115 protein-coding genes and 2 tRNA genes (2 of these 117 cut by a window edge) are annotated in these 110,663 nt (G+C 62.4%); 67 read left to right on the top strand and 50 right to left on the bottom strand.

Features of this window, described 5'->3' with window-relative positions:
* The 10 genes from FJ978_RS02590 to FJ978_RS02545 form a co-directional block, all read left to right on the top strand.
* Window positions 1-94: the 3' portion of a septum formation initiator family protein gene (locus FJ978_RS02590; protein ID WP_140569861.1), read on the top strand. 230 nt of this gene lie to the left of the window's left edge; only the last 94 of its 324 coding nucleotides appear in the window; the start codon falls outside the window, past its left edge; it ends in the stop codon at window positions 92-94.
* 193 nt (window positions 95-287) lie between these two features.
* Window positions 288-1,325, top strand: a complete 1,038-nt coding sequence (pdhA, locus tag FJ978_RS02585) for a pyruvate dehydrogenase (acetyl-transferring) E1 component subunit alpha (protein ID WP_140569860.1) — start codon at window positions 288-290, stop codon at window positions 1,323-1,325.
* A gap of 15 nt (window positions 1,326-1,340) precedes the next feature.
* Entirely contained in the window at window positions 1,341-2,738 is a 1,398-nt protein-coding gene (locus FJ978_RS02580) for a pyruvate dehydrogenase complex E1 component subunit beta (protein ID WP_140569857.1), read from the top strand.
* Window positions 2,739-2,756: 18 nt separating this feature from the next.
* Complete coding sequence (locus FJ978_RS02575) at window positions 2,757-4,163, top strand: pyruvate dehydrogenase complex dihydrolipoamide acetyltransferase (RefSeq protein ID WP_140569855.1); 1,407 nt, start codon at window positions 2,757-2,759, stop codon at window positions 4,161-4,163.
* Between the two features lie 14 nt (window positions 4,164-4,177).
* Window positions 4,178-4,591 carry a hypothetical protein gene (locus FJ978_RS02570; protein ID WP_013895640.1) on the top strand — a complete coding sequence of 138 codons (414 nt, stop codon included), beginning with the start codon at window positions 4,178-4,180 and terminating at the stop codon, window positions 4,589-4,591.
* A gap of 3 nt (window positions 4,592-4,594) precedes the next feature.
* The gene (locus FJ978_RS02565; RefSeq protein WP_140569854.1) at window positions 4,595-5,230 is read left to right on the top strand and encodes an SGNH/GDSL hydrolase family protein; all 636 of its coding nucleotides are present in this window, start codon (window positions 4,595-4,597) and stop codon (window positions 5,228-5,230) included.
* A 15-nt stretch (window positions 5,231-5,245) separates the two neighbouring features.
* The gene (lpdA, locus tag FJ978_RS02560) at window positions 5,246-6,691 is read left to right on the top strand and encodes a dihydrolipoyl dehydrogenase (protein WP_140569852.1); all 1,446 of its coding nucleotides are present in this window, start codon (window positions 5,246-5,248) and stop codon (window positions 6,689-6,691) included.
* Window positions 6,692-6,790: 99 nt separating this feature from the next.
* Window positions 6,791-7,048: a GlsB/YeaQ/YmgE family stress response membrane protein gene (locus tag FJ978_RS02555; protein WP_013895637.1), complete on the top strand. Its 258-nt coding sequence runs from the start codon at window positions 6,791-6,793 to the stop codon at window positions 7,046-7,048.
* A 136-nt stretch (window positions 7,049-7,184) separates the two neighbouring features.
* On the top strand, window positions 7,185-8,150 hold the full coding sequence (gene lipA / locus FJ978_RS02550) for a lipoyl synthase (RefSeq protein ID WP_140569850.1): 966 nt from the start codon (window positions 7,185-7,187) through the stop codon (window positions 8,148-8,150).
* 7 nt (window positions 8,151-8,157) lie between these two features.
* Window positions 8,158-8,616: a type II toxin-antitoxin system RatA family toxin gene (locus tag FJ978_RS02545; RefSeq protein ID WP_013895635.1), complete on the top strand. Its 459-nt coding sequence runs from the start codon at window positions 8,158-8,160 to the stop codon at window positions 8,614-8,616.
* Here FJ978_RS02545 and FJ978_RS02540 read toward each other — a convergent pair.
* Window positions 8,613-9,101 carry a CinA family protein gene (locus FJ978_RS02540; RefSeq protein ID WP_140569848.1) on the bottom strand — a complete coding sequence of 163 codons (489 nt, stop codon included), beginning with the start codon at window positions 9,099-9,101 and terminating at the stop codon, window positions 8,613-8,615. The genes FJ978_RS02545 and FJ978_RS02540 overlap by 4 nt on opposite strands.
* On the bottom strand, window positions 9,098-10,321 hold the full coding sequence (locus tag FJ978_RS02535; RefSeq protein ID WP_140569845.1) for a bifunctional 2-C-methyl-D-erythritol 4-phosphate cytidylyltransferase/2-C-methyl-D-erythritol 2,4-cyclodiphosphate synthase: 1,224 nt from the start codon (window positions 10,319-10,321) through the stop codon (window positions 9,098-9,100). Before FJ978_RS02535 ends, FJ978_RS02540 begins: the two co-directional genes overlap by 4 nt.
* 245 nt (window positions 10,322-10,566) lie before the next feature.
* On the opposite strand from FJ978_RS02535, the gene dusB reads away from it, so the two are divergent.
* The 8 genes from dusB to hflX all read left to right on the top strand — a co-directional run bounded on the left by dusB (window position 10,567) and on the right by hflX (window position 20,778).
* Window positions 10,567-11,589 (top strand): tRNA dihydrouridine synthase DusB, encoded by a 1,023-nt coding sequence (gene dusB / locus FJ978_RS02530; protein ID WP_140569843.1) that lies wholly within the window; start codon window positions 10,567-10,569, stop codon window positions 11,587-11,589.
* Window positions 11,586-12,728, top strand: a complete 1,143-nt coding sequence (locus FJ978_RS02525; RefSeq protein WP_140569842.1) for a nitrogen regulation protein NR(II) — start codon at window positions 11,586-11,588, stop codon at window positions 12,726-12,728. Before dusB ends, FJ978_RS02525 begins: the two co-directional genes overlap by 4 nt.
* A complete protein-coding gene (gene ntrC / locus FJ978_RS02520; RefSeq protein WP_013895630.1) occupies window positions 12,725-14,185 on the top strand; it encodes a nitrogen regulation protein NR(I) in 1,461 nt (486 codons plus the stop codon). Before FJ978_RS02525 ends, ntrC begins: the two co-directional genes overlap by 4 nt.
* Window positions 14,186-14,312: 127 nt before the next feature.
* Complete coding sequence (locus tag FJ978_RS02515) at window positions 14,313-16,598, top strand: PAS domain-containing sensor histidine kinase (RefSeq protein ID WP_181176666.1); 2,286 nt, start codon at window positions 14,313-14,315, stop codon at window positions 16,596-16,598.
* A complete protein-coding gene (locus tag FJ978_RS02510) occupies window positions 16,588-17,949 on the top strand; it encodes a sigma-54 dependent transcriptional regulator (RefSeq protein WP_013895628.1) in 1,362 nt (453 codons plus the stop codon). The genes FJ978_RS02515 and FJ978_RS02510 overlap by 11 nt, the downstream gene beginning before the upstream one ends.
* Before the next feature lie 168 nt (window positions 17,950-18,117).
* Window positions 18,118-18,981, top strand: a complete 864-nt coding sequence (locus FJ978_RS02505; protein WP_013895627.1) for a D-amino-acid transaminase — start codon at window positions 18,118-18,120, stop codon at window positions 18,979-18,981.
* Between the two features lie 144 nt (window positions 18,982-19,125).
* Window positions 19,126-19,371, top strand: a complete 246-nt coding sequence (gene hfq, locus FJ978_RS02500) for an RNA chaperone Hfq (protein WP_006202172.1) — start codon at window positions 19,126-19,128, stop codon at window positions 19,369-19,371.
* Window positions 19,372-20,778 (top strand): GTPase HflX, encoded by a 1,407-nt coding sequence (hflX, locus tag FJ978_RS02495; protein ID WP_140569838.1) that lies wholly within the window; start codon window positions 19,372-19,374, stop codon window positions 20,776-20,778.
* 60 nt (window positions 20,779-20,838) lie between these two features.
* Here hflX and mazG read toward each other — a convergent pair whose 3' ends face one another.
* On the bottom strand, window positions 20,839-21,663 hold the full coding sequence (mazG, locus tag FJ978_RS02490) for a nucleoside triphosphate pyrophosphohydrolase (protein WP_140569836.1): 825 nt from the start codon (window positions 21,661-21,663) through the stop codon (window positions 20,839-20,841).
* Window positions 21,664-21,845: 182 nt separating this feature from the next.
* A complete protein-coding gene (locus tag FJ978_RS02485; RefSeq protein WP_140569929.1) occupies window positions 21,846-23,030 on the bottom strand; it encodes an amino acid aminotransferase in 1,185 nt (394 codons plus the stop codon).
* A 237-nt stretch (window positions 23,031-23,267) separates the two neighbouring features.
* On the opposite strand from FJ978_RS02485, the gene FJ978_RS02480 reads away from it, so the two are divergent.
* From FJ978_RS02480 to FJ978_RS02450, 7 genes are all read left to right on the top strand, one after another.
* Window positions 23,268-23,819 carry a sigma-70 family RNA polymerase sigma factor gene (locus FJ978_RS02480; RefSeq protein WP_083833286.1) on the top strand — a complete coding sequence of 184 codons (552 nt, stop codon included), beginning with the start codon at window positions 23,268-23,270 and terminating at the stop codon, window positions 23,817-23,819.
* Window positions 23,816-24,592: an anti-sigma factor gene (locus FJ978_RS02475; protein WP_140569834.1), complete on the top strand. Its 777-nt coding sequence runs from the start codon at window positions 23,816-23,818 to the stop codon at window positions 24,590-24,592. The genes FJ978_RS02480 and FJ978_RS02475 overlap by 4 nt, the downstream gene beginning before the upstream one ends.
* A 23-nt stretch (window positions 24,593-24,615) precedes the next feature.
* Window positions 24,616-25,332, top strand: coding sequence for a Bax inhibitor-1/YccA family protein (locus FJ978_RS02470; protein ID WP_013895621.1), 717 nt, complete (start codon window positions 24,616-24,618; stop codon window positions 25,330-25,332).
* A 157-nt stretch (window positions 25,333-25,489) separates the two neighbouring features.
* Complete coding sequence (locus FJ978_RS02465; RefSeq protein WP_140569832.1) at window positions 25,490-26,371, top strand: aldose 1-epimerase family protein; 882 nt, start codon at window positions 25,490-25,492, stop codon at window positions 26,369-26,371.
* Window positions 26,372-26,414: 43 nt separating this feature from the next.
* Window positions 26,415-27,194 (top strand): pyrroline-5-carboxylate reductase, encoded by a 780-nt coding sequence (locus tag FJ978_RS02460; protein WP_140569831.1) that lies wholly within the window; start codon window positions 26,415-26,417, stop codon window positions 27,192-27,194.
* A 172-nt stretch (window positions 27,195-27,366) separates the two neighbouring features.
* Window positions 27,367-28,329 carry a cysteine synthase family protein gene (locus FJ978_RS02455; RefSeq protein WP_140569829.1) on the top strand — a complete coding sequence of 321 codons (963 nt, stop codon included), beginning with the start codon at window positions 27,367-27,369 and terminating at the stop codon, window positions 28,327-28,329.
* Between the two features lie 208 nt (window positions 28,330-28,537).
* Window positions 28,538-29,299, top strand: a complete 762-nt coding sequence (locus FJ978_RS02450) for a GNAT family N-acetyltransferase (protein ID WP_140569827.1) — start codon at window positions 28,538-28,540, stop codon at window positions 29,297-29,299.
* A gap of 13 nt (window positions 29,300-29,312) precedes the next feature.
* Here the strand turns inward: FJ978_RS02450 and FJ978_RS02445 are convergent, their stop codons facing one another.
* From FJ978_RS02445 to FJ978_RS02415, 7 genes are all read right to left on the bottom strand, one after another.
* Window positions 29,313-30,131, bottom strand: a complete 819-nt coding sequence (locus tag FJ978_RS02445; RefSeq protein ID WP_140569825.1) for an MBL fold metallo-hydrolase — start codon at window positions 30,129-30,131, stop codon at window positions 29,313-29,315.
* A 3-nt stretch (window positions 30,132-30,134) separates the two neighbouring features.
* The gene (locus FJ978_RS02440) at window positions 30,135-30,929 is read right to left on the bottom strand and encodes a TatD family hydrolase (protein WP_140569823.1); all 795 of its coding nucleotides are present in this window, start codon (window positions 30,927-30,929) and stop codon (window positions 30,135-30,137) included.
* Window positions 30,929-32,482, bottom strand: a complete 1,554-nt coding sequence (metG, locus tag FJ978_RS02435; protein WP_140569821.1) for a methionine--tRNA ligase — start codon at window positions 32,480-32,482, stop codon at window positions 30,929-30,931. The genes FJ978_RS02440 and metG overlap by 1 nt, the downstream gene beginning before the upstream one ends.
* An 83-nt stretch (window positions 32,483-32,565) precedes the next feature.
* A complete protein-coding gene (locus tag FJ978_RS02430; protein ID WP_013895613.1) occupies window positions 32,566-33,621 on the bottom strand; it encodes a DNA polymerase III subunit delta' in 1,056 nt (351 codons plus the stop codon).
* A complete protein-coding gene (tmk, locus tag FJ978_RS02425) occupies window positions 33,618-34,292 on the bottom strand; it encodes a dTMP kinase (protein WP_140569820.1) in 675 nt (224 codons plus the stop codon). Before tmk ends, FJ978_RS02430 begins: the two co-directional genes overlap by 4 nt.
* Before the next feature lie 82 nt (window positions 34,293-34,374).
* Window positions 34,375-35,538, bottom strand: a complete 1,164-nt coding sequence (locus FJ978_RS02420) for a D-alanyl-D-alanine carboxypeptidase family protein (RefSeq protein WP_140569818.1) — start codon at window positions 35,536-35,538, stop codon at window positions 34,375-34,377.
* Window positions 35,539-35,652: 114 nt separating this feature from the next.
* Complete coding sequence (locus tag FJ978_RS02415) at window positions 35,653-36,882, bottom strand: septal ring lytic transglycosylase RlpA family protein (protein ID WP_140569816.1); 1,230 nt, start codon at window positions 36,880-36,882, stop codon at window positions 35,653-35,655.
* Window positions 36,883-37,278: 396 nt separating this feature from the next.
* Between FJ978_RS02415 and FJ978_RS02410 the strand changes: the two genes are divergently transcribed.
* The gene (locus FJ978_RS02410; RefSeq protein ID WP_140569814.1) at window positions 37,279-37,779 is read left to right on the top strand and encodes a hypothetical protein; all 501 of its coding nucleotides are present in this window, start codon (window positions 37,279-37,281) and stop codon (window positions 37,777-37,779) included.
* Window positions 37,780-38,241: 462 nt separating this feature from the next.
* On the opposite strand, the gene FJ978_RS02405 is transcribed toward FJ978_RS02410, so the two are convergent.
* Together FJ978_RS02405 and FJ978_RS02400 are read right to left on the bottom strand one after the other, a co-directional pair.
* Entirely contained in the window at window positions 38,242-38,487 is a 246-nt protein-coding gene (locus FJ978_RS02405; RefSeq protein ID WP_140569812.1) for a hypothetical protein, read from the bottom strand.
* A gap of 84 nt (window positions 38,488-38,571) precedes the next feature.
* Window positions 38,572-38,832: a PilZ domain-containing protein gene (locus FJ978_RS02400; protein ID WP_140569810.1), complete on the bottom strand. Its 261-nt coding sequence runs from the start codon at window positions 38,830-38,832 to the stop codon at window positions 38,572-38,574.
* A gap of 362 nt (window positions 38,833-39,194) precedes the next feature.
* Between FJ978_RS02400 and FJ978_RS02395 the strand changes: the two genes are divergently transcribed.
* A tRNA-Ser gene (locus FJ978_RS02395) sits at window positions 39,195-39,284 on the top strand.
* A gap of 129 nt (window positions 39,285-39,413) precedes the next feature.
* Here FJ978_RS02395 and FJ978_RS02390 read toward each other — a convergent pair.
* Window positions 39,414-40,298, bottom strand: coding sequence for a hypothetical protein (locus FJ978_RS02390; protein ID WP_181180373.1), 885 nt, complete (start codon window positions 40,296-40,298; stop codon window positions 39,414-39,416).
* A gap of 124 nt (window positions 40,299-40,422) precedes the next feature.
* Here FJ978_RS02390 and FJ978_RS02385 point away from each other — a divergent pair, with 124 nt between their 5' ends.
* Entirely contained in the window at window positions 40,423-40,656 is a 234-nt protein-coding gene (locus tag FJ978_RS02385) for a helix-turn-helix transcriptional regulator (protein ID WP_140569923.1), read from the top strand.
* 148 nt (window positions 40,657-40,804) lie between these two features.
* Here the strand turns inward: FJ978_RS02385 and FJ978_RS02380 are convergent, their stop codons facing one another.
* Window positions 40,805-42,160, bottom strand: a complete 1,356-nt coding sequence (locus FJ978_RS02380) for a recombinase family protein (protein ID WP_140569808.1) — start codon at window positions 42,158-42,160, stop codon at window positions 40,805-40,807.
* 191 nt (window positions 42,161-42,351) lie between these two features.
* On the opposite strand from FJ978_RS02380, the gene FJ978_RS02375 reads away from it, so the two are divergent.
* Entirely contained in the window at window positions 42,352-42,606 is a 255-nt protein-coding gene (locus tag FJ978_RS02375) for a helix-turn-helix domain-containing protein (RefSeq protein WP_140569806.1), read from the top strand.
* Window positions 42,607-42,790: 184 nt separating this feature from the next.
* Here FJ978_RS02375 and FJ978_RS02370 read toward each other — a convergent pair whose 3' ends face one another.
* Both FJ978_RS02370 and FJ978_RS02365 read right to left on the bottom strand, forming a co-directional pair.
* Window positions 42,791-43,033 carry a hypothetical protein gene (locus FJ978_RS02370; protein WP_140569804.1) on the bottom strand — a complete coding sequence of 81 codons (243 nt, stop codon included), beginning with the start codon at window positions 43,031-43,033 and terminating at the stop codon, window positions 42,791-42,793.
* Between the two features lie 80 nt (window positions 43,034-43,113).
* Window positions 43,114-43,977: an ATP-dependent DNA ligase gene (locus FJ978_RS02365; protein WP_140569803.1), complete on the bottom strand. Its 864-nt coding sequence runs from the start codon at window positions 43,975-43,977 to the stop codon at window positions 43,114-43,116.
* A gap of 83 nt (window positions 43,978-44,060) precedes the next feature.
* On the opposite strand from FJ978_RS02365, the gene FJ978_RS02360 reads away from it, so the two are divergent.
* A complete protein-coding gene (locus FJ978_RS02360) occupies window positions 44,061-44,279 on the top strand; it encodes a hypothetical protein (protein ID WP_140569801.1) in 219 nt (72 codons plus the stop codon).
* Window positions 44,280-44,469: 190 nt separating this feature from the next.
* On the opposite strand, the gene FJ978_RS02355 is transcribed toward FJ978_RS02360, so the two are convergent.
* The 4 genes from FJ978_RS02355 to FJ978_RS02335 all read right to left on the bottom strand — a co-directional run bounded on the left by FJ978_RS02355 (window position 44,470) and on the right by FJ978_RS02335 (window position 50,543).
* Window positions 44,470-44,907: a hypothetical protein gene (locus FJ978_RS02355; protein ID WP_140569799.1), complete on the bottom strand. Its 438-nt coding sequence runs from the start codon at window positions 44,905-44,907 to the stop codon at window positions 44,470-44,472.
* A 420-nt stretch (window positions 44,908-45,327) separates the two neighbouring features.
* Window positions 45,328-47,442, bottom strand: a complete 2,115-nt coding sequence (locus FJ978_RS02345) for a hypothetical protein (RefSeq protein ID WP_140569796.1) — start codon at window positions 47,440-47,442, stop codon at window positions 45,328-45,330.
* Complete coding sequence (locus FJ978_RS02340) at window positions 47,442-48,764, bottom strand: hypothetical protein (RefSeq protein WP_181180372.1); 1,323 nt, start codon at window positions 48,762-48,764, stop codon at window positions 47,442-47,444. Before FJ978_RS02340 ends, FJ978_RS02345 begins: the two co-directional genes overlap by 1 nt.
* Window positions 48,765-49,310: 546 nt before the next feature.
* Entirely contained in the window at window positions 49,311-50,543 is a 1,233-nt protein-coding gene (locus FJ978_RS02335; RefSeq protein WP_140569795.1) for a site-specific integrase, read from the bottom strand.
* Window positions 50,544-50,873: 330 nt separating this feature from the next.
* On the opposite strand from FJ978_RS02335, the gene FJ978_RS02330 reads away from it, so the two are divergent.
* Window positions 50,874-51,413, top strand: coding sequence for a J domain-containing protein (locus tag FJ978_RS02330; RefSeq protein WP_140569793.1), 540 nt, complete (start codon window positions 50,874-50,876; stop codon window positions 51,411-51,413).
* 77 nt (window positions 51,414-51,490) lie between these two features.
* Here the strand turns inward: FJ978_RS02330 and FJ978_RS02325 are convergent, their stop codons facing one another.
* The gene (locus tag FJ978_RS02325; protein ID WP_140569792.1) at window positions 51,491-51,724 is read right to left on the bottom strand and encodes a hypothetical protein; all 234 of its coding nucleotides are present in this window, start codon (window positions 51,722-51,724) and stop codon (window positions 51,491-51,493) included.
* A 339-nt stretch (window positions 51,725-52,063) separates the two neighbouring features.
* Here FJ978_RS02325 and FJ978_RS02320 point away from each other — a divergent pair, with 339 nt between their 5' ends.
* The 5 genes from FJ978_RS02320 (at window position 52,064) to rimO (ending at window position 56,512) form a co-directional block, all read left to right on the top strand.
* Window positions 52,064-52,927, top strand: a complete 864-nt coding sequence (locus FJ978_RS02320) for a sterol desaturase family protein (protein WP_246678029.1) — start codon at window positions 52,064-52,066, stop codon at window positions 52,925-52,927.
* A gap of 67 nt (window positions 52,928-52,994) precedes the next feature.
* The gene (locus FJ978_RS02315) at window positions 52,995-53,693 is read left to right on the top strand and encodes a DUF2161 domain-containing phosphodiesterase (protein WP_140569788.1); all 699 of its coding nucleotides are present in this window, start codon (window positions 52,995-52,997) and stop codon (window positions 53,691-53,693) included.
* 56 nt (window positions 53,694-53,749) lie between these two features.
* Window positions 53,750-54,157, top strand: coding sequence for a DUF930 domain-containing protein (locus FJ978_RS02310; RefSeq protein WP_032927719.1), 408 nt, complete (start codon window positions 53,750-53,752; stop codon window positions 54,155-54,157).
* A 165-nt stretch (window positions 54,158-54,322) separates the two neighbouring features.
* Entirely contained in the window at window positions 54,323-55,012 is a 690-nt protein-coding gene (locus FJ978_RS02305) for a TerC family protein (RefSeq protein WP_013895598.1), read from the top strand.
* 186 nt (window positions 55,013-55,198) lie between these two features.
* The gene (gene rimO, locus FJ978_RS02300; protein ID WP_140569786.1) at window positions 55,199-56,512 is read left to right on the top strand and encodes a 30S ribosomal protein S12 methylthiotransferase RimO; all 1,314 of its coding nucleotides are present in this window, start codon (window positions 55,199-55,201) and stop codon (window positions 56,510-56,512) included.
* Window positions 56,513-56,570: 58 nt separating this feature from the next.
* Here rimO and FJ978_RS02295 read toward each other — a convergent pair whose 3' ends face one another.
* A complete protein-coding gene (locus tag FJ978_RS02295; RefSeq protein ID WP_140569785.1) occupies window positions 56,571-57,014 on the bottom strand; it encodes a hypothetical protein in 444 nt (147 codons plus the stop codon).
* Between the two features lie 238 nt (window positions 57,015-57,252).
* Here FJ978_RS02295 and FJ978_RS02290 point away from each other — a divergent pair, with 238 nt between their 5' ends.
* Window positions 57,253-58,359, top strand: coding sequence for an acyltransferase (locus tag FJ978_RS02290; RefSeq protein ID WP_140569783.1), 1,107 nt, complete (start codon window positions 57,253-57,255; stop codon window positions 58,357-58,359).
* A 46-nt stretch (window positions 58,360-58,405) separates the two neighbouring features.
* On the opposite strand, the gene FJ978_RS02285 is transcribed toward FJ978_RS02290, so the two are convergent.
* From FJ978_RS02285 to FJ978_RS02250, 8 genes are all read right to left on the bottom strand, one after another.
* Window positions 58,406-59,473 carry a BMP family ABC transporter substrate-binding protein gene (locus tag FJ978_RS02285; RefSeq protein ID WP_013895594.1) on the bottom strand — a complete coding sequence of 356 codons (1,068 nt, stop codon included), beginning with the start codon at window positions 59,471-59,473 and terminating at the stop codon, window positions 58,406-58,408.
* Window positions 59,474-59,521: 48 nt separating this feature from the next.
* On the bottom strand, window positions 59,522-60,442 hold the full coding sequence (locus FJ978_RS02280) for an ABC transporter permease (RefSeq protein ID WP_140569781.1): 921 nt from the start codon (window positions 60,440-60,442) through the stop codon (window positions 59,522-59,524).
* Window positions 60,442-61,572 carry an ABC transporter permease gene (locus tag FJ978_RS02275; protein WP_013895592.1) on the bottom strand — a complete coding sequence of 377 codons (1,131 nt, stop codon included), beginning with the start codon at window positions 61,570-61,572 and terminating at the stop codon, window positions 60,442-60,444. The genes FJ978_RS02280 and FJ978_RS02275 overlap by 1 nt, the downstream gene beginning before the upstream one ends.
* Window positions 61,569-63,146 carry an ABC transporter ATP-binding protein gene (locus FJ978_RS02270; protein ID WP_181176670.1) on the bottom strand — a complete coding sequence of 526 codons (1,578 nt, stop codon included), beginning with the start codon at window positions 63,144-63,146 and terminating at the stop codon, window positions 61,569-61,571. The genes FJ978_RS02275 and FJ978_RS02270 overlap by 4 nt, the downstream gene beginning before the upstream one ends.
* A 133-nt stretch (window positions 63,147-63,279) precedes the next feature.
* Window positions 63,280-64,257, bottom strand: coding sequence for a quinone oxidoreductase (locus tag FJ978_RS02265; RefSeq protein WP_140569777.1), 978 nt, complete (start codon window positions 64,255-64,257; stop codon window positions 63,280-63,282).
* Between the two features lie 28 nt (window positions 64,258-64,285).
* Window positions 64,286-65,065: a phosphatidylcholine synthase gene (gene pcsA / locus FJ978_RS02260; protein WP_281405984.1), complete on the bottom strand. Its 780-nt coding sequence runs from the start codon at window positions 65,063-65,065 to the stop codon at window positions 64,286-64,288.
* A gap of 95 nt (window positions 65,066-65,160) precedes the next feature.
* A complete protein-coding gene (locus FJ978_RS02255; protein WP_013895588.1) occupies window positions 65,161-65,775 on the bottom strand; it encodes a DUF1326 domain-containing protein in 615 nt (204 codons plus the stop codon).
* Window positions 65,776-65,789: 14 nt separating this feature from the next.
* Window positions 65,790-66,719, bottom strand: a complete 930-nt coding sequence (locus FJ978_RS02250) for a DUF2182 domain-containing protein (protein WP_140569776.1) — start codon at window positions 66,717-66,719, stop codon at window positions 65,790-65,792.
* 70 nt (window positions 66,720-66,789) lie between these two features.
* Here FJ978_RS02250 and FJ978_RS02245 point away from each other — a divergent pair, with 70 nt between their 5' ends.
* Both FJ978_RS02245 and hspQ read left to right on the top strand, forming a co-directional pair.
* Window positions 66,790-68,004, top strand: a complete 1,215-nt coding sequence (locus FJ978_RS02245; protein WP_140569774.1) for a UbiH/UbiF family hydroxylase — start codon at window positions 66,790-66,792, stop codon at window positions 68,002-68,004.
* Between the two features lie 149 nt (window positions 68,005-68,153).
* Complete coding sequence (gene hspQ, locus FJ978_RS02240) at window positions 68,154-68,477, top strand: heat shock protein HspQ (RefSeq protein ID WP_041164227.1); 324 nt, start codon at window positions 68,154-68,156, stop codon at window positions 68,475-68,477.
* A gap of 91 nt (window positions 68,478-68,568) precedes the next feature.
* Here hspQ and FJ978_RS02235 read toward each other — a convergent pair whose 3' ends face one another.
* Window positions 68,569-69,198 (bottom strand): invasion associated locus B family protein, encoded by a 630-nt coding sequence (locus FJ978_RS02235; protein ID WP_013895584.1) that lies wholly within the window; start codon window positions 69,196-69,198, stop codon window positions 68,569-68,571.
* A 233-nt stretch (window positions 69,199-69,431) separates the two neighbouring features.
* Here FJ978_RS02235 and FJ978_RS02230 point away from each other — a divergent pair, with 233 nt between their 5' ends.
* From FJ978_RS02230 to mgtE, 4 genes are all read left to right on the top strand, one after another.
* Entirely contained in the window at window positions 69,432-71,249 is a 1,818-nt protein-coding gene (locus FJ978_RS02230) for an extracellular solute-binding protein (RefSeq protein WP_140569772.1), read from the top strand.
* A 16-nt stretch (window positions 71,250-71,265) separates the two neighbouring features.
* Entirely contained in the window at window positions 71,266-71,946 is a 681-nt protein-coding gene (locus FJ978_RS02225) for a DsbA family protein (RefSeq protein WP_013895582.1), read from the top strand.
* A gap of 474 nt (window positions 71,947-72,420) precedes the next feature.
* The gene (locus FJ978_RS02220) at window positions 72,421-74,313 is read left to right on the top strand and encodes an ABC transporter ATP-binding protein/permease (RefSeq protein ID WP_013895581.1); all 1,893 of its coding nucleotides are present in this window, start codon (window positions 72,421-72,423) and stop codon (window positions 74,311-74,313) included.
* A gap of 272 nt (window positions 74,314-74,585) precedes the next feature.
* Window positions 74,586-75,950, top strand: a complete 1,365-nt coding sequence (gene mgtE / locus FJ978_RS02215; RefSeq protein ID WP_140569770.1) for a magnesium transporter — start codon at window positions 74,586-74,588, stop codon at window positions 75,948-75,950.
* 64 nt (window positions 75,951-76,014) lie between these two features.
* Here mgtE and FJ978_RS02210 read toward each other — a convergent pair whose 3' ends face one another.
* The 4 genes from FJ978_RS02210 to rpiA all read right to left on the bottom strand — a co-directional run bounded on the left by FJ978_RS02210 (window position 76,015) and on the right by rpiA (window position 80,072).
* The gene (locus tag FJ978_RS02210; RefSeq protein WP_140569768.1) at window positions 76,015-77,178 is read right to left on the bottom strand and encodes a serine hydrolase domain-containing protein; all 1,164 of its coding nucleotides are present in this window, start codon (window positions 77,176-77,178) and stop codon (window positions 76,015-76,017) included.
* A 44-nt stretch (window positions 77,179-77,222) separates the two neighbouring features.
* Window positions 77,223-78,611 carry a glutathione-disulfide reductase gene (gor, locus tag FJ978_RS02205; protein WP_140569767.1) on the bottom strand — a complete coding sequence of 463 codons (1,389 nt, stop codon included), beginning with the start codon at window positions 78,609-78,611 and terminating at the stop codon, window positions 77,223-77,225.
* A 128-nt stretch (window positions 78,612-78,739) separates the two neighbouring features.
* Window positions 78,740-79,354: a DUF2059 domain-containing protein gene (locus FJ978_RS02200; protein ID WP_013895577.1), complete on the bottom strand. Its 615-nt coding sequence runs from the start codon at window positions 79,352-79,354 to the stop codon at window positions 78,740-78,742.
* On the bottom strand, window positions 79,341-80,072 hold the full coding sequence (gene rpiA, locus FJ978_RS02195) for a ribose-5-phosphate isomerase RpiA (RefSeq protein ID WP_140569765.1): 732 nt from the start codon (window positions 80,070-80,072) through the stop codon (window positions 79,341-79,343). Before rpiA ends, FJ978_RS02200 begins: the two co-directional genes overlap by 14 nt.
* A gap of 171 nt (window positions 80,073-80,243) precedes the next feature.
* Between rpiA and FJ978_RS02190 the strand changes: the two genes are divergently transcribed.
* From FJ978_RS02190 to FJ978_RS02175, 4 genes are all read left to right on the top strand, one after another.
* Window positions 80,244-80,927 (top strand): phosphoglycolate phosphatase, encoded by a 684-nt coding sequence (locus FJ978_RS02190; protein ID WP_140569763.1) that lies wholly within the window; start codon window positions 80,244-80,246, stop codon window positions 80,925-80,927.
* A gap of 140 nt (window positions 80,928-81,067) precedes the next feature.
* Window positions 81,068-81,142: transfer RNA gene (locus FJ978_RS02185), tRNA-Val, on the top strand.
* Between the two features lie 153 nt (window positions 81,143-81,295).
* Entirely contained in the window at window positions 81,296-81,553 is a 258-nt protein-coding gene (locus tag FJ978_RS02180; protein ID WP_140569762.1) for a PepSY domain-containing protein, read from the top strand.
* Between the two features lie 186 nt (window positions 81,554-81,739).
* On the top strand, window positions 81,740-82,222 hold the full coding sequence (locus tag FJ978_RS02175) for a hypothetical protein (RefSeq protein ID WP_181176671.1): 483 nt from the start codon (window positions 81,740-81,742) through the stop codon (window positions 82,220-82,222).
* Between the two features lie 6 nt (window positions 82,223-82,228).
* Here FJ978_RS02175 and FJ978_RS02170 read toward each other — a convergent pair whose 3' ends face one another.
* Together FJ978_RS02170 and FJ978_RS02165 are read right to left on the bottom strand one after the other, a co-directional pair.
* The gene (locus FJ978_RS02170; RefSeq protein ID WP_140569759.1) at window positions 82,229-84,118 is read right to left on the bottom strand and encodes a murein L,D-transpeptidase; all 1,890 of its coding nucleotides are present in this window, start codon (window positions 84,116-84,118) and stop codon (window positions 82,229-82,231) included.
* 208 nt (window positions 84,119-84,326) lie between these two features.
* Window positions 84,327-85,103 (bottom strand): 3-oxoacyl-ACP reductase family protein, encoded by a 777-nt coding sequence (locus tag FJ978_RS02165; protein WP_210241430.1) that lies wholly within the window; start codon window positions 85,101-85,103, stop codon window positions 84,327-84,329.
* Window positions 85,104-85,202: 99 nt separating this feature from the next.
* On the opposite strand from FJ978_RS02165, the gene FJ978_RS02160 reads away from it, so the two are divergent.
* On the top strand, window positions 85,203-85,817 hold the full coding sequence (locus FJ978_RS02160; RefSeq protein ID WP_140569757.1) for a TetR/AcrR family transcriptional regulator: 615 nt from the start codon (window positions 85,203-85,205) through the stop codon (window positions 85,815-85,817).
* A 64-nt stretch (window positions 85,818-85,881) separates the two neighbouring features.
* Window positions 85,882-86,277, top strand: coding sequence for a rhodanese-like domain-containing protein (locus FJ978_RS02155; RefSeq protein WP_140569755.1), 396 nt, complete (start codon window positions 85,882-85,884; stop codon window positions 86,275-86,277).
* Between the two features lie 12 nt (window positions 86,278-86,289).
* Here FJ978_RS02155 and FJ978_RS02150 read toward each other — a convergent pair whose 3' ends face one another.
* Window positions 86,290-87,195, bottom strand: a complete 906-nt coding sequence (locus FJ978_RS02150) for an alpha/beta fold hydrolase (RefSeq protein ID WP_140569752.1) — start codon at window positions 87,193-87,195, stop codon at window positions 86,290-86,292.
* 47 nt (window positions 87,196-87,242) lie between these two features.
* Between FJ978_RS02150 and FJ978_RS02145 the strand changes: the two genes are divergently transcribed.
* A complete protein-coding gene (locus FJ978_RS02145; protein WP_023767685.1) occupies window positions 87,243-87,695 on the top strand; it encodes a MarR family transcriptional regulator in 453 nt (150 codons plus the stop codon).
* A 54-nt stretch (window positions 87,696-87,749) separates the two neighbouring features.
* On the opposite strand, the gene FJ978_RS02140 is transcribed toward FJ978_RS02145, so the two are convergent.
* Together FJ978_RS02140 and FJ978_RS02135 are read right to left on the bottom strand one after the other, a co-directional pair.
* A complete protein-coding gene (locus FJ978_RS02140) occupies window positions 87,750-88,361 on the bottom strand; it encodes a pyridoxamine 5'-phosphate oxidase family protein (RefSeq protein ID WP_140569750.1) in 612 nt (203 codons plus the stop codon).
* 74 nt (window positions 88,362-88,435) lie between these two features.
* Window positions 88,436-88,789, bottom strand: coding sequence for a DUF971 domain-containing protein (locus FJ978_RS02135; RefSeq protein ID WP_023777322.1), 354 nt, complete (start codon window positions 88,787-88,789; stop codon window positions 88,436-88,438).
* A gap of 199 nt (window positions 88,790-88,988) precedes the next feature.
* Between FJ978_RS02135 and moaA the strand changes: the two genes are divergently transcribed.
* The 13 genes from moaA (at window position 88,989) to FJ978_RS02070 (ending at window position 98,716) form a co-directional block, all read left to right on the top strand.
* Window positions 88,989-89,984 carry a GTP 3',8-cyclase MoaA gene (moaA, locus tag FJ978_RS02130; RefSeq protein WP_140569748.1) on the top strand — a complete coding sequence of 332 codons (996 nt, stop codon included), beginning with the start codon at window positions 88,989-88,991 and terminating at the stop codon, window positions 89,982-89,984.
* Window positions 89,985-90,040: 56 nt separating this feature from the next.
* Window positions 90,041-90,514, top strand: coding sequence for a hypothetical protein (locus FJ978_RS02125; RefSeq protein WP_140569747.1), 474 nt, complete (start codon window positions 90,041-90,043; stop codon window positions 90,512-90,514).
* Window positions 90,515-90,631: 117 nt separating this feature from the next.
* Complete coding sequence (locus FJ978_RS02120) at window positions 90,632-90,991, top strand: hypothetical protein (protein ID WP_013895561.1); 360 nt, start codon at window positions 90,632-90,634, stop codon at window positions 90,989-90,991.
* Window positions 90,992-91,171: 180 nt separating this feature from the next.
* Window positions 91,172-92,092: a DMT family transporter gene (locus FJ978_RS02115; RefSeq protein ID WP_140569745.1), complete on the top strand. Its 921-nt coding sequence runs from the start codon at window positions 91,172-91,174 to the stop codon at window positions 92,090-92,092.
* Between the two features lie 90 nt (window positions 92,093-92,182).
* On the top strand, window positions 92,183-92,809 hold the full coding sequence (gene mobA / locus FJ978_RS02110) for a molybdenum cofactor guanylyltransferase MobA (protein WP_140569744.1): 627 nt from the start codon (window positions 92,183-92,185) through the stop codon (window positions 92,807-92,809).
* Window positions 92,806-93,309: a molybdopterin-guanine dinucleotide biosynthesis protein B gene (gene mobB, locus FJ978_RS02105; RefSeq protein ID WP_140569742.1), complete on the top strand. Its 504-nt coding sequence runs from the start codon at window positions 92,806-92,808 to the stop codon at window positions 93,307-93,309. The genes mobA and mobB overlap by 4 nt, the downstream gene beginning before the upstream one ends.
* Window positions 93,310-93,468: 159 nt before the next feature.
* Entirely contained in the window at window positions 93,469-94,254 is a 786-nt protein-coding gene (locus FJ978_RS02100) for an ABC transporter substrate-binding protein (protein WP_023777327.1), read from the top strand.
* Between the two features lie 79 nt (window positions 94,255-94,333).
* Window positions 94,334-95,053 carry an ABC transporter permease gene (locus FJ978_RS02095; protein WP_140569740.1) on the top strand — a complete coding sequence of 240 codons (720 nt, stop codon included), beginning with the start codon at window positions 94,334-94,336 and terminating at the stop codon, window positions 95,051-95,053.
* Window positions 95,050-95,871: an ABC transporter permease gene (locus FJ978_RS02090; RefSeq protein WP_023777328.1), complete on the top strand. Its 822-nt coding sequence runs from the start codon at window positions 95,050-95,052 to the stop codon at window positions 95,869-95,871. Before FJ978_RS02095 ends, FJ978_RS02090 begins: the two co-directional genes overlap by 4 nt.
* 111 nt (window positions 95,872-95,982) lie before the next feature.
* A complete protein-coding gene (locus FJ978_RS02085) occupies window positions 95,983-96,852 on the top strand; it encodes an NAD(P)-dependent oxidoreductase (protein ID WP_140569739.1) in 870 nt (289 codons plus the stop codon).
* A gap of 5 nt (window positions 96,853-96,857) precedes the next feature.
* Complete coding sequence (locus FJ978_RS02080; RefSeq protein ID WP_140569737.1) at window positions 96,858-97,562, top strand: DNA alkylation repair protein; 705 nt, start codon at window positions 96,858-96,860, stop codon at window positions 97,560-97,562.
* Window positions 97,522-98,100 carry a GNAT family N-acetyltransferase gene (locus FJ978_RS02075; protein ID WP_140569735.1) on the top strand — a complete coding sequence of 193 codons (579 nt, stop codon included), beginning with the start codon at window positions 97,522-97,524 and terminating at the stop codon, window positions 98,098-98,100. Before FJ978_RS02080 ends, FJ978_RS02075 begins: the two co-directional genes overlap by 41 nt.
* A gap of 46 nt (window positions 98,101-98,146) precedes the next feature.
* Window positions 98,147-98,716 carry a DUF3299 domain-containing protein gene (locus FJ978_RS02070; RefSeq protein ID WP_140569734.1) on the top strand — a complete coding sequence of 190 codons (570 nt, stop codon included), beginning with the start codon at window positions 98,147-98,149 and terminating at the stop codon, window positions 98,714-98,716.
* A gap of 14 nt (window positions 98,717-98,730) precedes the next feature.
* Here FJ978_RS02070 and FJ978_RS02065 read toward each other — a convergent pair whose 3' ends face one another.
* The 4 genes from FJ978_RS02065 to FJ978_RS02050 form a co-directional block, all read right to left on the bottom strand.
* On the bottom strand, window positions 98,731-99,222 hold the full coding sequence (locus tag FJ978_RS02065; protein ID WP_006205209.1) for an Lrp/AsnC family transcriptional regulator: 492 nt from the start codon (window positions 99,220-99,222) through the stop codon (window positions 98,731-98,733).
* 108 nt (window positions 99,223-99,330) lie between these two features.
* Window positions 99,331-100,005 carry a uracil-DNA glycosylase family protein gene (locus tag FJ978_RS02060; protein ID WP_140569732.1) on the bottom strand — a complete coding sequence of 225 codons (675 nt, stop codon included), beginning with the start codon at window positions 100,003-100,005 and terminating at the stop codon, window positions 99,331-99,333.
* Window positions 99,945-100,556 (bottom strand): glutathione S-transferase, encoded by a 612-nt coding sequence (locus FJ978_RS02055; RefSeq protein WP_140569731.1) that lies wholly within the window; start codon window positions 100,554-100,556, stop codon window positions 99,945-99,947. Before FJ978_RS02055 ends, FJ978_RS02060 begins: the two co-directional genes overlap by 61 nt.
* A 32-nt stretch (window positions 100,557-100,588) precedes the next feature.
* The gene (locus FJ978_RS02050; RefSeq protein ID WP_013895548.1) at window positions 100,589-101,212 is read right to left on the bottom strand and encodes a thermonuclease family protein; all 624 of its coding nucleotides are present in this window, start codon (window positions 101,210-101,212) and stop codon (window positions 100,589-100,591) included.
* Window positions 101,213-101,287: 75 nt separating this feature from the next.
* Here FJ978_RS02050 and FJ978_RS02045 point away from each other — a divergent pair, with 75 nt between their 5' ends.
* Window positions 101,288-102,808, top strand: a complete 1,521-nt coding sequence (locus FJ978_RS02045) for a HAMP domain-containing sensor histidine kinase (RefSeq protein ID WP_140569729.1) — start codon at window positions 101,288-101,290, stop codon at window positions 102,806-102,808.
* Between the two features lie 25 nt (window positions 102,809-102,833).
* Here FJ978_RS02045 and FJ978_RS02040 read toward each other — a convergent pair whose 3' ends face one another.
* Window positions 102,834-103,832, bottom strand: a complete 999-nt coding sequence (locus tag FJ978_RS02040; RefSeq protein ID WP_140569727.1) for a nicotinate-nucleotide--dimethylbenzimidazole phosphoribosyltransferase — start codon at window positions 103,830-103,832, stop codon at window positions 102,834-102,836.
* A gap of 250 nt (window positions 103,833-104,082) precedes the next feature.
* Between FJ978_RS02040 and FJ978_RS02035 the strand changes: the two genes are divergently transcribed.
* Together FJ978_RS02035 and FJ978_RS02030 are read left to right on the top strand one after the other, a co-directional pair.
* Window positions 104,083-104,313, top strand: coding sequence for a DUF1289 domain-containing protein (locus FJ978_RS02035; protein ID WP_013895544.1), 231 nt, complete (start codon window positions 104,083-104,085; stop codon window positions 104,311-104,313).
* Window positions 104,314-104,374: 61 nt separating this feature from the next.
* Window positions 104,375-105,079 (top strand): TIGR02281 family clan AA aspartic protease, encoded by a 705-nt coding sequence (locus FJ978_RS02030; RefSeq protein ID WP_140569726.1) that lies wholly within the window; start codon window positions 104,375-104,377, stop codon window positions 105,077-105,079.
* 6 nt (window positions 105,080-105,085) lie between these two features.
* On the opposite strand, the gene dusA is transcribed toward FJ978_RS02030, so the two are convergent.
* On the bottom strand, window positions 105,086-106,084 hold the full coding sequence (dusA, locus tag FJ978_RS02025; RefSeq protein ID WP_140569724.1) for a tRNA dihydrouridine(20/20a) synthase DusA: 999 nt from the start codon (window positions 106,082-106,084) through the stop codon (window positions 105,086-105,088).
* Between the two features lie 115 nt (window positions 106,085-106,199).
* Between dusA and FJ978_RS02020 the strand changes: the two genes are divergently transcribed.
* Window positions 106,200-107,261, top strand: a complete 1,062-nt coding sequence (locus FJ978_RS02020; RefSeq protein WP_140569722.1) for a site-specific integrase — start codon at window positions 106,200-106,202, stop codon at window positions 107,259-107,261.
* Between the two features lie 553 nt (window positions 107,262-107,814).
* On the opposite strand, the gene FJ978_RS02015 is transcribed toward FJ978_RS02020, so the two are convergent.
* From FJ978_RS02015 to traA, 3 genes are all read right to left on the bottom strand, one after another.
* Window positions 107,815-108,420, bottom strand: coding sequence for a hypothetical protein (locus tag FJ978_RS02015; RefSeq protein ID WP_246678028.1), 606 nt, complete (start codon window positions 108,418-108,420; stop codon window positions 107,815-107,817).
* A 454-nt stretch (window positions 108,421-108,874) separates the two neighbouring features.
* Window positions 108,875-109,072, bottom strand: a complete 198-nt coding sequence (locus tag FJ978_RS02000) for an AlpA family transcriptional regulator (RefSeq protein WP_140569718.1) — start codon at window positions 109,070-109,072, stop codon at window positions 108,875-108,877.
* A 126-nt stretch (window positions 109,073-109,198) separates the two neighbouring features.
* Window positions 109,199-110,663, bottom strand: the final stretch of a protein-coding gene (gene traA, locus FJ978_RS01995; RefSeq protein ID WP_140569716.1) for a Ti-type conjugative transfer relaxase TraA. Its footprint extends 1,583 nt past the window's final position; only the last 1,465 of its 3,048 coding nucleotides appear in the window; its start codon lies beyond the right edge, outside the window; the stop codon is at window positions 109,199-109,201.

Below are 110,663 nucleotides of genomic sequence, written 5' to 3'. Positions count from 1 at the left end.
GGAGAAGGACATGCTCGACGAGCAGGCGCGCAAAGCGCTCAACCTGTCCCAGCCTAATGAAATCACCATCATGTTGCCGGCCTCGTCAAAGTAACCGAATTTCAGTTAATCACCAATATTTTCAATGATTTTAATCGCTTAGGCGCATGCCAGCTATGCAAATTCGTCATGGCGCAACGCTGTAACGCGTGTTAGCCTCCCATAAATCGGTGGGGAGGCTGATCTCCCCGGGAGCAGATTTCCTCTAGCTCCAATGTCCGCAAAGAGACGCCAACAGGGAGTGATGCATGGCCACCGCAGCCAGAAAAGCGCCTGCCAAATCGAAATCCGACGGCAAATCGGTGCTTTCAGCACCCAAGCCTGCTGAATTCACCAAGGACGAAGAGCTTGCCGCCTACCGGCACATGCTGCTCATCCGCCGCTTCGAGGAAAAGGCCGGCCAGCTCTATGGCATGGGCTTCATCGGCGGCTTCTGCCATCTCTACATCGGCCAGGAAGCCGTCGTCACCGGCATGAAGATGGCGCTGATCGACGGCGACCAGATGATCACCGCCTATCGCGATCACGGCCACATGCTGGCGATGGAGCTTTCGCCGCGTGGTGTCATGGCCGAACTGACCGGACGCCGCGGCGGCCTGTCCAGGGGCAAGGGTGGCTCCATGCACATGTTCTCCAAGGAGAAGCATTTTTACGGCGGCCACGGCATTGTCGGCGCGCAGGTGTCTCTGGGCACGGGCCTCGCCTTCGCCAACCGCTATCGCGAAAACAACAATGTCTCGCTGACTTATTTCGGTGATGGCGCCGCCAACCAGGGCCAGGTCTATGAAAGCTTCAACATGGCCTCGCTGTGGAAGTTGCCGGTGATCTACATCATCGAGAACAACCGTTACGCCATGGGCACCTCAGTCTCGCGCTCGTCGGCGGAAACCAATTTTTCGCATCGCGGCGCTTCGTTCAAGATTCCGGGCATCCAGGTCGACGGCATGGATGTGCGTGCGGTCAAATCCGCCGGCGATCAGGCAACCGAATGGTGCCGTGCCGGCAACGGGCCGATCATTCTCGAAATGCAGACCTATCGCTATCGCGGTCACTCGATGTCCGACCCGGCGAAATACCGCTCCAAGGAAGAGGTCCAGAAGATGCGTTCGGACCATGACCCGATCGAGCAGGTCAAGGCGCGGTTGACGCAGAAGAAGTGGGCAACCGAGGACGAGCTCAAGACCATCGACAAGGAGGTCCGCGACGTCGTCGCCGACGCCGCCGAATTTGCCCAGAACGATGCAGAGCCGGATCCGTCCGAGCTCTGGACCGATATCGTATTGTAAGGGAGGGCGAGGAACATGCCGATCGAAATTCTCATGCCCGCTCTCTCGCCGACCATGGAAGAGGGCAATCTTTCCAAATGGTTGAAGAACGAGGGTGACAAGGTCGTCGCCGGCGACGTCATCGCCGAGATCGAAACCGACAAGGCGACGATGGAAGTCGAAGCCGTCGATGAAGGCACGATTGGAAAGCTCCTGATCGCCGCGGGCACCGAAGGAGTCAAGGTCAACACACCGATCGCGGTTTTGCTGCAGGACGGCGAAAGCGCCGCCGATGTCGGCAAGTCCGCGGCTCCCACCAAGGGGGAAGCACCGGCGAAGCCGGAGGCTCCGGCCGAGGACAAGGCGGAGGCCGCAAAGCCGGCCGCGACACCAGTCGCAGCCGCACCGAAAGCGGAAATCGCCGCCGATCCCGACATTCCGGCCGGCACGGAGATGGTGTCGACCACGGTGCGCGAAGCCTTGCGCGACGCGATGGCCGAGGAAATGCGCCGCGACGGCGATGTCTTCGTCATGGGCGAGGAGGTCGCCGAATACCAGGGCGCCTACAAGATCACCCAAGGCCTGCTGCAGGAATTCGGGCCACGCCGCGTCGTCGACACGCCGATCACCGAGCATGGCTTTGCCGGCGTCGGCGTCGGTGCGGCGATGGCCGGGCTGAAGCCGATCGTCGAGTTCATGACCTTCAATTTCGCCATGCAGGCGATCGACCAGATCATCAACTCGGCCGCCAAGACGCTCTATATGTCCGGCGGCCAGATGGGAGCGCCGATCGTGTTCCGTGGTCCGAATGGTGCCGCGGCCCGCGTCGCCGCACAGCATTCGCAGTGCTACGCCGCCTGGTACAGCCACATTCCCGGCCTGAAAGTGGTGATGCCCTATACGGCCGCCGACGCCAAGGGCTTGCTGAAGGCCGCGATCCGCGACCCGAACCCGATCATCTTCCTCGAGAACGAAATCCTCTACGGCCAGTCCTTCGACGTGCCGAAGCTGGATGATTTCGTGCTGCCGATCGGCAAGGCGCGTATCCACAAGACGGGCAGGGACGTCACCATCGTCTCGTTCGGCATCGGCATGACCTACGCGGTTAAGGCGGAAGCGGAACTGCGCGGCATGGGCATCGACGCCGAGATCATCGACCTGCGCACGATCCGCCCGCTCGACCTCGACACGATCATCGCGTCGGTCAAGAAGACCAACCGGCTGGTGGTCGTGGAGGAAGGCTATCCGCAGAACTCGGTCGGCGACCATATCGCCAACCAGGTCTCGCAGCGCGCCTTCGATTTCCTCGACGCCCCAGTCATCACCATTGCCGGCAAGGATGTGCCGATGCCCTATGCGGCCAACCTCGAGAAACTGGCCTTGCCGAATGTCGGCGAGGTCATCGAGGCGGTCAAAGCCGTCGCGTATCGCTGAACCGGGCGGGAGGACAAAATGCCAATCAACATCACCATGCCGGCGCTCTCGCCCACGATGGAAGAGGGCAATCTGTCAAAGTGGCTCGTGAAGGAAGGCGACAAGGTTTCGCCCGGCGACGTCATCGCCGAGATCGAGACCGACAAGGCGACGATGGAAGTCGAAGCCGTCGATGAGGGTACGGTTGCAAAGCTCGTCGTTCCAGCCGGCACCGAAGGCGTCAAGGTCAACGCGCTGATCGCCGTGCTCGCAGCCGAGGGCGAGGATGCGGGGGCGGCGGCGAAAAGCGGTGGTGCTGCGGCGCCCAAGGCGGAAGCCAAGCAAGACGAGGCGCCAATCTCCCCACCCGTGGGGGAGATGTCTGCGAAGCCGACAGAGGGGGGCGCTGTCCCGCCGTCCTCTCAGCGCGAGGCGCCCCCCTCTGGCCTGCCGGCCATCTCCCCCACGGGGGGGGAGATCAGCCAGTCGCCGGAAGGCCGTACCTTCGCCTCGCCGCTCGCACGTCGCATTGCCAAGGAGGCCGGCGTCGATGTCTCGGCGGTGACCGGCACGGGCCCGCATGGCCGGGTGGTGAAAGCCGATGTCGATGCCGCGATTGCCGGCGGCGGTGCCAAGACGGCACCGGCGGCCAAGGCCCCGGCTGGCGCGCCGGCCGCTGCTCCGGCGGTGAAGGCGATGTCGGACGAACAGGTGCTAAAACTGTTCGAGGAAGGCTCCTACGAACTCGTCCCGCACGACAATATGCGCAAGACCATTGCGCGCCGCCTCGTCGAGGCCAAGACCACCATCCCGCATTTCTACCTGACGCTCGACTGCGAGCTCGATGCACTCTTGGCATTGCGTACGCAGATCAATGCCGCGGCTCCGGTGAAGAAGACCGAAAAAGGCGAGGCGCCGGCCTACAAGCTGTCGGTCAACGACATGGTCATCAAGGCGATGGCGCTGGCGCTGAAGGCGGTGCCGGATGCCAACGCCTCATGGACCGAAAGCGCCATGGTCAAGCACAAGCATGCCGATGTCGGCGTTGCCGTGTCGATCCCCGGTGGCCTGATCACGCCGATCATTCGGCATGCGGACGAAAAGACGCTGTCCGTGATCTCGAACGAGATGAAGGACCTGGCGAGCCGCGCCCGCAGCCGCAAGCTGAAGCCGGAAGAGTACCAGGGCGGCACGACCGCCGTCTCCAACCTCGGCATGTTCGGCATCAAGGACTTTGCCGCCGTCATCAACCCGCCGCATGCGACGATCCTGGCGGTCGGTGCCGGCGAGGAGCGGGCGGTGGTCAAGAACGGCGAGATCAAAATCGCCACCGTGATGTCGGTGACGCTGTCGACCGATCATCGCGCCGTTGACGGAGCGCTGGGCGCCGAACTGCTGGTCGCCTTCAAGCGGCTGATCGAAAATCCGATGGGCATGCTGGTCTAAGAAGGAAAAGGGCGGTGCGGAAATTCTTCACCAGCCTTTTCGCCTTCATTCTATCCGGCCTGGCTGGCGGCCTGGTCGCGCAGGAACTGGCCGTCGTCACCGACGCGCAGGAAGAATACATCCTCGTCTTCATGGCGTCGGTTCTGGTGACGATCATCGTAACCTTCGTCTTCTTCGTGGCGCAGTTGATGAGCGATCCGCCGGCAACCGTCGGCAAGACGGGAATGTGGTTGCTGATTGTCTTTGTGGCGCTGCTTGTCCTGCTGATTGCCGCGATCCTTTATACCGACGGCAGCATGACGGCAGTGAAGGGCGACATTCCCATCGTGCTCGGACTTGGCCTGCCGGGCCTTGTGATCATACTGGTGCAATGGCTGTTCGTGCGCTGGCGGTTGAAGCGTGGCATGGCCAACATGAAGGCGGGTTGATCGATGAAGACGGTGCTTTGCTACGGCGACTCGCTGACCTGGGGCTACAATGCCGAAGGCGGCCGCCACGCCTTTGAGGATCGCTGGCCCAGCGTGCTGCAGGCTGGGCTCGGCGGCGGCGTTCAGGTCATCGCCGATGGTCTCAATGGCCGCACCACCGCCTTCGACGATCATCTGGCCGGCGCCGATCGCAATGGCGCACGGCTGCTGCCGACGGTGCTGACGACGCATGCGCCGATCGACCTGATCGTCATCATGCTCGGCGCCAACGACATGAAGCCGTGGATCCACGGCAATCCGGTTGCCGCCAAGCAAGGCATCCAGCGGCTGATCGACATCGTACGCGGCCACGACTACCCATTCGACTGGCCGGTGCCGCAGATCCTGATTGTTTCGCCGCCTCTCGTCAGCCGCACCGAAAATGCCGACTTCAAGGAAATGTTTGCCGGCGGCGACGACGCCTCGAAGCTGTTGGCGCCGCAATATGCCGGGCTCGCCGACGAAGCCGGCTGCGGCTTCTTCGATGCCGGCACGGTCGCGCAAACCACCCCTCTCGACGGCGTCCACCTCGACGCCGAAAACACGCGGAACATCGGCAAGGCCCTGACGCCCGTCGTGCGCGTCATGCTGGAACTGTGAATAAGGAGAAAAATCGTGGCTGAGAACTACGACGTCATCATCATCGGCTCCGGCCCCGGCGGCTATGTCACGGCGGTGCGTTCCGCCCAGCTTGGCTTCAAGACGGCGATCGTCGAGCGCGAGCATCTCGGCGGCATTTGCCTCAACTGGGGCTGCATCCCGACCAAGGCGCTGCTGCGCTCGGCCGAGATCATGCACTATTCCGATCATCTGAAGGACTACGGGCTGAAGCTCGACGGCAAGGTCAGCGTCGACACATCGGCTGTCGTCGATCGCTCCCGCAAGGTTTCGCTGCGGCTCAATGGCGGCGTCGGCTTCCTGATGAAGAAGAACAAGGTCGACGTCATCTGGGGCGAGGCCAAGCTGTCGAAACCGGGCGAGATCGTCGTCTCCAAGACGGGCAAGAAGCCGATGGAACCGCAGCCGCCGGTGCCGAAAGGCATCAAGGGCGAGGGCACCTACGCCGCCAAGCACATCATCCTGGCGACCGGCGCCCGGCCGCGCGCGCTGCCCGGCATCGAGCCGGACGGCAAGCTGATCTGGACCTATTTCGAGGCCATGGTGCCGAAGGAGATGCCGAAGTCGCTGCTGGTGATGGGCTCGGGCGCCATCGGCATCGAATTCGCCTCCTTCTATCGCACCATGGGCGCCGAGGTGACCGTGGTCGAGCTTCTGCCCGCGGTGATGCCGGTCGAGGATGCTGAAGTCTCGAAATTCGCGCAGAAGCAGTTCGAGAAGCAAGGCATGAAGATCATTCTCGAAGCCAAGGTGACCAAGGTCGAGAAGGGTGCCAACTCGGTCACCGCGCATGTCGAGATGAAGGACGGCAAGGTCGAGAAGATCACCGCCGACCGCATGATCTCGGCCGTCGGCGTGCAAGGCAACATCGAGAACCTCGGCCTGGAGGCGCTTGGCGTAAAGACCGAACGCGGCTGCGTCGTCATCGATGGCTACGGCAAGACCAATGTGCCGGGCATCTATGCCATCGGCGATGTCGCCGGCCCGCCGATGCTTGCCCACAAGGCCGAGCATGAAGGCGTGGTTTGCATCGAGAAGATCGCCAATTTCCCTGGCGTGCATGCCACCGACAAGCTCAAGATTCCGGGCTGCACCTACTGCAATCCGCAGGTTGCCTCCGTCGGCCTGACGGAAGCGAAAGCCAAGGCCGAAGGCAAGGATATCCGCGTCGGCCGCTTCCAGTTCGCAGCCAACGGCAAGGCCATCGCGCTCGGCGAGGACCAGGGCTTCGTCAAGACCATCTTCGACAAGAAGACCGGCCAGTTGCTCGGCGCCCACATGGTCGGCGCCGAAGTGACCGAACTGATCCAGGGTTTCGTTGTGGCGATGAACCTCGAAACCACCGAGGAAGAGCTGATGCACACCATCTTCCCTCATCCGACCCTGTCGGAGATGATGAAGGAAAGCGTGCTCGACGCCTATGGCCGCGCGCTGAACGCATGATAGATTCGCCGCAAGAGACTCAGCCCCGAAGGCTGCGGGATCTCGGCGGCAAGTCAGTTCGTTTCCGGATGCATTTTTACGCACGCAAGGAGAAGGCATATGCACTTGAACGGCGTGGGCTGGATCGCAGCCATCATCATCGGCGGCCTGGCAGGCTGGTTGGCCGAAATGTTCATGAAGAGCAACACCGGCATTTTCATGAACATTATCATGGGCATCGTTGGCGCGGTGGTGCTGAACGCGATCTTGCAGGCGCTCAATTTCGGCCCATTCGGCGTCGGCTGGATCGCCTATCTGATCACCGGCTTCATCGGCGCCTGCCTGCTGATCTGGGTCGGTCGCCTGGTGCGCCGCTAGTCGATATGGTTCCGGCTATGCGAAAACGGTCGTAGCGGCATGCGCCGCTGCAGCCTTTTTCTTTGTGCCGAAAAGTCCTAGATGACGTAAAGGTGACGATCGCCGACTGGCGGTCGCAAGAAAAGCCAGGGTTCAGATGGTCACTGTCCTCGACACGATCGCCAACGCGCCGCGGCTGCGGCATCCCGAGAAGGCGCATAAGCCGGACCAGGAAGTGCTGCGCAAACCCGACTGGATCCGCGTCAAGGCGCCGGTCTCGAAGGGTTATGCCGAGACACGTGAGATCGTGAAATCGAACAAGTTGGTGACGGTCTGCGAAGAGGCCGGCTGCCCGAACATCGGCGAGTGCTGGGAAAAGAAGCACGCCACCTTCATGATCATGGGCGAGATCTGCACCCGCGCCTGCGCGTTCTGCAACGTCGCCACCGGCATTCCGACGGCGCTCGACCCCGACGAGCCGGCTCGCGTCGCCCACGCCGTCAAGCAGATGGGCCTCAGCCATGTCGTCATCACCTCGGTCGATCGCGATGATCTTGCCGATGGCGGCGCACAGCATTTCGCCGAAGTCATTCGCGCCATCCGCGCGGCAACGCCTTCGACAACGATCGAAATCCTGACGCCCGATTTCCTGCGCAAGGACGGCGCCCTGGAGGTCGTTGTGGCGGCCAAGCCCGACGTCTTCAACCACAATCTGGAAACCGTGCCGTCGAACTATCTGAAGGTTCGGCCGGGCGCCCGCTATTTCCATTCGATCAGGCTTCTGCAGCGGGTCAAGGAACTCGACCCGTCGATCTTCACCAAGTCAGGCATCATGGTGGGTCTGGGTGAGGAGCGGAATGAAATCCTGCAGCTGATGGACGATCTGCGTTCGGCCAATGTCGACTTCATGACCATCGGCCAGTACCTGCAGCCGTCGAAGAAGCACCACCCGGTAATCCGCTTCGTCACCCCGGAAGAGTTCAAGTCCTTCGAGACGATCGGCCGGACCAAGGGGTTCCTGCTGGTGGCATCGAGCCCGCTGACGCGCTCGTCGCACCATGCCGGCGACGATTTCGCCCGGCTGCGAGCAGCGCGGGAAGCGCAACTCCAGAAGTCACTCTAGCGATTTCATGCCGAAATTCGAAGCCACCCGCCGCGTCGCCCACACGCCGCAGCAGATGTTCGCGCTGGTCGCCGATGTCGAGGCCTATCCGCAGTTCCTGCCGCTATGCGAAGCGCTGACGGTGCGCTCGCGCAAGGAGCGTGACGGACGCACCGTTCTCCTTGCCGACATGAGCATCGGCTACAAGGCGATCCGCGAAACCTTCACGACGCAGGTGCTTTTGAAGCCCGACGAGAACGCCATCGACGTGAAATACATCGATGGCCCGTTCAAATATCTGAGCAATGTCTGGCGTTTCGAACCCGATGGCGCCGGCTGCGCCGTGCGCTTCTTCATCGACTATGAATTCAAGAGCCGCATCCTGGGCGCGCTGATGGGCACCATGTTCGACCGCGCCTTTCGCATGTTCGCCGAGGCTTTCGAAAAGCGCGCCGACGTCATCTACGGTGTCGCGCGGCAGGCCTAATTCTGACTAAGCGCTTGCAGGCCCAGCTTCAGGGCGTGTCTCACCGTCTCGTGGCGGATGAATTCGCGGCCCTTGTGGCCAAACAGCTGGCGCTCGGCGACAACCGGGTGGCCGGCCAGGGCTAGCCCGAACCAGACGAGACCGACCGGCTTGTCGGCCGAACCTCCGCCAGGACCGGCAATGCCGGTAACGGCAAGAGAAAGGCTTGCGCGTGAATGCGCCAGCGCGCCGGCCGCCATCTCCAGCACCGTTTCGCGCGACACAGCTCCATGCGCGTCGAGCGTTTCGGCGGAAACGCCGAGCATCTCCATCTTGGCTTCGTTGGAATAGGTGATGAAGCCGCGGTCGACCACAGCGGAGGAGCCGGCAATGTCGGTGAGCGCCGCGATGATCAGGCCGCCGGTGCAGCTTTCCGCCGTCGCCAGCATGATGCCACGTTGCTGGCAGGCCAGCAGCAGAGAATTTGCAAGCTCGGCGTTGCTCATTCCGGCACCTCGCCGGGAAACACCACGCTGGCGGTGGCGATCGCCGCAATGCCTTCCTCACGGCCGACGAAGCCGAGCTTCTCGTTGGTTGTCGCCTTGATCGAGATGCGGTCGGCGGAAATGCCCAGCATCAGCGAAAGGGCCGATGTCATCGCCTCGCGGTGCGGGCCGACGCGCGGCGCCTCGCAGATCAAAGTGATGTCGGCATTGGCGATGCGGCCGCCGCGCTCGCGCACCAGCCTTGCCGCATGTTCGATGAATATCCGGGATGCGGCACCCTTCCACTGCGGATCGGACGGTGGAAAATGCGTGCCGATGTCGCCGGCGCCGCAGGTCGCCAGCAGCGCGTCGGTCAGCGCGTGCAGGCCGACATCGGCGTCCGAATGGCCGGACAGTTTCTTCTCATGCGGAATGGCGACGCCGCACAGGGTGACATGGTCGCCCGGCTCGAAGGCGTGGACGTCGTAGCCGTTGCCGGTGCGGATGTCCGGAAAGTGTATCCGTTCGCTGGAAAGCCGCTGGTGCGCCATGGCGATGTCCCGTGCCCAGGTAAGTTTGACATTGTCCGGCGAGCCCGGAACGATCTTGACCGGAATATGCGCCCATTCGGCGATGGCCGCGTCGTCGGTGAAATCCAGCCTGCCCAGCTGATGGGCCCTGTCATGCGCGGCAAGGATCGGCCCATAGGGAAAACCTTGCGGCGTTTGCGCCGCGTGCAGCCCGCTGCGGGAAACCGTCTCTGCGACCACGCCGGAGGCCGACTCGCGCTTCAGCGTGTCGGCGACGGGCAGGGCGGGCAACGCCCCCTCATGTTCGCCGATGGCGGCGATTGTGCGGTCGATCAATTCCGCGTCGACGAATGGACGCACGGCGTCGTGAATCAGAACCTGGGCTGGTTCGTGGCCTTTCAACGCAAGCAAGCCGAGCCGGACGGACTCCTGCCTGGTCGCGCCGCCGATGACGGCGGTGACGCGCTGGACGTGGGTGCCCGCCGCTTGCCGGAACAGCTCATGATCGTCGGCATGGATGGCGACGACGATCTGGCCGGTTCGCGGATGGGCCAGGAACATCTCCAGCGTATGGGCAATGACGGCGCGGCCGCCGATGCACTGGTACTGCTTAGGCCCGTTGGCCTGCCCGGCACGAGCGCCGCGGCCGGCGGCGACGATCACCACGGCAACCCCGCCTTGCGCGCTCGAGTTTTCACTTCCCTCGGTCATGCCGATTGGCTTAGCGCACGATCCCGAAAAGTGTAATCGGTTTTCGGAAAAGATCGTGCGCCAAATATGTACATCCAAAGCGTCCTTTGCGGGTCCCGGTGGAATGCGCGGCGCTCTCGTCGCGGCAAAAATCCGGCGGCAGGCATTTTCCCAATTGCGCCTTAATGTGGCGTCATTCCGCGTTGCACATTGCGGCGGTTCTGGCTAGAGAATGTGCAACGAATGGACATGCTTGGTTTTTGTGCATGGTTAATGTGACCAAATTGGCCGCGCCGCTCGACGTCGGCGGTGTGAGTATCCGCAATCGCGTATTCCTCGCGCCGATGTCCGGCATTACGGACCAGCCGTTCCGGCAACGCGCCCATGCGCATGGCGCGGGCCTTGTCGTGTCCGAAATGGTGGCCAGCGGCGAACTCGCCAAGGGCCGGGCCGGCTTCGACCTGCGCATACGTCATTCCGGCCTGCCGGTCCATATGGTGCAGCTTGCCGGCCGCGAGGCGATCCATATGGCCGAAGGCGCGCGTATAGCCGCGGGCGAGGGCGCCGATATCATCGACATCAACATGGGCTGCCCGGCCAAGAAGGTCACCGGCGGTTATGCCGGCTCGGCATTGATGCTGGACCTCGACCATGCGCTCGCGCTGATCGAAGCCGTGGTCGGCGCGGTCAAGGTGCCGGTCACGGTCAAGATGCGGTTGGGCTGGGACGAGGGCGCGCTCAACGCGCCGACGCTCGCACGCCGTGCCGAGCAGGCCGGCGTCAGCATGGTCACCGTGCATGGCCGCACGCGCTGCCAGTTCTATCAGGGCAAGGCCGACTGGCGCGCGATCGCCCGCGTCAAGGAAGCCGTCTCAATCCCGGTGGTCGCCAATGGCGATGTCTGTTCCCCGGCCGAGGCCGCCGCGATCCTCGATCAGTCCGGCGCCGACGCGGTGATGGTCGGCCGCGCGCATTACGGCGCGCCCTGGATCGCCGGCGGCATCGCAGCCGCGGCCGCGGGCGAAATGGCGGTTGGCGTGCCGCAAGATCCCACGGCGCTGGCCGACTATGTCGTCGCCCACTATGAGGACATGCTGGCGCTTTACGGCGTGGAGAGCGGCTTGCGGCAGGCGCGCAAGCATCTGGGCTGGTATCTCGATCGCCATGCCGTCGCCGACGACAGCCGGAAGGCAATATTGACCGCGTTCGAACCGGTCCGCGTCATTGCCTTGCTGCGGGATGTGTTTTCGCGCGATCCGCAACCCTTGAACCTGCGGAGCGCCGCATGAACGCCACCGCTGGCCAGGGCACTGAAATGACCGATGCCGCCCAGATCGTGCTCAACACCATCCGCCGACCGGTGATCATGATCAGCGAGGAAGGGTTCATCACCTTCGCCAACGCCGATGCCGAGGACTTCTTCCGCTCCAGCGCCACCATGCTGGCGCGCAACACCCTGTCCAAGCTCATCCCGTTCGGCAGCCCGCTGCTGACACTGGTCGACCAGGTGCGCGAGCGCCGGGCTCCGGTCAACGAGTACCGGGTCGACGTTTCGTCGCCACGCCTCGGCATCGAGAAGGTCGTCGATCTCTATGTCGCGCCAGTGCCCGAGTTTCCTGGCTCGGTGGTGGTGATGTTCCAGGAACGGTCGATGGCCGACAAGATCGACCGGCAGATGACGCATCGCGGCGCCGCGCGCTCGGTGACCGGCCTGGCGGCGATGCTCGCCCATGAGATCAAGAACCCGCTCTCGGGCATAAGGGGCGCGGCCCAGCTGCTCGAACTGTCCGCGTCCGACGAGGATCGCGCGCTGACGCGGCTGATCACCGACGAGACGGACCGCATCGTCTCGCTGGTCGACCGCATGGAGGTGTTTTCCGACGAGCGGCCGATCGACCGCTATCCCGTCAACATCCATGTCGTGCTCGATCATGTGAAGGCTATCGCCAAGAACGGTTTTGCGAAAAGAATCAAGATATTGGAGGACTATGATCCATCATTGCCTCCGGTCTTCGCGAACCGCGACCAGCTGATCCAGGTGTTCCTCAACCTGGTCAAGAATGCCGCCGAGGCGATCGGCAGCGACCCGCAGGGCGAGATCGTGCTTTCGACGGCGTTCCGGCCCGGTATTCGCGTTTCGGTTCCGGGCACGCAGGACCGCGTGTCGCTGCCGCTGGAGTTTTGCGTGCGCGACAATGGCTCCGGCGTCTCGGAAGATATCCTGCCGATCCTGTTCGACCCCTTCATCACCACCAAGCCGAACGGCTCGGGGCTGGGGCTTGCACTGGTCGCCAAGATCGTCGGCGAGCATGGCGGCATCATCGAATGCGAATCGACGCCGCGTGCCACCACGTTTCGCATTTTGATGCCCGCCTGGAAGGAAACCCAGTTCGGTGCCGATGAAGACGGCGAAGGAGACCGCAAATGACCGTTCGCGGCAATATTCTCGTCGCCGACGACGATGCGGCGATCCGCACCGTGCTCAACCAGGCACTCTCCCGCGTCGGCCACGAGGTGCGCGTCACCTCCAACGCCTCGACTTTGTGGCGCTGGGTGGCGGCGGGCGAGGGCGATCTGGTGATCACCGACGTGGTCATGCCGGACGAGAACGCCTTCGACATGCTGCCGCGAATCAAGAAGGCGCGGCCGGAACTTCCCGTCATCGTCATGAGCGCCCAGAACACCTTCATGACGGCGATCCGCGCGTCCGAAACCGGCGCTTACGAATATCTGCCAAAACCCTTCGACCTGACCGAACTCCTCAACATCGTCAACCGCGCGCTGTCGGAGCCGCGGCGGCCGAAGATCGATGCGCGGCCCGAAGAACAGCCCGACGCGATGCCGCTGGTCGGCCGTTCGGCGGCCATGCAGGACATCTACCGCATGCTGGCGCGCATGATGCAGACAGACCTGACGGTAATGATCTCCGGCGAATCGGGCACCGGCAAGGAACTGGTGGCGCGCGCGCTGCATGAATATGGCCGTCGTCGCGGCGGCCCGTTCGTTGCCATCAACATGGCGGCGATCCCGCGCGACCTGATCGAATCGGAACTGTTCGGGCACGAGAAGGGTGCTTTCACCGGCGCCCAGAACCGCTCCACCGGCCGCTTCGAGCAGGCCGAGGGCGGCACGCTGTTCCTCGACGAGATCGGCGACATGCCGATGGAGGCGCAGACGCGCCTGCTGCGTGTCCTTCAGCAGGGCGAGTACACGACGGTTGGCGGCCGCACGCCGATCAAGACCGATGTGCGCATCGTCGCCGCCACCAACAAGGATCTGCGCACGCTGATCAACCAGGGACTGTTCCGCGAGGATCTGTTCTACCGCCTCAACGTCGTGCCGCTCAGGCTGCCGGCCTTGCGCGAGCGCTCGGAGGATGTGCCCGATCTCGTGCGCCATTTCTTCAAGCTCGGCGAGATGGAAGGGCTGCAGACCAAGCGAATCTCGTCCGGCGGCATCGAGCTGATGAAGCGCTACCCGTGGCCGGGCAATGTGCGCGAACTGGAGAACCTCGTTCGCAGGCTCGCCGCGCTCTATTCGCAGGACGAGATTTCGGCCGAGATCATCGAGGCGGAGCTCAAGACCGGTGAGCGTCCCGTGGTGCCTGATGGCGGTAACCTCATTCCCGACGACCTGTCGATCGGCCAGGCCGTGGAGCACTTCCTGCAGCGCTATTTCGCCTCGTTTGCCGGTGAATTGCCGCCCGCTGGCCTTTACCAGCGCATTCTGTCCGAAGTCGAATATCCGCTGGTCCTGGCCTCGATGACGGCAACGCGCGGCAACCAGATCAAGGCGGCGGAACTGCTGGGGCTCAACCGCAACACGCTGCGCAAGAAGATTCGCGAACTGGGCGTCAATGTCTACAAATCATCGCGGCCGGGCTGAGCGCTGATCTGACGCGGCCTTTTCAGGGGACGGAACGGCGAAAGATTCCCGTCGTTGTCACACTTGTTGCATAATCGCCACAATGCGTTGCATAGATCGGACGCAATCATTGGCTCCATACGGCGACATGACTCCGCAGGCACCGAACCTCAACAAGCCGCTTTTCAGCGAACGTGGCACGCGCGACGGACGTCGCTTGCTGGCGCTGCCCGGCGTGGTGGCGGTCATCGGCGCGCTGATCATGGCGGCCATCTCCTTCACCATCCTGGTCGGCGCGACGCCGATCGCGCCCGACGCCAGGACGACCTGGGCGCTGATCGCGCTCAACGCGGTCTTCGTGCTCTTCCTCATCACGTTGGTTGCGCGCGAGGTGCATCGCATCGTCATGGCGCGCCGGCATGGCAAGGCGGCCTCGCGGCTGCATGTGCGCATCGTCGCCATGTTCGCGCTTGTCGCCGCCATTCCGGCCATCATGGTGGCGATCATCGCCTCGATCACGCTCGATATCGGCCTTGATCGCTGGTTCGAGATCCGCACCAAGACGATCGTCAATTCCTCGTTGTCGATCGCCGATGCCTATGTTCAGGAGAATGCCCGTAATCTGCAGGGCACGACACTGTCGATGGCCTATGACCTCGATGCGTCGCGTACGCTCTACGGCCTTGATCGCACAGGCTTTCTCGACCTCATGAGCAAGGAGGCCGTGGGCCGCTCGCTGGCTCACGCGGCGCTGATCAGGTCCGACGGCTCGTTCGTCATGAGCGCCAAGACCGATGCCGATTTCGCCATGCCGGAACCGCCGGAAGGCTCCGTCAGCGGCGCCACCGACGGCAGGCCGGTGCTGATCGAGCCGCGCACCCGCAACATCATGGGCGCCATCGTCAAGCTGCGTGAGATCGAGGGCATGTACCTCTACACCATCCGATTGGTGGACCCCGAGGTGATCAAGGCGAGGCAGATCGTCAGGTCCAATACGGACGAGTATCGCAATCTCGAAGACAACAGGCGCACCTCGCAGGTGGCTTTCGCGCTGCCCTACCTGTCGCTGACGCTGATCATCATCCTGTCCGCGATCTGGACCGGTATTGCCGTCGCCGACCGTCTGGTGCGCCCCATCCGCCAGCTCATCGGCGCCGCCGACGAGGTGGCGACCGGCAATCTCGACGTCGCGGTTGCCGTCAGGCCTTCGGACGGCGATGTCGCCTCGCTTGGCGACACCTTCAACAAGATGCTGCTGGAATTGAAATCGCAGCGCAACGAGATCCTGTCGGCAAAGGATCTGATCGACGAGCGGCGGCGCTTTTCGGAAGCGGTGCTGGCCGGCGTCACCGCCGGGGTCATCGGCGTCGATCCCTTCGGCATCGTCACCATCGTCAACCGTTCGGCCGAATCGATGCTGGCGATCTCCGCCAGCGCCGCACTGGGACAAAACCTCTCCGCCATTCTGCCGCATGTCGGCCGCGTCTTCGAGATCGGCCGCCAGTCGGGCAAGCCGGTCTATCGCGAACAGGTGACATTCTTCCGCGCCGGCACCGAGCGCACCTTCAACGTGCAGATCACCGTCGAGGCTGGCGATGACGGCTCGGAGGAGAAGTCCTACGTCGTGACGGTCGACGACATCACCGACCTGGTGCAGGCGCAGCGTTCTTCCGCCTGGGCCGACGTGGCGCGGCGCATCGCCCACGAGATCAAGAACCCGCTGACACCCATCCAGCTTTCCGCCGAGCGCATCAAGCGCCGCTATGGCAAGGTCATCACCGAGGACCGCGAGGTTTTCGACCAGTGCACCGACACCATCATCCGGCAGGTCGAGGACATCGGCCGCATGGTCGACGAATTCTCGGCTTTCGCGCGCATGCCCAAACCCGAGATGAAGGCCATCGATTTGCGCGAATCACTGCGCGAGGCTTCGTTCCTGGTCGAAGTCAGCCGCGCCGACATCACCTTCGAGCGGATCTTCGGCAATGAGCCGCTCAAGGGCACTTTCGACAGCCGGCTGATGGCGCAGGCTTTCGGCAATGTGATCAAGAATGCCGCCGAGGCGATCGACGGATCGGAACAAACGGACGGTTCGCACGGCATAATCCGGATTCAAGCCGGGCGTCAGAATGGCGCGATCAGAATCGACGTCATCGACAATGGCAAAGGCCTGCCGCGCGAGAATCGCCAACGACTGCTCGAGCCCTATATGACCACACGCGAGAAGGGCACCGGGCTTGGTCTCGCTATCGTCAAGAAGATCGTGGAGGACCATGGCGGCAAGCTGGAACTCCATGATGCGCCTGCGGACTTCCATGGCGGGCGCGGCGCGATGATCAGCATCATCCTGCCGCCCGCCGCGGCCGCGCCATCGCGTGGTGAAGCCAGGACGGAACACGAAAGAGAAACTGAAAAGGTCGGTAATGGCGTCTGATATTCTCATCGTCGATGACGAGGAAGACATCCGCGAGCTCGTCGCAGGCATCCTGAGCGACGAAGGTCACGAAACCCGTACGGCATTCGATGCCGACAGTGCGCTGGCTGCCATAGCTGATCGCGCGCCGAGGCTGATTTTCCTCGACATCTGGCTGCAGGGCTCGCGTCTGGACGGGCTGGCGCTGCTCGACGAGATCAAGACCATGCATCCCACCCTGCCGGTGGTGATGATCTCCGGCCACGGCAACATCGAAACGGCGGTCTCCGCCATCCGCCGCGGCGCGTATGACTTCATCGAGAAGCCGTTCAAGGCCGACAGGCTGATCCTCATTGCCGAGCGTGCGCTCGAGACCTCGAAATTGCGGCGCGAGGTTTCGGACCTCAAGCTGCGCAGCGGCGAAACCTTCGACCTGATCGGCATGTCATCGGCGATGAGCCAGCTGCGCCAGACCATAGAGCGCGTCGCGCCGACCAACAGCCGCGTCATGATCATCGGCCCCTCGGGCTCGGGCAAGGAACTGGCCGCGCGCGCCATCCACACCCTGTCGGCGCGCAAGGGCGCACCGTTCGTGACGCTGAGCGCCGCCAACATCACGCCCGAACGCATGGAGATCGAGCTGTTCGGCACCGAATCGAACGGTGTCGAACGCAAGGTCGGCGCGCTCGAGGAGGCCCATCGCGGCATCCTCTACATCGACGAAGTGGCCGACATGCCGCGCGAGACGCAGAACAAGATCCTGCGCGTGCTGGTCGAGCAGCAGTTCGAGCGGGTAGGGGGCACCAAGCGGGTCAAGGTCGATGTGCGCATCATTTCCTCGACCTCGCAGAACCTCGAGGCGATGATCGCCGACGGCCGCTTCCGCGAGGATCTGTATCATCGCCTGGCGGTGGTTCCGGTCATGGTGCCGGGGCTCGCCGAGCGGCGCGAGGATATTCCCTATCTGGTCGACAATTTCATGAAGCAGATCGCGCGCCAGGCCGGCATCAAGCCGCGCCGCATCGGCGACGACGCGCTTGCCGTGCTGCAGGCGCACAACTGGCCGGGCAACGTCCGGCAGCTGCGCAACAATGTGGAGCGTTTGATGATCCTGGCGCGCGGCGACAATATCGATGCGCCGATCACCGCTGACCTTTTGCCCGCCGAGATTGGCGATGTCATGCCGCGCACGCCGAATCAGTCCGACCAGCACATCATGGCGCTGCCGCTGCGCGAGGCGCGCGAACAGTTCGAGAAGGACTATCTGATCGCGCAGATCAACCGCTTTGGCGGCAACATCTCGAAGACCGCAGAATTCATCGGCATGGAGCGCTCCGCCTTGCACCGCAAGCTGAAATCGCTGGGCGTCTGACGAACGACGTCCATTCAGCTGCGCCTGGGCCAAGCATTTGCCGGTTACGGCGACGCCGGAATCGCATAAGAAACCGTTTCGAAATTCGCTCTGGCGCCGTCAGATGGCCGCCGGAGTAGAATTTCCAAACGGTTTCGAGAAGCCCGAGAGTTATCCCAGGGGTCCCCAATGCCGCGCATTGCCTATGTCAACGGGCGCTACGTCGCCCACGCGGACGCTTCCGTGCATATCGAGGACCGTGGCTATCAATTCGCCGACGGTGTCTACGAGGTCTGCGAGGTGGCGCGCGGCTTCATCGTCGACATGCCGCGCCACCTTGCCCGGCTCAACCGCTCGCTGACCGAGCTGTCGATCGCCTGGCCGGTCACGCGCAACGTGCTGCCGCTGATCCTGCGCGAGGTGGTCAACCGCAATCATGTCGTCAACGGCTTGGTCTATGTCCAGGTGACGCGCGGCGTGGCCAGCCGCGATTTTGTCTTTCCTTCGGCGGACACCAAGCCGGCTTTGGTGGTGACCGCCAGGAAGGCGGACCCGGCCGCCGGCGCAAAACGGGCCGACAGCGGTATCGCCGTCATCACCGTGCCGGAGAATCGCTGGGACCGCGTCGACATCAAGAGCGTCGGGCTGTTGCCCAACGTGCTGGCCAAGCAGAAGGCCAAGGAGGCCGGTGCGCAGGAAGCCTGGTTCGTGGATGCCGACGGCAACGTCAAGGAAGGCGGCTCGTCGAACGCCTGGATCGTCACCAGGGACGGCGTCCTGGTCACCAGGCCGGCCGACCACGGCATCCTGCGCGGCATCACCCGCACCACCATGTTCGAAGTGGCGGCAAAGCTCGGTTTGAAGATTGAGGAGCGCGGCTTTTCCATCGCCGAGGCCAAGGCGGCACGCGAGGCGTTCATCAGCTCCGCGACGACGATTGCCATGCCTGTCGTGGCCATTGACGGCGATCCGATCGCCAACGGCCACCCCGGCTCAATAACACTTTCGTTGCGGCAGGCCTTTTTTGACGTTGCGGAAAAAAGTCCAGCCTGATAACCGCTCAGGTGGAATGAACATCAATATATCTCGTTCTGCTTGTCGTTACTGACGGCAAGACGGTGTTTGCGTGCTTGACATGTGCCGGCTAATTTGGCGCATTGGCTGCAAACCGAAGGGGATCGGCGAAAGACAAGAACAATGGCGGAACGATCGCAAAACCTTCAGGACCTGTTCCTGAATTCAGTTCGCAAGAGCAAGAACCCGCTCACCATCTTCCTCATCAACGGCGTGAAGCTGACCGGCGTGGTCACCTCGTTCGACAATTTTTGTGTGTTGCTGCGCCGTGACGGTCACTCCCAGCTCGTCTACAAACACGCCATTTCCACGATCATGCCGAGCCAGCCGGTTCAAATGTTCGATGGCGAGGAAAGCCAGGGCGCCTGATTGGCACGTGAGAAGGACGCGGACGCCACCGTTCGCGGAAAACCAACCCATCATCCCGGGACGGAAGCCGACGGTCCGACCCGGGCCGTCGTCATTGTGCCGGTGCTTGCCCGCCAGCCTCGCGGCGACGACGAAACCAATCGTCCGCGGCTGACGCGTTCGGCCGATGCGCGCCATGACGAGGCGGTCGGTCTCGCCCGCGCCATCAACCTCGATCCGGTCCATACGGCGGTCGTGACCGTCAACGACCCGCGGCCGGCGACCTTGCTCGGCAGCGGCAAGGTCGAGGAGTTCGCCGAAATCGTCAAGGAGCGCCACGCGGAGCTGGTCATCGTCGACCACCCGCTGACGCCGGTGCAGCAGCGCAACCTCGAGAAAGAGCTGAACGCCAAGGTGCTGGATCGCACCGGGCTGATCCTCGAAATCTTCGGCGAGCGTGCACGCACCAAGGAAGGCACGCTGCAGGTCGAACTTGCCCATCTGAACTACCAGAAGGGTCGCCTCGTTCGCAGCTGGACCCACCTTGAGCGCCAGCGCGGCGGCGCCGGCTTTCTCGGCGGTCCCGGCGAAACCCAGATCGAATCCGACCGGCGGCAGTTGCAGGAAAAGATCATCAAGCTCAAGCACGAGCTGGAGACCGTGCGCCGCACGCGCGACCTGCACCGCGCCAAGCGCAAGAAGGTGCCGTTCCCGGTGGTGGCGATCGTCGGCTACACCAATGCCGGCAAGTCGACGCTGTTCAACAGGCTGACCGGCGCGGACGTGCTGGCGCAGGACATGCTGTTCGCCACGCTCGACCCGACGCTTCGCCGCGTGCGCCTGCCGCATGGCACTCCGATCATCCTCTCGGACACGGTCGGCTTTATTTCGGACCTGCCGACGCATCTGATCGCGGCTTTCCGCGCCACGCTGGAAGAGGTGGTCGAGGCCGATCTCGTCATCCATCTGCGCGATATTTCGGACCCCGACACGGCGGCGCAGGCCGAGGACGTCGAGCGCATCCTGGCCGACCTCGGTGTCGATGCCGGTGACGCCAAGCGCGTCATCGAGGTCTGGAACAAGATCGACCAGCTCGACGAAGGCAACAGGAGCCGGCTGCTGGCCCCCGATATGGCAAAGGGCGCCGCCGCCGGCAGCAAGGGCCCGCCGATCGCCGTATCGGCGGTGACCGGCGAGGGTATCGATGCGCTGAAAGCGATCATCGAGACACGGATGGCAGGCGAGCTGGAGGACCTGACGGTGACGATCGAGCCGGCGCAGTTCGGTCTTGTCGACTGGCTCTACCGCAATGGCGATATCGTCTCGCGAACCGACAATGAAGACGGCAGCGCCACCATCTCGCTCAAGGCCACGCACAGCGCCCGCGAAGAGATCGAAAGCCGATTGCGCCGCAAAAACAACGGCTAGCCCCCAGTAATTCCAGGAAAAGTGTAGCACGGTTTTCCGTCTGGAATTACCGCTATAGGCTCATTTCACGCTTTTTGCTTCCTGCCAGAGCGCTTCCATCTCGGGCAGGGTCGCCTTCTCCAGCGTGCTGCCGGATTTCTCCAGGGCCTGCTCGACATAGTGGAAGCGCGACCGGAATTTTTCGTTGGTGCCGCTGAGCGCGGCTTCCGAATCCAGTTTGAGGTGGCGGCCGAGATTGACGACCGCGAACAGCATGTCGCCGAACTCGTCCTTGATCGAAGCCGTGTCGCCCTTGGCCAGCGCTTCGCGCAGCTCGCCGATCTCTTCCTCGATCTTGTCGAGGATGGGCGCCGCCTCGCTCCAGTCGAAGCCGACACGGGCCGCTTTTTCCTGAAGTTTCAGCGCCCGCGTCAGCGCGGGTAGGGCGACCGGAACGCTGTCCAGGAACCCCCTGCCATTGTCTTCCGGGTCGAGGCCGCGCGCCAGGCGGGCGTCTCGTTTCTTGGCCTTCTCCTGCGCCTTGATCTTCTCCCACATGCCCTTGGCCATGCCGGCGCTGCGGGCCTTCTCGTCGCCGAAGACATGCGGATGGCGGCGGATCATCTTGGTTGTGATCGCCTGGACCACATCCGGAAAGGCGAACGCGCCGGCCTCCTCGGCCATCTGTGCGTGGTAGACGACCTGCAGCAGGAGATCGCCGAGCTCGTCGCGCAAATCGTCGAGGTCGCCTCGCGCGATGGCATCCGCCACCTCATAGGCTTCCTCGATCGTATAGGGGGCGATGGTCGCGAAATCCTGCTCGATGTCCCACGGACAGCCGGTCTTCGGCGCGCGCAGCGCCGCCATGATCTCGATCAGGCGTGAAATGTCTTTCGATGGCGTCATCAAGAGCTATTCCAGGAAGAGTGTGAAACGGTTTTCCGTCCGGAATTGCGTCAAAACGGAGAGCTGGAACGGTTCTGTGTTTCCGTGAAACGCGGGACCATTCTATTGGATGCTAACCTGCCGCCGGTCGCCCGGCCAACGCTGTCAGCCGGCGAGGGCGCCTTGTCCACAGCTGAGCCGCATCAGTCGAGGACGGAGACGATCGCCTTGGCGAGGTCGTCCATGCCGTCCTCCGGAAGGCCGGCGACATTGATACGGCTGTCGCCGACCATGTAAATGCCATGCTCGGCACGCAGCCGCTCGACCTGCGCTTCCGTGAGGCCAAGCCGCGAGAACATGCCGCGATGGCTGGCGACGAAGTCGAAGCGGTCGGAGTTGGACTGCCGGCGCAGCGCCTCGGCGAACTGAACACGCAGCCTCAGCATGCGCAGGCGCATCTCTTCAAGCTCGGCTTCCCAGTCGGCGCGCAAATCGGCATCCTCCAGCACGATGCGCACCGCCGCGGCTCCGTGGTCCGGCGGCATCGAATACATGGCGCGCGCTGCCGACAGCATCTGGCTCATCGCCACATCGGCCTGGGCGCCATCCTTGGCCAGCACCATCGCCGCGCCGACGCGGTCGCGGTAAACGGCAAAGTTCTTCGAGCAACTCGACGCGACGACCATTTCCGGAACCTTCGCGGCCAGCAGCCGCAAGCCCAGCGCGTCGGCCTCGAGCCCATCGCCAAAGCCCTGATAGGCAATGTCGACGAACGGCAGCAGGCCGCGCTCGACGACTAGGCCGGTGACGACCTCCCATTGGGCCGCGTCCAGATTGGCGCCGGTCGGGTTGTGGCAGCAGCCATGCAGCAGCACCACGTCGCCGCCTTTGGCCGTCCGCAGCGCCGCCAGCATGTCGTCGAAGCGCACAGTGCCTGTCCCGGCATCGAAATAGGGGTATTCACGGATCTGCAGGCCGGCGGCGCGCATCACCGGCATATGGTTTGGCCAAGTCGGATCCGACAGCCAGACCGTTGCATCCGAACGCGTCCGCTTGAGCAATTCCGCCACCAGCCGCAGCGCACCTGAGCCGCCCGGCGCCTGCGCCGCGCGAATGCGCGTCATGTCCGCGCCGGGGCCGAAGGCGAGCTTGGCCATCACCGTGTTGAAGCCTGTATCGCCGGCAAGGCCGAGATAGGTCTTGGTGTCCTGGCTGTTCAGGAGGCGCTTTTCCGCCTCACGAACGGCGCGCATCACCGGCGTCTTGCCGTCGCGATCCTTGTAGACGCCAACGCCGAGGTCGACCTTGTTGGGGCGCGGATCGGCGCGATAGAGGCCGATCAGGGCAAGGATCTTGTCGGCGGGAGCGGGCTGCAGGTCTTCGAACATCATTATGGTTCCGTTGGCGCGGCGGAGTGATACTGAAATCGAGCCCGCTTCACCAGCGGTTTCGGTGAAAACAAAGGCAAAAGCGACATTTGGCGATGCCACTTGTTGCGCGGCGAGATCGGCATCGGACAAACAGGACGGTTGCCCGGTTTTGCCGGTGAGGCGAGTGCCGCCGAGAACGACACCCCCAGGCGGACCCAGCGAAAAAATTGGCAGGGACCGGATTAAAATCCCCACATGCTCCGTAAACAGGGCATGAAACGGTCGATGCCACGCTTTGACATCATAGGACAGCTCGGCTCGCTGCGGCGCTACGCCCGTTCGCTGACGCGCGACGGCGCGGACGCCGAGGATCTGGTGCATGACGCGCTGGTGCGCGCCTATGAGCGGCGCGGCACGTTCCGCTCCGGCGGCAATTTGCGCGCCTGGCTGCTGTCGATCGTCCACAACACGTTCATCGACCGCATGCGCTCGCGCCGCTCCGAAGCCGCGCGCATCGAACAGGCAGGATATCTGGCCGACGGCAGCACGCCGGCGCCGCAGGAGCATTCGGTGCGCCTGGCGCAAGTGCGCGACGCTTTTTTCAGTCTGCCGGAAGAGCAGCGTTCGGCGCTGCATCTGGTCGCCATCGAGGGCCTTTCCTACCAGCAGGCGGCCGATGCCATCGGCGTGCCGCTGGGAACGCTGATGTCACGTATTGGCAGGGCCCGGGCAGCACTTCGTCAGATGGAAGACGCAGCCCCGGCGCGCGGCAAAAATCATCTCAGGATCGTGGGAGGCGAGTCATGACGACCGCTGCAGTCGACCCCGTCACCGACATCGATCTCGACGCCTATGTCGACGACCAGATCGACGTCACCCGCCGGATCGAGGTCGAGGCTTTTCTGTCGGCCCGTCCGGAAGCGGCGGCGCGCGTGATGTCTGATCTGCGGACCCGCGACGAGCTGCGCGTGGCGCTTGCCGGCTCCAAAGGCATGGCGCGGCCGGCGACGGCCGACGCCGCGCGGCGGCTGGAGAGGGGGCTTGCCCGAGGGCGCATCTTCGGCGTGCTGCAGCGTGCGGCGGCGGTGGCTGCCTTCGTCGCCGCCGGCTGGCTGGCAAACGGCATTGTCGGCCCGATGTCGGTGACCAAGGTCGTCGCTTCGCCGCAGCCGCCGGCCTATGTCGAAGAGGCGGTGCGGGCGCACAGGACGACGCTGGTGCGCGAAACTATGCCCTCGCAGCCCGAGGCGCCCAATTACGACGCCGGCGAGATCCGCGCCGCGACCGCCATTGTCATGCCGTCGCTGCCCAAGGACTGGAAAGTGCGCGACGTGCAGATCTATCCGTCGCGCTTCGGCCCAAGTGTCGAGATGGCTGTCGATACCGGCGGTATGGGACTGGTGTCGCTGTTCGCCATCCGGCCGGGAACCTTCGATGTCGTCAAGCCGACCGTCGCGCCCGCGGGCGATATTGCCTCGGCCTATTTCCAGATCGGCGAGGTCGCCTACGCGGTGGTCGCGAAAAGCGACGTCCACGACCTCGACCGTGCCGCCGAGATGCTCGCCAGAACGCTTTACTGACCGATCCACAAAGGAGAACTCAAATGAATACGCCCAATCTGGGATATCGCGTCGGTACCGGCGCCCAAACCGGAGCCGCCTTCGACGAGGGCCTGCGCCAGCATATGCTGCGCGTCTACAACTATATGGGCCTTGGCCTCGTGGTCACTGGCCTCGTCGCCTTCATGGTGTCCTCGACGCCGGCGCTCTACGTGCCGATCTTCTCCAGCCCGCTGAAATGGGTGGTGATGCTGGCGCCGCTGGCCTTCGTGATGCTGTTTTCGTTCAAGATGCAGACCATGTCGGCGGCAAGCGCGCAGATGATGTTCTGGGCCTTCTGCGCGGTGATGGGCCTGTCGCTGGCCTCCGTGTTCCTGGTCTTCACCGGCACCAGCATCGCGCGCACCTTCTTCATCGCCGCCACCATGTTCGGCGCCACCAGCCTCTACGGCTACACGACCAGGCGTGACCTGACGCAGTTCTCGTCCTTCCTGATCATGGGCCTGATCGGCGTGGTGATCGCCAGCATCGTCAACATCTTCCTCGGCTCGACCGCGCTGCAGTTCGCCATCTCGGTCATCGGCATCGCCGTCTTCATCGGCCTGACCGCCTGGGACACGCAGACGATCAAGGAGCAGTATTCCGAGAATTTCGACGGAGAATCGCGCCAGAAGCTCGCCGTCTTCGGCGCCTTCTCGCTCTACCTGAACTTCATCAACATCTTCCAGCTGTTGCTGAATTTCACCGGCGAGCGCGAATAACCACCGTCCGCTAAGGGCAAGGGCGAGGATCATCGCCCTTAATGCAGGGTGGCCGGAGGGAAACCTCCGGCCACAATTCGTTTTGCGCCCCAGGAGCTTGAGTCCCCAGGAGCTTTTGCTAGTCTGGCTGACGGCCTTCAACACCGTGCGAGGACATGTGGCAGACAGCCAAACGCTTCATGGCGACGGCATCTCGGCTGTTATAGTCGGGCAGGGCGCCGAACTGGTTTCACTGCGGGACGAGCGGGGATTTGAGTTCCTGTGGCAGGCCGGACCGGAGTGGCGGCGCCATTCACCGGTGCTGTTTCCGATCGTCGGCCGGCTGAAGGGCGACCAATTGCGTCATCGTGGCCGGACGTATCCGATGACCCAGCATGGCTTCGCGCGCGACAAGCCGTTCGCATGGGCGCAGCGGAGCTCCCGGTCCTGCACGCTGGTGCTCACCGACGATGCCGACACCCGTGCCCGCTATCCCTTCGCCTTTCGCCTTGATGTGGCCTACACGCTGGATAGCCGCCAGCTTGGCGTGACCTTCGAGATCAGCAACACCGGTGACGAGCCGTTGCCGGCATCGATCGGGGCGCATCCGGCCTTCAATTGGCCGCTGCTGCCGGACCTGGCCAAGACGGACTACCGGCTGACCTTTGCCGAAGACGAGCCGGCGCCGGTACGCCGCCTGAAGGATGGCCTTCTGATCGCAGCGCCGCAGCCGACGCCCATCGAGGGCAGGACGCTTGCACTGTCCGAACGGCTGTTCGATGACGACGCCGTCATCCTGGATCGGCCCGCGAGCGCCAGCGTACGCTACGCTGCCGACCACGGTCCGGCGATCGAAATGTCATGGCAAGGAATGGAAGAGCTCGGCATCTGGTCCAAGCCAGGCGGCGCGCCGTTCCTGTGCATCGAACCCTGGCACGGTATGGCAAGCCCGGCCGATTTCGACGGCGAATTCGCAGACAAGCCCGGCCTGATGCTGATCGAACCGGGCGCGAAGCGTGCGCTGGGCTACCGGATCAGACTGGAGCAGGGGCGGCCGTGACCAGCGGACGGCCAGCTGGAGAACCAACGCCGTGGGGCATCAAATGAAACTTGGCTTCCTTGGCACAGGTGCGCTCACGGCAGCTATTGTCACCGGGCTCAAATCCGGCGCCGACAATCCGGTTTCGGTCGTGTTGTCGCCGCGCAACGAAGAGATTGCCGCGAACCTCGCTTCCCGCTTTCCGAATGTCCGTGTCGCGGCCGACAATCAGGCGGTCCTCGATGCGTGCGACACCGTAATGCTGGCGGTCCGCCCGCAGACTGCCCATCAACTGTTGCCCGAATTGCGGTTTCGGCGCGACCATCATCTCATCAGCCTGATAGCCACGCTGTCGCGTGAGGAAATAATCGGCCTGACTGCACCCGTGAGCCGCGTGACGAAAGCGTTGCCCATGCCGATGATCGCTCATCGGTTGGGGGCGACGATCATTTACCCGCCTGATCCGGGCGTGAGGGCATTGCTGGGCGGACTGGGGAATGTGATCGAGGTCGACAGCTCGAGCGAGTTCGACGCGTTGAGCGTGGTCACCGCGACCTATGTCACATACTTTAAATACCTCGACACGATCCATCGTTGGCTGGAGGTGCATGGTGTTCCAGACACAAAGGGCCGCGACTATATCGCGGCGCTCTTCAAGGCGCTGGGACACGCTCCGGAGACGGCGCCCGACGCCGACTTCACGCATCTGGCGCAGGACTATGCGACCCGTGGCGGCATCAATGAGCAGGTTCTGGGCGACCTCACGGCCCGCAATGTCTTCGACGCGCTCACGGAAAGCCTGGATAGTGTGCATCGGCGCATTTCGGCGGCTGGGGCCACCTGACGGGACCGGACGAGAAGCGTCTTGTTGAAGTGCCGGCCCAGGCTGGAGCAGGGGCCTCGGGCGGGGTTTCTCCGGAGCCAAAGACCATGTCCGGCGCGAAGCCCGGGCGCTGTCAAAAAACAATCCACCTATTGGCGACGTATTGGATGCGTCGAGCAGGAGAGAGATGGGTATGGCCGAGACTCTGAATTCTGTCGTTGACGCGATCGGAGGAACCCCGTTGGTTCGACTTGACAGGTTGACAGAACAGGCAGGCGTAAAGGGCACAATCCTTGCCAAGCTGGAGTACCTGAATCCAGGCTTCTCAAAAAAGGATCGTGCGGCACTGGGAGTAATCGAGGAGGCCGAAGCCTCAGGCGTTCTCAAGCCAGGACAAACAGTCGTCGAGCTCACATCCGGAAACATGGGCACGGGCCTTGCCATCGTCTGCGCGATCAAGGGCTACCCATTCGTCGCGGTGATGTCGAAAGGCAACTCGCCAGAGCGTGCCCGAATGATGCGCGCGCTCGGTGCGGACGTGATCCTGGTCGATCAGTTGCCGGGGTCAGTGCCGGGGCAGGTCTCGGGCGGCGACCTGGCACTCGTTGAACAGACAGCCAAGAATGTGTCGGCAGAGCGTGGCGCGTTCCGTGCGGACCAATTCAATCGAGACGGAAACTGGCTCGCGCATTACCACAAGACCGGCCCGGAAATTTGGGATGCCAGCCACGGAGTTGTCGATGCGTTCGTGGACTTCATCGGCTCGGGCGGAACTTATGTGGGAGTGACGAAAGCGCTTAAAGAGCGCAACCCTTCGATCAAGTGCTTTGTCGTGGAGCCCGAAGGTGCCGCCGCCGCCGCGGGTGAGAAGATCACACAGGCCGAGCATCCGATCCAGGGCGGTGGCTATTCAATGCCTGACCTGGCTTTCCTGAAGAACGCACCGGTCGATGGCTACATTCAAATATCCGGTGGCGAGGCGCGCCAGACCGCTCGTTTGCTGGCGCGCAGCGAGGGCATTTTCGGCGGGTTCTCATCCGGTGCCAATGTTGCCGCTGCACTTCGCCTCCTTTCCGGGAAAGAATCAGGGAAGCACATAGCCGTCGTGATTTGTGATTCAGGGCTGAAATATCTGTCGACCGATCTCTGGGGTTGAAAAGCGCTGGTTGGGTTGGCGCTGCAGAGGCGAGGACTGTCCACATCTCCAATTGCTCAAGCGCCGCGTCGCTACGGATAAAAGTCGCATAAGATAGATTATGGAACTAGCGCATTGGCGAGCAGCTGGAAATTGCTGCTGATTTTCATGGGCTTGAGACCATCGATGCGTGTTGCCTCGCGTGAATGGTCAACGCTACGCTGTGCGTATGACGACAGCAAAGCGTGAGATGGATTCGGCGATCGAGGTGTTCGTACACGGGTTCAGCACCGACAAAAGCCGCACCTTTCCTTATGAGGCCAGCCGTGTCGGGCCATTGTGGCTGATGCGCGATGCCGAGCGCAAGAATCCTCGCGAGTACCGCAGCGAGGAATGGGTCGTCCATGACGTTGCCGCCCAGCAGGCCGATACGATCGTGCGGCAGCATGCGCGGCCGGGTTTCACCATGTCCGTCGTGATCGCGAACGACGAAGCGGACGGGCCGACGCGAACCGCTTACAAGGCTCTCGGCTACCGGCTGCTACGGACGGAAGGCTTCTTCGTCCAGCCATTGCGCCAGATTCCAAGCCCGCCGGCAGTCGTCTCGATCGAACGCGTGCGGACAGCCGAACGGGCAGCGCAGTTGGCAAAGATCGTGCGCAGGCGGCCGATCCCGGACGAATTGCTCGGCGACGGCGCGCCGTTCCGCCAATATGTGGCGGTCGATGGCGACGACATCGTTGGACGCGTGCGCAGCATAGACGCCGTGGGCGCCACGTGGTGCGCGGCCATGTATGTCGAGCCTTCGCACCGGCGTCGCGGCATTGGCCAGGCGCTGTTGTCGAAAATGCTGTTCGACGACCGGGCCCATGGGTCGACATGCTCGGTGCTGGCTGCGACCCACGCCGGAGCGCTGCTATACAATCGCATGGGCTTTGAGCGGATCGGCACGCTGCTGATATTCCAACCGAAGAAGCAAGTGGCCAAATGAGAAAGCGTACTTATCACGCTGTTTCATAAGGGATTTCGATCACCATGCCGTCATAGGCGGGCTCGATGCCCTCGGGTGTTTCAGCCATCACCGTGGCGTAGTCGAGCGGCACATGCATATGCGTCAAGACAGAGTGTCTGGGCGCCAGCCGTTCGATCCACTCCAGCGCCTGGCCAAGCGACAGGTGGCTCGGGTGTGTCCTGTACTGCAGCGCGTCGATGATCAGCACGTCGAGGTCGCGCAGCCGCTCGACGGTGGCGTCCGGAAAATCGCTGATATCAGGGCAATAGGCGAGCGCGCCGATGCGGAAGCCGAGCGAGATGATGTCGCCATGGATCTGTGGCAATGGCTCGAGGGTGAGGGTGCCCCCCTCGCCTTCGATCACGACAGGCTTTGCGTGATCGATGATATGGGCGTTGACGATCGGCGGATAGGAACTGCCTGGCGGCGTCTCGAAGCAATAGCCGAACGCCTGGCGCAGCCGCAGCATTGTCGGCTGGTCGGCATGGACATCGATCCGGTGACGCTGGTCGAGGACGAAGCCGCGCAGATCGTCGATGCCGTGGATATGGTCGGCATGCGGGTGCGTGTAGACGGCGGCATCGATGCGCTTGACCGACGCCAGCAGCATCTGCTGGCGGAAATCCGGTCCGGTGTCGATGACGACGGTGGTGCGGTTGCCATTGGCCTTGATCCGTTCGACCAGGACAGCGGTGCGCATGCGCCGGTTTCTCGGATTGTCCGGGTCGCAATTGCCCCAGTCGCCGGTGATGCGCGGTGTACCCGGCGACGAGCCGCAGCCGAGAATGGTGAGGCGCAGCAGGTCAGTCATCGTTCAGGCGCTTTGCTCGACAGGTCGCGGCATCTTGCCGAACAGACGGAAGAAATTGTTGGTCGTCGACGTGGCGATTTCAGCCTCGCTGACGCCGATCGTTTCAGCCAGCACCTTGGCGGTCTGCGCGACATAGGCCGGCTCGTTGCGTTTGCCGCGAAACGGCACCGGCGCCAGGTATGGCGCGTCGGTTTCGACGAGCAGGCGGTCATGCGGGACATTGGCGGCGATGGCGCGCAATTCGACCGAATTCTTGAAGGTCAGGATGCCCGAGAACGACACATAGCCGCCGAGCGCGACGCCGACCTCCGCCAGCCGGCGCCCCGAGGAAAAGCAATGCAAGATGAAGGGGAAGGCGCCCTTCCCTGTTTCGTCTTCGAGTATGGCCGCCATGTCGTCGTCCGCATCACGCGAATGGATGACCAGGGGCAGCCCGGTCTCGCGCGCGGCTGCGATGTGAGCACGAAATCCCAGCACCTGCGCATCGCGTGGCGCCTTGTCGTAAAAGTAATCGAGCCCGGCCTCGCCGATCGCCACCACCTTGGGATGAGCCGACAGGCGGACAAGATCGGCGGTGGTGACGTCGAGTTCTTCGGCGGCGTTGTGCGGATGGGTGCCGACCGAACAGTAGACCTCGTCGAAAGATTCCGCGATTTCAAGGATTTGCTGAAACCGTTTCACGCGAGTCGAGATTGTCACCATGCGGCCGATTCCGGCCGCTTTGGCGCGGGCGACAATGGCCGCCCGCTCCTCGGCGAAATCTGGAAAATCCAGATGGCAGTGGCTGTCGACGAGCATCAGGCGTTCACGCCCGGCTGTTCGACATAGCGTGGAAAGACGCCCTCCGGCATGGGCAATGCCGTGCCGGGCACAAGCGCATGGTCGGCATGGACATGCTCGAAATCACGCTTGTCCGCCGGCACCGCCAGCAGATCGAGCAGCTTCGCGGCCGATCCCGGGACAAAGGGCTGGCACAGCACCGTCACGCGCCGGACCACCTCGGCGGTCGTCCACAGCACCGTTTCCATGCGCTCCGGATCGGTTTTCTTCAGCGCCCATGGTGCCTGTCCGGCGAAGTAGCGATCGGCTTCCGCCACCACATCGAAGATCGCGGCCAGTGCCAGATGAATGGCCTGCCCGGCCATGGCCTTGCGGGCAGTGGCAAGGGCCGCCACCGCCTGATCCAGGATCGCGCTGTCGGCCCCCGTCAGGTCGCCGCGCTTCGGCACCACGCCGCCGCAGTTCTTGGCGATCATCGACAGCGAACGCTGCGCCAGGTTGCCGAGCCCGTTGGCGAGATCGGCGTTGGTGCGGTTGACGATCGCTTCATGGCTGTAGCTGCCGTCCTGACCGAACGGCACTTCACGCAGGAAGAAGTAGCGCACCTGGTCGAGACCGTAGTGTTCGACCATGGTGAACGGGTCGATGACGTTGCCGACCGATTTCGACATCTTCTCGCCGCGGTTGAACAGGAAGCCGTGGCCGAAGACGCGCTTCGGCAGCGGGATGCCCGCCGACATCAGGAAGGCCGGCCAATAGACCGCGTGGAAGCGCACGATGTCCTTGCCGATGATATGGGCATCGGCTGGCCAGAAGCGCCATTTCTCATCTTTTTCATCGGGATAGCCGACGCCGGTGATGTAGTTTGTCAGCGCGTCGACCCAGACATACATCACGTGCTTTTCGTCGCCAGGCACAGGCACGCCCCAATCGAAAGTGGTGCGCGAGATCGACAGGTCCTTCAACCCCGATTTGACGAAGCTCATCACCTCGTTGCGGCGCTCGGCCGGGCCGATGAAGTCGGGCTGGCTTTCGTAAAGCGCGATCAGCTTGTCCTGATAGGCCGACAGCCGGAAGAAATAGCTCTCTTCCTCTACCCATTCGACCGGCGTGCCCTGCGGTCCGTAGCGGACATTGTCGGCGCGGACCTCCGTCTCCTCCTCGCCGTAATAGGCTTCGTCGCGCACCGAATACCAGCCGGCATAGCCGCCCTTGTAGATGTCGCCATTGGCGTCCATCGCCTTCCAGATCGCCTGCGATGAGGCGTAGTGCCGTTCTTCCGTGGTGCGGATGAAATCGTCGTTGGAGGCGTTGAGGGCGGCCGCCATGCGCTTGAAATCGGCCGAATTGCGGTCGGCCAGTTCGCGCGCCGAAATGCCTTCGCGCTTGGCCGTCTGCAGCATCTTGATGCCGTGCTCGTCAGTGCCCGTCAGGAAGAAGACCTGCTTGCCGTCGAGGCGCTGGAAGCGCGCCAGCGCGTCGGTGGCGATCACCTCGTAGGCATGGCCGATATGCGGCTTGCCGTTCGGATAGGAAATCGCGGTCGTGATGTAGAATGTGTCGCGTGACATGAATGAACCGTCATGAATGTCTGAATGGAAGCTGTGGCGGTGGATATCGCATCGGAATGGCGATTGCCATCCCGGTGGGGCCGTCACATTCGCATCGCAGAGTTCAGGCGGTCGATCATGGTCAAGGCGTGCTGCTTCTTGTCGAGATTGTAGGTGTCGGTCTCAGATATAGCGTCCAGCGCCTCATGCCAAGTGTCCGACAGGTTTTTGGCCCGCGTGAGATCGCCAGACAGCGCTGCCTGGCTCGCCGCGTCTGACAACAAATCAAGCGCACGGCGATTGAAGATGTCGAACTGGATCGCCTGGTCGCGTCCGGCGACGGCCTCGGCAAGGCGATAGGCGCCGCCGACATCGCTCTTTCCTGCCGCCACCAGCCCATCGAGGGTCCGGGCGATCTCCAGCCCGCCATATTGCGTGAGAAGGATGGCATTGCGGGCGCTGCCCCCTGCCCGTTCGACGAGCGCCGCCCGCGCGGCCGGATCGTCCGGCGGCGGCGGCTCGGCGGTTTCCAGCACGGCCAGCAACTCGTCGGCATCGAGCGGCGTCAGGCGCACCACCTGGCAGCGCGAGCGGATCGTCGGCAGCAGGCTGCCTGGCGCGTGGACGATGAGAACGAACAGCGTTCGTGCCGGCGGCTCCTCAAGATTCTTCAGCAACGCATTGGCGGCATTGGCGTTCATGTCGTCGGCCGGGTCGACGATGACGACTCGGTAGCTGCCGTCATGCGAGGTCAGCGACAGGAAGCGGCTGACCTTGCGGATCTCGTCGACGGTGACGACGGTCTTGAAGCTTTTGGTCTTGTCGTTCAGCGGACGGGTCAGATGCAGCACGCCCGGGTGCGCCCCGGTGGCGATCTGGCGAAACAGCGGCGAGGCCGGATCGGGAACGGCAAGGCTTTCCGGCGCCTGCCCGAATGCCGGGTGCTTCAGCAAATGATGTGCGAGATGGAAGGCCAGCGTCGCCTTGCCGATGCCGACCGGCCCGGCGAAGATCAGCGCATGCGGCAGCTTTCCCGATCGATAGGCGGCGGCGAGCATGTCCGCGGCCTGCCGATGCCCGACCAGACGAGGCGTTTCGGACGGTTCGGGCACGCCGTCCAGCGTGTCGTGCTGTTCCGGCGCGATGCGTTCGAAGATCATACCGGTGCGGCCTGCCTGTTGCGCGTGGGCGCCCTCGCCTCCAGCGCCGCGAACACGGCGGCGGTGACGACGTCCTCCACAGTGTCAGGCTTGGCGGACGCATCGACGACGATACAGCGCTCCGGCTCGGCCGCGGCGATCGCCAGAAAGGCCGCGCGGCGGGCCTGGTGGATGGCCAGCGTTTCTTTTTCGAAGCGGTCGGCGCCGGCATCGCTGCCGCGCCGCAGCGTCGCGCGCCTGAGACCCTCTGCCGGGTCGATATCGAAGATCAGCGTCATGTCGGGCATCATGCCGTTGATGGCGACCTGCTCCAGCGTCGCCATGAACGCCGGGTCGATGCCGCCGGTAACCCCCTGGTAGACGCGCGAGGAATCCAGGAAACGATCGCAAAGCACGATGGAACCTCGCTCGACAGCCGGCCGGATGACCTGCTCGACATGGTCCGAACGCGCCGCGGCGAAGAGCAGCGCTTCCATCTTCGGTCCGAAGGGTTCCGCGGCACCTGAAAGCAGGACATGCCTGACCGCTTCGGCGCCCGGCGAACCGCCAGGTTCGCGCGTCAGCAGCACATCATACTTCTTGGCGCGCATCTTTCTCGCCAGCCGCTCGATCTGCGTCGACTTGCCTGCGCCCTCGCCGCCTTCGAAGGTAATGAAAAATCCGCGCGCCAATCGAAAGGGCCTTTGTCCATGTTGGAGTGGATTGTTGCGCTCTAGATAGTCCGCGTTCGGGGAAACGTCCATGCTGTCGGCGTTATCGCAGCCAGCCGATCGCCAGTTCCTTGACCGCATCGAGCGCGCGCTGCGGCAACGTGCCGACGCCGATCGACTCGGCGGCGAAAAGCGGTGTCTCCTGGCTCAGCGTGTCGCCGATCCAGACGCGCAGCGCGCCGACCGGCTGGCCCTCCTCCACAGGTGCGGCGACCGGGCCGTTATAGACGATCTTGGCCGTCAGCTTGTCGCGGTTGGTGATCGGCAGGAAGATGGCGATCGGTCCTTTCGCCTTCAGCGTCACGCCGGATTTCGCCCCGCCGAAAACCTGGGCCTCGCCGACCACCTCGTCCTTGGCGAAGATTTCGGTTTTCTCGAAAGAGCGAACGCCCCAGTCGAGCAGCTTGCGCGCCTCTTCGGCGCGTTCCTTGTCATTGGCCAGCCCGCTCAGGGCCGCGATCACCCGCGTGCCGTTGTGGCTGACCGAGCCCACGATGCCGAAGCCCGACGCCTCGCTCGCCCCGACGGCCAGGCCATCGGCGCCGATATCCATCGCCAGCAGCGGGTTGCGGTTCCTCTGCGAGATCTTGTTCCAGGTGAAATCCTTCAGGCTGTAGTAGCGATAGAAATCCGGGTAATCGCGCCACAGATGCAGGGCGAGCTGCGTCAGCTCGCGCACGCTTGTCTGCTGGCCATCGGCCGGCAGGCCGGTCGAATTGACGAAAGTCGATGTCTTGAGGCCGATCTGGCGGGCGCGTTCTGTCATCTGCGCGGCAAAATTGTCCTCGGACCCGGCCATGCCTTCGGCGATGATGATGCAGCCGTCATTCGCGGCCTGCACGGTCACCCCCTGGATCAAATCCTCCAGGCGGATGGACGATTTCAGTTTGGCAAACATCGTCGATGTTCCAGACGGGGCGCCGCCCTTGCGCCAGGCGTTCTCGCTCACCACGAAGGTGTCGTCGAGCTTGAGGCGTCCGGATTTGATGGCGTTGAAAACCACTTCCATCGTCATCAGCTTGGCCATCGAGGCCGGCTGGATCGGCTTGTCGGCATCCTTCGAGAACAAAACTGTGCCGGTGTCGGCATCGATCATGAAGGCCTGTGCGGCCTTGGTCTCGAAAAGCTGTGCGTGGGCCGGAGCGAGTGAAAGCAGGAGGCCGAGAAGAAAAAACCCGGCAAAAGGCTGAAGCAAGCGAAACTGCATGAAATTCGACCCGTTGGCCGGTCTCTCCCGGCAAGCCCGTGAAACTATGGGGCTTTTTCCAATGCGGATCAACTGTGACGGATCAACTGTTCAGCGGAAAACCGTCTCTCGAAATCAGTCGCGCACGGCCAGCGCATCGGGCGCGCCATGCGACCATGCCGCCTGCAGCATCTCGTCCAGGCCGCCATGGCCATTCGGATAGAGATTGACCGCATACCAGTCATTGCCGTCGAGATCGGTACGCTGGATCTCCGTTCGGCCAAAGGGCTGAAGCGCCGCCGCCACGCGTTTGGCTTCAGCGGCATCGTCGAAGGTGCCGGCGGCGACATAGTCGGAACTGGACGGCGACGCCTGCGGATTGGATTTCTTCCACGACCGCAGGATGTCGGCCGGCGACATGCCGCTGTCGTCCAGCGCGGCGAAGACATCGGCACGCTGCACGCGTTCATTCGCATAGGACAGCGAAGCCACGGCAAACGGCGATTGCGGCGGCAGGCTGATCTCCGGGCGCTCGGGCACGATCGGTCCGAAGTCGGGCAGCACCACGTCGCCGAAAGCGGTCGTCTGCGCCGCCAAGCCCGGCTGCGCCGCGAACGCCTCTCCGGAATTCGTCAGCTGGCCCGGGAACGGTGCGGCGGCGGCACCCACCGGCAGGCTTGGCGACGGTCCGTTCATGGCCACCATGACACCAGTCGGCAAGCCGTCCGACGGATCCGGTATCCTGTTGCCTGGATGGTAGGATGCCATCAGATACTGGTCGTCGTTGCCGTCGAGCGGCGCACGACCGACATATTCGACCTTCACCTTCGCGGTACCGACCTTGGCGTAGTCGAGCATCTGTGCCGCGCGCTCCGAGACATCGATGATGCGCCCCTCATGATACGGCCCCCGGTCATTGACGCGCACGATGACGGAGCTGCCGGTTTCGATGTTGGTGACGCGGGCGTAGCTCGGCAGCGGCATGGTCGGATGCGCAGCGGTCAGATGCGTCATGTCGTAGACTTCGCCATTGGCGGTCAGCCGACCATGAAAGGCGTCGCCGTACCACGAAGCCAGGCCGACCTTGGCGTAGCGCTTGTCTTCCTTGGGATAGTACCACTTGCCGCGCACCTGGTAGGGCTTGCCGAGCTGGTCGCGACCGCCGCCGCGCCGCATGACGGCAGCACGCGGGCTTGCCTTCACGCCGTATTCGGTTTCGGCGAAATATTCCTTGGAGCGATGCCTGGGATTGACCAGCCCCTTCGGCTCAGGCTGCGACGCGCAAGCCGCCAGCAAGGCGGCCGACGCGGCAAGCAGCGTGAGCGTGGAAGCGCGACGAAGACGCTGATGCGTCGTAGCCTGCATTTTTCCTGAAATCCCCTACAGTCTCACTCAAAACGCCGTCGTTTGAACATCGGAGGAGCCAAAGCACTCACTCGACAACACCAACGACGCCTTGAAACCCCGATCCTTTGTGCGCAGGAATTGTTTATCACGGTATTAACCGATTGTGGCCGGAACCGGGCAAGATTGTGGCCCTCCCATTGCTGTGCCGACGGCCAGCCCTGGACCGATCGTTCGGTAGGTTCGTGGTGGTGCATGCCAAAGCTCGGGAATTGTAATAACCCTGTATATATCTACTCTCGGAAATCATATGTGCCCCGATAGTGCACCTTTCAGGGTTTGCCGGAATGATTGTCTGCCCTTGCGCTGACATAAGCTTTGAGGGAGGATCATTCAGCCTTGGGAGGGGCTGGGGGAATGAAAATAAAATCGTTGATGGCACTTGGTGCCACTGTCGCAATTTGTGGCTGCCAGACTAGCAATCAAGATGACTACATGCAGATAGGATATGGGCCTAGCTTTGAGGTCGCGCATGCTCAATGTGAGATGCGGAAAGGATCGGTAGACCAAGGTTATCTTGCGATCGGATCACCGGCTTTTGTTGCCGGTGCTGGCCTGGGCAACGCTCTCGACAATGCGATCGCCGAGGATCAATACATGAAGAACTGTCTGATCATCAGCGGTTGGAAGCTCGCACCTCGCGGGAAAGGCGCCGCCGCGGCAACAGCCGCCGCGACCGGCGCGCCACCAACACCTTATGGCGTGGCACGCGCGCCTGGCAGTTGGATAAACACTGCCCTGCTGGATTGGTCCGCCGCCAACAACAAATGCGTTGCCGGTGACAAAGCCGCCTGTGCCACTCGGACCAAGCTCGGCGCCCAGTTGAGGGCTGCCGGGGTCAATCCGACGCCGGTGTGAGAGTTGACGGGTCTCCGGAGATCCATCTAGGGATGGAAGCGTTACGTCACCACCTGACGGGAGGCCACCAGGCAACATCTTTGCCGGCGTATTTTAGCATCTGCTTGAATTTCGTCTGAAGCAGGATCATGATGCAATGGGTCCAGAGGGGTAAGGCGTCATGGAATTCGCAAGCTGTTATGAGCAGAGCGCAAGCATTTTTGCGTCGTCTGCCTTCCTGAACATGACGGCTATTTTCGTAATTTTAGCCGCGTTTGCCGCTGCACGGTTGATAACACTGTCAGGCACGGGATCTGTCGACCAGCTTCAGACCGCGTAAAGCCCGGCGCATATGCCCGGGAAAAGGTGACCGCATGGGGCATGATGCTCTGGGCGGCCTGAACAACGATGCGGCGGCGGCACGCCTTGCTGCCTGACGTGGTAAAATCGATATCGTTGATCGAGAAGCCGATGGCAGCCGCCCTACTCCAAAGGCGGCTCTTCGCTCGGGGGCGTCAAAACGGTGATATCCATTCTGGCGATCATCGATGCGGCGCGCCCCTGGGCCCCAGGATCAGTATCGCCTGTTTCGGCGACCATGGCCTTGGCGCGATGTCCTACGCTATCTGTGCTTTTGCCCGGCGCAAATCCTTCGCCTGTTTCTGTCTTTGCGGGTTTCAGTAGGGTTTCCGGTGTTTGCCGATGCTGACTTCCAATCGCCGAGACCATGGATACCTCCGCTGTGAGGCCCCTATTGTGGCTGGGTAAGCTGTCGCGAGCCTGACCAGAGGGATGGCGCCGGCAAGGGCCGGTTCAATAGATCTGCACGCCCAGGCGATCGTTTCGTCTCCATCGGAGCGCTGCACGGTATCGGGCATCATCCGCAGGCACGAGGAGGATGAAGCGTTCGGGAACAATGGCGCTCGGGTCGACCCTCAGCTCCGCGCCGTGAGCATGCTGGTTTCTGATCGAGCATTTTATGGTCGAACTCTCGGTGACTATCGTCCCTTCCTTCAGAACGGTCTGCCGAGCATGAAAGCGGCGCTCTTTCTGGGGTTGATCGGGATCGGTCATCTCGCTGCCACGACGAACTTCACACGCATGTACAGAACTCTCACAAGAACCGCGTTTCAATCAGCATGTGCTAAAATAGTTCCGGAACACTTTATTCGATGTGGAAGCCGCCAGATCTCTCGCCCCCCGCTGTTCAGCCGCGAGGCTGCGCCGGACACGCGAACCGGCGCGTCCCGCTGAACATTTATGCGCACCAACTGCCGGGACGGCAGGAAGGCACCGCAGCGGTGGTTGACGCGGCCCTCAATGCAGCTTTACAGGAATGAACAGCGCCCGGTCGGGAATGCCTTCGGTGCCAATCCGGTGCCACCAGGCGAAAACCTGTCGGAAGCGCACTATCCAAGTGATTGAAAAATCACGACGGAGGGATGGCCGAGCGGTTTAAGGCACCGGTCTTGAAAACCGGCGTGGGCGCAAGTTCACCGTGGGTTCGAATCCCACTCCCTCCGCCAGATTTCTTTCTATGATGTTGAAACTGCGCCGCTTTTCGCGTTTGCCTTATTCAGTTCCTAACTTGGTTCCTAACCTTTCGAAACGATGAAGCCCGCCACCGTGAGGCAGCGGGCCAAATACGATAGTTTTCAAGCTACGCCGCCTTCCGAGGCCCTGACGGCTTCATCCAATGCTTCTTCCGGCAGGAACGACCAGAGCAGCGCGTCAATGTCCTCAGTCTGGAGGTCGCCATATTTGCCGGTGGCGAACTCCATCAAAAACTCTGCCTTGGCGCGGTGTTCTTCCATGGTTGTGCAACGATAGGCGCACACGGAGTTCAGCGCGTAGCGTTCGGCGTCGGAGGCCTCGTTGCGTTCGTTGATTGCCTGTTCAAGACCGACGGCGCTACGCCGCGCGCGCTCTTCCTTGACCAGCCTCTTCAACGTCCGAAGATCAGCCCTCTCCGCCTTGCGAAGTGCGGCGACCGATTGCTTCCCGAGATCGGGCGCCACCTTGGCGAGGGGCGCAAGCTTCTGTTGCTGCTCGGCGTACCGGCGCTTGATGTCATCGCCCAAATCGGCTTCGATGCTCTCCAGTTCGCTATAGCGGAGGCTACGAGACTGCCCCCCTCCAATGGACAAGGGAACGTAGAGTTCGGGCGTCTTCGGCAGATACGCCTCTTCCAGGTCGGTGGCCACATCGATCGCGGCAATGAAGCGGGCGTAGGCAGCGTGCTTCGCCTCAATGAGGCCTTCCAGCTCACGAGACACGCTAGGGGCCGATGCGTCCCCTGCCCTGGCCTCTTGGCCGGCCACAGCTATAGCAGCCGTGGCGATTGCTGATGACGCGAGAAGGGCGCGACGATCGACATGCTGGTTCATGAGACTCTCCGGTACAGAATTCGAAACAACGGGCTCTCGACCCGCACGCGCATGCCAGAACATCAGCACCTTACGTACAAAGGCGAAGAGATGTGGATTGCGGGGATAATCGGGCATGCCTTCGGCGGCTGCCCGAACAGAGTTGTTCGGCATGGGTGCTCTCCATCAGGTGTTAGCGATTTTCGCTATGGATGACTATAATCGCCATTAACTTTAATGCAAGCGTTATTCGATACGGCTAGCGTTTATCGATCATATGCGCTATCGGAGAAGAATGATGACACCCGCTCAGTGCCGCGCCGCCCGTGGCCTTCTTAACTGGTCCCAGCAGGATACCGCTGACGCGGCGAAGATCGGCAACGCCACCATCCGCAACTTTGAGGCCGGACGATCATCGCCGCAGAATGCCACGCTCGACGTGCTCCAGCGCGCGTTTGAGACCGCAGGCGTCGAGTTCATCCCCGAGAATGGCGGCGGCGCCGGGGTCAGGCTGCGGAAGACATCCCCGTGATCGCCACCATGTTTCGCTGGGGCGTGATCCTAGGCATCATCGGCTTTGTCGGCGGGTTCGTCGGGCCGGTCATTTTCACCCCTGGCGACCGCCGAGTACAAACCGCGCTGGCAGGCTCGACAGGGCGGCGATAGGGGACCGATGGCGTTTAGCGCCGAGCGGCAGCTCGCTGTCGGGCCGCTGAGACGGTTTCGCTCTTTGTCGTAGGAAACCCAGCCAGGCCGTAGGCTTTCACAATCGAGCCGAAGCGCTTCTTGAAGGCTTTGCCGTCTGGAAGGTCGGGATCTTTGTTGAGCAAAGCGATAGTTACGTAGCCGAACGTCGCATGCACCCTGCGGATGCCATCCAGCAGCGCCTCATCCGAAAAGTATCTATGTCGTTCGCCTGTCGGCGGACATATGAATCCAACGGCCTTGTATGCAGCCACCAGGCTGCCGAAGTGGATCCAATACGCATGTGCGGATGGCGTGTACGCGCACTCGTTGATTATATCCTGCGATAGTTTCTTTTTCTTGCGAAAGAGGCGCTGCAGTTTTCGGATCATATCGGCTCTGTGCAGGCCATAGACCCGTTTCAACCTCAACTCTCGCTGCACTCGGGCAAATGTTTTGAGACCGACAATAGGCTCCATCACCTTGGTTCGTACCCATTGATTTGGCGGGTTGTGCTTCACGGGCGTCTTCATTTTGTGGCTAGTCCGGTTAAAGACATAGTATCCGATCATCAGTTCGCTTCGGAGGATACCTTTGACCCTTCCCCATCGCCATAAGTCGCCATCCGTTGACGGGATCTTTTCGTCGTTCAACGCCTTGACGATGCTCGCAATGCTTCGTTTCTGCGCGAGAAACATGCGGAAAATTCGCCGTATAATTTTGAGCTCCTCGTCGGGCCCATGCATAAAGACCACTCGGTCTGATTTCAGTCCCTTACGGTCCCCCGGTGCGAGCAAGAATTTCGGCGTTCCATCCTCGCTGACCAGAAAACGCCTTATGCCATAAGGCGCAGGGCCGCCCTGCTTAAACCCCACACGCGCTTGCTGGATTTGCGCTCTGTAAATTTTGGTGGAAAGCTCGCGGCTGTACTCGGCCGCCATCACCCGCTTCAGGTTTTTTACGATGCTGGCGACCATGCTGCCGTCATTGTCGAATGGTTCCCCGCAGTAATGGACATTGACGCCTGCATCGCGGCAGATGAACTCGTAGTGCGCGGCTTGATCCGTGTCCTGAAATCTTCCCCACCTGCTGACATCCAGTACGAGGATCGCGGAAAAGCCGCCCTGGCCAGTCACCACATCTGCTAGCAGCCGCTGAAGTCCATCTCGGCCTTTCAGACTTAAGCCGCTTTTGCCGGCGTCGGCATAAGTGCGGACGACGGCAAAGCCTCTCATCTCGGCATACTCCGAAATGGCCGCTCTTTGGTTTTCCAGTGAGTAGCGCTGATGTTCGGTTGACATGCGAAGGTATTGTGCTGCCGGGACGCGGAGAGCAGTCGAGAGTTCGGGCATCGCCGGCCCTCCTTACTACCATCTGACGGTATTCGAGGGAGAGTAACACGCAGCGAATTTCAGATTAAAGGAAACTTGAGTTATCCATTGTCTCAAATTCATTTAGCGCACTGTAGTGCACAGGATCAGTTATACGCGATAGCGCATATCACCGTTTTATACGCATTCGCGTATCCTCGGAGGACCATCTCATGCTTGACGCGATAGCGCGCAATGAAAAGCAGATCGGCGCCATCCTGCGGCGCGCGCGTCGGAACGCAGGGCTTACGCAAGAGGCGCTTGGAGATCGAGTGCACCTCCGCCAGGGCACAATATCGCACCTTGAGGCTGGTAAGCCTACAGTGCAGCTGCGGACCTTGATGGCGACGCTTTCTTCCCTCGGTCTGGAAATTGTCGTTCGTCAGCGAAGCAGGGGCAGCCCTGCCGACTTCGAGGACCTGTTCTAACGAGAAGCGGCAACGTCACCCAAGCTAGTGTGCCGCCGGCGAGCAGTCCGTGATCGCGCCATATCGCTGCTCCCGCGAATCCGTCATGCCCTCAAATGCGGCGGACCTGATCGTCCGCTTGGCCGGTGCCTATTTACCCAACAGCCCCCCTGTTAGGCGCCGGCCATTTTACCCCGACAAAGGACTACCCGGCGGCAGGCGGTCTAACCGAACCTGTAGTGTTCCATCGGATGAACTCGACTTCCTTCCCGGTGACTTGCCGCACAGTGTTTAATAGCACCTCGTGCAGGACGCGCGTCTGCCTGTAGTGGTCGCAGTGTGGCGATATGAACGGCTTGATGATGCTCAGGTGCAGCGCTTCCGCAGCCGCCAGAAAGCGCTCGATTTCAGCCTGCGATAATTGCTTGGAAGGTTTTGATCTGGCCATAGGTAGCGAACTCCGTTTGAGGGTGATCGCCGCAACGGGAGGATTATATTCCTGATAGGGATTGGGCCGGCAAGTGCTGGCTATTGCTTATCCCGGAAATCCAGCAGCTTGGCGTGGCGGAGCTTTTCCTCGCCCTTCAGGAACCGGACGCGACCGACGAGACCAGGCTTCAGCCATTCGGCTTTTTCCTTCTTGAGACCGATCGGCACCGGCCCGCCGACTTTCCCTTGCACGCGTTCCCATAGTCGCTGACGCTTGTCGGCTTTAAAGGCAACGAAAGCGCCGCCGGCATATTGACCCTTGTCGGCCATGAGCACCATTGCGGGCTTACCTGCCTCGCGCTGCACCCCGATGATGTCCATTTCCTTTTCGGCATAGCACTTGATCTTGCGCCAGTTCATCGTCGGCCCGCTGCGGTAGACGCTGTCCTTACGCTTTGAGACCATGCCCTCCAGCCCTGCCCTGTCCACCCGGCTATAAACTGCGGCCCCGGTGCCGGGCATGGCTTTGCTGACCTGAATGCGACCGACGGCTGGTATCAATTCCTGGAGGATTTCGCGGCGGTCTTCCACCGGCATGTTGCGCAAATCATGCCCATTCAGGTGCAGGAGATCGAACGCCACCAAATACAGGTCGCGCGATGGGTTACGGCGGGTGACAGCTGACTGCAGGGCGTGGAAGTCGGACAAGCCGGCCTCGTTGACCGTGATCGTCTCGCCATCAATGATGAAGCTTTCCGCCTCGATCGCCTCCGCTTCTCCTGCAAGTTCGATATAGCGGCCGGTCCAGTCGTAACCGTTCTTGGTGAACAGACGGATCCCGTTTTCATCCTTGATAATCTGGGTGCGATACCCGTCAAATTTGACTTCGTGGAGCCATTCGTCGCCTTGCGGTGGCGTGTCGACCAGCTCGGGTTCCATGGGTTTGATGAACTTCAGAGGCATGCGCTGACTCGCATAGTGCGATTCAATTAGCGCGCGCTAAAATGGTTCCGGAACATTTTAGGCAAATTGAAAGTTCGACGGGGATGACAAAGCTATCCGACCTCGGCCCGCCGATCCACGGCAAGTTGCACGGCGGAGAAGAAATCCCGGAAGAGCAGCATTTCTATCCTTGTCCATATTGCGGGCAAAAGGTGGACCAGCGCGATTTGCGCCAAGTGTTTTGGCATGAAGGGCCAGGTCACGAACCGCTGGAGATGGAACAGGGCGCCGAGATAATCAACTTCCCTAACCGTGCGAAATGACAGCACCATGTGCGCCGGAGACCGCCAGTTCGGCCGCCAACCAGAAGCCCGCGGCCATGAAAACTAGGACAACTAAAGCAAAGAGCCACAGCCTCATCGCTTCACGCTACCAAAACCAAAAAAGCCCGCGACCGTGGAGCAGAGCGACAGGGGACTAACATTCGTTGGTAGCAGGACGATCTGAGGTGGATCAGGGCAGGGAATTTTCGCATCCGGGAAGACGTGGGTTAGCCAGACACAAGCAGGTTGGCGTGTTTGCCTGGGCTGGATCCGAGCAGTTAGTCTCCGACGACGATGAAGAGTGATGATGTCGGCCGATGTTCGCGATAAGCCCGCCAGTCACCCCGCCGGTCACGCCCGCAACCGTCGCACCAACGACCACAGTGCTCATCCCAGGACCAGAACCTGTTCCATCCGCTACGAGCGTGGCGCCCCCTTTGCCACCAATTCGAAAGGTTTTCACGTGCGTGACGACGGGAGCGGCGCCAGATTTATCTGCACCTATTGTGACCACGTCCTGTAGCTTCGTGCCGTCAGCGAGTTGGTAAGGCGACAATACCTGAGTGCCCGACACTGCACAGCCGGCCACAATCGCGAGAAGCGCCAGAATCGACAATTTGATTTTCATTGAATTTCCCCAAGCCCGAAGCAACAGTTGCAGACTTGGCGGCCGAATGATGTACCCAAATTACCACAGCATGCCGGCTTAGAGTTGGCCGTGGCCGTAGCACAGCGTCTGGAAACGCTGGGACCAACCAGCATAGGTCAACTTGCGGCGAACGGGTTGGTTGCGTGACGCTATGCCTTGCTCTCGCCTTGTTAGTTGCAGTCACTTCCGTTTTCACCATTTCCGCCCTATGTTCCGCCAATGTCCAGGAATACCGTCCTTCAGCTCATTGCCGCTGTCATATTCGTTGTCATTCTTATCGGCATCCACCAGGGCCTTGGCTGGATTCTGGACCAGATGACCACGCAATTCATCTACGGCGCCGCTTCGGCGTCCATCGTCATCCTGAGCGTGTTCGCCGTCGCCTTCTGGATGGAAGGGTCAATTACTTTCGGTCGAGGAAAGCAAAAGCGCTCTCGCGACACGATCGACCTGTGATTGTTGCAGCCGCGATCCTTGGCCGGCCTTCATAAGGGCGGCAAGCACCGGGCTCTGCTGACCGCTTGTCAGCGCAGCAGCCATCTGGGAAATCGCTTTGTCGTTGCCGCCGTTCCGTAGAGCGCTGACCACTTTTTCGGCCGACCGTAAGCCCGCTGCACGAGCGGCACCCCTGACACCCCCAGCAATGAACCCCTCAGGAACGCCAAAACCCCGGCTCGTCTCGCCCGAGATGGCGTCCTGAGCCGCTATGCGCGCCGCACTCTCGGAGTTGCGGGTGACGATGTTCGATGTGTCGGCAAAGAGTTTTTCACGGTCGAGCAGATTGATGATCGACTGCGCCTTGTCCGAGCCGAATAGAGTCGAGAGGCGAGCGCGGTTCCAGTCCCCCTCGCCTTTGATCAGACGCTGAAGCGCCACACGGTCGTTTGCGTTCGTGCCGACGATTCGCTCTATCTCCGCCCGGGCCCCTTCCCGCAACCGCAGCGGCACGGCGGACGGCCCGACTTGCAAGCCCTGCGGTAGCGCACCCCGTTGAACTTCAGTGGCGAGTTCATCGGGACGCGGCGCTTCCCGGCCGCTTGAAAGAACGCTCTGGCCACGCTGAACCGCTTCCTTCTGCCGGGCCAACTCGGCATATTTCGCGTCAACCTCCTTGATGCCCGGAACCGACGCCCGAAGCTCGTCATCAACAGCTTGCCGCGCGGTGGTCAGCGCGTTGACGGCATTCGTCCCCTGCGTCGTCTCCAGCATGTCGTCGATCGCGTGGCGGGTGTTCAGCAGCTCCGCCGCGTCAGACACCAGTGTCGTTCCAGGGGCCGGCTGGCCAAGCGCGCGAGCCCGAGCAACATCGGCCGGCGTCGGCTGATGGTCCAGCATCGAGCGGACACGCTGCACAAGGCGCTGTGGCTCCCCGCGCAAAGTCTGGGCTTCAGTCTCGAGATAGCGAGCAATCGGCAATGTGTCGACCGGACCGGCATCGCGCAACGCCTCTCGATACTCCGGGGCCAGGCGCTGCTGATTTGTATTCGCACGATCGATGATGCGCGACGGCGTAGGAGCCTCGCCAAGCGTTTCATCAAGGGCGGATCGAATGCGCCAGTTGGCATCTGCATCGCGCGCGCCGATGGCGTTGCGAACAATGGCCTTTCCCTCGCCAGGCGTAGCGGCAATGGCGCCGGCCGTGTGCCGCATGTTTGGGCCAAGATCCATCAGCATGCCGTCGTTGCCGAGCTGCGCCAGCTTTGCCGGGTCGACGGCATCCTGCCGGGCGGCGTCCGCCAAGACGGACACGGCGCGCTTGTCGAGCCCCAAGGCGCGAGCCACGGACCCAATGTGGAGATTGTCGGCAACCGCCTTCACGCCCTTACCGATGAGCGGACCAACGACAGGAGCCGCAAGGCCAGCGCCAAGTCCCATCAAACCGCCCTTGAACGTCTCGCGCGGATCTCCGCCAGACCGAACGGCGCTATCAGCCGCATTGATCATTCCGCCAGTGCCGGCACTGATGAGAGCTTGGGCAGGGACAGAGGCCGCGCCGATGCCGAAGGCCTCCGGGGCCGCCATCATCGCCGGCAGCGTACCCGCGACCGCACCCGTCACGTTGCCAAGCGTCTTGGCGACAGGGTGAGCCGCACGGCTTGTCTCTTGCATCTGAGCCATGTCGCCTTGAACCTGGGAATAAGGTTCGCCGCTGATCGCGGAGCCAATGCCGGCTGCTGCTGCTGTCAGACCCTTGTCGATCAAGGGCCCTGCGATTGGAATGCCTTCACCCGTTGAAGTCAGGAAGGTGCCGCCAGCGCCCATATCAAAGCCGGGCGGCTGATAGTCTGGCACCTTGTGGCCGCCTTCGGGCTTCGGACCGCCGCCGTCCATGATCTGCTGGGCCTTAGCAATTCCAGCCTTGGCGCGTTCGTCGGCCGCCGCTGCATCCCCGTCTGGCGCGGCCGGCAGAGACTTCGCAATCTCTTGGACCGCCGCATTCTGCTGCTCGGGCGTCATCGACAGAAAGGCATCGTCGACCTTGACCTTTTGGCCCTGGATGTTGAGCGTTGCCATCAGGGTTCGATGCTCCATTTCAAGCCGTTGCTCGTCGTGCCGGTGCCAGTCGGTTCCGCTGGCGGTGCATCCCCTGCCCCGCGGCTGTTCCTGATGGCGTCGACCATCGCCCGGACTCGCGCCAGCTTGTCGTCGACAGATGCCTTTGCTTCGCCGGGCCTGGGCGTCAGGATGGATGCCTGATTTTCCACTTCGGCCGGCGCCGCTGTGGCACCGGACACGCTGTACAGGTAGGACGCGATGATGGTCTTCAGCGAATTCGAAGCGCGCTGGTAGTCCGGCGATTTCAGGTAATCCGCCCCGTAGTCCGAACCGTGCGGCACAGCGGAAAGCGCCTGATCCGAGAGATTGGACAACGCAGAGAAATTGTCTTCAACAATCTTCAGCTCGGGCGCGACCACTGAATACAGCTTGGCGTCTCGCTGCTGCTGCTCGTTCGGTGCCTTCGTCTTCGGACCCGTCAGGGGCATGATGCCGGCGTTCTGGTCCGGTGCCGGGTTTGCCGCACGCGGGCTCACAGGCGCCGCCGGAGTTGGTGCCGGGGCAGATGGGACCGCAGGAGCAGCCGCAGGAGGGGTTGCCTGGGACGCTGGAGCCGCTTGCGGAGCGGCGGGAGCCTGCGGCGCGGTGCGAGGCCCTACAGGGACAGCAGGAGCATCCTTGCCGGCCTGACCGAATACACCTTGCGGGGTCAGGAACAGCATTTCGCCGTTCGGGCCGGTGATCGTCTTGCCGGCACCGAGCTGCTGGGCCTGTTCCTCTGTGAGGTCTCCGGTGTCCATCAGACCGTTGAGCGACTGTGCCTCAACCGAACTGCCCTTGAACCGGAACTTACTGGCATCCTGTCCGCCGCCGATGGCCTTGGATTCGCCGGTACGCTTGTTGTAGAGCGTATTGTCGTCCAGCTTCTCCCAATCGGTCTGCTGGCCGGTGTAAACGGCCTGGTGCGTCTTAGGATCGACGAGCGAGCCGCCAACTTCCACCAGCTTGTTCTGGTCAGCCTGAAGCTTCCGTTCGTCGAAATCGAGACGGGCCTTTTCGGCCGGCGTCATCTGCGGATTTTGCAGACGTTCCGTCTCGATCCGGGTCTTTTCCATTTCGAGCCGGTTCTTCTCCATCTCCATTTGCGTGGCCGGGTCGGCTTCATCCATCTTCTTTTTCAGAAGCAGGCTGACAACGCCGCGCTGTTCAGCACTCAACCGGGGATCTGTCGCGGCCTGCATGAGCTGCTGAACGGTCGGTCCGCCGCCTGCGACCTGAACGCCACCACTGTGAGAGGACGGCGCCACACCAGCGGCCGGTGCAGGGTTGGCGCCAAGCATCGGCGCGCCGCCACCGTCAGCGGCACGCGGGGACTGTACAAGCCGAGGTGCAGGCGCGGGCACGGGAGCGCCAGACAGAGCTTGCGCGGTGGTCTGCTGCGGTCCGGAAGCGGCAGGAGCGACAAGAGCGTTGGCGACGGCGCTGCGGGCTACTACTGGTGCCATCCCTGCGGCAGGGTCTAAGCATTTGGAATTGTACTCAATTTCAGGGTTCCTTTCGTTGTTTGAGCACTCAACAAATCACTACAAAACCTAGCATTTTTCGGGACTCACGTCGAACCGAGGATGGCTCATATACCCGTCTTTTTGTTCCCCTTTGGTTCCGCCTTATGCGTACGGCAAAGCGCCGCGCCGAAAACCTATGAAAGCCCTCCCAGGCTATGCACTGAAAAATTGGAGGGAAACCGTCACCACGCCTACGCGCGGTTTCGCGGCCGGCTCAGATCAAGCCGCGAACGGTCCACACACAATCCGGTCCCTCAAATCAGACTTGAATATCGGCCTGTAGGATTCGCCCGTCAACCCTCCGGCCACGCCAGGAAACAACTATTCCCGGTTTCCCACACCCACTAAGCGAAGATTTCGATTCGTATTGCTTGCGGCCAGGTAGTTCTGCCAAGCCGCCATAAGCTTTCGCCTCTTTTCCAACGCATCCGATCGGCGATAAGCATTCTCGACTGCATCACCAACTTTGTGGGCGAGAGCTGCTTCGGCGACTTCGCGCGGGAAGCTGGTTTGATCGCCGGCCCAATCCCGAAACGCCGACCTAAAACCGTGCGGCGTATACTGCCCAACTTCCATGCGGCGCATCTGCATCGTCATGGCCATCACGGATAGAGGCACATCAATTGGTCGCTTGCTTTCGCCTGGGAAGACATAGTCTGAAACGCGCGCCTCGTAGAGCGGCGTCAGGATAGCCAGGGCAGCATCAGTCAGCGGCACCCTATGAAGGACGCCGGCCTTCATGCGGTCGGCCGGCACGGTCCAGACCTTTTCCTTGAAATCGATTTCGGGCCAGGTGGCGCCGAGGACTTCTCCCGAGCGCGCCGCCGTCAGGATGAGGAAGTCCAGCGCCTTCGCGGACATGGCCTCAGAGGCCCGGAGGCGCTTCACGAACGCCGGCACGTCAACGTAGGGCATCGCCGGATGATGCCCGCGTGAGAGCTTCTTTCGCTTCGCTAGGAGATGTTGCAGATGTCCACGCCACAAGGCGGGATTTTCGCCCGATCGATGACCGGCAGCTTTTGCCGCATCAAGCACCCGCTCAATCCGGCCGCGCAGCCTTTGCGCCGTTTCAGGCTTCTCTTGCCAGATGGGTTTCAGGATCTCCAAAATGTCGGCTGTATCGACCTTGTCCACCGGCTTCGTTCGGATCGATTTGCAGTAGGTATCGCCGAGGGTCATTTCCCACTGTGCTTTGTGCTTGGCATTCCGCCAGCCCTTGCCCACCGCCGCGATGAGGTCTTCCGCGCATTTCGCAAATGTCGGCTTTTCGGTCTTGGCTTCCGTGTCGATCGGTTCGAGGCCACGGCGCAGCCGGTCCCGGCAGTCGGTGGCGGCAATGCGCGCATCCTTCAGAGAGACGGAAGGGTAAGAGCCGAGGCCCACTTCCTTCCACTGGCGGCCCTTTCCAGAGCCCTTGAAGTGAACGAAAGTCCAGGACTTGGTGCCTTCCTTCTTCGCCAGCAGATAGAGCCCGCCGCCGTCGCTATGCCGCCCTGCCTTCAGGCCTTTAGCCCGGATGGTGGTTTCGGCCAGCAAGTTGAGTGAGCGAACCATTCCCTGCAACTCCGTTCCTAACTTCGAAGCATGATGTTAGCGGATTGGAAGGGATATCAGCAAACAAAGAATGGCGGAAACCTAAGGGAATCAACGGGTTTCTGATACATCAGCAAACGTTGAAGGACGGAGGTTTAAAAGACACTCCCTCCGCCATTGAGTGCCAAGGTCCGTTTCCTCACTAGGCATTAGCCGGCTATCGACGCCGGACCAAAGTCTTGACAGCCGCAAGCAAAGGTCTGACGTAACCGCTTTGGTTCCGCACTTGTCCATTGGACGTTCTTTATTTTAGCCAATATGAATATATGATTGCGTTGAGGGAGCGCCGCTATGTTCATTGACTACTACGAAGTTCTCGAAGTCAGCCCAAACGCCAACTCCGAAACGTTGGAACGGGTGTTTCGTTATTTTGCCATGCGTTACCACCCCGACAATCAGGCCACCGGCAATGAGGCGCGCTTCAGCGAAATCGTAGAGGCTCACAACACGCTGAAGGATCCTGTCAAACGTGCGCAGTACGACATCCAGTACAAGGACCATGCGGGGCTCAGCCGGGAGTTGTCCGAGGAAGCCGGAAACACCAAAGGCATGGAACGTGACGTCGTCATTCAAGCCAGACTGCTCGCGCTCCTTTATGTAAAGCGCAGACAGGACGTCAACAATCCCGGCATTGGAGATGTCGAGCTTGAGCGATTGTCAGGCTGTCCGCGAGAGCATCTCGAGTTTCATCTCTGGTACATGAAGGCAAAGGGTTGGATCGCAAGGATCGAGAACGGGACGATGGCGATCACCGTTGAAGGCATCGACCGCGCCAATTCCGATCATCGCCGTGACCCGACCACCAAACTCCTGGACCACACGGTCGCTTGAAACTCGCGCTTGGCGCCGGCCGGGCGGCGTATCCGCGGCGATGAGGCGCGTGGCGGTGCAGCGACGGTCCGATTTGCTCAGTCGGCTCGCTGGGTGCGCTCCGCGAGGGCAAATGCCTGCAGGTTCCTCGCCTTGCCGACGTCCTGATCCGCATTTGCGATGATCGAAAAGAAGGCCGCCCTGGCGATATCCTTCTTCGAGGCGCCGGGATGCTCCTTCTTGGCAGCCTTGACGAGCTGCTTGGGAGACATGTCGGGCGTGACGACCCTCATGAGGGTGTCACCGATCGCACTCATTTCATTTGCGTCCATGATGGGCATCCCCTGCTGATTGCAAATGCCACGATAGCAAGGACAACTCGCGGCCGCCAACATGGTTCTTGATCAACATGGGCCTTGAAACGAAAAACCCCGCCGGCAGGGACCGGTGGGGTTAGTCCTGGGAGGACGCGCGTAACGCTGCGTTCGTCGACCGCGCGTTCCCCCTATATCGCCCGCGTGCGACACCAATGTGACACGCAGGCGGGCGGCTGCTCCATGCCCGGCATAGTCGGACGATCGGCATCAAGCCTTTCGAAAGGAGAAATGTGGTTCTCTCGGGAAACGCAAGCGCTGGAGGCGCTGCCGAAAGACAAGGCGATAGGCGGGCGAATGGATATCTTTGGCATCAAGACGCTGTTGATCTGCGCGCTGATCTTCATTCCGTTCGAACATCTGTTCGCCGAACGGCCGCAGAAGATCTTCCGCAAGGGCCTTGGTGTCGATCTGCTCTATCTGATGTTCAACGCCTTTATCATAAAGGTGGCCATGGTCATCATGGCGGCGAGTATCCTCGGCGTCGCTGCAATCCTTGTGCCGCAATCGGTAACGCAGGCCGTCAGTGGCCAGCCCATCTGGCTCCAGGTTGCCGAAATCATCCTGATCACAGATGTCGGCGTCTACTGGGCGCATCGGGCTTTTCACAAGATCCCGGCACTTTGGAAGTTCCACGCGGTTCACCACGGCATTGAGGAGCTGGATTGGCTCGGGGCTTTCCACTCCCACCCGGTCGACGCAATCGTCACCAAGGCGATATCGCTGACGCCGATCCTTCTGCTTGGCTTCTCGGAAGGCGCGATCGCCGTCTTTTCGTTTATCTATCTCGGGCACACGATGCTCGTTCATTCGAACCTGCGGATTCCGTTCGGCCCGTTGAAGTGGCTGATCGCCGGCCCGCAGTTCCATCGCTGGCACCATGCCAACCAGCGCGAAGCCTATGACAAGAACTTCGCCGGGCAGTTGCCCTTCCTCGATCTGGTGTTCGGCACCTACAATGCCACCGGCGACAAGGTGCCCGACAAATACGGCGTCGACGATCCGATCCCGTCCACCTATTTCGGCCAGGTCGGCTATCCGTTCATGCCCCGCAAGAAGCCATCGGATCGCGTCGCGCCAGGCCCCGAAGCACGGCAGCCGACATCGACGGAGCACGGCCCGTTGCCGCCGGTCTTGCCCGACATTGGAGGCATCGCCTGATTGCCTCGAGGCCAGGGCGCCTTTCCGCGGGCAAGCATTTTGCGGCGAATCGGCTAAGTCTTGCGGCATGAACGAGACCTCACTCTATGCGCCGGTGAAGCGGTTCCTCGAAAGTCTCGACTTCGTCGTGAAAGGGGAAATCGGCGGTTGCGACATCGTCGCGCTGCGCGAGGGCGAACCGCCGGTCGTGGTCATCTGCGAGCTGAAGCTGCAGTTCAATCTGGAACTGGTGCTGCAAGGCGTCGACCGAGCGGCCGCCTGCGACGAAGTATGGCTGGCGGCACGCATGTCGGCGCGCGGCAAGGGGCGCGAAAGCGACGCCAGGTTCCGCAATCTCTGCCGCCGGCTCGGCTTCGGCCTGCTCGGCGTGACCGCGAACGACCGGGTCGAGGTGCTGCTCAGCCCGGTCGCATTGGCGCCGCGCAAGAATGCGCGCAAGCGCTCTCGGATCGTCGATGAGCACCAGCGCCGTCGCGGCGATCCGGTCGTGGGCGGCGGAACGCGCAATCCGATCATGACCGCCTACCGCCAGAGCGCCCTCACCTGCGCCGCCGCGATGATGGATGGACCCAAGCGGCCGCGCGACCTGAAGGCCTTGACGCCGATCGCGCCGAAGATTCTGCAGCACAATGTCTATGGTTGGTTCGCGCGTGTCGACCGCGGTCTCTACGACCTCACCGATGCCGGCCGCGCCTCGCTGGTCCGTTGGCCGCAGGCTTCGCACGATGAAGCACGACACGAGATTTTGATTGCGCCGCCCCCCTGAAAGCGGGCGCTTGCCGAGCATGAAGCGCCCCGCTTGGTTGATTTGTCAGATAAAATATGCTGCTAGTCCCGCCCATGAATAGACCCTGCATGATGGCCATCGCGTCCCTGGCGCTGGCTTTTCCGGCCAGCGCGATGGACAACGCATTGCGTGCCGGACTGATGAAACTCGATCCGCAAACCCGCCTGGAACAGCGCTGCGACGCCGAGGTCCTGGACCGGATCACGCATGACGATCGCAAGTTCAAGGCCGACCGTGTCGTTGCCTATGCCTTCGCGACGCCCGAGATGAGCGCCGACGCGATCAAGAGCTCGGGTGCGGCGTTCCGCAGCAAGGGACAATGGTACCGGCTGAAATTCAAATGCCAGACCGGGCCGGATCATATGGAAGTTCTCCAGCTCCGCTACCGGATCGGTGACGAAATTCCCGAGACCGACTGGGCGAAGTACAATCTCTACGACTAGCTCGTCCGCCGGCGATTGCTGAAGCCCCTGTAGTGCCACAATCACGAAAGTGGTTTTCAAGCGTTGTCCATTGCTGCGTCTTGACGCCAGCGGACCATGCCTTTAGGCCCGTCTGGACAGTCGACGACGAACACTCGGCGCGAACGAGCAAGGGCCTCCTGGTCGATGGAAATATTCACTGCCGCGGGCTTATCAGCTCTTCTCCAGGTCATCGCCATCGACCTTGCGCTCGCCGGAGACAACGCCATCGTCATCGGCCTCGCCGCGGCGGGTCTGCCCGCCAACCAACGCAAACAGGCCATTCTCGTCGGCATTGCGGCGGCCACGGTCCTGCGCATTTTCTTCGCCCTGATCACGCAATGGCTGCTGACCATCGGCCCCATTCTGCTCATCGCCGGCGGCCTGCTGCTGCTCTGGGTCTGCTGGAAGATGTGGCGCGAACTGCGCGTCAGCCACGAGCAGGAGCGCGATGCGACCGAAGCGCTGTCGAATGGCGACTTCGACAAGGACGGCGTCATTGGCGGCAAGGGACCGAGCAAGACCTTCTCGCAGGCCGCGTGGCAGATTGTCATCGCCGACGTTTCGATGTCGCTCGACAATGTTCTGGCCGTGGCCGGAGCGGCCATGAACCATCCGACGGTGCTGATCATCGGACTGGCCTTGTCGATCGCGCTGATGGGCTTTGCCGCGTCGTTTGTCGCGCGCCTGCTGCACAAATACCGCTGGATCGCCTATATCGGCCTGGCGATCATCCTCTACGTCGCGGTGAAGATGCTGCTTGATGGCGCCGTGCAGCAATTCCCCGATCACTTCGCCTTCCTGGCGCCCTGGTTTGGACCAGGAGGCGGCCACTAACCGCTCCTGGAGCAGCCCTGCCCGCGACGTTTCGCAATGTCCTGGCCTGTCGGCCGGTTTGCTTGATCAGGCAAGCCATGCTATTGCGCTGCGCGTATTGGCTTCTGCCAAGCGCCACAGACCGACATCTATAGCGACTTGAGGCCGGACGAGCGTTTCGGCCCGTGCCCCATTGGAAACTTGCCTATGTCCGCCCCTCGCGTCAGTTTCGTCAGCCTTGGATGCCCGAAGGCCCTTGTGGACTCCGAGCGCATCATCACGCGGTTGCGCGCCGAGGGCTATGAGATCGCCCGCAAGCATGATGGCGCGGATCTTGTCGTCGTCAACACCTGCGGCTTCCTCGATTCCGCCCGCGACGAGTCGCTCAACGCCATTGGCTCCGCGCTGTCGGAAAACGGCAGGGTCATCGTCACCGGCTGCCTCGGCGCCGAGCCGGACGTGATCCGCGAAAAGCATCCCAACGTGCTGGCGATCACCGGGCCGCAGGCCTATGAGAGCGTCATGGCCGCCGTGCATCAGGCCGCTCCTCCTTCGCACGATCCCTATATCGACCTTTTGCCGCCGCAGGGCGTCAAGCTGACGCCACGCCACTATGCCTATCTCAAGATTTCGGAAGGCTGCAACAACCGCTGCACCTTCTGCATCATTCCGGCTCTTCGCGGCGATCTCGTCTCGCGGCCCGCTGCCGACGTGCTGCGCGAGGCCGAGAAGTTGGCCAAGGCCGGCGTCAAGGAACTGCTCGTCATCTCGCAGGACACCAGCGCCTACGGCATCGACATCAAGTACCAGACGTCGCTGTTCGGCGACCGCGAAGTGCGAGCGAAATTCCTCGATTTGTCGCAGGAACTGGGCAAGCTCGGCATCTGGGTGCGCATGCACTACGTCTACCCCTACCCGCATGTCGCCGACGTCATCCCGCTGATGGCCGAGGGAAAAATCCTCCCCTATCTGGATATCCCGTTCCAGCATGCCTCGCCGCAGGTGCTGAAGAACATGCGCCGGCCCGCGCACGGCGAAAAGACGCTCGAGCGCATCCGCGGCTGGCGCGACGTGTGCCCGGATCTCGCCATCCGCTCGACCTTCATCGTCGGCTTCCCCGGTGAGACGGACGACGATTTCGGGATGCTGCTCGACTGGCTGGACGAGGCAAAAATCGACCGCGCCGGCTGCTTCAAATACGAGCCGGTCCGGGGCGCCCGCTCCAACGACCTCGGCCTCGAACAGGTGCCGCAGGAGATCAAGGAAGCACGCTGGCATCGTTTCATGCAGCGCCAGCAGAAGATCTCGGCGACGCAGCTCGCCAAGAAGGTCGGCAAGCGCCTGCCGGTGCTGATCGATGAAGCGCACGGCACATCGGCAAAGGGCCGCACCAAATACGACGCGCCCGAGATCGACGGCTCGGTCCACATCCAGTCGCGCCGTCCGTTGCGCGCCGGCGACATCGTCACCATCAAGATCGACCGTGCCGACGCCTACGATCTTTACGGTTCGGCGGTCTGACGGCCTTGAGCTGCCGAAAGGGCGCCTTTGCGGCGCCCTCGTTTTGGCAATGTTTTCGTCAGAGCTTCACGGACTCGATTGCAGACAGGGACCGGTCGATGCCCTGATTGAGGGTCTTGTCCAGTCGCGTGCCGGCGGACTGGCCTTCGATTACCGACAGCCTCGCGGCAAATCCCAGATGGTAATCCACGAACCATTCGGGCCGCGGCTCGGGCTCAGGAAACGGCCCCCACCACGGAGGTAGCTTCGGCAGCTTCGGTGGCGTCGGGCACCAATCGTCGAGGTCGCTCAGCACCCCTTTCATGTCGAGCCCGCCTCGCTCGGCGATCCATGCGTGGCGCACGAATTCGTCGGCTATCGCGGCCCCCAGCTCGTGAGGCGGGAGCGGCTGAGGATTGAGGGCGATTTGTGCAAGCCGCCCCTGTGGTCCGCGCGGAATGACGTCATAGATGGCTGGAATACGCCTACCAATAATGGCTAGGAGTTTTTTATTCAAATGCATAAGATTTTCTCCTGCTGACGTTCGTAACGCCGGCCAATTTTGTCCGGGTCGCAAGATGAACATGTAAGTAAAAAGGCAAATGCGTCTGTGAAGGCGGTCACGGAACTGCGTTACAGACAATTGCGCCCGGTCGGATGCTTCTGCCGCCATTTACCAAATTTCGCGATGGTTCAGGCCTCTTAACCCGCTCAGCCGCGATCCGCACTATGATCTCAGGACCATAAATGCGGGAATTCGGATGGATACCAGACCTGCCGGACAGGATTACATCGCGACGCTGGACCTGCTCAGGCTGGCCGCGGCACTTGCCGTCGTGCTCTTCCACTATTTCTTTCGTGGCGCGGCCGCCGAAGGTGTACTTGCCGTGGGCTATCCCGATGCCGCGCCATTCGCTATCTATGGCTACCTCGGCGTCAATCTGTTCTTTCTGATCAGCGGCTTCGTCATCGCGTGGTCGGCGGAAAGCCGCAGCTGGCACCAGTTTGCGATCGCCCGTTTCGTCCGCCTCTATCCAGGCTTCCTGTTTTGCATGACGATCACCTTCATCGTCGTCGCTTCGGTCGGTGCACCGCTGTTTGCAACCTCTCTCACGCAGTATGCCGCCAACCTGTCGATGTTCGCGCCGGCTCTCGGCCAGCCTTTCATGGACGGCGTCTACTGGTCGATCGTGCTTGAACTGGTTTTCTACGGATGGGTGACGCTGGCCCTGCTCACCGGTGTTTTTCAGAAGCGCAAGCTTGAGCTGATCTTCATCTGGCTGGCGATATCGGCGTTGAACGAATTCGTCGTCGGCAGTCATGCGGCAAGGCTGTTGTTCATCACCGAGTTCGGCCCGTTTTTCGCCGCGGGCGTGCTGGTCCACCATCTGCATGCGCATGGCCGGTCTTGGCCGGCGTTGCTGCTGCTTGGCGCAGCGTTCCTGTTGTCCTGCGGCACGCTTTCGGTGACCCAGCACTGGATGCTGAACGAATATGGCCTCGCCGTTTCGCAGCGTCCTCTCTGGGCCGCCAATGTCGTCATGCATGGCGCATTGATCGGCGCGGTCCTGCTGCGCAATCATGTCAGGCCGTCCGTTCTGACGATGGCGCTCGGCGGGCTGACCTACCCGCTCTACCTCCTGCATCAGAACATCGGCTATCTCGCCATCGATGCCGCCGCACCGCTCGTTGGCAAATGGCTCGCGGCATTCGGTTGTATCGCGGTTCTGCTCGCCGCCTCCTGGACGGTCTGGCGTTACTGGGAACGACCGGCTCAACGGTTGCTCAAGACATGGCTTGGCCATGCCGTGGAAATTGTGCTGGCAAAGTATCGGGCGGCCCCCGGCCGAACCCAACCCGCCGAATGAAAAAGGGCGCCGCGCGGCGCCCTTTCCGTTCGAGATCCGTGCAAGCTTACTGCGGCAGCTTGTCGTCGACACCCTTGACGTAGAAATTCATGCCAAGAAGCGTGCCGTCGTCGGCGACTTCGCCGTCCTTCAGCCATGCCGAGCCGTCCTGCTTGGCGATCGGTCCGGTGAAGGGGTTCCAACCGCCGGCGATCTTCTTCTCGGTCGCCTCGGCCATCGCCTTCACGTCGTCGGGCATGTTGGTGTAAGGCGCAAGCTTCACCGCGCCGTCCTTGATGCCGAGCCAGACATTGTCCGGCTTCCAGGTGCCGTCGATGGCCGCCTGGACCCGGCTGATATAGTACGGACCCCATTCGTCCGTCAGCGAGGTCAGCTGCGCGTTCGGCGCGAACTTGATCATGTCGGAAGACTGGCCGAAACCGTGCAGCTTGCGCTCTTCGGCCACCTGCAGGGCGGCGGTCGAATCGGTGTGCTGGACAATGATGTCGGCGCCCTGGTCGAACAGGGCCTTGGCGGCATCCGCTTCCTTGCCCGGATCGAACCATGAGTTCACCCAGACGATCTTGGCCTTGAAGTTCGGGTTGATCGACTGCGCGCCGAGCATGAAGGAGTTGATGCCCATCACCACTTCCGGGATCGGGAAGGAAACGATGTAGCCGGCGACGCCGGACTTCGATTCCTTGGCGGCGATCTGGCCAAGCACGTAGCGGCCTTCATAGAAGCGCGCATTGTAGATGCCGAGATTGTCCGATGTCTTGTAGCCGGTGGCGTGCTCGAACATCACCTTCGGGAACTTCTTGGCGACCTTCACTTCGGCGTCCATGAAGCCGAACGAGGTGCCGAATATGATCTTGCAGCCCTCGCGCGCCAGCCGCTCGAAGGCACGGTCGGCATCGGGACCTTCGGAGACGTTCTCCAGGTAAGCGGTTTCGACCTTGTCGCCGAGCGCCTTCTCGACTTCGAGCCGGCCCTGATCATGCTGGTAGGAGTAGCCGAAATCGCCGATCGGGCCGGTGTAGACCCAGCAGGCCTTCAACTTGTCGGCAGCCTCCGCTGACGCCGCCAGCGACAAGGCCGCTGTCGTCGTCATCAGGGCAATAAGCAGTTTTTTCATTGTGTTACCTCTCTGTGTTAAGCCTTGGAGCTTCCCGTTTTTTTATTGTCAACGATCCGGAACGAATGGCTGCCCCAGGGATGCCGGCGTGTTCATCATCGTCAGACGCTTGTTGCGCGAGATTAGAACGAGAACCACGACGGTTGCCAGATAGGGCAGAGAAGAAAGCATCTGCGAGGGCACTGGAATGCCAAAAGCCTGTGCATGAAGCTGGCCGATCCACACCGCGCCGAAGATGTAGGCGCCGGCCAGCACCCGCCACGGCCGCCATGACGCGAACACCACCAGCGCCAGCGCGATCCAGCCACGGCCCGCGCTCATGTTCTCGACCCACTGCGGCGTATAGACCAGCGACAGATGGCCGCCGGCAAGGCCGGCGCAGGCGCCGCCGAAGATGACCGAGAGATAGCGGTAGCGGATGACCTTGATGCCGAGCGCATGCGCCGAGGCGTGGCTGTCGCCGATCGAGCGCAGCGTCAGCCCGGTGCGGGTCTTGAACAGGAACCACATCACGGCGGCCGTCAGCGCGATCGAGATGTAGAAGATCGGATCCTGGCCGAACAGCAGCCTGCCAACGATGGGTATGGAGCTGAGGCCGGGAATATCGAGATTGGGCAGCCTGACGCCGGGCTGGCCGACGAAGCTGGTCCCGATCATGCCGGAGAGGCCGAGGCCGAGCAGCGTCAGCGACAGGCCGGTCGCGACCTGGTTGGTGGCCAGCGACAGCGTCATGACGGCAAACAGTAGCGAGAATGCCGCGCCCATGGCGATCGCCGCCAAAAGGCCGATCCAGGGCGAGCCGGTCAGGTAGCCGGCGCCGAAGCCGCCGACCGCGCCCATGATCATCATGCCTTCGACGCCGAGATTGAGCACGCCGGAACGTTCGACCACCAGTTCGCCGATCGCCGCGATCAACAGCGGCGTCGCCGCCGTGGCGATGGTCAGGAGGATGTTGACGGTGATGTCCATCAGCGGGCTTCCTTCAACTTTGGCGCGGCTTCGAGCTTTGCAGGGGCTTCCTGTTTCGTCAGCGCCAGGCCGATCAGGCGGATGCGGTAATGGATGAGCGTGTCGCAGCCGAGCACGAAGAACAGCAGCATGCCCTGGAAGACGCGCGCCACCTTGTCGGAAATGCCGAGCGCGCTCTGCACCGCCTCGCCGCCGAGATAGGTCAGCGCCAGCACCAGGCCGGCGGCGACGATGCCGAGCGGATTGAGCCGGCCAAGGAATGCGACGATGATGGCGGTGAAGCCGTAGCCGGGCGAGATCACCGGCTGCAATTGCCCGATGGCGCCGGAGACTTCCGAGATGCCGGCCAGACCTGCCAGCGCGCCCGACAGCAGGAAGGCGAAGAACACCATCCGGCTGAGGCCGAAGCCGGCGAAGCGCCCTGCCCTCGGGCTGGAGCCGAGCACGCGGACTTCGAAGCCTTTCAGCATGCGGCCCATCAGGATCCAGATCAGCACCGCGGCAACCAGCGCGAAGACGAAACCCCAATTGGCGCGTCCGGCGTCGGGCATCAGTTCCGGCAGGACGGCCGAGTCGCCGAACTGGATCGTCTGCGGAAAACCATGGCCTTGCGGATCGCGCCACGGGCCGCGCACCAGCCAGTCGAGGAAGAGCTGGGCGACATAGACCAGCATCAGGCTGGTCAGGATCTCGTTGGTGTTGAACTTGGTCTTCAGAAGCGCCGGGATCGCCGCGTAGGCCGCGCCGCCGACCATGCCGAGCAGAAGCATCAGCGGCAGCACCAGCGGCCCTTCGAATTGCGGGAACAGCACCGGAATGGCGGAGCCGAAGATGGCGCCGAAGATGAACTGGCCTTCGGCGCCGATGTTCCAGATGTTGGCCTTGTAGCAGACGGACAGGCCAACGCCGATCAGGATCAGCGGCGCCGCCTTGATCGCCAGCTCATGCAACTGCCAGACCTGGCTGATCGGCTCGATGAAATAGATCCGGAACGCGGTCAGCGGGTTAACGCCGAGCAGCGCGAACAGAACCGCGCCGGCAATGATCGTCAGCGCGAAGGCGATGAACGGCGAAAGTGCCGAAAACAGCGCCGAGCGCTGCGGGCGTTTGACGAGTTCGAGGCGCATCATGCCGTCTCCAGCGTGTGTTCGGCGTGGCCGGGCTCGGCGCCGCCCATCAGCAAGCCGACCTTCTCGAAGGTTGCTTCGGCGATCGGCAGCGGCTTGGAAAGTTCGCCATTGTGCATGACGGCGATGGCATCAGATATCTCGAACAGCTCGTCGAGATCCTGGCTGATGACCAGCACCGCCGATCCGCTGCGCGACAGTTCGATCAGCGCCTGCCGGATGTGAGCGGCGGCACCGGCATCGACACCCCATGTCGGCTGGTTGACCACCATGACGCTGGGCCGACGGTCGAGTTCGCGGCCGACGATGAACTTCTGCAGGTTGCCGCCCGAAAGTGCCGCGGCTTCCGGATCCGGCGCGCTCTTGCGCACATCCATCGCTTCGATGATGCGTTGGGCGGCGGCGTAGACAGCGCCGCTCTTCACCATGCCGCCGGTGCCGACAAAGGCCTTGCCGTCGGTTGCATGGCGCGACAGCAGAAGGTTTTCCGAAAGTTTCATGCGCGGTGCCGCGCCATGGCCGAGGCGCTCTTCCGGCACGAAGGCGGCGCCCAGCAGCCGCCGTCCGGTGATGGTGAGGCCACCAGCATCCTTGCCGCGGATGCGCACCGAGGCAGAATCCTGTTGCAGGACTTCTCCGGAGACGGATTCGAAGAACTCGCCCTGGCCATTGCCGGCGACGCCCGCGATGCCGATCACCTCGCCGGCGCGGACATTCAAGCTGATGTTCTTGAGCGGAATGGAGAACGGCGTTGCCGGTTTGCGGGTAAGGTTGCGGATTTCGAGCAGCGGCTGTGCGGTTTCGATCCCCTCGACCGGTGCGCGCACCACGGCCTGCACTTCGTTGCCGACCATCATGCGGGCCAGCGATGCCGCCGTCTCCTCGCGCGGGTTGCAGTGGCCGACCACCTTGCCGTGCCGCAGCACGGTCGCGCGGTCGCAGATGCGTTTGACCTCTTCCAGCCGGTGCGAAATGTAGAGGATCGATTTGCCTTCCGCGCGCAGCCGCTCCAGCGTCTCGAACAGCTTGTCGGCCTCCTGTGGCGTCAGCACCGAGGTCGGCTCGTCGAGAATGATGAGCTGCGGTGTTTGCAGCAGACAGCGGATGATCTCGATGCGCTGGCGCTCACCGACCGACAGGTCGCCGACCAGCGATTCGGGATCGAGCGGCAGGCCGTAGCTGTAGGAAAGCGCCCTCGCCTTGGCGGCGATGCTGCTGATCGGCGAGCCGTCATCCAGCGACAGCGCGATGTTCTCGGCCGCCGTCAGCGCCTCGAACAGCGAGAAATGCTGGAACACCATGCCGATGCCGAGCTTTTTCGCAGCACCCGGACTGGTGATCCGGACCGCCTGGCCGTTCCAGAAAATCTCTCCGGAATTGGGTTCCAGCGAACCGAACAGCATCTTGACCAGCGTCGACTTGCCGGCGCCGTTTTCGCCGAGCAGCGCGTGGATTTCACCTCTGGCGATATTGAGATCGATATGATCGCACGCCGTCAGTGTGCCGAATATCTTGGTCAGGCCACGAACCTCGAGCAGGTTCGCCCCATCATGATTTGCACTCACAGTGCCTCCCATCCGTATTGCCGGATATGTTCTGTGTTCCCGCAAGCATGGTAGGCGCCGCCGGCTCTCAACGGAAAGCGGCACGCGTCTTGAAAGAGCTTCAAGAATTTCAGCGGAAATTCAAGGGATAACAAGGCTGGCGGGACTAAGGAACGAGAATTGTCGTTCCGGTGGTCCTGCGGCCTTCGAGATCCGAGTGCGCCTTGCCTGCATCCTTCAGCGCATAACGCTGATTGATCTTGATCTCGACGGCGCCGCTCAGCACCACCTCGAACAGGGCCGCCGCCGAGGCGTCAAGGTCCTCGCGCTTTGCGTTGTAGACGAACAGCGTCGGCCTCGTGGCGAACAAAGAGCCCTTCTGGGCCAGCAGCGACATCGAGAACGGCGGGATCGGCCCCGAGGATTGGCCGAAGCTGACGAACGTGCCGAGCGGCCTCAGGCAGTCGAGCGAGGCCGGAAATGTGTCGTTGCCGACCGAATCGTAGACGACGTCGCATTTCCTGCCGCCCGTGATGGCCGCGACGCCGGCGACGAAATCCTGTTCCTTGTAATTGATGACATGGTCGAAGCCGTGCGCCCTGGCGAGCTCGATCTTGTCGGTCGAGCTTGCCGTGCCGATAACGGTTGCGCCCAGATGTTTCGCCCATTGGCCGAGGATGAGCCCGACGCCGCCTGCCGCGGCATGAAACAGGATCGTGTCGCCTGCCTTCACCTTGAAGGTCCGGCGCAGGAGATATTCGGCGGTCATGCCTTTCAGCATCATCGCCGCGGCCTGTTCGTCGCTGATGCCATCCGGAACCTTGACGACTCGGCTGGCATCGATGACGCGCTCCTCGGCATACGCGCCTGTCGTCACCGCATAGGCGATCCGATCGCCCGGCTTCAGCCAGTCGACGTCCTGCCCCACCTTCAGCACCACCCCGGCGGCCTCGCTGCCCGCAATGAGCGGGAATCCGCCCGGCGGCGGATAGAGGCCGGAGCGATGATAGACATCGATGAAATTGAGGCCGATCGCCGTATGCCTGACCAGGATCTGCCCCGAACCCGGCTGGCCGGGATCGGCATCCTCGTAGGTCAGAACTTCCGGGCCGCCATGGGCGTGGATGCGGATCGCTTTGGGCATGGATGGGCTTCCTCGAGACGTGGGCTGGTCAGGCCTTCTTGGCACCAAGATTTGGAAAGAACTGCATGATGCCACCGATGCAGGCGAGGTAAAGCCCGGTAACGGAAATACCGATCTTGGTGAATGTGCCGACCTGCTCGCCCAGCACGCCGATCTGGTCGTAGAAGGCCGCGAGAGCCGCCTGCGCAAGCGCAAGCGCGCCGAAAGCGCACCACAATAGCGTCATTGTCAGATTGATGCGCCGCAGCCGCACCACCCGCACCGGGTGAATGAAATTGATCGGGACGAAGGTCAGGATGCCGGCCGCCACCACCACCGCGAACGAAACCCATTGTCCCGGCTCGATGACGAACAGCGTGAACACCACCATGTTCCAGACGACGGGGAACCCCTTGAAGAAATTCTCCTTCGTCTTCATGCCGGTGTCGGCATAGTAGATCGCGCTGGAGACGACGATGATCGCCGCCGACAGGAACGACAGGCCCTCGCCCATGAAGCCGCGCTGGTAAAGCGCGAAGGCCGGGATCAGCACATAGGTCACGTAGTCGATGATGTTGTCGAGCATTTCGCCCGACCAGGTCGGCAGGATTTCCTTGACCTCGAGTTTCCGCGCGATCGGCCCGTCGATGCCGTCGACGAACAATGCCAGCCCGAGCCACCAGAACATAGCAGTCCAACGCTCTTCGCTCGCCGCCACAAGCGACAGGAAGGCCAGGAACGAGCCCGAGGCGGTCAGCAAATGCACCGAGAACGCCCTTGCCTGCGGCCAGGTGACTTTCTTCCTCGGCCGCGGAATCCGGTCCGCGATCTTCTTGGCGGCTTTTCTGGCAGCCGTATTCCTGGCCGCCAAGTTCCTGGGCGCCGAGTTCTTGGGCGCCAAGTTCTTGGGCGTTGTGTTCTTGCTCACGGGCCCCGCCAATCCAGCTTGCAGATTTCGGCCGAGCGGCCGGCAAAATTCCAGTTGCGGCCAAAGGCCCGCATCTTGCTCTTGTCGGATTTGGCCACGATGATCTCCGGCGCGATCCAGTATTCCGAATTGCTGATCACCGTATCCTTCTCGCGATCCTTGCCCGCTATCGGCGTCACCGCCCCGTCGATGATCTTCGGTATCTGGAAGATGCGCGTCTTGTCCCGCGTCTCATAGGTGATCGGGACCTGTTCGACGCCCAGGAATTTTCCGACGAGGATCGACAGCAGCGACGTGGTCCCGCCCGCCTTGCCGGTGAAGATCTTGGTCAGCGCCTTGACGGCGTAGATCGAGGCGCGTTGGTCGATGAACAGGCCCGCGGTCCAGTTGCCGCGGCTCATGTAGCCGGGGATTTCCATGACCAGTCCCAGGTTGAGGCCGGAGAGGTCGACCTCTCCGAAATGACCGGCATCGATACGGAAACCCGCCCAGGTCTGGCAATAGCCCTCGGTTGGCGGATGACTGCCAAGCGACAACACGCAAGGGCAAAAAACCGTGCAATTGCAGGAGAGTACGAGCTCTCCTTTCATTGCCCAGCCCGGATCTGTCATTGAATTTCCCCCACTCAAAGCGAGACTACTAGCAGCGCGGCTGCCCAGACAAGCAGTATCGCACCGGCCAGCCGGGTTGGAAGACGGCTCGCCGTTTGTTTTTCGATGAGGGTGAACAGACCGATCAACGCCATCCAGAAGACGTTCATGACGCCAACGGCGAACATCACCAGCATCAGCGCCCAGCAGCAGCCGAGGCACCATATGCCTTGCGCGATTCCGAGCCGGAAGACGCGGACGGCTCTCGCGCTCCAGTTCGAAAACAGGATCGAGAACGGGTTCCGGCATTTCTTCAGGCAGGCCTCCTTGAGGCCGCTGAACTGGTAGAGGCCGGCAACCAGCAATGCGAACGCGCCGGCGATGCCCAGCACCGGATCGTACATCTGGCCGGACGCGGCGGATGCATGCACTGCAAGCGTCAGCGCCGCGAACATTGCAGAGGCGACGAACCAGACGCTGAGATACCCTGCGACCAGCACCAGCGGATGGACGACGGGTTCCCCCTTGATCCGTGCCGTATCGGCGATCTCGCAATAGGTGCGGATCATCGGCGCCGCGGAAGGCAGCATCGCCGCGATCGCCATCATGAACCACATCAGGATGAGCGCCAAGGCGCGCGGGCCAATGCTTCCCTCCAGCGGCGCCGGCGACAGGCAGAGCGCGAAGAACCGTTCCAGGACATCGGGCAGCGGCAGTTGCGGCAGGTGGCGCAGCAGGGCGTCGCCGGGCGCGCTGCCGCCGGCCTCGGCGCCGCGGATCGCCATAGCGGCCAGGAACAGCCAGGCAAGCGCGATGCCGGCGCCCACAACGACGTTGACCGTCAAGCGCGGGTTGCGTGCAATGTTGGCCATGGCGCGGCCGGCGCGGTCGAGATGGCTGAAGTCGTCCTGGTGGCCGGTCATGGCAACCGAATGGGCCGAATCGCCGCGTTGATCAAGCCGCATGATCTGACTTATATGCTCAGCAACTGGCAGGCCGGGTGGCCCGCCTCGCACAGCAAGCCGGAAACCGATCTTGGAGCGTAAGCAAACAGCACGGATACTGGTCGCCGGCACAGGGCCGGCGGGACTGATCGCGGCACTTGCCTTCGCCGATGCCGGTTTCCGGGTAACGCTCGTCGGGCCGGAGGCTTCGGTCCCCGATGGGCGCACCACGGCCCTGATGAACCCTGCTTTGAAGGTGCTTGAACGGCTCGGCGTGCTCGAAGACATCAAGCCCAACGCCGCACCCTTGAAAGTGATGCGCATCGTCGATGCGACCAGCCGGCTGATCCGCAGTCCCGTCGTCACCTTCCGCGCCAGCGAGATCGATGAGGACCAGTTCGGGCTCAATCTGCCCAACGCTGTCTTCGGCCCCGCACTGGCCAGCAAGGTTGCCGCGCATCCGTGGATCGAACGGCTGGTGTCGATGGTCAAGACCTGGCATCTCGACGCAGACATGGCCCATGCCGCTCTCGCCGACGGCAGCGAGGTCGGCGCATCGCTGGCGGTCGCCGCCGATGGACGCCTGTCGCCCGCCCGCGAGGCAGCGGGCATTTCGACCGCGTCGCGATCCTATCCTCAAGCCGCGCTCGTCCTGAACTTCCATCATAGCCGCGACCACGCTTTCACCTCTACGGAGTTCCATACAGAGACCGGTCCGTTCACGCAGGTTCCGCTGCCCGGCGATCGCTCGAGCCTCGTCTGGGTGGTCAAGCCGGAGACCGCCAGGGAACTGGCTGCATTGGACGACGCAGCGCTCTCGTTGCGGGTCGAGCAGCAGATGCAGTCGATGCTGGGCCGGGTGACGGTGGAGCCGGGCCGCCAGATTTATCCGCTTTCGACCGTGACCCCCCTGCGCTTTGCCCGGCATCGGGTGGCGCTTGTCGGCGAGGCCGCCCATTTGTTCCCGCCGATCGGCGCGCAGGGTCTCAACCTGGGCATCAGGGATATTGACGATCTGGTTGGAATCGCGAGCGAAAATCGTGAAGACCCTGGCGAGCCCAAGGCGCTGGCCGCCTACGATTTCAAACGCCGGCCCGACATTCTGGCGCGCAGCAGCGCCGTCAATCTGCTCAACATGTCGCTGCTTTCCGACATGCTGCCGGCGCAGATGGCGCGCGGTGCCGGTCTCGGCGTGCTCGGGGGCGTTGCACCGCTGCGTGCCTTTTTCATGCGCGAGGGACTTCGTCCCGGCAGCGGCTTTGCAGCACTTGCGGGTGGCCTGCGAAAGCCGGTGCGGCGAAACTGACGATCTTACGGATTTTGCCGCGATATCGCGACTTCAATCAAAAACTTTGCTCCGCGCGCTGCGTAGCTTGAAGACGCTAAAAACGCTTCGGGATTGAATTGACTCGGAGTCTGCGCCAAATAAAGCCAAGGAATTCAGTGGTGAGTACGATGAAAACGGCCAAATTCGCGATCGGACAGGTGGTTCGCCACCGGTTGTTTCCGTTTCGTGGCATCATTTTCGACGTCGATCCACAATTCGCCAATACCGACGAATGGTACGAGGCCATCCCCGCGGACGTGCGGCCAAGCAAGGATCAGCCATTCTACCATCTGCTCGCCGAGAATTCGGAAACCGAATACATCGCCTATGTATCCGAGCAGAATCTGCTGGCGGATCAGTCGGGCGAGCCGGTTCGTCATCCGCAGATCAAGGAGATGTTCGACAAGAGGCCGGATGGACGCTACGAGCCGAAACGGCAGTCCAGGCACTGACTTTCCGGCATTCCGGATGCGTCCAGGAACGAAAAAAGCGGGGCATGACCCCGCTTTTTCTCTGGCTTCGGTATTGGCCCGATGCCGGTGATCAGTTGGCGGTCTTCGCCTTGTCCTGTTCGTCCTTGAGCTTCTTGGCGAAGTCCTGGTTGTTCTTGGCGACGAAGTCCTGCAGCTTCTTCTGCCGGTCCTCGATGTCCGACTGCTGCAGCGGCGGGCCGTCATAGGCGCCGCTGAAGCCCTGCAGCGCGATCTTGATCGGGTTGGCCTGGTTCTGGAAATTGATCGAGGTCAGCGTGATCCCCTGGCCCTTCTTGAACGAGGCGACAAGCTGGTCGGTCAGCGGCACTTCGGCCACGCAACGGTCCGGGAAGCAGATGACATAGTCGAGCTTCTGCGCCTTGCCGGTGTCGATCTGCAGGCCGATGCCGGGAGGCACGAGGCGGCCCGTCGGGACCGTCACCTGGAACACCTTGCGGTTCACCTTGCCCTTGAGCTCGATCAGGCTGACACCGGTGACGAGCTGGCCGTTGCCCGCGGTGACGATATTCTGGACGTTGCAGATGTCGACGTCTTCCTGCTTGGTGCAGGCCTTGAACCAGCCCTGTGGAATCTGCGGCTGCTGCTGTGCGGAAGCAGCGGGAAGCCCTGCACCCAGAAAGCCGACCACGCCCGCGGCCATGACCGAAAGGCGGTACGCATTGCTGTTCAGGCTCGTCATGTCGTGCACTTCCTCTCAAATAATCCCGGGACCGGCTTCTTCGCGCCGCGTGGTCCAGCTACCTGTTGCCGAAATGAGGCAACAGAATGACTTCGGACGGCGTGTTACACTGCAAGCGGTGTCGAATCCAGCCCGCCCACTTGTAATTCTTGATGACACCATTGGCCGGCACGCAGCCGCCTCATGCTAGTGTGCGCATCGAATCATCAAGCCGACCTGTTAAGGAGACGGTCATGGGCCGCGTTCTTGTTTGGCTGATCACCGCGATATCGTTTCTCACCCTGCCGCCGCCAGCGCTTTCGGCGCCAAAATACGCGATTGCGATGCAGGGCGAACCGGCCCTGCCGCCGGACTACACCCATTTCAGCTACGTCAATCCCGACGCGCCGAAGGGTGGCAGCATCACCTATTGCGTCGTCGGCAGCTTCGACAACCTCAACCCTTTCATCCTGAAGAGCCTGCGCACGACGGCGCGCGGCATGATGGACACGATCTTCGGCAATCTGGTCTTCGAGCCGCTGATGCAGCGCAGTGCGGACGAGGCTTTTACCCTCTATGGGCTGCTGGCGGACAGCGCCGACATGGACCCGGAGCGCAAGAGCATTGAATTCCATCTCAACCCGAAGGCCAAATGGTCCGACGGGCAGCCGGTGACACCCGAAGACGTGCTGTTCACCTATGATGCCTACACGCAAAAAGGCCGTCCGCCCTACAGCGACCGCATGGCCAGGATCGCCAAGCTGGAAAAGACCGGCGACCACAGCGTGCGCTTCACCTTCAACGACAAGGCCGATCGCGAGTTTCCGCTGATCATCGCGCTGACGCCGATCATCCCCAGGCACGCCTTCGCCATGGACACGTTCGACAGGACGACGTTGAAGCCGTTGATCGGCAGCGGACCCTACACGATTGCGCAGGTGCAGCCCGGCCAGCGCGTCGTCTTCAAGCGCAATCCCGACTACTGGGGCAAGGACGTTCCCGCCAAGCGCGGTTTCGACAATTACGACCAGATCACCATCGAATATTTCCTCAACGCCAACGCCAAGCTCGAAGCGTTCAAGAAAGGCCTTTGCGCCATCGACGATGATGGCGATCCGGTCAAGCGCGAGCGCGATCTCGACTTCCCCGCCTTCCACAAGGGCGAGGTGATCTCTGAAACCTTCGACACCGGCATTCCGCCTGTGGTGACCGGCTTCTTGTTCAACACCAGGCTGCCAAAGTTCTCCAATCCGGTGGTTCGGCGCGCGCTCGGCATGCTTTACGATTTCGAATGGGCCAACAAGAACCTGTTCGGCGGCAAATACGCGCGCACGATGAGCTATTGGCAGAACTCCGAGCTTTCCGCGCTCGGCCATCCGGCCGACGACAGGGAAAAGGCGCTGCTGGCGCCCTACCCCGGCCGTGTGCCGTCCGACGTGATGGACGGCACCTGGAAACCGCCGGTGACCGATGGTTCGGGCCAGGACCGCAAGGTGTTGAAGACGGCTTTCGATCTCCTGAAAAGCATCGGATACCACCTGCAGGGCGGCACGATGCTCGATCCCGACGGCAAGCCATTCGGTTTCGAGATCATGACCTCTTCGCAAGACGAGGAGCGCCTGGCCGGTATCTACCAGCGCACATTGGAGAAGATCGGCATCAACGTCAGCATCCGCAGCCTTGACGGCGACCAGATCCAGTCGCGCAAGCAGCGTTTCGATTTCGAGGTGCTGGTCGGCTCGAGCGGCTTCAACAATTCGCTCTCCCCAGGCATCGAGCAGATCGGGCGTTGGTCGTCCAACGCCGCCAGGACCGAAGGATCGTTCAACCTCGCCGGCGTCGCCGACCCGGCGATCGATGCCGCGATCGAGGCAATGCTGCGGGCCCGCTCGAAGGAAGATTATGTCGCCGCCGTCCGCGCCCTCGACCGGCTGCTGATCTCGGGCAACTACATGGTGCCGATGCAGTACAACACGCAGCAATGGCTTGCTTACTGGAATTATCTGGAACATCCGAAGAAGACGCCCATATTCGGTTATCAACTGCCAACATGGTGGCGCAAGCCGAACTGAAAATCCGGAGATCGAGATGAGCGAAGCTAACGCCATTACCGTCGATGTGGTGTCGGACGTCGTCTGCCCGTGGTGCTTCATTGGCCAGAAGCGGCTGGACAAGGCGGTCGCCGCGGCCGGCGATGTCGAAGTGCACATACGCTGGCGGCCATTCCAGCTCGACCCGACCATTCCGCCCCAGGGCAAGGATCGCCGTGAATACATGCTGGCCAAGTTCGGCAGCGACGAGCGCATTCGCGAAATTCACGCCCGCATCGAGCCGCTTGGCGAGGCCGAGGGCATCTCCTTTGCCTTCGACGCCATCAAGGTGGCGCCCAACACGCTGGACGCGCATCGCCTGATCCGTTGGGCCGGCGCCGCCGGTGAGGCCGTGCAGAACAGTCTGGTGCGCCGCCTGTTCCAGTTGAATTTCGAGCAGGGCGTCAACATCGGCGACCATGCCGTGTTGGTCGAAGCCGCCCGCGAGGCCGGCATGGATGCGTCCGTCGTGGAGACATTGCTGCCGACCGACGCCGATGTCGAAGCGGTGCGCACCGAGATCGCTACCGCCGCGCGCATGGGCATATCAGGCGTGCCGTGCTTCCTGCTCGAAGGCAAATATGCCGTGATGGGCGCGCAGGATGCCGACACCCTGGCCGACGCGATCCGCCAGGTGGCGGCCGCTAAGGCGCGTGGCGAGTTGGAGAAGGTCGGCTGAGCCGATCACGGGCCATTTCCGGCTGCCGGCAAAGATAGCGGCGGCAAGGAATCAGGCATCCAGAACGGCGTGTTTTCGCAAATTCGGATTGGTCCGCGGCGAAAAATCGGCCTGCCGGGTAAGCCAAAAGAGTAACGAAACCGTGTAAATGCTTTCCCCAAGGGAAGGTGGAGGCGTCCCGCCTCGCCATCAGGTAATCATTTGAAATTATTGTGTTAAATTGCCCTTTCGTCGGCTTTCTCGCGACGCTGGGAAAGCCCGTCCTGTTGCCTTGTCGACACGCTCGCCACCACAATCCGGCTGACCCCCTACAAAAATTAATAGAAAATGATCAATTGGTGTTACCATCCGTAACAAAAGAAAAAAGGTTTGGGCGGGATCGTGATTCGGATCGGCAGACGATCGCAGGAGTCAGTACCGGATGGACTACACCGCGGCGCCGCAGGGCAGTCGCTTTTGACGCCGGTATCCTCGATGCGCAGTTTCTGGGGGCTCATGCGAGCCTACTGGATATCGGATCGCTGGAAGGAAGCCTGGACGCTGACAGTGGTGATCGCACTGCTCACCGCGGCATCCAGCAAGGCAGGCGTCTGGTTCGCCGAAGCGTCCGGTGAACTGGTCAATTCGATCGCCTTCTTCCACGACGCCGCCAACACCACGCCGCTGCGCACCCTGCTGGTCAACGCCGGCATCCTCGTATTGCTGGTCGTGCTCAAGGACGCCGGCTTCACGGGCGTCCGCAACCTTGTCTCGGTAACCTTGCACCGCAAATGGCGCGGTTGGCTGGACAGCCGTTTCAACGAGGCGCTGCTCGACGGCAACCACACGCATTTCCATGCCCAGCATGCGTCGACCGGCGGCAGCACGCCCGCTCCCGACAACATCGACCAGCGCATCCAGGAATCGATCAAGGACATGACCGGCGGCGCCATTGGGCTGGCCATGGGTGTGCTTGGCGTCGCCACCTCGCTCTATTTCGTCGGCCAGAAGCTGCTTGAAAACTCCGTCGAGGTGAAAGGGCTTGAGTTCCTCGGCAGCTATGGCAGTGCCGTCCTGGCCTTCCTGGCGGTCGCCACCTACGTGCCGTTGAACACATGGATCGCGGTCAGGCTCGGCAGCCTGCTCGAGCGCCTCAACGTTCGCATGCAGCAGGCCGAAGGCAGCTACCGCGGCGAGCTGACGACGTTCCTGCGCCGCAGCTTCCATGTCGCGGCATCCCACGGTGAGGGTGTGCAGAAGAGCATGCATCGCCGGCTCTATGTCGACATCGACGGAACCTGGTCGCGGCTGAACATCGTCAACACCGTCTATATGTCATTCGAGCTGATCTACAATTTCATCGGCGCCCGCATTGTCGCCTACGGCCCCGGCCTCGTGCCGTTCATCCATAACGGCCTTGACCTCAAGGGCTATATCACCGGCTCCGAACTGGTCAATTCGTTGATCGGCCAGTGTTCGTGGTTCATCCATGTCATGCCGGCGATCGCCACGCTGCGCGCCAACAGCCAGCGTGTCACCGAACTCGCGAATGCGATCGAGACTGTTCAGCATCCGCAGGAATTCTACAGCCAGACCGGCCGCTCCGACTTTAACTATGCCAGCCAGAATCCGGTCTTCGGCCTGACCATCCAGAAACTCGAACTGGCGCATCAGGGCGAGGACGCAACGCCGTTCCTCAGTGCCGCCAACCTGCGCTTCCGGCGCGGCGAGTGGACGTTCCTGAAGGGCGAGTCCGGTTGCGGCAAGACCTCGCTGATCAAGGCGATCAACGGCCTGTGGCCCTATGGCCGCGGCACGATCGTCTTCCCCGAAGGGGTGAAGAGTTTTTATGCCGCCCAGGAGGTCAAGCTGCAGCAGGTGTCGCTGAAACAGCTGGTCTGCCTGCCGGGCTCCGAATACAACCATGGCGACGCACAGGTGGCCGCGGCGCTGCACAAGGCCGGCCTTGGCGACTTCATCGAGCACATGGCCAATGAGCACCGTGAGGGCAAAAGCTGGGATCAGGTTCTGTCGGGCGGCCAGAAGCAGAAGCTGGTTGTGGCGCGCATCATCCTGCAGCAGCCGGGGCTGCTGTTCCTCGACGAAGCAACCGGTGCACTCGATCCCGACGGCAAGATTGCCTTCCATCAAGCCATCAAGGACAACTGCCCCGATGTCACGGTGATCAGCGTCATGCACGAAGCCGTGGCGCCGAGATCCGTTGCCGGCACGGAGTTCTACCACTCGATGGTGCTGATCGCCGACGGCGTCGCCTCCAAGAAGCCCCTGGCTCCGAGCCTGCCTGTCGAACTCACCACGATCCTCGCGCAGCCGCGGCCGGTCGAAGACAAATGGCTGCGGTTCCCGCGCCGGCTGAAGCAGAAATAACGACGCTTTCACCGTGACTTGCCGCGCCTGGCGGCGGCCGGTGATCACAGTCTCGCGATCGGAGCCGTCAGGCGCCGTTTTCCTCCCTCACGATGATTGACTCGGCAAGGCGCGCTTCTATGTTGCGCCGGCTTGCAGACAGTCGAAACGCAAACCCGCAAGCGGAAAGGTCACCGCGCCATGCCTGGCGACAGTATTAGTCGAACGCAACCGCCGTCCGCCTAGACGTGACCTGAACGGTTCATGTCCTGCCGGACGGCAAGGAGTGAACCATGAACGATTTTTTCCCCGTAGCGGACGACGAGGCCGTCGCCATCGCCCGCATCCTTGCTAACGACCATGTCGCCGACGTGGTCGAGGCACTCAATCACGAATCGCGTGAAACAGCGACCGAGCTGCTTTGCGAGGTGCCGTTCGAGCGGTTGGTCGAGATTTTCGACCAACCTGAACTTGAAGACGCTCCCGAACTCGTGGAGGCCCTGCCCCGCCCCAAGGCAAGCAAGCTGCTCACCGCCATGTCCGTCGACCGCGCGGCCGACATCCTGCGCGAGCTCGATGAACCGGCACGCTCGGAACTCCTCGGTGCGCTGGCACCACCGCTGCGCGCGACCCTGCTTTCCATCCTGGGCTATCCCGAAAGCAGCGCCGCATCGATCATGACGACGGAGTTCGTCAGCGTCCCTTCGGACTGGACCGTCGGGCGCACGCTCGACTACATCCGCAAGGTCGAGCGGACACGCGAAACCGTCTACGCGATCTACATCGTCGATCCGCAAACGCATCTCCTGGTGCGCTCGACCGGCCTGCGCCGGTTGATCACCGGCGAACCCGACGACTCGATCATGTCCGTGGCGCCTGATCGCATGCCGGTGACCGTCACCCCGTTGACCGATCGTGAAACCTTGGCGCAGACGATCTCCAAATACGATCTGCTCGCCGTTCCCGTCGTCGACCATGGCAAGATACTCGGCATCGTCACCATTGACGACATCATCGACACGATGATCGAGGAGACGACGGAGGACGTGCACCGCTTCGGCGGCATGGAAGCGCTGGACGAGCCTTATATGAAGATGAGCTTCCTCGCCATGATCAGGAAGCGGGGCGGCTGGCTTTGCGCGCTGTTCATCAGCGAGATGCTGACGGCCAACGCCATGCAAAGCTATGAGGGCGAGTTGGAGAAGGCGATCGTGCTCACCCTGTTCATCCCGCTGATCATGAGCTCCGGCGGCAATTCCGGCTCGCAGGCGACGTCCCTGGTCATCCGGGCGCTTGCGTTGCGCGAGATCGGCCTGCGCGACTGGTGGCGGGTGGCGCTGCGCGAACTGCCGACCGGCCTCGTGCTGGGCGCCATGCTCGGCGTGGTCGGCATCTGCCGCATCGCGCTCTGGCAATATATGGGCTTCTACGATTACGGCCCGCACTGGCCGCTGATCGCCACGACCGTCGGCGCGGCGCTGGTCGGCATCGTCACCTTCGGTTCCCTGTCGGGATCGATGCTGCCGTTTGCCTTGAAACGGATCGGCTTCGACCCGGCCAGCGCCTCGGCGCCATTTGTTGCCACGCTGGTCGATGTCACCGGGTTGGTGATCTATTTCTCGGTGGCGCTGGTGATCCTGCGCGGCACGCTGCTGTAGCAGCGTCAACGCTTTCCGCCGCTGGCAGTCGCCGGCGGCGGAATCCTCTCTTCCCGAAATGATCTTAGACCTGCCTGCCGTAGATGGCGTCGCGGAGTGCGTCGGGAAAGACGCCCATCATGCCTGCTATCGCCGTGTTGGTCAGTGCCACCACCGTCAGGTCCAATGCCGGATCCACGAACCAGGAATGACCATAGACGCCGCCCCAGCGCCAGGTGCCTGCGGTCTGGGGCGTCAATGCTGCGAGCGGGTCGCGCAGGACGCCAAATCCGAGCCCCCAGCCCCAGCCGGGCATGGTGGTTTCAATGCCCGGTATCGCGTCCGTGGTCATCGCCGCTGCCGTTTCGGGGTGGATGACCGGGCTACCGCCCGAACGCAGCGCTTCGAGCAGCTTGAGGACATCGCTTGCCGTCCCATTCATCCCGGTGCCGCCCGAGGCGAAGGAAGCAGGGTCGAAGACGCGGCCGGGCGAGAATGCGATAAAACCGTCGGCGAAGGGCACGCGATGATACGAGCCCATCGCGACGGCCTTGCCCGGCCCATCGGCATAAGGCGTCACCAGCCGGGATCGATCGCGCACGGCAAAGGATGCGTCATGCATGCCGAGCGGCTGGACGACCAGGCGATCGACCAGCTCCGGCAAGGAAACGCCGGTGGCCCTCGCCATCACCTCGCCCAGCACATCCATCGCCACCGAATAGCCCCAGCCGGTTCCCGGCACGTAGGACAGCGGCAGCGAGGCGATGCGGTCGAGGTTGTCGGCCATGGAGAGGCCGGGCTGGTCGAGACCGTCGGAGACGCCGGCGCGATGATAGGGTCCATCCGCCGGTTGCCGGAAGCCGTAGCTGAGGCCCGCGGTGTGCGTCAGCAGCTGCCGAATGGTGATGACGGGCTCACTGCCATCAGCCAGCTTCGGGCGGAATTCAGGGATGTACTTCGATATGGGATCGTCGAGGCCGATGACATCCGCTTCGACCAGGGCAAGTGCCGCCGTTGCGACCACGGGTTTGGTCACCGACGACAGCCGGAAGATCGCGTCCGCCGTCATCGGTTTGTTCGTCTCGCGATCGGCAAGGCCGGCGGCGCGGCTGTGGAGGATTTCGCCACGCCTGGCGACAAGGATCATGGCGCCGACGATGCGCCCGTCCTCGATGGCCCGGTCGACGACCTGATCGACACGTCCGCCAAAACTACCGTCAAGCGGTGCGGAAATGGTGGTTTCGGACATCGATAGCTCCCTTACCGCAAGCGCCAGGCGGCGGACGAAGCGTGTCAGACGCGCTCGCCGTCCTTCACACGGTACGTCGGCTTGTACATGGTGACGAGCTCTTCCGCCGCGGTCGGGTGCACGGCCATCGTGCGGTCGAAATCGTCCTTGGTCAGTCCGGCCTTCAGCGGAATGCCGAGCAGCTGCGCCATTTCGCCGGCATCCGGCCCCAATATGTGGGCGCCAAGCACTTTTCGCGAAGCGCCATCGACCACCAGCTTGATGAGCATTTTCTCGTCGCGGCCCGACAGCGTATGCCGCATCGGCCGGAAGCTGGCGCGGTAGATCTCGATATCGGCAAAACGCTTGACGGCTTCATCCTCCGACAGGCCCACGGTGCCGATTTCCGGCTGTGAAAAGACGGCGGTCGCGATCGTGTCGTGGTCGGGTGCGCTCGGGTTGTCCTTGAATGCCGTCTCTACGAAGCACATCGCTTCGTGGATCGCCACCGGCGTCAGCTGCACGCGATTGGTGACGTCGCCGATCGCCCAGATGTTGTCGATGTTGGTGCGGGAATAATCGTCGACCTTGATCGCGCCGACAGGGGTCATCTCGATGCCGATGCCTTCAAGGCCCATGTTCTCGGTGTTGGGGATACGCCCGATGGCCAGCATCACCTGGTCGACCGTCAGCGTCTTGCCGCTGGTGAGCAGGGCGTCGAGCCGGCCGTCCGGACGCTTGCGCACCCACTCGGTCACCGAATGCAAGAGTATCTTGATCCCCTTCTTCTCCATGGTCTCGTGCAGCGTGCGGCGCAGATCCATGTCGAAGCGGCTGAGGATCTCCTTGCCGCGATAGACCAGCGTGGTGTCGACGCCGAGACCGTGGAAGATGTTGGCGAACTCGACGGCGATATAGCCGCCGCCTTCGATCATGATCGCCTTCGGCAGCTCCTTGAGGTCGAACGCCTCATTGGAAAAGATGCAGTGCTCATGGCCGGGCAGCGCCGGATGCGCCGCCGGACGGCCGCCGGTGGCGATCAGGATCTGGTCGGCGGTGACGGTGCGGTCTTCGCCCAGAAGATGGACCACGTGCGGGTCGACGATCACCGCCCGCGAGTGAAAGGTCTCGCCGCCCGAGCCCTCGACATTCTTCTTGTAGATCGCCTCCAGCCGGCTGATCTCGCGATCCTTGTTGGCGACCAGCATTTGCCAGTCGAAAGTGGCTTCCGGCACGGTCCAGCCATAGCCGGCCGCGTCGGCAAAATGCTCCGGAAATTGCGAGGCATAGACATAGAGCTTCTTTGGCACGCAGCCCCTGATGACGCAGGTGCCGCCGAACCGGTACTCCTCCGCGATGCCGACGCGCTTGCCGAGCGACGCGGCGACGCGTGCCGCCCTCACCCCGCCGGAACCGCCGCCGATGACGAACAGATCGTAATCATAACCGGCCATGACGCGGCTCCTTGAACTTCAGGAAATGAGCTTCGGAAATCCCGTCACAGGTAGGCTGCAAATCGTCAAAAGAAAAGCCCGGACAAGCCGGGCTTCGCAAATGGCCGCAAGGCCGTTTGGGATGCTGATCAGTTCGCCGAGTTGTCCGCGGGGGCCGAACCATCGGCAGGCGCCGCGCCATCGGCCGGGGCTGCTCCGTCCGCGGGAGCGGCAGCATCGGCGGGGGCCGCCGGCGCCTTCGCCTTGGCCGCCGCGGCCAGCGTTTCGCCGACCTGCTGTGCGAGATCGCGGGCAACGCCGTTTTGCCAGATGTCGGCCGCCTTGACCAAATCACGCGTCACTGTCGGGCCGCTGTCGAGCAGCTTCTTGCCGGCCTCGGAGGTATAGAAGGCCGCGATGTCGTTGAGATCTTTTTCGGAAAACACCTTCGCGTAGGCAAGGGCTGCTTCCTTCTCGAGATCCGCGCGGCGCGAGGCCATGGCCAGCGCCTTCTCGTTGATCGTCTTGCCGATCAGCTCTTGCATGTCCGGGTTCTTCTGGATGAGCTGCGATTCGAGCGCGGCCGCCGCTTGCGGCAGGATGTTGTCGAACGGGTCGGTCGCATGGATCGCCGCGACCGCCGCCCGGGCAGCCTTCAGGTGCGATTCCGTGACATCCTGTGAAAACGCCGGCGAGGAGAAGGCGATGACGGCCGAAGCCGCCAGAACGGCGCAAAGGCTGCGAACCCGGTTATGCAACATCATGGTCGGTAGAACTCCCTGGTTTTCGGGCGGCATGGACGGTTTGGATACCGTCGCCGCCGGCGATGATGGCCGCTGACGCCAGCCCGATGAAAAGACCATGCTCGACCACGCCCGGAATGGCGTGGAGAGCATTCGAAAGCGCTCTTGTATCCGGAATGCGGCCAAAAGATGCATCGAGGATAAAATGGCCGCCGTCTGTAACAAAAGCCTGGCCTCCCGTCATCCTCAATGTAATCGGACCGGAAAGACCGAGCTTTTCAGCCGCTGCCGCGACCGCGATCTCGGTGGCGCGCAGGCCGAACTGGTTGACTTCGATCGGCAGCGGAAACCGGCCGAGCGTCTCGACCATCTTCGACCGGTCGGCAATGACGATCATGCGCTGCGAGGCCGCGGCGACGATCTTTTCGCGCAACAGCGCACCCCCGCCGCCCTTGATCAAGGTCAGCGCCGGATCGACCTCGTCGGCGCCGTCGACCGTGAGATCGAGTTCCGGCGTTTCCTCCAGCGTTGACAGAGGCACGCCAAGTTCGCGGCACAGCGCGGCCGTGCGTTCCGAAGTCGGCACGCCGATGACGGTCATGCCGGTCGCGACCCTGTCGGCAAGCAGCCGCACGAACTCTTCCGCCGTGGTGCCGGTGCCGATACCGAGCCGCATGCCATCCGTGACATGGGCAAGCGCCGCCCGCGCGGCCTCGACCTTCAACTGTCTTGCATCCATGCCGCTTATTGCCCAGAAATCTCGGTGTTTTGGGCTCGTAGCATTTTTGCCGCCGGGGTCAAAGCTTTTGACCGTGATCAAAGCCTTTGGCAGCCTGTCCACCCGTCTGCTTGCCTTGACGCGCGGCAGCCGCTATCGCCTGCCGATGCACAAACCTGCGCAGGATGGATCATGAGTCGCCCGATCATCGTGTTCGACCTCGACGGAACGCTGATTGATACGGCGCCGGACCTGCTCGACAGCCTCAACCACAGCCTGGCGGCAAGCGAGCTCGCGGCCGTCGACGAGGCTGGCTTCAGGCGCTTCGTCGGCCATGGCGGCCGCGTGATGATCGAGCGGGCGCACGCCGCCCAGCAGCGATCGCTCGACGTCGCCGAGCACGACCGGCTGCTGAAGCTGTTCCTCGATCACTACACCGACAACATTCCCGGCAAATCCCGCCCCTACCCCGGTGTCGTCGAGGCGATCGCGCGTTTCGAGAAGGCAGGCTACCTGCTGGCCATCTGCACCAACAAATACGAGGCCAACTCGCTGGCGCTGATCGAAGCGCTCGGCCTGACCAGGCATTTCGCGGCCATCGCCGGCCAGGACACGTTCGCGTTCCGCAAGCCCGATCCGCGCCACTTGACCGAAACCATCAAGCTCGCCGGCGGCGATCCGCACCGCGCCCTGATGGTCGGCGATTCGCAAACCGACATCGACACCGCCAAGGCCGCCGGCATTCCGGTCGTCGCCGTCGATTTCGGCTACACCGACCGCCATGTGTGCGAGTTCGAGCCCTCGGCCGTGATCTCGCATTTCGACGCGCTGACGCTCGATCTGGCGCAGCGCCTGATCGCCGCCGCAGGACACTGACGGAAAAGCGGTCGGCGCCACGCTGGCGACAGGTTCCGAATGGCGGCAAATCCGATCCGTATCAGAACGCCGGACACCGCCTTGACTTCCCCAGCCTGCCTCCCTTATATCGCGGCTCGCTTGGCCTTCGGGCAACGAGCGGGCGATTAGCTCAGCGGGAGAGCACACCCTTCACACGGGTGGGGTCGCAGGTTCAATCCCTGCATCGCCCACCATTCTTTCCCAGACGTTTTTGGTCTTATCTTTTTGGCGTTGGCAACGGTTCGGCGAGTTTCAGCCTGCGCAACGTGGCCGGCCCCCTATTTTACCCTTCTGGAACAAACCAACCCACCAGCGAGTTTCCCTGCGTTGAACCTTGAGGGAAACCCATGTCCAGATTTCTCGTGGCCACCAGCGTCGCCGTCCTTCTCGCTACCACGCCGGCCTTTGCCGCGGATGACACGCCGTTGCCGCCGCCCAATGCCAAGAAGCTGTCGGATATCCTCGCCAAGGTCGAGCAGCGCGACGGCTTCCGCTATGTGAAGGAAGTCGACTGGGATGATGGCGCCTACACCGTCACCTACTACACCGCGGACAAGGCGAAGGTCGAAATCACCTATGACCCGGTGACCGCCGAGCCTAAATAAGGCTCCTCGCAAGCACCTGTCGTTCGGCTGATCGTGCGCCGGCGGTTGTCGGCGCACTCAGCGGCGCAGCATTTGTGCGGCGGCGCCTGAGCAGCCTGCAACGCTTGGCCGTTATGACACGGCTTTTCGGCTCCCCTTGCGTTGGCTCGTCTTTGATGGCTGACTGCATCGGCGCCGCATTGGGGAATGGGCATGGCGACGGCGAAGCACATATTGAAGCGCATCCTGATGATGCTTGCCGGTTATCTGGTCGCCGTGCTGGTCGGCCTGGTCGCCGTGGCGGCGATTTACGGCGCGCTCAGTTCCCTGCCCGACGCGCCCCAGTATTTCGACATCATGGGCGTCACCCCGATCGCGGCCCTGGTGGTGCCGCCGCTCGGCATGTTCGTCTATTTCCTGACGATCGTGGTGACCGGCCTGCAGACGCTCATCTTCGCGCTGATTGCCGAGTTCTTCTCGCTGCGAAACTTCCTGCTGCACATGTTCTTCGGCGCCGCCGCCGCTGCCGGCTGTTTCTTCCTGATCTGGCCAGGCACAACGGAGGACATGGATCCCGAACGCTGGGCCGACATCGGCATCATCGCCGCCGCCGGCCTGTTCGCCGGACTTGTCTATTGGCTGATCGCCGGCCGCGAGGCCGGCTTCAGGCGGCCCCTGACGGCGGGTTGACTATTATCAGCTCGATGGCGAGCGCACCGCTTCGGTCGCGTCCATGGCCTGCTTCAGCCGCGAATCGCGATCGTAGACGTCGCCGAAATACTCGACCTTGCCGGACATGTCGGGCCAGGCGGTGAAATAGGCGACGTAGACGGGAATCTTGCGCGTCACATCCTGGGTCGAATGTCCGTGCTTCAACTTCTCGGCGATGTAGTCGACCGAGGTGTCGAGCACGGCCGCCGCCATGCCGCGCGGATCCTGCAGCCGCACGCAGCCATGGCTGAGCGCGCGCATATCCTGCTTGAAGAACGATTTCTGCGGCGTGTCGTGCATGTAGATCGCATGCTTGTTGGGGAACAGGATTTTCAGCTCGCCCAACGCGTTGGCCTCGCTCGGCTGCTGGCGCACACTGTAGGGAATGTTGGCGCCATAGCCGCCCCAGTTGACCGCCGACGACGGGATGCGCTTGCCGCGCGAATCGGTCACCTCATAGCCGGCACGGTCGAGATAGCCGGGATCGTTGCGCAGCCGGGGCAGCATTTCATTGACGATGATCGACTGCGGCACGCCCCAATAGGGGTGAAAATCGACCTGCTTGATCTGGTCGTAGAAGAAAGCGGTCTGGTTGGTGGTCCGGCCGATCACGGCGCGCGTCTTCAGCTTTTCCTGGCCGTCGTCGATATAGCTGGCGGTGAATGCCGGCTGGTTGATGAAAACACGCGGACTGCCGAGATCGGAAGGCAGCCAGCGCAGTTCTTCCAGCGCCACTTGCACCTTGAGCAGCCTGTCGGCCTTCGACGTCCCGGCCAGCAAGGCGACCGTGCGCGGTCCGATCACGCCGTCACCCTTCATGCCTTCCTTCTGCTGCACCGCCTTGATCAGCGGTATCAGCTCGGGAACGTAGACTTCGCTCGTCGCCAGCCGCGACAGCACCTCGCCATAGGCGCCGCCCATCTCGTCATCGAGATTGCGCGCGATCAGCGTCAGCAGTTTTGGCAGTTCCGGGCTGGTGTCGCCCGGCTTCAGTAGCAGCTTGGGATCGACGACGATCTCGTTTTCGGCGCTCGCCTGCAAGGATTCCAGCTCGACGCGCAACGCCTGGTATTCGGGGTTCTGCGGATGGCGCGATTCGAGATAGGTGCGCACTTCCTGCGTATGCGCCAAGGTTTTCAGCACGCCCACGAGGTCGAGCGGCTTGGCCGGGAAATCATAATAGCCGGTCATGCGATTGGGTTCGATCCGGCCGCTTTGGGCGTCATGGGCGTAGCGCAGCACACGTGCCGACAGCGCCATCTCGAAGCGTACGAGTTCCTTCAGCCGTGCCGCCTCGTCGGCCGTCGACGCGCTGGCTGCGGGCACCTCGACCGTATAGTCGGCGGGCGTCAGGCCATAGCTCGCGGCCTCCCCCAGCACCCGCACCGCATCCTGCGCACGGCTGTTCGGGGTGGTTCCGCCCACCCAGATGAAATCAGGGTTGGCCGAGTAGTAGGCGATCAGCGCCTTGGCAATGTCCGGCTCGGCGTAGAGCTCATAGTCGGAAAGCCCAGCAATGGCCTCGTGGAAAGCAGCGACCGTGGCCGATGGCACAAAAGCGGCGTCTTGCGGCGTCGCCGGCTGCGGCGCGGCCGCCAATGCCGAGAAGTCGACGCGCACCAGCCTGTCGGCCTTGTACGTATAGTAGGAGGGACTGCTGATCTTCACGCCGCCGCCACCACCAGCCGAGACTTTAGGCTTGGATTTGTTCTTTGGCGGTGGAGGCGGAAAATCGCCCTTTGGCTCATGCCTGATGCCGCCGCCGAACAGCATGTCGAAGAGCCCTTGAGCGCCTGCCTGAGGCGTGCCGAAAGCAAGTGTCGCCGTAATCGCCATCAGCGACACTGCGGCTGCTTTTTTACCGAGGAATTTCATGGATCACCCGCTCCGGCCGCAACCGGTTCCCGTTCCGCACGTTAACCGTCCCGCTCACCGCATGGCGGATGTAAGGCGCGACTATACCGATTCATACCGATTTCGTTAAGCTTTCATAAATTTCCGAAAGCCTGTTGCAGAACAGTTTCACAACATCGTGACGGCTGGAGCGAGGGTGTTTTCGCTCCAGCCCGGCAACGCCCTGGAATCAGGCGTTGGCGCCTCCGTCGATGGTCAGCGCGGCGCCGGTGACGAAACGTCCCTCCGGACCGGCGAGCCAGGCCACCATGCCGGCGATGTCATCGGCCTTGCCGAAGCGCGGCGTCGCCATCTTCCGGCGCTGATGTTCGGCATGCGGTCCATCCGCCGGGTTCATGTCGGTATCGGTCGAGCCGGGATGGACGACGTTGGCGGTGATGCCGCGCGGGCCGAGGTCGCGCGCCAGCGCCTTGGTCAGGCCGACCAGCGCCGCCTTGCTGGCGGAATATGCTCCAAGGCTGGTGTCGGTGACGCGTTCGGCGAGATTGCTGCCGATCGAGATGATCCTGCCGCCCTCGCCCATGTGTCGCGCAGCCGCCTTCGAGGCGATGAACGGAGCCCTGAGATTGACCGACATGGTTTCATCGAAATCGGCGAGCGAAAGCGTGTCGATGGGCGCCGCTCGCCAGATGCCGGCGCTATTGACCAGGATATCGAGCCGGCCGAACGCGGCCACGGCATCGTCGACCGCCCGGTCTATCGCCACGGCGTCCTTGTTGTCGGCCTTGATGGCGATCGCGCGGCCGCCTTCGGCCTCTATCTCGGCGACGACAGAGCGGGCTTGCTCCTCGCCATGCACATAGGTCAGCGCGACGTTGGCGCCATCGGCCGCGAGCCTTCGTGCGATCGCCGCGCCGATGCCGCGGCTGCCGCCGGTGACGAGTGCCGACTTGCCGTGCAACCTGGGGCCATTCAACCTGGGGTCGTTCAATCTGGTGGAAGGCATTGGTTTCTCCATTTATGTAGTGATTGATACATAAATATCTGGCAGCCTTGTCCGATCGCGTCAACAGATTTATGTATCGATCAACACAGAAAGATCGACATGTCGGAAAGAGGCCGCCCTCGCACCTTCGATCGAACCGCAGCGCTGCGGCGGGCGATGGAGCTGTTTTGGGTCAAGGGCTACGAGGGTACTTCGATTGCCGAACTGACCACGGCGATGGGAATCAACTCGCCCAGCCTCTATGCCGCCTTCGGCAGCAAGGAAGCACTGTTCCTCGAAGCGACCGAATATTACACGCAAGCCGAAGGCACCGAGATCTGGGCCGCCTTGGACAAGGCGCCGACGGCATGCCAGGCGATCGAGAACTTCCTGCGGCAGACGGCAAAAGCCTATTCGCAGACCGATCGTCCGCAAGGCTGCCTGATCACGCTCGGTGCGCTGCATCAGGATTCGACCAGCAGCGCCATCTGCGCCGATTTGCGCCGCCGCCGCGCTGAGAACCAGGTGGCCCTGCAAGAGCGGCTCGAGCGTGGAGTCGCCGATGGCGAATTGCCGGCGGGGTTCGACTGTCGCGCCGCCGCGATTTTTTTCGCAACGGTGCAGCACGGCATGTCGATCCAGGCACGCGACGGTGCTTCGTGCGCCGCGCTGATGGCGACGGTCGCCGGGGCGATGGCCGCCTGGCGGACAATGGCCGGCGCCGACAAGACGTGACAAACGCCAGCCATTGTGCTGGAAATCCAAACAGCAGCCAGATGCGCGATCGGGAGGAAAGCCTGTGAAGAAAGGTTATCGCGAACTGCTGGATGAGGCGAATGCCGAGATCGAAGTGGTTTCGCCGGAGGAAGCCGCCGCACTGCTCGAGGACGAAGGCACCATCTTCGTCGACCTGCGCGATCCGCGCGAGATCGAACGCGACGGCAGGATTCCCGGCGCCAAGCATGTCACCCGTGGCATGCTGGAGTTCTGGATCGATCCCGAAAGCCCCTATCACAAGCCGTTCTTTGCCTCGGAAAAGAGCTTCGTCTTCTTCTGTGCCGGCGGCTGGCGTTCGGCGCTGGCCACCAAGACGGCGCAGGACATGGGGCTTTCGCCGGTCAAGCACATCCTTGGCGGCTACACCGCCTGGAAGGCGGCCGGTTTGCCGGTCGAGCCCGGCGACAAGAAGAAATAATCTCGACGTCGCTCAATGCAGCAGCGACGGCTCGCGGGCCACGAAGGCGACGGCGCGTTCGACCACGCCCTTGTCGGCGAGAATGCGCCGGTGGCCGAGCCCGTCGGCCCAATGCAGCCGCACGTGATCCCCGGCACCGGCATAGCGCCTGGCATGATCGGCCGGCACCTCGCGGTCGTCAGGCGCGTGGATGACAAGCGTCGGCACCGGCGCCTGGGCGAGCTGGCGGTCGCCGGTGAATTCGTGCAGCGGCCGGCCGGAAAGGTGTTGGACACGGTCCGCCATCGCGACCTGTGAGCGCGGCCCGACATTGAGCATGCGGCTGAAGTCGGCGAAGATCGCCGGCAGCGAGCTTGGCGCCGCGATCAGCACCAGACGTCCGGCCGCCAGTGGCGGGATGTTCTTGACCGAACCGGCGATGGCGTTGGCCGCGACGGCGCCGCCAAAGGAATGGCCGATAGCTGCCGCGAACGGACCGAACCATTCGCCGGCAACGCGCACCGCTTCAACGGCGTTGACCATGTTCAGGTGCCTGCCCTGCGACTGGCCATGCCCCGGCAGGTCAAGCGAAACGACCCTGTAGCCGGCCGCGCGATAGCCTTCGATCAAGGCGCGCATATATTCAGTGCGCGAACGCCAACCATGAACGACAAGCACCGTGCCGGCGGCCGCCTTGCCCGGCTCCGGCCGGAATTCGTGCACCATGACGCAGCCGGTCGCGGTCTTCAGCCGATGATGGCGCGCTTCGGTCATGAACTCGGCGGCGCGGCCGATGGCGCGGCGCTCGCCGTCGGTCAGCGCCTTGGCGCTCGGCGTGCGGCAGAACAGTTCGAACGCCGCGCGCCCGGTGATGCGTGGCGCGATATGTTCGGCCGCACCAAACACACCTCGGATGACCTTCAGCCCGAATGATGCCATAGTGAGAATCCATCCATACGTTCAAGCATGAACATAATAGTTCAAAGATGAACAATAGACAAGAGCTACCCTGGGACAACCCGCGTTTTCGCAACTGGGTCGCGGTGGCGCGCGCCTGCCATGTGCTGGAGCGCACGCTGGCGGTGAAACTCGCACCGCTCGATCTCAAGCCGGCGCAGCTCGACGTGCTGATGAACCTCTACCGCCACCCCGGCATGTCGCAGCACGACCTTGCCCGCAAGCTGCTCGTCGGCCGCTCCAACATCACCATGCTGCTGCCGCAGCTGGAGGCACGCGGCCTGCTGCGCCGCGAGAGCGACGAGAAGGACAGGCGCATCCTACGGCTCGCTCTGACCGAAGCCGGCGAGGCACTGCTGATGCAGGCGCTGAAAGTGCACATGGCGCTGATCGAAAAGGCGATGAGCCAGTCGACGCCGGAACAGTGCGACATGATCGGCGACCAGATGCGCAAGATTTACGAGGTGCTGAAGGAAGCTTAGTACCCAAGGTATGCCGAGATTCAGGTCAGCCTCACCTGAATATCGGTGCTCCGGCTACCACATCGTTTTCTTCGCCCGCTCCGGCCAGTCCTTGTCATAGGCCTCGCCGTCGATGTTCTTGCGGCTGGTGATTTCCAGGATCTGTCCGGGCGTCGGCAGCGACTTCGGATCGACATGCCTGGCCGGGTTCCACAGGTCCGACCGCACGATGGCACGGGCGCACTGGAAATAGACCGAATCGACATCGATGACGGTCACCGAGCGCGCCGGCTTGCCGTCGACGGTGAACGACGCGCAAAGCGCAGCGTCCGTGGTGATATGGGCCCGGCCGTTGATGCGCAGCGTCGTACCGGAACCCGGCACCAGGAACAGCAGCCCGACACGCGGATCCCTGATGATGTTCTTCAGCGAATCGGCGCGGTTGTTGCCACGCCGGTCCGGCATCATCACCGTTCGCGGATCGACGATCCTGACGAAGCCGGCGAGATCGCCGCGCGGCGAACAGTCGAGCCCCTCCGGGCCGCTGGTCGCCAGGGCGACGAAGGGCGAGGCCTCGATGAAGGCGGCATATTCGGGGATGAGATGGTCGAGTTCCTTGACCAACGAGGCTTCGCCCGGAATTCCATAGAGCGCCTCGAGCTGCTCGACCGTGGTGATGATGGGCATCGTTTTCGCCTCCGAACCTTTGCCGGCGCTACTCCAGATATGTGACGTCCTGACGACGCCGGCATGCCGGGGAATCAGCGATCCCGGCTCAAGCCCTTCTCCGCCAATTCCGCGAGATAGGCATTCCAGCGCTCGTCCTTCTCGTGTCCGAGCGTGTGCAGGTAGTTCCAGGTGAAGATACCGGTGTCGTGGAAATCGTCGAAGGTGATGCGCACGGCATAATTGCCGATCGGCTCGATCTTCAGGATCGCCACATTGCGCTTGCCGGGAACCGTCACCCGCTGTTCGGGCGAATGGCCCTGCACCTCCGCCGAAGGCGACGCCACGCGCAAGAGCTCCGCCGGCAGCTCGAAAGGCTGGTGACCGGGAAACGTCACGGTGAGCTGCTTGCGGTCCTTGGAGACCCTGAGTTCTTTTGGCGCGGTCATTCTGTTCGATCCGGTGTCATCCACCCTTCCCTACGCTGCTTCGCCAGGGCGGAAAAGGCCGTTTGAGATGAGCCGACATGCAATGTCGGCCTCGAGATGTTACCAAGGATCAACACCTTCTATCTTGAATGGCTAGCCGCTTCGTATCACATAGCGGTATATAACGATGCCACTCACGGCTACGGGAAGCGCTTGAAGCATGGACATGATCGACCCCTTTGGTCGCACGATCAGCTATCTCAGAGTGTCGGTCACCGACCGCTGCGATTTCCGTTGCACCTATTGCATGGCCGAGGACATGGCCTTCCTGCCCAAGAAGGACCTGCTGTCGCTGGAAGAACTCGACCGGCTCTGCACGGTCTTCATCGAAAAGGGTGTCAGAAGGCTGCGCCTCACCGGCGGTGAACCGCTGGTGCGCAAGAACATCATGCATCTGGTGCGCCAGCTGTCGCGGCATCTCGAAAGCGGCGCCCTGGAAGAATTGACGCTGACGACCAACGGCTCGCAGCTTGCGCGCTTTGCCGCCGAACTCGCCGATTGCGGCGTTAAGCGCATCAATGTTTCGCTCGATACGCTCGACGCCGACAAGTTCCACAAGATCACCCGCTGGGGCCATCTCGACAAGGTCATGGCCGGCATAGACGCCGCGCAGGCGGCCGGACTGAAGATCAAGCTCAACGCGGTGGCGCTGAAGGATTTCAACGACGCCGAACTGCCCGAGATGATGCGCTGGGCGCATGGCCGCGGCATGGACCTGACGGTCATCGAAACCATGCCTATGGGCGAGATCGACGCCGACCGCACAGACCAGTACCTGCCGCTGTCGCTGCTGCGGGCCTCGCTGGAGCGCCAGTTCACGCTGACCGACATCCCCTTCAAGACCGGCGGCCCGGCGCGTTACGTTCATGTCGCCGAGACGGGTGGAAAACTTGGCTTCATCACACCGATGACGCACAATTTCTGCGAGAGCTGCAATCGCGTCCGGCTGACCTGCACCGGCACGCTCTATATGTGCCTCGGCCAGGAAGATGCCGCCGATCTGCGCGCGCCCTTGCGTGCGTCCGAAGGCAATGAGTTACTCGCCGACGCTATCGACGAAGCCATCGGCCGCAAGCCCAAAGGTCATGATTTCATCATCGACCGCCGAACCAGCCGCCCATCGGTGTCCCGGCATATGAGCGTCACCGGCGGCTGACCTTCCCACGGATTTGTGCAAGGATTGCCTCGTGGCCATCGGACTACGGGCAAGGCATGCGGCGGTTCTTTTCGATCGTGACGTCTTTCGCGACGATTTCGGCAAGCGCCGCGATCGCCGCGCCTTTCACCTATATGAACGAGCGTTTCGGCACGGTCTGCACCTTCCCGGATGAGATCTTCAACGATCGCCAGCCTGAGCCGGACAATGGCGACGGACAGGTATGGCTGAGCGCGGACGGCGCCAGCCTGACCTGCTCCGGCATCGCCAACATCGACGACGAAACCCCGAAAGGGTTTCTCGCCGAAGAGAAGGCGAGCAAGGAGCCAGGCTACAAGATCACCTACAGCAAGACCGGCAAGGACTGGGCGGTGTTGTCGGGGCTCAAGAACGACAAGATCTTCTACGAGCGGCGTTTGTTCGGAAAGGATGGCGTCATCCGCACGGTGTGGATCGATTACCCGCCGGCGGTAAGATCGAAATACGACCCGCTGGTCGGCGCGATCGCCGGCAGTCTCAAGGGGCCATGAGCATTCTCCAGCACATCCCAGAAAAAGTCTGATCCGCAAACGGTTGTCGGATTTACCGCCAGCGCGTTCCGGCCTAGCTTTCCCCGCGGCGGAATCGTCGCTCACAGGGGGTACATCATGCGCAAACTCATTCTTTCTCTCGCATTGCTCGGCCTTGCGGCCGTGCCCGCGGCAGCCCAGTCGATCGGCGGCACCTACACCGTTGCCGGCACCAATTTCGACGGGTCGCCCTATGGCGGCGAGGCCACCATCACGCTGACCAGCGGAACCACCTGCACGATCCATTGGGAGACGGGCGGCTCTTCTTCCGACGGTATCTGCATGCGCAACGACAATGCCTTTTCGGCCGGCTATGTCATGGACAAGGACATCGGCCTCGTCGTCTACAAGGTTCAGGATGATGGCTCGCTGCATGGCCTGTGGACGATCGCCGGCAAGGAAGGCAACGGCACCGAGATCCTGACGCCGAAGAAATAGCCACCACCTCGGCGGCACGGCTTGTCGGGATGCGAATTCGCTTTCCGGCAAGATACGCGACGAATCAGGACATGATCTCCATCGGGACGATGGACGACCCGGCCCTGGTACAGCCCTTTGCCGTTGCTGTTTCGCGGCGGGCTGTTACAGGCTTGCTTGCCAAAGCAACCGGTAGATATCTTGCCTCTTTCTCCAAATCTTCGCGGCGCGTTGTTCATGATAGTGGCGATGGTTGGCTTCACGCTCAACGACGCCATCACCAAATACTCGTCGCAATCGATGAACATGGCGCAGGTCATGCTGATCAGGGGAGCGTTCGCCTCGCTCTTCGTCGGCCTGCTGGCCTGGCAGCGTGGCGCGCTTTTGCAGCCGCGCCTGATGCTGCAGCCTTTGGTGGCAATCCGCGTCCTGGCCGAAGCCGGCGCCACGGTGTCATTCCTGGTGGCCCTGGCCCATCTGCCGATCGGCAGTGTCTCGGCCGTTCTGCAGGCGCTGCCGCTGGCGGTGACGATGGGTGCGGCGCTGTTTTTCGGCGAAGCGGTCGGCTGGCGGCGCTGGCTGGCGATAGCCGCCGGTTTCGCCGGCGTTATGATCATCGTGCGACCGGGCTTTGACGGTTTCAGCCTGTATTCCCTTTGGGCGCTGGCCAGCGTTGCCTGCTGCACCGTGCGCGATCTCGCCACCAGGCGCATCCCTCGGGCCATCCCGACCATGCTCGTCTCGACCGCCACCGCCCTTGCGATGACCGTCGTCGGCGCGGCGTTGCTGGCGCCGATGGGCGGCTGGACGCCAGTGAGCGGCAAAAGCACGGCGCTGCTGGCGCTGGCGGCGGTGCTGGTGCTCGTCGGCTATCAGTTCATCATCATGGCGATGCGCTCGGGCGAAATCTCCTTCGTCGCGCCATTCCGCTACACCGCGCTGCTTTGGTCCATACTGCTCGGCTTGATCGTCTTCGGCGATTTTCCGGACGCGCCGATGATCGTCGGCGCAACAACAGTCGTCGGCTCGGGTCTCTATACGCTCTATCGCGAACGGGTGGTCGGCCGGCGAAGGATCGTCGCCGAAAGCACCGGGCCGGCCATGGCGCCAGATGGCATCTAGGAAGATGGGATCTAGCCAGATGGGATCCAGGAAGACGGGATCCAGGAAGTTGCTTGCGATTTCCGGCGGCAGGCCTACAGGCTGAGCGTCATGAAGCGAGACGTCGCGGGGATCATCCTGGCCGGGGGCCAGTCGAGGCGAATGGGCGGCGGCGACAAGAGCCTGTTGCCGCTCAACGGCGGCTGCGTGCTCGACCAGGTGCTGTCGCGCCTTGGCCCGCAGATCGAGACCCTGGCGCTGAGCGCCAATGGCGATCCGGAACGCTTTTCCCGTTTCGGTTTGCCCGTGCTTGCCGACACGGTCGAGGGCTTTGCCGGACCGTTGGCCGGCATCCTGACCGGCCTCGAATGGGCCGTTGCCGGCACGCACTGCAAGGCGATCGTCACCGCGGCCGGCGATACGCCTTTCCTGCCGCTTGACCTCGTCGACCGCTTGGCGGCGGCGGTAAGCGAGCATCCAGGGGCAATTGCCGTCGCCGCTTCGGCCGGCCGGCGGCATCCGACCTTCGCGCTGTGGCCGGTCGGATGCCGTGATGCGCTGCGGCACTTTCTGGTCGATGAGGACAACCGGCGGGTTTCAGCCTTCATCGAGCGACATGGTCATGTCGAGGTGGAATTCCCGGTCCTGCAATCCGCCGGGCTCGACCCTTTCTTCAACATCAACGTGCCCGACGACCTTGCCCAGGCCGCGCACCTGTTGCACAGCATGACGCCATGAACATCTTCGGCATCACCGGCTGGAAGAACTCCGGCAAGACCACACTGACCGAAAAGCTGGTTGCCGAGCTCGTGCGGCGCGGCTGGAAGGTATCGACGGTCAAACATGCCCATCATGATTTCGACATCGACAAGCCGGGCACCGACAGCTTCCGCCATCGGCAGGCCGGCGCCACCGAGGTTGCGATCGTGTCCGGCAATCGCTGGGCGCTGATGCACGAGTTGCGTGGCGAGGACGAACCGCCGCTGGATGGTATCCTCTCGCGGCTCGCCCCGTGCGACATCGTGCTGGTCGAAGGCTACAAGCGCGAATCCCACCGCAAGATCGAAACCAGGCGGCTGGAAGCAAAGGACCGGACGCCGCTTTCGGCGGACGATCCCAATATTGTCGCCGTCGCCGCGGATTTCGCCATCGCGGACAAGAGCCTGCCGGCATTCGACCTCGACGACGTAGAATCGATAGCCGACTTCATCGAGCGCACGACCGGCCTCGTTGCTTGAGAACTAACGTAACGGCAGAACGCCGTTGCCGATTTTGGTGGTTTTGCAGTTGCTTTTTTCTTGGAAAGAGTGGGAGTATCGCCCTCAGCGGGCGGTCAAAAGCACCGCCCCACAGAGCCGTTTCGGAACGACGGCCGGGACCGTAAAGAGAGGACTATCATGCGTATTGCACTGCGTATCGCGCTCGCCGCTTCGGCCGCGCTGCTGACGCTCGGCGTAGCCCAGGCCCAGGAGAAAACCCTGAGGATCGGCACCGAGGGCGCCTACCCTCCGTTCAACAACCTGACCTCTGACGGCAAGCTCGTCGGCTTCGACATCGACATCGCCCAGGCGCTTTGCGACCAGATGAAGGTCAAGTGCACCTTCGTCGCTCAGGATTGGGACGGCATCATCCCGGCGCTTCAGGCCGGCAAGTTCGACGCCATCGTCGCCTCGATGTCGATCACGCCGGAGCGGAAGGAAAAGGTCGACTTCTCGCACAAATACTACAACACACCCTCGGCGCTCGCCGTGCCGAAAGACTCGACGCTGAAGGGTGTGACCAAGGAAGATCTCGCCGGCAAGACCATCGGTGTCGCCACCACGACCACCCATTTCAATTATGCCTCGAAGACCTACACCGACAGCACCGTGAAGGGCTATCCGAGCAGCCCCGAAGAGCAGGCAGATCTTGCCAATGGTCGTCTCGACGCCATCGAGGACGACATCGTCGTGCTGCAGCAATGGCTGGATTCGCCTGATGGCGCCTGCTGCAAGATCCTCGGCCAGCCGTCGCCGCAACCCGTCGAGATCTTCGGACCGGGCGCAGGCATTGCGGTGCGCAAGGGCGAGACCGACCTGGTCAACAAGCTCAATGAAGCCATCGACGCCATCCGCGCCAATGGAAAATACAAGGAAATCAACGACAAGTACTTCAAGTTCGACGTCTACGGCGCCGAGTCCTGATAGACAGGTTCAAGACGGCGGGGAATTCCCCGCCGTCTTTCTATTCATCTTGGGAACGCCGTGGGGATAATATCCGTCGATGCCAGCCCAGAGCATATGGACACTTCTCAGTTGGGGACCTGATGGCTGGAGTGACGATATTGCGTATGGCATCGTAGTAACGGTTCTGCTTGCGCTGGCGACGCTGCCCATTGGTTTGACGATTGGCTTTTTCATCGCGCTGGGCAAGCAATCCGAAGAGCCCTCGCTGCGCCTCGCCGCCAATATCTACACCACGGTCTTCCGCGGCCTGCCGGAACTGGTGACGCTCTTCCTGTTCTTCTTCGGCGTGCCGATCCTGCTGCAGCACCTCATCCGCTATTTCCGCCCCGACGCGACGATCGACGTCAACAGCTTCGTCGCCGGGATGATCGTGCTCTCGCTGATCTTCTCATCCTACGCCAGCGAGGTTTTCCTTTCGGCCTTTCGTGCCATCCCGAAGGGGCAATATGAGGGTGGCTACGCCATCGGTCTTTCCTACGGGCAGACAATGCGCAAGGTGATCTTGCCGCAGCTGCTGCGCATCGCCTTCCCCGGTCTCGAGAATTGCTGGCTCAGCCTGTTGAAGGACACCTCGCTGGTGTCGGTCGTCGGTCTGGCAGAGACGTTGCGCAACGCCGGTGTGGCCGCTCGCGTGACAAAACATTCGTTCCTGTTTTATGGCGTGGCGGCCTTGGTCTTTCTCGGTCTGGCCATCGTGTCGTCTTTCGCCACCAGCGCCATCTTGCGCTCGCTCGGCAAACGGGAGGCGCAACGATGAGTGCCACGGCCACGATGGTTGAACGGCCGCCGCCGCAGGTGCGCGGCTGGCCACGCAAGCGTATCGTCGGCTATGCGCTGGTTGGCCTGTGGATAGCCTTTGGCCTTGGCATCGTCAGCTACCTCTTCTTTGCCTGGAACGCCGCCTTCTTCGCCAAATATGCGCCGGCCTATCTGCGGGGGCTGGGCGTCACCCTGTCGCTGGTGGCCATCTCGATGGTGCTTGGCGCCGTTCTGTCGGTACCTGTTGCGTATGGGCGTATGTCCAGGAACCGGATCCTGTCCGGCCTTGCCTATTGCTACGTCTACTTTTTCCGGGGCACGCCGCTGCTGGTCCAGACATTCCTGGTCTATTACGGGCTGGGTTCGTTCCGGCCGGAGCTCCAGATGATCGGGCTCTGGGATTTTTTCAAAGATGCCTTCAACTGTGGCGTCTTTGCCTTCTCGCTCAACACTGCCGCGTACCAGGCGGAAATCCTGCGCGGCGCCATCGAGAGCGTGCCGAGGGGCCAGTGGGAAGGAGCTGCTTCGCTTGGCCTGCACAAATTGCAGACGCTGCGCAAGATCGTCCTGCCGCAAGCGCTGATCGTCGCCTTGCGGCCTTACGGCAATGAGCTGATCCTGATGGTCAAGGCGTCGGCGATCGTCGCCATCATCACCGTCTACGACCTGATGGGCAATGCAAAACTCGCCTTCGCCAACTCCTTCGACATCCAGGCCTATATCTGGGTTGCCCTGGTGTATCTCGTGATGGTCGAGTTGTTGCGCCATGGCATCGAATGGATCGAGCGGCGGATCACCATCCACCTGAAACGCTGATCATTTTCGATTCGGCTGTACCAGTCGATCGGACCATGCGCGTCTTGACGAATTGAGCGCAGAGCCTAGAGCTTTCGCAACAATTCCATTTTCAGTCTGAAGGGCAAGCTCATGGCATCTGTGGCATTTCTCGGTCTTGGCGTCATGGGCTATCCCATGGCCGGGCACCTGAAGAACAAGGGCGGCCACGACGTCACCGTCTACAACCGCACCCGCGCGAAAGCCGAACAGTGGGTCGCCAAACATGGCGGCAGCCTTGCCGCGACGGCGGCGCAGGCCGCCGAGGGCAAGGATTTCGTCTTTTCCTGCGTCGGCAATGACGACGATCTGCGCTCGGTGACGACAGGTCCCGAAGGCGCGTTCAAGGCGATGAAGAAAGGTTCGATCTTCATCGACAACACCACGGCCTCGGCGGAAGTCGCGCGCGAACTGGCGGAAGCCGCGCGGTCGAGCGGGTTTTCCTTCCTCGACGCGCCCGTCTCCGGTGGCCAGGCCGGCGCGGAGAACGGCGTGCTGACGGTCATGGTCGGCGGCGACCAGGCCGCCTTCGACAGCGCCAGGCCGATCATCGACGCCTATGCCCGCATGGTTGGACTGATGGGACCGGTGGGCGCCGGCCAGCTCACCAAGATGATCAACCAGATCACCATTGCCGGCCTCGTGCAGGGTTTGGCCGAAGGCATCCATTTCGGCAAGAAGGCCGGGCTCGACATCGAGAAGGTGATCGAGGTGATATCCAAGGGCGCGGCCGGTTCGTGGCAGATGGAAAACCGGCACAAGACGATGAACGCCGGAAAATATGATTTCGGTTTCGCCGTCGACTGGATGCGCAAGGATCTCGGCATCTGCCTGGCGGAGGCCGATCGCAATGGCGCCAGCCTGCCGGTGACCGCGCTTGTCGACCAGTTCTACAAGGACGTGCAGGCGATGGGTGGCAAGCGTTGGGACACGTCCTCGCTGCTGGCACGGCTGGAGAAGTAGGGACGATGTCCCTGCCCGTTCCAGGTTGGACCGCGCAGGACATCGTCACGCATCTGCGCTCGATCGGCACCGAGGAGAACCGCGCCGGCATGGCCCGGTTCGGCATCAACACCGCCACCGCGCTCGGCGTCGGCAACACGGATTTGCGGCCCCTGGCGCGCAAGCTGAAGCGCAACCACGAGCGGTCCCTGGCGCTGTGGAACAGCGGCATTCGCGAAGCGCGGCTGATGGCGGCGTTCACCGGCGAGCCGAAGAGGATCACCATCGAGGATTGCCGCCGCTGGGCCGGCGACTTCGATTCCTGGGAGATCGTCGACACTGTCTCCGACCTGTTCGTCGATACGCCGTTCTGGCGCGAGCTGATCGAGGAGTTCGCCGTCGACGAGCGTGAATTCGTGCGCCGCACGGCCTTCGCCATGCTCGCATGGGCGGCCGTGCATCTGAAAAAGGAGCCGGACGCGACGTTCCTGTCCTACCTGCCCTTGATCGAAGCCCATGCCGGTGATGAGCGCAACTTCGTCAGGAAGGCGGTCAACTGGGCGTTGCGGCAAATCGGCAAGCGCTCGACGGACTTGCATGCCCCTGCCCTTGTCCTGGCGCGGAAACTTGCGGCCGCCACGGACAAGACCGCGCGCTGGATCGGCAAGGACGCCGCGAAGGAACTATCCGATGCCAAGACACTCGAACGCCTCGCCGTCAGAAAAGTTTGACATCGCCAATATCCGTTTCACCGAGGTGACGCGGGCAACGCGCGGCGGCTTCGAGACCTTGTTCGAACAGCCCGGCGCGCCGAAATATTGCTGGTGCATGGCTTGGCGGCACTCCGGCCGCGAACACATCCAGAGCGACGAGAAGAAACGCCTGATGATGGCGCTCATCGATGCCGGCACACCAGTCGGCATCCTCGCCGAGATAGACGGCGAGGCGGTCGGCTGGTGTTCGGTTGCGCCGCGCGAAACCTATCGCAGGCTTTCAAATCGGCAGGATGACAGCGAGACCGGCGTGTGGTCGATCGTCTGCTTTTATGTGCCAAGGGCGCTGCGCGGCGGCGGCTTTGCCGGGGCTTTGCTCGACGCAGCCATTGACCATGCCTTCGCCAAGGGGGCGCGTATCATCGAGGCCTATCCGGTGGAGGATGCGTCGCCGAGTTATCGTTTTATGGGCTTTCGCGATCTATTTGCGGTTCGCGGCTTCCACGAGATCGGCATGGCCGGTTCTCGCCGACATGTGATGCGGTTGGAGCGTTGACGTCATCGGCGGCGGCGTCTTTACTCGCCCGCAAAGGAAGCGGCCGATGAGCAATCTTCTCAAGTCGATCGTAGCGCTCGCGGCCGCACTGTTTGCATCCGCGGCCACTTCCGCCTCGGCCGAAACCTCACATATATTCTGGAAGGATCTCCGCCCGGCGACCCAGGCGGTTGCCGAAGACGCAGGGTTGCCGATGATCGCGGCAAAGCTGCCCGATCACGGCGAGACGCTGTCGCTCGATCTAAGGGACAAGACCATAGAATTGGCCGGCTATGCATTGCCAGTCGATCGCGACGGCGACCTCGTCTATCAGTTTCTGCTGGTGCCGTGGACGGGTGCGTGCAGCCACATGCCGACGCCACCGCCCAACCAGATCGTGCTGGTCACACCAGCCCGTCCATACAAGATCTCGCAAGCCTACCAGCCGGTGGCCGTCACCGGCGCCCTGAGGCCGGACATGGAGAAGAGCCAGCTGTTCATTCTCGACGGCGTCAGCGTCATTCAGTCCGGATATAGCGTGCGCAAGGCGGAGGTGGTCGGCGTCGACACCGTACCGGACACCATCACCTTGCCGGTGAATTCGCCCTGGAGTTTCCTCAACAAAAAGAAGAACTGAGGAGCAACCTTGTCTCAGGCCGCGTTGGCACCCGATTCCTTGTCCAGCACCATGTAGTCGAGCGGGATTTCGGTGGTGTACTTGATCTGCTCCATGGCGAAGGACGACGACACGTCGCGGATCTCGATCTTGGCGATCAGCCGCTTGTAGAATGCGTCATAGGCGGCAATATCGGGCACCACGACGCGCAAGAGATAATCGACGTCACCGCTCATGCGGTAGAATTCGACCACCTCGGGAAATTCCTGGATGACCTCGGAAAACCGCCGCAGCCATTCGTGGCTGTGCGAATTGGTGCGGATCGACACGAAGACGGTGACCCGCACATTGACCTTCTCATGATCGAGAATGGCGACGCGCCGCTTGATGACGCCCTCTTCCTCGAGCTTCTGGATCCGGCGCCAGCAAGGTGTGGTCGACAGACCGACCTTCTTGGCGACATCGGCGACCGCGAGCGTCGCGTCCTCCTGCAGGAGGCGGAGAATTTTTCTGTCGAGGCGGTCCATTGAAGCGCTCCTGGGGAATGGATTGGCTATACTCCCTCTTATTTCGGCCTTTCACAAGAAAGAAATTCTGCCGAACGGCGTAAAAGCGAGTGATTTCTTGCTGAATGCCTAGCCGAGGCGATAGCGGATTTCCGACCGCAGGAAAGGCAGCAAATCCATTTCAAACCACGGATTCTGCTTCAACCAGCCGGTATTGCGCCAGGACGGATGCGGCAGCGGCAAGACTTTTGCACCAACGGAATTCTCCCAGATGGCGCGCCAGTCCCTCACCGTTTCCGTCAGCGAGGGGCGGCGCGCGGCGCCCATGTGCCAGGATTGCGCATAGATGCCGATCGTCAGCACCAGGTCTATCCGCGGCATCAGGGCCATCAAGGGCGCGCGCCAGGCAGGCGCGCATTCGCGCCTCGGCGGCAGGTCGCCGCCCTTGGCGTCCTGTCCCGGAAAGCAGAAGCCCATCGGCACGATGGCGAATTTCTCTGTGTCGTAGAATTCGTCTCTGGTCACGCCGAGCCAGTTGCGCAGGCGGTCGCCCGAGGCATCGGTGAACGGCATGCCTGACAGGTGCACCTTGGTTCCCGGCGCCTGGCTGGCGATGAGGATGCGGGCGCTGGACGATGGCCGCAGCACCGGTCGCGGCTCATGCGGCAGCGGTTTGCCGATGGGGTTTTCGACGCAGATGCGGCAGGCGCGGACCGCTGCCGCGAAGCTGTCGAGTTCCACGCTCAAGCAGCCGCACTCGGCCGGCTGGAGATCGTTTGATGCCAACGCAGCACATTGGTGCATTCCTCCGGCACCTTGATGCGTGCCGGTTTCATGAAGTCGACGGCGATCAGGCCGGTGATATCGGCAATCGAATAATCGTCGCCGGCGGCGAATTCCCGGTTCGCCAACTCACCGTCGAGAAGTTTGAGAAATTCGACAGCCTTCGGCTTGTTGGCCTCGCCCCATTCCGGGATCTGCGGGATTTCCCAGTCCTTCATGGCCGGGTGGATGTGGCGAAAAGCCTGCGTGACGCTGCTGAGCAGGTTGAACTCCATCCGCCTCTGCCACATCTCGACCTGCGCCTTGCCGAGCGCACCGCGTCCGAACAGGGCCGGCTCCGGATGCAACTCCTCGAAATAGCGGCAGATGGCGACGGATTCCGTGATGACGGTGCCGTCATCGAGCTCCAGCACCGGCAGCCTTTGCAAGGGGTTGCGCGAACGTACCGCCTGGCCCTTGTGCTCCAGCGCACCCATGTCGATGGACACCAGCGGCACCGCGATCCCCTTCTCGGCAAGGAAAACACGAACCCGCCGCGGGTTGGGCGCCCGGCCACCGTCGAAGAGCTTCATTCGATCCTCCTTTTCCTCCAGGCAGATGCGCTTCACCAGAAGCGAAAAATCTCCCGAGCGGCGTCGCCAATCGACGCCAGCGTACCGTGTTTTCGTTCGACGACCTCGCCGTGATGGCTGTCGCGCCAGTCCTGCGGCTGATCGAACGTGCCCGCCCAGATACCAGATTTCGCCGCGCGGGCAGTTGCTTCCTCGCTTTCGAAGCCGCCATAGGCGACGGCCCAGCCGGCCTCGACCTGGGCGCGGTTGAGGTCGGTGCCCCCGGCCTTGCAGTCGCCAAGCAACCGGCCATAGCGGTCACGCTGCCAGCCGCTGCAGGTGACGGGCCTGCCAGCGATCAGGCGTACCAGCGACTGGCGCGCGAGCGTGCCACAGGGATAGTCGGCGCCGTTCCTGCGGCAGGTCTGCGTGTACTCTGGGGCGTCGATGCCGCGCATGCGGATGCGTTCGGTGCCGAGCGTGATGGAATCGCCGTCATTGACGATGGCCGTGCCTTGCGTCTTGCGCGTCTCGACCCGGTCGAGGCGCGCCGCGAGCAAGATCAGCAGTCCCAGGATGATGGCAGCCAGGCCGTAGTCCAGCAGCTTGCGCCACAAGCTTCTCGGGCGCGGCGCCGCGTATCGCCGGCGCGGTCTTGGCGACCAGGAACGACTCATATGGCAAACGGTTGGTTAATCATTCGAACGTAGCTTAACACCTTGAAATCGCTGCGCGCATAAATTGAAGTTTCCATGCCTTTGCAACGCTCGAACACAGCGGACAAGTTCATTGTGGACCGCAGGAAACCCCATCGCAACAGCGATGTGGCACGCGCGGTGCGCAAGACGCGCGACCGTCTTTCGCAGCAGGCCGGCAATCTCGATTTCGACCGCGAACTCCTGAAACTGCACGCCCGCGCGATGACAAGCGGCGCCGTGGTCATCCCGCTGCTCGTCCTGGCGATCGCCGCGGCCGGCCGGCTCGCCGGCGTCGGCAATGAGATTGGGCTTTGGGCGCTATTCACGCTCACCTGCTACACGATCGTCGTCTTCATGGCGCGTCGGATCGAGCGCACGGAAGCTTCCGAGCTCAACCCATTGCAAGCGCGCAGGGAATTCCTGGGCGGCCATTTCCTTTGCGGTCTCGGCTGGGCATGGTTCGTCTGGCTGGGCTGCGGCGCCTGTGCGGTCGACCAGTTGCATGTGGTCAAGGCGGTGGTTCTGTTGTTTGCCATGGCGGGGACGGCTATCATGGCCTCGTCCCTTCGCGGGGCACTGTTGGCGACCTTTGCCGTTCCGGTGGCGCTTTATGCCTATGCCGGCGCCAAGCTGTGGATGCCGCTCGAGGCGATCATGGCCGGGCTGCTGGTCTTGTCGTTGCCTTTCTTCGCCTATGTCGCCCGTCACCTCAACGATTCATCCCTCATGATGTTGTCGTTCCGCTCGGAAAAGGACGCGCTGATCGCCGAACTGGAGACAGCGAAATCGATGTCGGACGAGGCGCGGCGGCGGGCCGAGGATGCCAATTTGGCAAAATCGCGTTTCCTCGCTTCGATGAGCCACGAATTGCGCACGCCGCTCAACGCCATTCTCGGCTTTTCCGAGGTGATGGCGAACGAGGTGCTGGGGCCGATGAGCAATCCGACCTATCGCGACTACGCGCATGACGTGCATGATTCCGGCCAGCATCTGCTCGACCTGATCAACGAGATCCTCGACCTCTCGCGCATCGAAGCCGGCCGCTACCAGCTCAATGAAGAGCCGGTGATGTTGCTCAACATCGTCGAGGATTGCTGCCACATGATGGAGCTGAAGGCACGCAACAAGGATATTCGCGTGATCCAGGATTTCGAACAGACATTGCCGCGCCTGTTCGCCGATGAGCGCGCTTTGCGCCAGATCACGCTCAACCTCCTGTCCAACGCCATCAAGTTCACCGCCACCGGCGGCGAGATCCGTGTGCGCGTCGGCTGGACGGCGGGCGGTGGACAATACATTTCGATCAAGGACAATGGCCCCGGCATACCCGAGGACGAGATCCCGGTGGTGCTCTCGGCGTTCGGCCAGGGCTCGATCGCCATCAAGAGCGCCGAACAGGGCACGGGGCTTGGCCTGCCGATCGTGCAAGGCCTGCTCGCCATGCATGGCGGCGAGTTCGAACTTCATTCCAAGCTGCGCGAAGGCACCGAGGCGATCGCCATCTTCCCGCTGAGCCGGGTGATGGAAGAACTGCCGGCTTTGCCGACCGCGGCGGTGGCCGCACGGCGGCGATAGCGGATTTCATCGAAGCGCGGAGCGTCTAGCCTCGAACAGCGGCTGCCATGCCCGAGCTGGTCAGTGCCGCCGCCTTGATCAGGCCTGCGCCAAGCGCCGCCCCTGCCCCTTCGCCGTGGCTTATGCCCCAGTCGAGCAGCGGTCGAAGGCCGAGCCGTTCGGCGGCCGGGGCGTGGCCCGGCTCCGGCGACAGGCTGGCAAGAAGACAATGGTCTATTGCCGAAGGGTTCGCGGCATGCAGCACCGCCGCGGCGGCCGTCGCGGCAAAGCCGTCGAGCAGCACGGGGATATTCTGCATCCGCGCGGCGAGGATGGCGCCGGCCATCGCCGCGAACTCGCGGCCGCCGACCCGGCGCAGCACCTCCAACGGGTCTTCGAGATGGCCGGCGTGAAAGGCCAGCGCCGCATCGACGACGTCCGCCTTGCGGGCCTGCATCGCCGCATCGGCGCCGGACCCCGGGCCGATCCAGTCGGCACCCCTGCCCCCGAACAGCGCGGCGAGCAAGGCCGCGGCGACGGTCGAATTGCCGACGCCCAGATCGCCGAGGCAAAGCAGGTCGGTGCCGCCGGCAATCGCTTCCATGCCGAAGGCCATTGTGGCTGCGCAGCCGCGCTCGTCGAGCGCGGCGTCCACGGTGATGTCGCCGGTCGGGATGTGCAGGGCAAGATCGAACACTTTCAGCCCGAGGTCGTTGGCAATGCAGATCTGGTTGATCGCGGCACCGCCGGCCGCGCAAAGCTCGACCGCGTTGGCGGTCGCCGCCACCGGACGCGGCGAAATACCCTGCCTGACAACCCCATGATTGCCGGCAAAGACCGCCATCAGCGGCCTTGTCACGGCGGGCGGAGCCCGGCCGCTCCAGGCCGCAAGCCACGCGGCGACGTCCTCTATACGGCCAAGCGAATTCCCCGGTTTGTCGGCTTTGGCGAACAGCGTGCGTACGCGTGCCTGGGCTGTCATGTCGGCTGCTGGCAGGCTGGCGAGCAGGTTGCGAAAATCGTCGAAAGGCAGTGCGCTGGTCATGTCGGGAGCAATCGTTCCTGGAGGTGGTGAGCGGCATAGCTGCCTTGCGTGATCGGCACAACCTCTCGATCGTCCTTCTTGCCCGGTCGCCCTTCTTGCCCGATCGTCCTTCTTGCCCAATCGTCCTTCTTGCTTGATTGCCGCAAAGACGGCGGCGGAGGGCGCGATCGCGAGGGCTTGCATTGGCTTTGCCGTTGCACCATGTGGAGATGGAACGAGGGATTCCGAGCGGAAACCTCAAGAGAAAGTCATGACGGCCATCGAATCCCCGTGCATCCTCGTCTGCTCGATCGACATGAAGACCGGCTTCTGCTTCGGCTGCGGCCGCACGCGCGAGGAAATCGGTGCCTGGATGGGGATGACGCCGGAAACGCGCCGCAGCGTGATGGCCGAACTGCCGGCCCGGCTGGAAACGGTCGAGCGCCGGCCGCGCCGGGAAACGCGCCGCACCCGCATGGCGCGCGAACGCGACGCACTCTAAGCAGTTGATCGTTTCACGGAAACGGCGAACTGCTCTAACTCTTTGGTTTAACGAGGCACGGATGGGCCGGCTGTTCTGGATTCTGATGGCCGTGATCGGCATGGGGGCAGTCCTGCTCATGCTCAACGATTCCGCCGGCAGCACGCTCGGCGTCGACAATGACGATTTCGGCCGGCTGATCTGGCTTGGCGCCTTCGGTGCCCTTATCGGTGCCGGCCTGCTGCGGTCGGGCCGCCCATTGGGCGATATGGCCCGCAATCTTGGCGCCTGGGCGGCAATCGTGCTCGCGCTGATCGCCGGCTATCAGTATCGCTACGAACTGCAGGACGTTGCCAGCCGGGTGACCGCGGGCCTCGTTCCCGGCAGTCCGCTGGCGCTCGGCGTCGAAGACGGCCACGCCACCGTGACCCTCGACAAGGCCGACAATGGCCACTTCGAAGCGCGCATCCTGATCAACGGCAACCCGGTCCGCGCCGTGGTCGACACCGGCGCGACCAGCACCGTGCTGACGTCGCAGGACGCGCAAGCCGCTGGCTTCAATCCGGCGGTGCTCAACTACACGATACCGGTTTCGACCGCCAACGGCATGGCGCGCGCCGCAGCCGTCAAGACCAACGAGGTGGCGATCGGCGGCATCGTGCGCAAGGACATGTCGGTGATGGTGGCGGCACCTGGCATGCTCAGCCAGAGCCTGCTCGGCATGAACTTCATCGGCTCGCTGTCGGGCTTCGACGTGCGCGGCGACCGCATGGTCCTCCGGGACTGAGGTGCTTCAGGCCGCTTCCGCCGCCGCTCCGCCGAATACCACAGCCGCGAAAGCCGTCTTCAGCACGTCCGGCCCGGCGCCGGGCCGGGTCGCGTCGGTCGATAGAATCTGGCGATAGCGGCGCGCGCCGGGCAATCCGTGGAACAGCCCGACCATGTGGCGGGTGACATGGCCAAGCCGCCCACCCTGTTCGATATGGCGCGCCGCATAGTCCGCCATCGCATCGATCAGGGCGGCGAAATCGAATGCCGCTGGCTCAGTGCCGTAGAACGCGGCATCGACGCCAGCCAGAATACCTGGTGTGTGGTAGGCGGCGCGGCCAAGCATGGCGCCGTCGACATGATCGAGATGCCGACGCGCTTCGTCAAGCGACTGAATTCCGCCATTGATACCAATGAATTTGTTCGGTTTTCCGGCCTTCAGCCGATAGACCCTGTTGTAGTCGAGCGGCGGGATGTCGCGGTTTTCCTTCGGGCTCAACCCTTCCAGCCAGGCCTTGCGCGCATGCACCCACAAGGCGTCGGTGCCGGCTTCGAAAACCCCGTTCGCCAGCGCATCGAGCGCCGGTTCGGGATCCTGTTCGTCGACGCCGATGCGGCATTTCACGGTGACGGGGATCTTCACCGTCGCTTTCATGGCCGCGACGCAGTCGGCGACAAGGTCGGGCACTTTCATCAGACAGGCGCCGAACGTACCTGACTGGACGCGGTCCGACGGACAGCCGACATTGAGATTGATCTCGTCATAGCCGAACGCTTCGCCAATGCGCGCCGCCTCGGCAAGTTTCGCGGGGTCGGAGCCGCCGAGCTGGAAGGCGACTGGATGTTCCGCCTGATCGAAGCCAAGCAGCCGATCGCGCGCGCCCTGGATGACCGCGTCGGCCACCACCATCTCGGTGTAGAGCAGCGCACAGGTCGTCAGCTGGCGATGGAAGAAGCGGCAATGCCGGTCCGTCCAGTCCATCATCGGCGCCACGGCCAGTCTATGCTCTTGATTTTTCAGCATTTTTTCTTTAACATCAACTCGTTAGTCGCAATCGCGGCCACGCCACTTTACGCCAGGATACGACCCTTTTCGCCACGTTTCGATCTCTCAGTGCACACGGAGCGCACACGAAGAAATGGCCACCTACACAAAACTCTCGTCCGGCTCCTGGCGTGTCCAGGTCCGTCGCAAAGGTCGCTACGTCAGTGAGACCTTCCTGCGCCGAGACGACGCGCGACGCTGGGCAACTGAAACCGAGCGTCAGGTCGATCGCGGCGAGACGCCTACTAAGTCCCGCATTGCGCGCCTCAAAACTTTCGGCGACCTCATCGACCTTCATATCGACGACATGTGTGATGTAGGCAAGTCCCCGCGCCGCTCCAAGGCCGCGGCCCTCGATATGCTCCAACGGCATTTGGGGAAGTGCAACCTAGCAGCGCTCGATCGCGAGCGGCTCATTCGCTTTGGTCGCGATCGAGCCGCCCAAGGTGCCGGACCGATGACTCTCGGTATCGACATCGGATTTGTAAAACTCATTCTGGCTCATGCCGCGGCGGTTCACGGCCTGCCCGTTAAGGTCGAACCGGTTGATTTAGCTCGTATCGCCCTAAAGAGACTTGGCCTGATTGGGAAAGGAAATCAGCGCGACAGGCGGCCGACCCAAGATGAGCTCGACAGACTGATCGCTCACTTCGATGCAAATCCTCGTCAGATGGCCCCACTTAGCCAAATCATACGTTTCGCCGTCGCAACCGCGATGCGCCAGGAAGAAATCTGCACGGCACGTTGGTCCGATTTGGAAACTCGCACGCGGATGCTTCTCATCCGTGATCGGAAAGATCCCCGAAACAAGAGCGGTAACAATCAACGCATACCGCTGTTCGCGGCGACCGGTTACGACGCGTGGACCATTGTTGAGGAGCAGAGGGCCAAGCGAAGCAACGACGATGACAGAATTTTCCCGTTCAATCATCGGTCAGTCGGCACCGCCTTCCGTCGAGGGTGTGCCGACCTGAGCATCCACGACCTTCATTTTCATGACTTGCGTCACGAAGGGACGAGCCGGCTATTCGAAGCTGGGTTCACAATCGAACAGGTAGCGCTGGTTACAGGACATAAGGATTGGAAGATGTTGCGGCGCTATACGCACCTCAAGCCGGAAATGCTCCACACTATCCAAGCAGCGAGGGCTGCATAGTTGACGCGAGTGGCGGTATCAGTCCGCAATCTCCGGCGGCGTTGAACGCCTCCGATGGATGCGGCGGCTACAATCGCGCTGCCTTGAAACAACGATTCAAAACGGGATCTCGTCATCAAGCTCTCTGTGCTTGACCGCCGGAGGCGCGATCCGCCTGGCTGGCGCAGGGAGAGCCTTGGGTGATGGCGGAGGTCCAAGCCTCGTGGTCTCAGCGTCTTCTGCCTCTTTGTCGGCGCCGATTAAGCTTGTGATAGTAGCAATGGCCTGCGGCGCCTCAGCTAGGAAACCGGTGGCCCCACCGACGCGACGCTGACAGCAGCAATGACTGCCAAGACCTTCGCAAAACTAACGCGCGGCTGAGAGAGTTCCACCGATAGTTCGTCCAGCTTGCGGAGGAGTCGTTTGGTGCGATGCAACTCAATGTAAGCATCTGAAATGGCTGGTGGACCGAGTAAGGAGCATGCCGGCGTCGTCGAACTTTCCAACCTGCCATTCTTCCACGGGAGAGATGCCGCCAAGCCGGAGGCCCACGTATTTGACGCCCACGAAAAGTTCACAAAACAGGCGCATTCTGTTTGGATTCCTCGGTCGAAAGCGCCGTCACGAGCTTGATGGCTTCGTCCCAGTGTCGCGCCACGTCAGCACGGGTGATGGTGCGGTCCGGTCGGTAGGCTGCCAGATCGCCCGCAAATGCCTTCAGGTCGTGCAATACGGACGCAATGTGCGGCCATGGGAAATCCGTCGGATCGCCGATGTCCCGGTCGGCGCCAACAATCATCTCCAGCTTTGCGATGATCCCAGCGAGCGTCAGAGCAGCAACGCTGGGGATTGCATCCTGAAATTTGAGTGCCTCGGTCATGGCAAACACCTCTGCCTCGCGAGCCGCCGCATATTCGGCGCTCGCATCCGGCGCGGCCACCGACATCCGCCAAGACAAGGATTCGCCCGGGGTCAATACCGGAATTCCGGTATTGACCTTCATTCGTGCCTCTAAACGTTGCTGCACCCGACACAACAGCAATGAGGCATATCGAGCTTGTCGCCACTCGCTCCAGAGACCTAAGGCCGGGTCTATTGTTTGCCGTTCGGGACCGTCCGGCTTACCGCCTTGCCGGTCGATGACGAAAGGCAAAGTCGTGGTATTGTCGGAATCAGCCATGATCCGAGCTCCAGACAGCTTTGGCGTGGTCAGGCTAGGCACGGTGCGTCAACACTGCGTCTAGCCGCACCCTCGACAACCGGCCAAGGGTATCCACTGATACCTTTGGATCATAGCGCAATGATCTAAAGGGATCAACAGAAATTGGTGACAGCAGCACAAATGCGGGCGGCCCGAGCTTTGATTAGCCTATCACAATCGGAGCTTGCCAAGCGGGCCGGCGTTTCAATTCCTACTGTAAAACGTTGTGAGAGCGACAGTGCGCGCGTCGCTGCAGTCTCTGCTGAAACCCAGGACAAAATCCGCGTTGTTCTTGAGGCAGAGGGTGTGGAATTCACTAACGGCAATCATCCGGGCGTCAGATTGCGGCGGCCCTGACCGACGAAGCGGCGGGAATAGAGTTTATCCCCGAGAACGGCGGTGGCCGTGGCGTTCGTTTGTCTCGCAATCAGAGCTAATGCTCTGCTCGCCATGCAACCGGGTTGTCGATCCATCTGTCGATTTCCGATTCCCGCCAGCCCGCTCCGTTGATGCTGATCTTGATCTGAGCCGGGAACGTGCCTTCAGAGATCTTGCGATAGATTGTCGAACGGGACAGGCCGGTCCGGTCAAGGACGGTTCTGAGGCGTATGATGCGATCCGGCTCGGGCATAGCTCGCCTGCTTCTCACTGGTTGTTGTCGGTATCCGCTGGGACAAAGGGCGCACCAATGCTGGGCGCAATCCTATTTTTCGCTTCACCCGCCTGTAGCGTGGAAACGGCCGCAAATCGGAGGGGTTCAGATACCGATTCCGCGCCCCTTACCGATGCCATGGTTGAAGGCGAGTTCCGCGCCCAGGCGACGACCCGAATCCACGCTGATGCCAAGCTCGCGTTTGCGGTTTGCCAGCAGGGATTCAAGTTGAGGGTCGCGTCCAAGACTCTTGGCCATATCGGACATGGCCGATCGCGTTGACTTGTAGCCGGACATGTCGCCGGCCTGATATTGCTCCCGTCCCGTCCGGTCGAGCTTTTGCCAACGTTCGACGAAACGGTCGGCGCGGCGGCCGGGATCGATGTCCACCCCGGTGCGGATTTCCGCTTCAAGCTGGAGAGCCAGCACGATGCGGCTGACGCGGCCGGCGCCTGCCTCGCGGACAAGTTCGGGATTTTTCACATAGGCGGCTTCTGCATCGCGCCAGCCATGCGGCCGCACCTTCTCGAAAGCGCTACGGGCATCCCTCAATTCGCGCATCTGCTCGGGGCTGCCCTGCCCGCCCGCATTCCCAGTACTGAGGATCGCGTCGATAGCGCGCGCGTGACGAACAAGCGCCTGGGTGCGGGCTCGGCGCATTTCTGCTTCTGGGTTCTCCGGCACATTCGTGTCGAGCTGCGCTCCCCCAGCAAAAGCTTCTCTTCCAGGCGTGGCGCCAACATCTCCGATACGCGCCCAAACATTTTCCCTTCCCGGCCCAGATGCACGTTCCTGCATGGGCTCACCGTCTCCGGGCGAGCGCAACCCGTCCAGCAGTCCGCCAATCCTGTCGCGCAGCTTCTCCGGAACGATCCGACGCACGATCTCGACCACGCGCTGGCGGAACGTGATGCCGCGCCGCTCGGCATAGTGTTGCGCTGGGTCGATCCGCTCGTAATCCGACGCCATGTCCTTGGCGCGGTCCCGTGACAGCGTACGTGCGAGCCGCTCGCGCGTACTGAAGTCGTCGCTGCCATAATGCAGGTCCATCCCGTCTCGATGCCGAGACAGAGCAACGTAGCTGCCATGCGCATCCATGCCCGGCGTTGCCAGCACATGGGCCCGGTCGACGGTCATGCCTTGCGCCTTGTGAATGGTCGCGGCATAGCCGTGGTCGATGTGGGCGTAGTCTTTCAGGTCGAAGCGAACCGACCTCCCATCCTCGACGCAAACCGTCATGCTCTGTGTGCTGACTTCCTCCACGATGCCGAGCGTGCCGTTCTTGACGCCAAGCCCGCGCTCGTTGCGCAGGAACATGACCCGGTCGCTGCTGGCGAACGCCCTTGCACCGCGTTCAACAGTCACTTGCAGTTCGTCGCCGATATCGCCGGCAGCGCGCATGCGCTCGCGCGCTGCCTGGTTCAGGGCATGCACCTCGTCGTTTGTGTGGGTGAGGATTATCCGGCTCGCCTCTGGATGCGCCTGCCTGTCACGATCCCAGCGCTCGACGAGTTCACCTCGCGCCTCATTGCGCGTTGCAGCCTGATGCACCATGCCTTGCGCGTCATAG

The organism is Mesorhizobium sp. B1-1-7, assembly GCF_006442705.1.
Taxonomy (GTDB): Bacteria; Pseudomonadota; Alphaproteobacteria; order Rhizobiales; family Rhizobiaceae; genus Mesorhizobium; species Mesorhizobium opportunistum.
This window is presented reverse-complemented; position numbering and strand designations above follow the sequence as displayed.

Excerpts from the sequence above, each read along its gene's own strand:
- FJ978_RS02070 (WP_140569734.1), top strand. The coding sequence starts at position 98,147 with ATGAGCAATCTTCTCAAGTCGATCGTAGCGCTCGCGGCCGCACTGTTT.
- FJ978_RS02370 (WP_140569804.1), bottom strand. The coding sequence starts at position 43,033 with ATGGCCAGATCAAAACCTTCCAAGCAATTATCGCAGGCTGAAATCGAG.
- FJ978_RS02470 (WP_013895621.1), top strand. The coding sequence starts at position 24,616 with ATGAATACGCCCAATCTGGGATATCGCGTCGGTACCGGCGCCCAAACC.
- mobA (WP_140569744.1), top strand. The coding sequence starts at position 92,183 with ATGAAGCGAGACGTCGCGGGGATCATCCTGGCCGGGGGCCAGTCGAGG.
- FJ978_RS02445 (WP_140569825.1), bottom strand. The coding sequence starts at position 30,131 with ATGACTGACCTGCTGCGCCTCACCATTCTCGGCTGCGGCTCGTCGCCG.
- FJ978_RS02295 (WP_140569785.1), bottom strand. The coding sequence starts at position 57,014 with ATGCATTTGAATAAAAAACTCCTAGCCATTATTGGTAGGCGTATTCCA.
- FJ978_RS02320 (WP_246678029.1), top strand. The coding sequence starts at position 52,064 with ATGGATATCTTTGGCATCAAGACGCTGTTGATCTGCGCGCTGATCTTC.
- FJ978_RS02095 (WP_140569740.1), top strand. The coding sequence starts at position 94,334 with ATGCCAGCCCAGAGCATATGGACACTTCTCAGTTGGGGACCTGATGGC.
- FJ978_RS02455 (WP_140569829.1), top strand. The coding sequence starts at position 27,367 with ATGGCCGAGACTCTGAATTCTGTCGTTGACGCGATCGGAGGAACCCCG.
- FJ978_RS02405 (WP_140569812.1), bottom strand. The coding sequence starts at position 38,487 with ATGGTCTCGGCGATTGGAAGTCAGCATCGGCAAACACCGGAAACCCTA.
- FJ978_RS02285 (WP_013895594.1), bottom strand. The coding sequence starts at position 59,473 with ATGAAAAAACTGCTTATTGCCCTGATGACGACGACAGCGGCCTTGTCG.
- FJ978_RS02125 (WP_140569747.1), top strand. The coding sequence starts at position 90,041 with ATGCGGCGGTTCTTTTCGATCGTGACGTCTTTCGCGACGATTTCGGCA.
- FJ978_RS02485 (WP_140569929.1), bottom strand. The coding sequence starts at position 23,030 with ATGTTCGAAGACCTGCAGCCCGCTCCCGCCGACAAGATCCTTGCCCTG.
- FJ978_RS02375 (WP_140569806.1), top strand. The coding sequence starts at position 42,352 with ATGCTTGACGCGATAGCGCGCAATGAAAAGCAGATCGGCGCCATCCTG.
- FJ978_RS02255 (WP_013895588.1), bottom strand. The coding sequence starts at position 65,775 with ATGACAGATCCGGGCTGGGCAATGAAAGGAGAGCTCGTACTCTCCTGC.
- FJ978_RS02345 (WP_140569796.1), bottom strand. The coding sequence starts at position 47,442 with ATGGCAACGCTCAACATCCAGGGCCAAAAGGTCAAGGTCGACGATGCC.
- FJ978_RS02410 (WP_140569814.1), top strand. The coding sequence starts at position 37,279 with ATGAAAATAAAATCGTTGATGGCACTTGGTGCCACTGTCGCAATTTGT.
- FJ978_RS02140 (WP_140569750.1), bottom strand. The coding sequence starts at position 88,361 with ATGCCCATCATCACCACGGTCGAGCAGCTCGAGGCGCTCTATGGAATT.
- dusA (WP_140569724.1), bottom strand. The coding sequence starts at position 106,084 with ATGCTGAAAAATCAAGAGCATAGACTGGCCGTGGCGCCGATGATGGAC.
- FJ978_RS02055 (WP_140569731.1), bottom strand. The coding sequence starts at position 100,556 with ATGAAGCTCTTCGACGGTGGCCGGGCGCCCAACCCGCGGCGGGTTCGT.
- FJ978_RS02080 (WP_140569737.1), top strand. The coding sequence starts at position 96,858 with ATGTCCCTGCCCGTTCCAGGTTGGACCGCGCAGGACATCGTCACGCAT.
- FJ978_RS02430 (WP_013895613.1), bottom strand. The coding sequence starts at position 33,621 with ATGATCTTCGAACGCATCGCGCCGGAACAGCACGACACGCTGGACGGC.
- FJ978_RS02305 (WP_013895598.1), top strand. The coding sequence starts at position 54,323 with ATGGAAATATTCACTGCCGCGGGCTTATCAGCTCTTCTCCAGGTCATC.
- FJ978_RS02360 (WP_140569801.1), top strand. The coding sequence starts at position 44,061 with ATGACAAAGCTATCCGACCTCGGCCCGCCGATCCACGGCAAGTTGCAC.
- FJ978_RS02565 (WP_140569854.1), top strand. The coding sequence starts at position 4,595 with ATGAAGACGGTGCTTTGCTACGGCGACTCGCTGACCTGGGGCTACAAT.
- FJ978_RS02580 (WP_140569857.1), top strand. The coding sequence starts at position 1,341 with ATGCCGATCGAAATTCTCATGCCCGCTCTCTCGCCGACCATGGAAGAG.
- FJ978_RS02030 (WP_140569726.1), top strand. The coding sequence starts at position 104,375 with ATGGGCCGGCTGTTCTGGATTCTGATGGCCGTGATCGGCATGGGGGCA.
- ntrC (WP_013895630.1), top strand. The coding sequence starts at position 12,725 with ATGACCGTTCGCGGCAATATTCTCGTCGCCGACGACGATGCGGCGATC.
- hfq (WP_006202172.1), top strand. The coding sequence starts at position 19,126 with ATGGCGGAACGATCGCAAAACCTTCAGGACCTGTTCCTGAATTCAGTT.
- FJ978_RS02390 (WP_181180373.1), bottom strand. The coding sequence starts at position 40,298 with ATGCCGAACAACTCTGTTCGGGCAGCCGCCGAAGGCATGCCCGATTAT.
- FJ978_RS02060 (WP_140569732.1), bottom strand. The coding sequence starts at position 100,005 with ATGCACCAATGTGCTGCGTTGGCATCAAACGATCTCCAGCCGGCCGAG.
- FJ978_RS02050 (WP_013895548.1), bottom strand. The coding sequence starts at position 101,212 with ATGAGTCGTTCCTGGTCGCCAAGACCGCGCCGGCGATACGCGGCGCCG.
- FJ978_RS02120 (WP_013895561.1), top strand. The coding sequence starts at position 90,632 with ATGCGCAAACTCATTCTTTCTCTCGCATTGCTCGGCCTTGCGGCCGTG.
- FJ978_RS02510 (WP_013895628.1), top strand. The coding sequence starts at position 16,588 with ATGGCGTCTGATATTCTCATCGTCGATGACGAGGAAGACATCCGCGAG.
- FJ978_RS02290 (WP_140569783.1), top strand. The coding sequence starts at position 57,253 with ATGGATACCAGACCTGCCGGACAGGATTACATCGCGACGCTGGACCTG.
- FJ978_RS02340 (WP_181180372.1), bottom strand. The coding sequence starts at position 48,764 with ATGCTTGGCGCCAACCCTGCACCGGCCGCTGGTGTGGCGCCGTCCTCT.
- FJ978_RS02400 (WP_140569810.1), bottom strand. The coding sequence starts at position 38,832 with ATGACCGATCCCGATCAACCCCAGAAAGAGCGCCGCTTTCATGCTCGG.
- FJ978_RS02280 (WP_140569781.1), bottom strand. The coding sequence starts at position 60,442 with ATGGACATCACCGTCAACATCCTCCTGACCATCGCCACGGCGGCGACG.
- FJ978_RS02535 (WP_140569845.1), bottom strand. The coding sequence starts at position 10,321 with ATGACCGAGGGAAGTGAAAACTCGAGCGCGCAAGGCGGGGTTGCCGTG.
- FJ978_RS02450 (WP_140569827.1), top strand. The coding sequence starts at position 28,538 with ATGACGACAGCAAAGCGTGAGATGGATTCGGCGATCGAGGTGTTCGTA.
- FJ978_RS02090 (WP_023777328.1), top strand. The coding sequence starts at position 95,050 with ATGAGTGCCACGGCCACGATGGTTGAACGGCCGCCGCCGCAGGTGCGC.
- FJ978_RS02190 (WP_140569763.1), top strand. The coding sequence starts at position 80,244 with ATGAGTCGCCCGATCATCGTGTTCGACCTCGACGGAACGCTGATTGAT.
- FJ978_RS02145 (WP_023767685.1), top strand. The coding sequence starts at position 87,243 with ATGAACAATAGACAAGAGCTACCCTGGGACAACCCGCGTTTTCGCAAC.
- FJ978_RS02275 (WP_013895592.1), bottom strand. The coding sequence starts at position 61,572 with ATGATGCGCCTCGAACTCGTCAAACGCCCGCAGCGCTCGGCGCTGTTT.
- FJ978_RS02545 (WP_013895635.1), top strand. The coding sequence starts at position 8,158 with ATGCCGAAATTCGAAGCCACCCGCCGCGTCGCCCACACGCCGCAGCAG.
- FJ978_RS02315 (WP_140569788.1), top strand. The coding sequence starts at position 52,995 with ATGAACGAGACCTCACTCTATGCGCCGGTGAAGCGGTTCCTCGAAAGT.
- rpiA (WP_140569765.1), bottom strand. The coding sequence starts at position 80,072 with ATGGATGCAAGACAGTTGAAGGTCGAGGCCGCGCGGGCGGCGCTTGCC.
- FJ978_RS02075 (WP_140569735.1), top strand. The coding sequence starts at position 97,522 with ATGCCAAGACACTCGAACGCCTCGCCGTCAGAAAAGTTTGACATCGCC.
- FJ978_RS02555 (WP_013895637.1), top strand. The coding sequence starts at position 6,791 with ATGCACTTGAACGGCGTGGGCTGGATCGCAGCCATCATCATCGGCGGC.
- lipA (WP_140569850.1), top strand. The coding sequence starts at position 7,185 with ATGGTCACTGTCCTCGACACGATCGCCAACGCGCCGCGGCTGCGGCAT.
- FJ978_RS02020 (WP_140569722.1), top strand. The coding sequence starts at position 106,200 with ATGGCCACCTACACAAAACTCTCGTCCGGCTCCTGGCGTGTCCAGGTC.
- pdhA (WP_140569860.1), top strand. The coding sequence starts at position 288 with ATGGCCACCGCAGCCAGAAAAGCGCCTGCCAAATCGAAATCCGACGGC.
- FJ978_RS02515 (WP_181176666.1), top strand. The coding sequence starts at position 14,313 with ATGACTCCGCAGGCACCGAACCTCAACAAGCCGCTTTTCAGCGAACGT.
- moaA (WP_140569748.1), top strand. The coding sequence starts at position 88,989 with ATGGACATGATCGACCCCTTTGGTCGCACGATCAGCTATCTCAGAGTG.
- FJ978_RS02165 (WP_210241430.1), bottom strand. The coding sequence starts at position 85,103 with ATGCCTTCCACCAGATTGAACGACCCCAGGTTGAATGGCCCCAGGTTG.
- FJ978_RS02000 (WP_140569718.1), bottom strand. The coding sequence starts at position 109,072 with ATGCCCGAGCCGGATCGCATCATACGCCTCAGAACCGTCCTTGACCGG.
- FJ978_RS02440 (WP_140569823.1), bottom strand. The coding sequence starts at position 30,929 with ATGCTCGTCGACAGCCACTGCCATCTGGATTTTCCAGATTTCGCCGAG.
- FJ978_RS02460 (WP_140569831.1), top strand. The coding sequence starts at position 26,415 with ATGAAACTTGGCTTCCTTGGCACAGGTGCGCTCACGGCAGCTATTGTC.
- FJ978_RS02265 (WP_140569777.1), bottom strand. The coding sequence starts at position 64,257 with ATGCCCAAAGCGATCCGCATCCACGCCCATGGCGGCCCGGAAGTTCTG.
- FJ978_RS02220 (WP_013895581.1), top strand. The coding sequence starts at position 72,421 with ATGCGCAGTTTCTGGGGGCTCATGCGAGCCTACTGGATATCGGATCGC.
- FJ978_RS02415 (WP_140569816.1), bottom strand. The coding sequence starts at position 36,882 with ATGCAGGCTACGACGCATCAGCGTCTTCGTCGCGCTTCCACGCTCACG.
- FJ978_RS02180 (WP_140569762.1), top strand. The coding sequence starts at position 81,296 with ATGTCCAGATTTCTCGTGGCCACCAGCGTCGCCGTCCTTCTCGCTACC.
- mgtE (WP_140569770.1), top strand. The coding sequence starts at position 74,586 with ATGAACGATTTTTTCCCCGTAGCGGACGACGAGGCCGTCGCCATCGCC.
- FJ978_RS02330 (WP_140569793.1), top strand. The coding sequence starts at position 50,874 with ATGTTCATTGACTACTACGAAGTTCTCGAAGTCAGCCCAAACGCCAAC.
- FJ978_RS02160 (WP_140569757.1), top strand. The coding sequence starts at position 85,203 with ATGTCGGAAAGAGGCCGCCCTCGCACCTTCGATCGAACCGCAGCGCTG.
- FJ978_RS02355 (WP_140569799.1), bottom strand. The coding sequence starts at position 44,907 with ATGAAAATCAAATTGTCGATTCTGGCGCTTCTCGCGATTGTGGCCGGC.
- FJ978_RS02065 (WP_006205209.1), bottom strand. The coding sequence starts at position 99,222 with ATGGACCGCCTCGACAGAAAAATTCTCCGCCTCCTGCAGGAGGACGCG.
- FJ978_RS02035 (WP_013895544.1), top strand. The coding sequence starts at position 104,083 with ATGACGGCCATCGAATCCCCGTGCATCCTCGTCTGCTCGATCGACATG.
- FJ978_RS02170 (WP_140569759.1), bottom strand. The coding sequence starts at position 84,118 with ATGAAATTCCTCGGTAAAAAAGCAGCCGCAGTGTCGCTGATGGCGATT.
- FJ978_RS02475 (WP_140569834.1), top strand. The coding sequence starts at position 23,816 with ATGACGACCGCTGCAGTCGACCCCGTCACCGACATCGATCTCGACGCC.
- FJ978_RS02380 (WP_140569808.1), bottom strand. The coding sequence starts at position 42,160 with ATGCCCGAACTCTCGACTGCTCTCCGCGTCCCGGCAGCACAATACCTT.
- FJ978_RS02480 (WP_083833286.1), top strand. The coding sequence starts at position 23,268 with ATGCTCCGTAAACAGGGCATGAAACGGTCGATGCCACGCTTTGACATC.
- FJ978_RS02040 (WP_140569727.1), bottom strand. The coding sequence starts at position 103,832 with ATGACCAGCGCACTGCCTTTCGACGATTTTCGCAACCTGCTCGCCAGC.
- FJ978_RS02210 (WP_140569768.1), bottom strand. The coding sequence starts at position 77,178 with ATGTCCGAAACCACCATTTCCGCACCGCTTGACGGTAGTTTTGGCGGA.
- FJ978_RS02230 (WP_140569772.1), top strand. The coding sequence starts at position 69,432 with ATGGGCCGCGTTCTTGTTTGGCTGATCACCGCGATATCGTTTCTCACC.
- FJ978_RS02045 (WP_140569729.1), top strand. The coding sequence starts at position 101,288 with ATGCCTTTGCAACGCTCGAACACAGCGGACAAGTTCATTGTGGACCGC.
- dusB (WP_140569843.1), top strand. The coding sequence starts at position 10,567 with ATGGTTAATGTGACCAAATTGGCCGCGCCGCTCGACGTCGGCGGTGTG.
- FJ978_RS02540 (WP_140569848.1), bottom strand. The coding sequence starts at position 9,101 with ATGAGCAACGCCGAGCTTGCAAATTCTCTGCTGCTGGCCTGCCAGCAA.
- hspQ (WP_041164227.1), top strand. The coding sequence starts at position 68,154 with ATGAAAACGGCCAAATTCGCGATCGGACAGGTGGTTCGCCACCGGTTG.
- FJ978_RS02200 (WP_013895577.1), bottom strand. The coding sequence starts at position 79,354 with ATGATGTTGCATAACCGGGTTCGCAGCCTTTGCGCCGTTCTGGCGGCT.
- mobB (WP_140569742.1), top strand. The coding sequence starts at position 92,806 with ATGAACATCTTCGGCATCACCGGCTGGAAGAACTCCGGCAAGACCACA.
- FJ978_RS02365 (WP_140569803.1), bottom strand. The coding sequence starts at position 43,977 with ATGCCTCTGAAGTTCATCAAACCCATGGAACCCGAGCTGGTCGACACG.
- FJ978_RS02325 (WP_140569792.1), bottom strand. The coding sequence starts at position 51,724 with ATGGACGCAAATGAAATGAGTGCGATCGGTGACACCCTCATGAGGGTC.
- FJ978_RS02505 (WP_013895627.1), top strand. The coding sequence starts at position 18,118 with ATGCCGCGCATTGCCTATGTCAACGGGCGCTACGTCGCCCACGCGGAC.
- FJ978_RS02575 (WP_140569855.1), top strand. The coding sequence starts at position 2,757 with ATGCCAATCAACATCACCATGCCGGCGCTCTCGCCCACGATGGAAGAG.
- FJ978_RS02335 (WP_140569795.1), bottom strand. The coding sequence starts at position 50,543 with ATGGTTCGCTCACTCAACTTGCTGGCCGAAACCACCATCCGGGCTAAA.
- FJ978_RS02270 (WP_181176670.1), bottom strand. The coding sequence starts at position 63,146 with ATGGGAGGCACTGTGAGTGCAAATCATGATGGGGCGAACCTGCTCGAG.
- FJ978_RS02100 (WP_023777327.1), top strand. The coding sequence starts at position 93,469 with ATGCGTATTGCACTGCGTATCGCGCTCGCCGCTTCGGCCGCGCTGCTG.
- FJ978_RS02015 (WP_246678028.1), bottom strand. The coding sequence starts at position 108,420 with ATGGCTGATTCCGACAATACCACGACTTTGCCTTTCGTCATCGACCGG.
- gor (WP_140569767.1), bottom strand. The coding sequence starts at position 78,611 with ATGGCCGGTTATGATTACGATCTGTTCGTCATCGGCGGCGGTTCCGGC.
- metG (WP_140569821.1), bottom strand. The coding sequence starts at position 32,482 with ATGTCACGCGACACATTCTACATCACGACCGCGATTTCCTATCCGAAC.
- FJ978_RS02250 (WP_140569776.1), bottom strand. The coding sequence starts at position 66,719 with ATGCGGCTTGATCAACGCGGCGATTCGGCCCATTCGGTTGCCATGACC.
- rimO (WP_140569786.1), top strand. The coding sequence starts at position 55,199 with ATGTCCGCCCCTCGCGTCAGTTTCGTCAGCCTTGGATGCCCGAAGGCC.
- FJ978_RS02310 (WP_032927719.1), top strand. The coding sequence starts at position 53,750 with ATGCTGCTAGTCCCGCCCATGAATAGACCCTGCATGATGGCCATCGCG.
- FJ978_RS02525 (WP_140569842.1), top strand. The coding sequence starts at position 11,586 with ATGAACGCCACCGCTGGCCAGGGCACTGAAATGACCGATGCCGCCCAG.
- FJ978_RS02235 (WP_013895584.1), bottom strand. The coding sequence starts at position 69,198 with ATGACGAGCCTGAACAGCAATGCGTACCGCCTTTCGGTCATGGCCGCG.
- FJ978_RS02385 (WP_140569923.1), top strand. The coding sequence starts at position 40,423 with ATGACACCCGCTCAGTGCCGCGCCGCCCGTGGCCTTCTTAACTGGTCC.
- FJ978_RS02225 (WP_013895582.1), top strand. The coding sequence starts at position 71,266 with ATGAGCGAAGCTAACGCCATTACCGTCGATGTGGTGTCGGACGTCGTC.
- FJ978_RS02085 (WP_140569739.1), top strand. The coding sequence starts at position 95,983 with ATGGCATCTGTGGCATTTCTCGGTCTTGGCGTCATGGGCTATCCCATG.
- FJ978_RS02150 (WP_140569752.1), bottom strand. The coding sequence starts at position 87,195 with ATGGCATCATTCGGGCTGAAGGTCATCCGAGGTGTGTTTGGTGCGGCC.
- mazG (WP_140569836.1), bottom strand. The coding sequence starts at position 21,663 with ATGACGCCATCGAAAGACATTTCACGCCTGATCGAGATCATGGCGGCG.
- FJ978_RS02420 (WP_140569818.1), bottom strand. The coding sequence starts at position 35,538 with ATGCAGTTTCGCTTGCTTCAGCCTTTTGCCGGGTTTTTTCTTCTCGGC.
- FJ978_RS02135 (WP_023777322.1), bottom strand. The coding sequence starts at position 88,789 with ATGACCGCGCCAAAAGAACTCAGGGTCTCCAAGGACCGCAAGCAGCTC.
- FJ978_RS02175 (WP_181176671.1), top strand. The coding sequence starts at position 81,740 with ATGGGCATGGCGACGGCGAAGCACATATTGAAGCGCATCCTGATGATG.